Source organism: Croceivirga sp. ABH4_376 (assembly GCF_056160685.1).
Window position 1 is genome coordinate 1 of the sequence record NZ_JBSWXQ010000001.1, and the last position, 115,343, is coordinate 115,343.

A 115,343-nucleotide genomic window follows, 5' to 3' on the forward strand; every position below is an offset into this window, starting at 1 on the left:
TGATGGTTGATGGTTGATGGTTGATGGTTGATGGTTGATGGTTGATGGTTGATGGTTGATGGTTGATGGTTGATGGTTGATGGTTGATGGTAAGGTGTATTTTTTACGGTAACAAATGAAAAAAAAGTTGTACGTCCCACTTAATACGTTCTTAACAGCGTTTATAGAAGAAAAACAACGCTTTGATTAAGAAATATCTTTGAAAGTCAGAAGTATAAATTATTAAGTAATCCGCTCCACCGTCATGCTGAACTTGTTTCAGCATCTTCTCCACTTTTCATATAATCTTCAAGAAAACTATAGCTGCTCCCTTTAGTAAGGGGAACTTAACGCAAGACTTAGGAGTCTTAATTACACCATTTCAAAATTCGCCTTATCATTCTAATCCTATTCCGGCTCGGCGTAACCATAGCGCCCTAACTTATCTACAGAATAATAGCTGTCCAAACCACCTATAGCAACACTCCCCAAGCGCTCTAGGGCTATATGCCCTCCTTCTAACAGCACATCTTCTGGTAAAATCAAATGTTCTACCTTACCAATAATCAGCCGGGTATCATTAACCTTTATTAGTTGTTCCTCCACAAAAGAAAGACCAATTTTTATAGGGCTTTCGTACACAAAAGGCGCCTTAAAATCTTCATGATGGTATGGAATTAAACCCACTGCATCAAACTCAGACACGCCTTTATCATACTTAGCAGAAGTTTGATGGGCTTGCTTATGCATTCCTTCTGTTACTTGGTTTATGGTAAAAACTCCCGTTTCCATAATGTTTTCATAAGTATGCCTAACCACGGTTGTGGGCCTAAGAATAAACCCTATGTATGGCGGATTAGCACCTATGTGCACCACACTATTGAAGATGGCCAAATTTGTCTCGCCAGCTTTAGACTGCGTGCCTATTAAATTTGCCGGTTTTAAGCCAGATACCTTGTTCATTAATCTACCACGATGCCTGCTGGGTAGTGCCATTATAGCATCAAAAGTGAATGTTTTCTCCATAGTAACAAATAAAACGAAAGAACAGATGCACTATTGTTTTGTTTAAGGTTGATGGCAAAAAATTACTGTTGTTTACTGCAAATGGTTAAATACAAAATCGATATATAATTACCATTCATCGAAAAGAAATAGCAATCCATCTACGATTAGTGGTATTTTTCCTACATTTACAGTCCAAATCTTTTAATTATGTATTTAGCCAATACTGGAGAACATGTAAGATATAGCAGAAGAAAAAAATCAATTAAGTTTTTTTTCTTGTTGGGCTTTTTGGTTTTCTTACTAAAAGCTATGTTATATTTTCTTGTAGAATATAACTTAATGGTGCATTTTAGGTTAGAAAGCTAGTTAAAATCGCTTTTTAAGTAACATATTGCCCTCTACACTGTAATAACGCCAAGTGCCCGTTTTTGTTCCTTTTTTATAACGTCCTGTTATTTTTCTATTTCCGTTTGTGTAAAACTCCCTATACCGCCCATCTTGTTTACCGTCTGTAAGTGAAACTTGCCTTCTAAGCTGCCCTGTTTTATAATACTCTTGGTAATTTCTGGCATTTAAATCTTTTGGATAAATTGGTTTAACGTCAAATACCTTTTCGGTAATTTTAACCTCTAACCTAGATATGGGCTGTGCCCTTTTCTTGCTGGGCATTCTGCCGTAAAAACTATTTTTTACAATCTGTTCTACTGGCACATAACCCGTGATTAAAGTGCTTTTGAACAAATCTTCTTCCGGTGTTAACTGCGCACCAAAAAGTGGAAAACAAATTATATAATCTTTATTCTCTTTTAATTGCTTTTTGGTTGCTAAATCGGCTTGATCGTACAGACCTTTATACAATAATGGTAAGTTGGCGTACACAAAAACACTGGACTCATTCTCAAAACTTTTTTCAAACGCTTTATAGTCTATACTTTTTTCTAAGGTTTTACCATTTTTAGCTGCTGTTATTATAGTTTTTAAGGTATTTGGATTGTCACTAAAGACAACATAATCATCAAGCTGCGTAAAATAAGGTTTATCAAAAGCGTTAAAACGATTTCCCAAAAGCATTTTAAAGAACCCCTTAATGGATAAAAAATGAATCGCATGATCTAGGTAATCTATGGATTTAAACTTAACCGGGGTTTTTTTACGGATTTGCTCCAATACAAAACCCAACTGCTCTTTAGCTAAATCTTTATCCTTTACTTTTATTATTAGCGCAGTATCATCCTTAGAATTGTTAAGGGTAGAGCCCAGTTGAAGTACGGCAATTTCATTCCCCATCCAACTTATAAATTGGTCCTTTATACTTATTTTTAGAAAGCGCTCTACCTTTTCTAATCCTCCTTTATAACTTTGATATTGTGTACTATCTGTCTTTAATAGATTATCAAAATTGGTATAAAAAGTTTCAAAATCCTTAAACCCATAACCCACATACAAAGAGGTAGTATTTGGAGCTATTTTGGGAACACTACGTACTGCTGTTCCAGATTCTTGTAGTGCTTCCAAATACACTTCATTTGCTTCTGTACTGTTGGTATACCCTTTTGCAGTAAGTACTTCGCCCTCTAAATCTAAGCTTAACCCTGTGAATTTTAAATTTTGACTTAGTTGCCCCAGACCCTTAGGCAAGGGATTAAAATACTGCCCTAAGTAATCATCTAGATATTTGTATTGAATATACCATCTAAAATCATCTGCATAACCAACCGCTTCATTAATACGTATAAAATCTAAATCTCTACCCAATACAGGTTCTTTGCGCTGGTCTATGCTAGCTTCTACCAAGGTATGGGTGTAAGATGCTATAAGCTGATTTTTAATAAAGCTGATGTACAAAGTTTTCTTGGTCTTCTTATCTAACAGTTCTAATATTTCTTGCCCGTGGTATGTTCTTTTACGCAACACATAATCCTCATTTAAAAGGGTGTTGAAATAAGATTTGACAAGTTTTAGTTTTGCTATTTTCTTTAAATCCAGCACATAAAAAATACCATAATCCCTTTTTGAAATCATGTGAATAGAAATGTACAAAGACCTACCATCAAACTGTTTAAATAGTTTGTGTTGGTCTTTAAATACGGTATCTAATTTTTGAATGTTCTCCGTTAGTTCAGAAAAATAACTATTACTGGTTAAATGTGCCCAAGCATCACTATCGCTTACCTTTTGCCAACCTTCTACGGGTTTTTCAGATTCTATGATAAATACCGCATCCTTTGGTATTAAATAGATTGGCTGTAAGTTATTGGTAGGCGCTATAAAGAATACATACAGAAGATAGCTTAAATAAACCCCAAAAAGGGACAAAACAATCCAAAGTATTCGCCTTCTGGTCATTTTAAACTAGATATAGTAACCAAACGAATAAAACCGCGCCTTAGTCTATTACAACGTTTTTAAATCTTTAATGGTTTTAAAAGCTACGTCTACCTGATCATCGTTAACCAAGATGGTAAATTCATTGGTAGTGGAAATAACCTCGTATAAAACAATACCTTCCCAGGCCAAGCGCTGAAAAATAAAGTAATAAATACCTGGTACGGATACGTTTTCTGCAGGTAGTTTTACGGTAACCGAAGACAGTTGTTGTGCCTTTTGTGTACAGCGTTCGTTTTGGAACAACTCTTCTACCGTCTTATCCAAAATATTACTTACTACAATATTTATTTCATTTACACCCCTTGAAGACGTGTAGAAAATATCTTGATTTTCATGAACCTTTTCTAGTAGGTTGGCTTGTTTTGCCAAAATAGTCTCAGAGTTCAAAAAGGTATAATCCGTTAGGTTTGATCGTACCGTTATCTCACCAATATTTTTTAGGACTTTTACAATTTTGTGGGTTGCCCTAAACTCCAAATCATCAGAAAGCCGTTTAAGGGCCATAACAATTGCTCCGTTACGCACATCTTTACCCAATTCTTCTTCTATTTCTGGCTTTACGATCCTAGATAAAGAAGTTAGATTTATTATGCCTTGTGCCAATGCACTCTGTAAAAAAGGTTTCTTTTTAATGTACTGCTCTACTACAGACGAGATGGTTTTCATAACTTAGGTTGTTTGGGACAAAATTAACACATTGTTACAAATAAAACAAATAGTTAAAAATGATAAAATGCATTTTCTACATGATTTATCTTAAATCCTTGTTTTTCTTTTAAAATTGTAATCACATCAAAGCGCACATCTAGGTCTAAATCAAGATTTGTAACGTAATTATCAGCAGCTGCAACCAAAAGCTTCATCTTTTTACTACTCACGGTTTCTAAAATATCTTGGATATAATCTGAACTTCTGGTTTTTACCTCAACCACGGCCAACGTACCTTCTTTAACGGCCAAAATATCAATTTCCGCCTTTAAGTATCTGTAATTTCGTTCTAGGATACGGTACCCTTTTTTATTTAAAAAATCTACTGCAAGTTGTTCTCCTTGCCTTCCAAACTCGTTATGCTGCCCCATAAAATCTAATTTATTGAAAAAAGTTGTGCATTTCATCGAAAAATATTGTAGTTCATCCTTATAAATACGTTCATATTGTAATTTACAGGCTCAAAAGAACCACGCCTACCTAAATACATAGTTTAAATAGTAAACTATGAGACATAATAACGCCAAAAACAGCTATGGAATTCTTTGTTAATTGTAATTCTTCTACGCTGGCGCCGTACACTACACCTTTAGACAAACAAAAGGCGGCCCACCTATATAGAAGATTAGGATTTAGTGCATCTAATGCAACAATAGAAAGTGTAGAAAACAGCAATGCCACTACTCTGGTAAACCAATTAGTAGATCAAGCACTTGCTGCACCAACCCTTGCAACACCCACTTGGGCAGATTGGACCAATGCCAATTACCCAGAAGATGATGATGCGGCAAGACAAATTAGAAGGGAACAACTTAGGGAAATTAAAATTGCCTACGGCAACCAAATGCTAGGCAACAACCTAAGAGACCGTATGAGTTTCTTTTGGAGCAACCATGTGGTAACCCAACTAAGTGTATACAATTGTAATCCGTTCTTATTTAAATATCTAGCATGTTTACAACGTAATGCCTTAGGTAATTTTAAAACGTTGATAAGCGAAGTTGGTTTAACCAGCGCCATGCTTTTCTATCTAGATGGTGCCTTTAACAATGGTAACAATCCTAATGAGAACTATGCTAGGGAGCTATATGAGCTTTTTACCCTGGGAGATGGAAATGGTTATACCGAAGAGGACATTGTAGAAACGGCAAAGGCATTAACGGGATATGTTGAACGTGGTGAAGTAGGTTGTACCGATGTTACCTTTAGGGCAGACCGTTTTGATGCTGGACCTAAGACCATTTTTGGACAAACCGGAAATTGGGATTATGATGATGTTCACGACATTTTGTTTGACAATAGAGCCAATGAAATTGGCCAGTTTATTTGCAAAAAACTATATGAATTTTTTGTGCACCCAGATTCTGATGATGAAACCGGAAACGCACAAACTATTATAGATGGACTGGCAGCAACTTTTGTAAGTAATAATTTTGAAATTGCTCCAGTACTTAGGCAACTATTTGCCAGTCAACATTTTTTTGATGACACCGCAATAGGCGTAATTATAAAGTCTCCGTTTGATTTATACTTCAATTTTATCAAGGAAATGGACTTTGCATATACGGATGATTTGATTGTAAACATTTTTGATGCTTGCGAAATGATTGGCCAAGAAGCATTTGAGCCAGTAGATGTTGCCGGATGGCAAAGAGACCGCCAATGGATAAACACCAACTATATGATTGGTAGATGGCTAACCATGGAGGTGTTTATAGATTTGCTGTATGGCGGCAACGAAGAATTCTTTAGAGCATTGGCTATGGATTTGGTTGGTCCGGCCAATAGCAATACCAGTAACCCAGAAATTGTGGTAAGGGCCATAGTAGACAAGTTTACCCCTAAAGGTTTATTAACCGAGCAGGATTTTGAAAACGCTATGGATGCCTTTAAAACAGACGATGTACCAGAAAACTACTACTCCCCAGATTATGTAGACGGCGGACTTAGCTATTGGATGCTAGCCGTTAGTATGGAAGCCCCTAACCAAGTATATCAGCTTATACGTTACCTGTCTAGACAACCAGAATTTCAACTTAAATAATCTACTCCCATGTGCGATAATCACCATCATCACGATACATCTCCCTTTAAAGGTCTAGAACACGAAGGCCATGACCAAGAACACAAAAAATGGAGCCGTAGGTCCTTTTTACAGGCTTTAGGTATTGCCGGATCTGGTACCATGATGCTAGGCAGCAATTTATTATCAGCCTCTGCTCCTTCCCCACTAACTGCCGCAATAGCCGCAGCTGAAACAGACAATATTCTAATTCTTATAAGACTTAACGGCGGTAATGACGGGTTAAGTACCGTTATTCCAATACAACAATATGATACCTATGCAAATGCTAGGCCCAATATCTACATACCAGAAAGTAAAGTACTAAAACTTACCGACGATTTTGGCATACCTTCTTATATGAGTGCGCTTGAACCACTTTGGGGCAATGGACAATTTAAGGCCGTTCACGGTGTTGGGTACCAAAATCAAAGTTTATCTCACTTTACGGGTTCAGATATTTATGCCAATACGGACTTGAATACCACAGGTTTTAGCGGTTTAAACACAGGTTGGATGGGCCGTCATTTTGAAGATTTATATCCAGATTATTTAATTAATCCCCCGGCAGCACCTGCGGCGATACAAATTGGAAGTATATCCAATTTGGTTTTTCAGGGAAATGAAACCAATTATGCCTTTGTGACCAACAATGTGGACCAGTTGGAAGAAATTGCCCAATCTGGTGAGTTCTATGATTTATCTAATGATATATTCGATTCTTGTATGTATGGGGACCAACTACGCTTTTTACGTGGTGTAGCCAATACTACTTATGAATATTCTGGAAAAATACACGAAGCCTATATGCGTGGTCAAAACCAAGTTGAATATCAAGACAATGGTTTTGCTAGACAATTGGCTCTTCTAGCGCGTTTAATAAAAGGTAATCTAGGCACTAAAGTTTATATGATTTCTATGGGTGGTTTCGATACCCATGGTAACCAACCCTTGGCTCATGAACGTTTAATGTCCACATTATCTATTGCTATAAACAACTTTTATGAGGATATAGCCTTTACCCAACAAGATGATAAGGTTTTGAGCATGACGTTCTCTGAGTTTGGTCGCCGTATTTATGAGAACGGTTCCAATGGAACCGACCACGGTAAAGCGGCCCCAACTTTATTTTTTGGCTCTGGTTTAAGTGGTAGCGCATTTGTAGGGGACCACCCAAGTCTAGACGAACCTAACAACAGAGGTAACCTAGAATACACCATGGATTTTAGGGATTTATATGCCACGGTACTAGCGGAATGGATGTGCGTACCCATAGACAAGGTAGAGGCTCATTTACTAGACCATCCATATAAACCGGTTAACCTAGGTTTTAACTGTAGCGGCGTAGATTTTGATGACATTGCCTACAGCGACCAACCCCCTACACCTCCAACACCTACAGACCCAGATGGTGAAGTTCCAGAGGAAGAAATTCGTTCAGAAATAGTACACAAACCATACTATCCAACAGAGAACAACCCACACATACATTTAGAAATGCCTTTTAGTGCACATGTAGATATTGCCCTTTACAATATACTTGGACAAAAAGTAGGTACCGTTTTTAATGAAATGGTAATGGAAGGTTCAGCAGAAATTAATATTAGAGAGCGTGTAAGGGGCAGCCTCTCTACCGGAAAATACATTTACAGAATACAGGTGGCAGACCAAGCAATGAGCAAGTCTGTAATGATTATGTAAAACCCCTGAATTTATTTAGATTCCCCATTGGTGCGTGTCTCACCCCATTTGCTAGTTGCGAACCGCTTGGGGAATCTTCTTTTAAACCAATTTGGATTGGTTCTTTTTGGTCTTAAAGTGCAATGCCTTTTTTACTTCTGCATTTTTATCCTTATACACTCTTGCTAGATTTCCTTCTTGCCTTTGCACATTGTCTAACGCTCTAGAGAATTTTTCTAAATTTTCAATTTTTTTGGGTTTACCTGCGCTCATAATTCAATTTGTAAGATTAAACTTTCATTTTTAGTCCTATTTAGTACAACAGATTCAATAAGCTTTTATTGTTTGCCAATAGTACAATTGGTATCATTGTTTATGCTACTTTGTGCAGATGCTTGTGGTTAAATTCTTTATTTTTGACGCCTAAATTTGAATCCATGTCGCAGAACAATCCTTCTAGATATACCATTACTGCCGCTTTACCGTACACCAACGGCCCCATCCACATTGGGCATTTAGCTGGCGTATACGTTCCCGCAGATATTTACGCACGTTACCAGCGCTTGCAAGGTAAAGACGTCGCTTTTATTTGTGGTAGTGATGAGCATGGCGTAGCAATACCCATGAAAGCTAAGAAAGAAGGTGTTTCGCCACAAGAAATTATAGATAAGTATCACACCATCATAAAAGACTCTTTTGTGGAGTTTGGGATTAGTTTTGATAATTATTCTAGAACTTCTGCACCTATTCACCATGAAACGGCCTCTGATTTCTTTAAAAAATTATACGAACAAGGCGATTTTATAGAAGAAACTACTGAGCAATTGTATGATGCGGAAGCCAACCAATTTTTAGCAGACCGTTTTGTTACTGGTACTTGCCCAAAATGTGGTAATCCTGAAGCGTATGGGGACCAATGCGAAAATTGTGGTACATCTTTAAACGCCACGGATTTAATCAATCCAAAATCTACCATTACCGGTGCCGTACCTACCCTAAAGGAAACCAAGCATTGGTTTTTGCCTTTAGACCGCTATGAAGATTTTTTAAAACAATGGATTTTAAAAGAACATAAGAGCGATTGGAAACCTAATGTTTACGGGCAATGTAAATCTTGGATAGAAGATGGTTTAAAACCCCGAGCAGTTACTAGAGATTTGGATTGGGGAATTCCCGTTCCCGTAGCTGGTGCAGACGGCAAAGTATTGTACGTTTGGTTTGATGCTCCTATCGGCTACATTTCTTCTACTAAAGAATGGGCCGCTAGAGAAAACAAAGATTGGGAACCGTATTGGAAGGACCAAGACACCAAAATGTTACATTTTATTGGTAAAGATAATATTGTATTTCACTGTATTATTTTCCCAAGCATGCTCAAAGCGCATGGCGATTTTATATTGCCAGAAAATGTACCTGCAAACGAATTTTTGAATTTAGAAGGCAACAAATTATCAACTTCTAAAAACTGGGCAGTTTGGTTGCATGAGTATTTGCAAGAATTTCCAGATATGCAAGATGTGTTGCGATATACTTTAACCGCAAACGCACCTGAAACCAAGGATAACGATTTTACTTGGAAAGATTTTCAAGCCCGAAACAACAATGAGTTGGTAGCCATTTTTGGCAACTTTATTAATCGTGTAGCCGTGTTAACGCACAAATATTACAATGGAGTTGTGCCTACTCCATCTGAGTTTACAGCCTTGGATGCACAAACCTTAGAAACCATGCGTACCTACCCACAAATCTTAACCGATTCTTTGGAACGCTATCGTTTTAGAGAAGCGAGCCAAGAATTGATGAATTTAGCTCGTTTGGGTAACAAATATTTGGCAGATGAGGAACCTTGGAAATTAATAAAGACCGATGAAGCCCGTACTCAAACCGTAATGTACGTAGCGCTACAGATTGCTTCTGCACTTGCCGTATTGAGTGAGCCTTTCTTACCTTTTACTTCCGCTAAATTAAAAGGCATACTTGGAATTAATTCAAATGAAAACTCGCTAGATTGGAAAGACATTAGTACAAAAGAGGTGTTACTTTCTGCTGGCCACACTATAAATAAAAGCGAACTGCTTTTCCGTAAAATAGAAGACAAAGAAATAGAAGCCCAATTGGAAAAATTAGAAGCCACCAAACTAAGTAATGCCAGCACCAATGCAGATGCTGCGCCACAAAAGGAAACCATCACCTACGAAGATTTTACCAAGTTAGACGTTCGTGTAGGTACCATTTTAGAGGCAGAAAAAATGCCAAAGGCAGATAAATTGTTGGTGCTTAAAGTAGATACAGGAATAGACGTACGTACTATTGTTTCTGGTATCGCTCAGAGTTTTAATGCAGAAGACATAGTTGGCAAAAAAGTTACTGTATTGGTGAATTTAGCGCCAAGAAAATTAAGAGGTGTAGAAAGCCAAGGCATGATTTTAATGACGGAAAACACCGATAACAAATTGGTTTTCGTTAACCCAGATGAAGATGGGGTTGCCAATGGGGAGGGAATTAGTTAGAACTTTACTGTCCTTTAAAATTCTAATTACAAGTTGATTGCAGTCGGGAGTTTAAAATACTTAATATTAAACTAGGTCTCGACTGCGCTCGACCTGACAGCACTAAATCTACTACATCTATGAACGCCATACAATTCATCACTCAAAACACCCAACTAGACAGCAAAAACGTGGCCAATACCGTAAGTCTTCTTGATGAAGACTGTACCGTACCCTTTATAGCCCGTTACCGTAAAGAACGCACGGGTAATTTAGACGAGTTGCAAATTGGTGAAATTGTAAAGTTTAAAGAAGCTTTTGAAGCCCTAGAGAAACGTAAGGCTACTATTTTAAAAGCGATAGAAGAACAAGATGCTTTAACACCAGAACTAAAAAGTAAAATAGAACAAACGGTAGACGCTACCGTCTTGGAAGATATTTACTTGCCCTTTAAGAAAAGTAGAAAAACCAAGGCCGAAAAAGCACGTAAAAATGGATTGGAGCCTTTGGCGAAAATCATCATGGCGCAACGCACTTCAGATTTGGACTTTACTGCTGGTAAATATACCAACGCAAACGTACCCGATGAAGCAACTGCCCTAGAAGGCGCCAGACATATTATTGCAGAATGGATTAATGAGCGTACAGATATTCGCAACCAGATTAGGACGCAATTAGAAAAATACGCCCAGTTAGAAACCAAAGTGATTGGCACCAAAAAAGATGATGAAAAGGCACAGAAATACCAAGATTATTTTGATTGGAACGAGTCCCTTTCCCGCTGTCCGTCGCACCGATTGCTGGCCATACTTCGTGCAGAAAGCGAAGGGTTTATTCGCGTTAAAATCAGTATTGATGACGACCGTGCCTTGGATAGAATAGACCAGAGGGTTATTAAAAGCAACAACGCCTGTGCGGACCAAATAGCCATGGCTGTAGAAGATGCATATAAAAGATTGCTGTTACCCTCATTATCCAACGAAATTTTAAAACAAGCTAAAGAAAAAGCTGATGAAGCGGCTATTGCAGTATTCGCCAAAAATTTAAGACAATTGCTTTTAGCTCCACCCTTAGGTGAAAAACGCATTTTGGCAATTGACCCTGGCTTCCGAACAGGTTGTAAAGTGGTTTGTTTAGATGCCAATGGCAATCTCTTGCATAACGAGACCATTTATCCGCATCCACCACAAAAACAGTTTAGAGAAGCAAGTAAAAAGATAGCTTCTTTAGTAGATGCCTATAAAATTGAAGCCATAGCAATTGGTAACGGCACCGCTTCTAGAGAAACCGAAAACTTGGTAAAAAACACCCCTTTTAAGCGCGATTTAGAAGTGTTTGTGGTGAGTGAAGCTGGAGCTAGTATTTATTCTGCCTCTAAAATTGCTAGGGACGAGTTTCCTAATTATGATGTTACTGTACGTGGAGCCGTTTCTATAGGAAGGCGTTTAGCAGACCCCTTAGCAGAATTGGTTAAGATTGATGCTAAAAGTATTGGCGTTGGACAATACCAACACGATGTTGACCAAACTAAATTAAAAACTGCCTTAGACACCGTGGTAGAAAGCTGTGTAAACTCCGTAGGGGTAAACGTAAACACGGCGAGCGAATCGCTTTTGAGTTATGTTTCCGGCATTGGGCCAAAACTAGCAGAGAATATTGTTAATCACAGAGCAGAAAATGGGGCTTTTACTTCTAGAGAAGCTATAAAAAAAGTACCTCGCTTAGGAGGTAAAGCTTTTGAACAAGCTGCTGGCTTTTTGCGCATTCGTGATGCCGAAAATCCATTGGATGATTCCGCCGTGCACCCAGAGAGTTATAGTATTGTAAAACAAATGGCAAAAGACCAAGGTGTTCCATTAACCAAGATTGTACGCAATACAGCAGTGCTAAAGAACATCGACCTAAAAAAATACCAAACGGAAACTATTGGTTTACCCACGCTACAAGATATTTTAGAAGAACTAGAAAAACCAGGGCTAGACCGCAGAGAAAAAGCCAAAGCCTTTACGTTTGACCAAAATATTAGGACTATAGAAGATTTAAAGTCTGGTCAATTACTCCCGGGTATTGTTAACAACATTACCAACTTTGGGTGTTTTGTAGATGTAGGCATAAAAGAAAGTGGGCTAATTCATGTCTCCAATTTATCGGATAGTTATGTGAGTGATGTTAATAGTATTGTGAGCTTGCACCAACAAGTAATTGTAAAAGTTTTAGAGGTTGATGTAAAACGAAAACGCATACAGTTAATGCTGCATAAGGGGTAATCCATATTTTTACAGTACCTTTAATTTCAATTAGTTAGATTTTAATTTTTTTCCAAAAATGAGTTCTATAGCTGATTTACCCACTATCATGATTGCTGAAGATGAGCACGTGAATTACTTGCTATTAGAAATGTGGCTAAAAGGCAAGTGCCATATTTTGCATGCTACGGACGGCAACGAAGCAATTGAACTTTTTGAAAAACATCCAGAAATAGCGTTAATTTTAATGGACATAAAAATGCCATATACAGATGGTAAGGAGGCTACAAAAGCAATTAGAAAAATAAACGGTACTATTCCCATTTTAGCCCAATCCGCTTTTGTTATGGATTATGAAAATCAGGATATTCTAGAATCTGGCTGTAACGCAGTTTTGAACAAGCCCATAAGAAAAGAAGAATTTAACGCTTTATTAAATAAGTTTCTGCCCAATTTAAATTTGAATTAAGCGGGAGTAGGCGAAATTTGCAATATGCTTAAAATTGCTTATCACCCCATTTACAGGCATCCGCTACCAGAAGGCCATCGATTTCCAATGGAGAAATATGAGCTTTTACCTCAGCAACTCTTACATGAAGGCACTTGTGAAGCTGCTAATTTTTTTGAGCCTACTTATGCTAAATCCGAGCCTATACTTGCCGTACATATAGCAGATTATTATAACAGACTAACACAACTAAATCTAGATAAAAAAGAAATACGCAAGATAGGTTTTCCTTTATCCAAGGAATTGGTAGACCGCGAGCATATTATAACAGATGGCACCTTAAAAGCGGTAAAATTTGCATTAAAATATGGCATAGCCATGAACATTGCCGGTGGCACACACCACGCTTATAGCAATAGGGGCGAAGGATTTTGCCTATTAAATGACCAAGCTATTGGAGCGCAATATTTATTGGACCAAAACCTAGCCAGTAAAATTCTAATTGTTGATTTAGATGTGCATCAAGGCAATGGCACAGCTGAGATTTTTAAAAGCAATCCCAATGTATTTACTTTTTCTATCCATGGAAAAGCAAACTACCCCTTTAAAAAAGAGATTTCAGATTTAGACATTCCATTAGAAAAAGGAACAACAGATAATCTATATTTAAACATCTTAAATGAGACCCTTTCTAACCTTTTGGAGCAAACCCAACCAGACTTTGTGTTTTACCTTGCCGGCGTGGATGTTTTGGCTACAGACAAATTAGGCACCCTAGGGTTAACCAAAGAAGGTTGCAAGAAAAGAGATGCAATGGTTTTGCAAGCCTGTAAAAACAATGACCTTCCCGTCATGTGTAGTATGGGAGGCGGGTATTCACCAGAAATAAAGCATATTGTAGATGCGCATGCCAATACTTACCGGTTGGCTCAGGAAATATATTTTTAGCTTTGTAAAAAACACACTATGAAAAAGATTCAATTGGCAATAGTATTATTGGCTTGCTTTGCACTTAATGCCCAAGATATTAGCGGACCAAAGAAAGATAAGTTATGGAATAACTTTACCTATGACATGGGCAACGTATTTGGTGGCATGGGTTATGCCTATAGCCGGCCAGCTCATTGGGAAGGTAAACAATGGGGGCATTTTGGTATGCTAACTGGGGGCACACTAGCTCTATTCCTTGTAGATGATGAGGTAAATGATTGGACCAGTGGCTTTAAGGAAGATGTGCCGGATATTATTACAGACTATGGTCATAAGTATGGCAACCCAAATAACAATTACATGTTTACGGGAGCGGTATATTTAACCGGACTTTTCACCAAAAATGAAAAGCTAAGAAGAACTGGTGTGCTTTTAATTTCTTCGGCAACTGCAGGCGGATTATTGCAACAAGTGAGCAAACGTATTGTAGGAAGGGCCCGACCTAAAAGTGGTGACTCATCTGGTACTTTTGACCCAATACATTTAGACCGCGTATTTAATTACGATTCTTTCCCATCTGGACACGCGATGTTAGCTTTTAGCAATGCTTATGCCATAGGTAAACAGTTTAAAAGCCCATGGATTAAAGCAGGTCTTTATACAATTGGTATGATTCCTGGTTTAACCCGGGTGGTAGACGATTTTCACTGGATTTCTGATGTGGCATTTAGCACGGTATTAAGTATCTTTATTGTAGAATCCATAGACCGATATTTGGATAAAAAATACACTGAAAAGTACAACGACCAAGAAAAAAAGGTTGACTGGAGCTTGCAGTTTGCACCCAACCGCATTGGCGTAGTTGCCCGGTTCTAATCAATGTTAAAGACAAAATCAAGAAACTTATGTTATCTAAAAAATTAGAAGAAGCTTTAAACAAACAGATTCGCATAGAAGCAGAATCCAGCCAAGTATATTTAAGTATGGCCTGCTGGGCCGAAGTAAAAGGGCTGGAAGGTGTTGCCAAATTTATGTATGGCCATTCTGATGAGGAAAGAATGCACATGTTAAAGTTGGTCAAATATGTTAACGAAAGAGGTGGACATGCCAAAATATCGGACTTAAAAGAACCGGATACCGAGTTCGAAAGTTTCCAACAAATGTTTGAGCAATTATATGAACACGAAATTTTTGTTTCGCAAAGTATAAACGAACTGGTACACATTACACTGGAAGAAAAAGATTATGCCACTCACAATTTTCTACAGTGGTACGTAGCCGAACAATTGGAGGAAGAAGCTCTTGCCCGCACCGTTCTGGATAAACTTAATCTTATTGGCGATGATAAAGGTGGACTCTATCTATTTGATAGGGACATTCAACAGCTAAGTGTTGAAAGTGCTGCTTCTGAAACCGGTATGGAATAAATATTATTTAGATTAATTAAATATAATGTATTTTTGTTTTCATAATCCAGAACGATTATGGGCAAGAAGAAATTTGCAGATAAAAAGCTTAAGAAAATACACTTAGAAGAACTAAATCCTAAAAAGTGTAAAACCAAATGTTGTGATAAGTTTAAAAAAGGAGAACACAAACGTTGTAAACGTTGTCCTTGTTTTGATCTCTTAAAAAAGGTAGCTTAAGCTTATTGAGCAGCAATAATTTCTTTGTCTTCTAGAAAGTATTTAGAGGCGTGTTTGGCAAATAATGCACTATGCCTGCATTTTTCTGAACACGTTTTTTTATGGGCTAAGTAAACTATTTTCTTTTTAGCCAAATAAATAGAAAAGGCTTTAGGTTCCTTTTTTTGCAATTCAGCTTCAAAACGCTCTTGATCCTTCCAAAAATCCGCCTCGTCCTCAGCATCTACCAAGTTTAGGTTTAACTCATTTAGTGCATCACGTTCCGCTAACTTTTCATAAAACTTTACGTTCACTTTTTGAGGTTGTTGTGCACAAAGGAGCAGTGGCATTACTGCCATGAACAAAACTATAATTTTAAAGCTTACCTTCATACAACCGTACTTACGTTAAAGTTAGTCTATTAGGTTCATTTAACACCTCAAAAAACATATTAAGCTAATGTTAAATGCAAATGCGTTAGCATTGGGTACATAAAATCAAAAAATCTATGGTAAATGTGCGGTATTCTACAAAAAAAGAAAGTCCCTGACTTAAATCAGGGACTTTCTCATATTACTTATTTACCTAGCAGCAAGAGTTCGTTACATTTAACTTCGGTAATGTATCGCTTATCTCCTTCTTTGGTTTCATAGCTTCTGTGTACTAGCTTCCCCTCTACCGCAATTTGTTTTCCTTTGGTTACATAATTCTCCACAATTTCCGCAGTTTTGCCCCAAGCTACAACGTTGTGCCATTGTACCTCTTCTACCTTTTCTCCTTTTTGATTTTTATAGGTTTCACTAGTAGCAATAGAAAAGCGAGCCAATTTATTCCCATTTTCCAAGGTTAATACTTCTGGATCCATTCCTAAATTTCCAATCAACTGTACTTTGTTTTTTAAGGCGTTCATGTTATTAAATTTTAAGATTAAACAGTTAATACTATTGCTTACTAACAGCAACGGTACAAACATAGTCTTCCCGTTCATCCGTACTCGGTTCAGAATTATTTATTTTCGTTTGTAGTCGTTTACAAATGTTTAAAAATGAAAAATAAACCTTACCCAATGTCAAAATAGTATAGATAAAGGTGAAATATGTTCTGTTATCTTAGGGCTTAAACCTATAGTTTTACAGCTTACTAAGTAAGAAATCTCTAAAAACATATATTTTTTTGCCTTGACAAAAAAATTGAACAAAACAAGACCATACGACTCATGTTTACCAACAACCGCTCTAACAAACGATTGCTATTCCTCTTGATAGCTATTCTTTTCTTTTCTTGTAAAAAAGAAGCCGTGGCCCCTCCTAAACCTTTTGGCGTGGTACCCCATGAACGTCAAATAGCTTGGCATGAATTAGAATTTTACGCATTCATCCATTTTACAATCAACACGTTTACAGATAAAGAATGGGGCTTTGGAGATGAATCCCCAAACTTATTCAACCCAAGTGAATTTGATGCCGAGCAAATAGTTCAAACCGCAAAAAATGCCGGCATGAAAGGTCTGGTCTTAACAGCAAAACACCATGACGGATTTTGCCTTTGGCCCACTAAGACTACGGAACATAATATTTCAAAATCTCCCTATAAAAACGGTAATGGAGATATTGTACAAGAAATTGTAGATGCTTGTCGTAAATACGATTTAAAAGTAGGATTGTACTTATCGCCTTGGGACCGTAATAATGCAGACTATGGAAAACCGGAGTATATAGAAACTTTTAGAGCACAATTAACAGAGCTACTAACAAATTATGGTGATGTGTTTGAGGTTTGGTTTGACGGTGCCAATGGTGGAGACGGCTATTACGGTGGTGCAAATGAAAAAAGACAGATAGACCGTTCTACTTACTATGATTGGGAAAACACCTATGCCCTAGTAAGAGAACTACAGCCCAATGCGGTAATCTTCTCAGATGTGGGGCCAGATGTTCGTTGGGTTGGTACCGAGGCTGGTTATTCTGGTGATCCTTGCTGGCACCGTTTTACTCCAGAAAGTTTAGAACCAGGAATGCAACCCGCTCCAGGACAAATTAAATACTGGGAATCTTTGAATGGAACTAGAGAAGGTAAGTTCTGGCTTCCAGCAGAAACCAACACTTCTATTAGACCCGGATGGTTTTATCACGAATCTGAAAACGACCAGGTTAAATCCCCCGAAAAATTAGTAGACACGCATTATGCCAGTATTGGCCATGGAACCAGTTTTATTTTAAACCTAACACCAGACAAAAGAGGGTTAATTCCAGATACCGATATTACTGCCTTAAACGGTTTTAGAGCTATTTTGGATAGCACCTTCAAATCCAATTTAGCAGTCGGCTCAAGCGTTAATGCATCAAACATTAGGGGAACAGCTGAAAAGTACAGCGCAACCAACCTTTTAGATACCGATAATACCACATACTGGGCGGTAGAAGACTCCGTAAAAAATGCATCTGTAATTTTAAACTTTCCAAAAGAAACTACTTTTAACGTAGTTAATATTAGAGAATACATACCGCTTGGCCAACGTGTTTGGGGCTGGGCACTAGACCGATGGGAAAATAATAAATGGGTAGAATTTGCAGCAGCAGAATCTATTGGGAACCGTAGATTGTGGAGAGGCCCGTTACAAACTACTAAAAAAATGAGGTTGCGAATAACAGATGCAGGTGCTGCTCCTGTATTAAGTACACTTTCCGTACACAAAGAACCGGTACGTTTAACCCCACCAAAGGTACATAGAGATACCACAGGGCTTTTATATCTTGAGAGTAATGGTAAAATAAAATACACCCTAGACAATACCGAACCCAACGCAACTTCTAAAGACTACTTAGGCCCTATACCATTTGTTAAGGGAGGCATCTTAAAAACAAAGACCTTTGATGGCGATAAGGCAAGTGAAACCCAAACTTCCCTTTTGGGATATAGCCCAACCAAGTGGAGTTGTATAGACTGTGCTAACAACCATGCTATAGATGAAAATAGTGCCACGCAATATAACAGCCCAAATAAGGAACTAATCATAGATTTTGGCGAGGTTTTAAACGTTACACAATTATTAATGACGCCTGCTACAAAAGGCAAGAAAGAGGGTATGGTATTGAATTATGCTTATTATGGCAGTACCGATAAAACCAATTGGACCCTTTTAGCTAAAGGCGAGTTTTCCAACATTTTCAACAATCCTATTATGCAAACAACCCCAATAGAAAAAGTATCGATCCAATATTTAAAATTGGTTGCAGAACGTACTGTTGCAGATGAACCTCTTACTGTTGGTGAACTTGGCGTTATGATTGATTAAAAGGACTGCACAACAAAGTAAAATAGCATACATAAACAATTAATTTTTTCTAGCTTGAAATTTACCAAATTCCCCCTTACACTTTTCCTATTCATTGTAGGATTGGCGATACATGCCCAAAATAAGTCAGAATTAAACCTTTCAGGCACATGGCAAGTACAACTAGCTCCGTCTACAGTATATCCTAAATTAGAAAAATCTAAAGGCCCTATTAACCTACCTGGTTCATTGGCCCAAAATGGTTATGGTTTAAAAACTGAAGGAGCAGATATAGGTATACTTACACCAACCTACAAATACATTGGCATAGCCAGCTATTCAAGGGAATTTGAAATACCTAAATCCTGGAAGAACAAAAAGATTACCTTATTCTTAGAACGTGTTTTATGGCAATCTGAAGTTTTAATAGATGGCAAACCTTACGGCAAAAAGGATGCTTTAGGCATACCGCATATACATGAGCTGGGCAATCTAAAACCCGGCAAACACACCCTTACGGTTAAGGTAGATAACAATATGATCTACAATATTGGAGATAAAGGCCATGCGTATAGTGAATCTACACAAACCATTTGGAACGGCTTGGTGGGTGAGTTAAAACTTATTGCCAAAGACCCAACTCATTTTGTAGACTTAAAAACCATTTCTAACCTCAACGAGGATAAACTAGAGATTTGGACAAAAATAAACGCATCAAAATCTAGCAAAATCACTATTTCCGCCAGCATTAAAAATATAAATGAAGATGTCATTTTACTTTCAGATAAGTATAACCTTCGTATAGAAAAAGGCGTACAGGATATAAACTTCCATATTGATTTAATGGACAGGCTTAAACCATGGAGCGAGTTTGACCCAGAGGTTTATGAAATTACCCTAAGCCTTAAAGCCGGCACAAACCAAGATTCTATTGATTCCGAATTTGGCTTTCTAGAAGTTGGCCATAACGGCACACAGGTAACAATTAATGGCGAACCGGTTTTTCTAAGAGGTAATTTAGACAATGTACATTTTCCCCTAACGGGTTACCCATCTACCAAAATAGAAGATTGGTTGGCCATTTTTAAAACCTATAAAGATTATGGACTTAATCATGTAAGATTCCATTCTTGGTGCCCACCACAAGCCGCCTTTAAGGCTGCCAACAGATTGGGTATTTATATTCAAGCGGAAGCATCGGTTTGGATAGACTCTTGGATGAACGAGGATATGATCGCCAAAGGACGACCAGAAATGGAAACCAAAGGCCACCCAAAAGGTTTAGGCTTTAACAACCGCAGAGACTTATGGGTACAAGATGAAATGAAACGTGTAGTGGACCACTACGGCAACCACCCCTCATTTATCATGTTTTGTATTGGAAATGAATTAGGAAGCTCAGACTTTGAACAGACCAAAGAATGGATTGCCAAATTAAAAAAGTATGATAACCGTAGATTGTATGCTGGTTCTACGGCAAGAAAAATAACCGAAAACGACGATTATACGGTTACCCACTTAATAGATAATGTAGGCTGGACCAGAGGGCTTAACGGCGCCCACACCGATTGGGATTTTGAAAAAGCGTATAGCCAAATGAACATTCCGATACTTGCGCATGAAATTGGCCAATGGCCAGTTTACCCTAGTTGGTCAGAAATAGATAAATACACCGGTATTCTTAAAGCTAGAAACTTAGAAGCGTTTAAAAAGGTTGCCCAAGAAAATGGAATTGCAGATCAAGCCGATGCATTTAAACAGGCTACCGGGGCGCTAAATCAGCTGATGTACAAATACGAAATTGAATCGTTTTTAAGAACCGAGAGCTGTGCAGGTATTCAGCTATTGAGCATGCAAGATTACCAAGGGCAAGGTGAAGCCTTGGTAGGATGGCTAGATGTTTTTTATGATAGTAAGAATATAACCACACCACAACAATTTAAACAACATCACAATACGGTGGTCCCCCTTTTAAGAACACCCAAATTTGTTTACGATAATACGGAGCGCTTTACTGGCACCGTACAAGTATCCAACTTTGGCAAAGAAAATCTAGAAGATGTTAAGGCCATTATTACCATAGCGGATGAAGAGAACAACACCGTTTATTCAGATGTGTGGCAAGGCAACAACTTACCCAGGGCTAAGCTTACCACCCTAGGTTTAATAGAATTACCCTTGAACATGGTAACCAAGGCAGGTAAATATACTGTTACCGTAGTTATTGGGGGCACCGAATTTAAAAACCAATGGAACTTTTGGGTCTTTCCAAAAGAAACAAAGAATAGCTTAGGAAATGTTGTCCTTGCCAAAGAAATTAATGAAGCTGTTTTGGCACAACTGCATACTGGTAAAAAGGTGTTATTAAACGCAACCAATTTAGGCACCAAGAAGAACTCGGTAGATTATAATTTTTATCCACTATATTGGTCTTACACCTATTTCCCCGGTCAGGGAAAAACAAGTTTGGGTATGCTTATACAAGATAAGCACAAGGCTTTGGAAGGCTTTCCAACTGATTATCATTCAGACTGGCAATGGGAAACGTTTGACAAAAAAGCAAAGGCATTTATATTGAATGAAACGCCAAAGAATTATAAACCGATTATACAGTTGGTAGACGATTTTCACCGAAACAACAAGGAAGGTTTGTTATTCGAGTTCAAAGTAGGAAAAGGAAAACTTTTGGTAAGTGGTTTTGATATTGAGGACACCACTTCCTTAACCGCCAAGCAACTTAAAAAAAGCATTTTACAATACATGAATTCTAATGCTTTTGTACCCACCACGACCGTAAGCGACGCGTTTTTATTAAATAATTTTTCTGAACAACCTAATACGAAAACAAACGACGCCATTTTGTTAGAAGTAAAAGCTTCTGGAAAGTTAGGCAAAGATAAAACACAGTCTTGGTCTGCTGATGGAGATGCGGTTTTAAACCAGCAAAAGAATGTTGCTTATACCATATCAAATGCATTTCAGGCGAACCAGAATGGCACCACTTACTGGAAAGGCAACAATGTTACGGTAGATTTAACCTGCCCAGATGGCTTTTTAGGCAGCATATATGTATTGGCCAAAAGGCCAAAAGGCACCACGGATACTATTACCATCACATTTGAAGGCAGACATAAAACCATCAATCTAAAAAATGAAGGTGATGAACAATGGATAAAATTTCATGTGATGCGAGAAGACAGTAATGATGGGAAACTTCAGCTTACTATAAAATCCAACAACGAATTACCTGCTACTGCTGCCGAATTGTTATTACAAATAGATTAAAACCAATGCAAGACAAACCTGTAAAAATGAATAAAATTCTAGTAGTACTAAGTGTACTTTTTCTATACAACAACGGTATAGGCCAACAACCCATTTATGATGTTGGGCGAAACTACATTAGTATTTCCCCCACGGATACCAAAGCGGAAATTATTGAAAAAGCGGCTAAAGTTGCACCCAGCCAAAGACAGTATAATTGGCAAAAGCAAGAGATGACCGCATTTATTCATTTTGGGGTCAAAACCTATGACGATAACGGATTTTACAAAAGAGATACGGATATATCGCTATTTAACCCCAAGGAGATTGATGTGAAACAATGGGTTAGGGTATTGAAAGACGCCGGAATGAAATTGGTGGTTTTTACGGCCAAACATTCAGATGGACTATGCCTTTGGCCAAGTAAGTACACAGATTACAATATTACCAAAACGCCGTACAAAAATGGCAAGGGTAATTTGGTCAAAGATATGGCAGAGGCTTGCGAAGCGGCCGGTTTAAAATTTGGCGTTTACATATCGCCTTATGATATGCACGAACCTTCTTTTGGTACTGAAGCCTACAATACGCTTTTTAAAAATCATTTAACTGAATTGTTAATTAATTATGGACCCATACACGAAGTTTGGTTTGATGGTCACGGAGACGGCACTAAAGTACCATATGACTGGGAAGGTTATTACTCCCTAATCAGAAAATTACAACCAGAGGCGGTTATTGCCGTTATGGGACCAGATGTTAGATGGGTTGGTACAGAATCTGGCTATGGCAGACATACAGAATGGAGTGTTTTACCGGGAAATGCAGTAAACCAAGATGATATTGCGGCCAATTCCCAACAAAGTAACGTAGAAGGAGCTTTTGTACCTAGAAATCTAATGAAAGAAGATTTGGGTAGTAGGGAAGTATTGGAAAAAGCAACTAGTTTGGTTTGGTATCCTGCAGAAATAGACGTTTCTATAAGACCAGGATGGTTTTATGCCCAAGAAGACGACCATTTGGTTAAAAGTCCTCAGAAATTGGTAGACATCTATTACAATTCCGTGGGCTTAAACGGTGTTTTACTTTTAAACATAGCACCAGACGAAAGAGGATTGGTACCCGAACAGGACGTTAAAAGTTTACAGGGAATGCGCTATCTATTGGACAAAACCTTTGAGACCAATTTATTTTCTGAAGCTAGTATCACTTCAAAAAACCAACATAAAAGACATAAGGTAAATACGTTACTAGATGGAGATAATGAATCTTTTTGGACGCCCAAAAAAGAGCTTCCGGCAACAGTAGTTCTATCAACCAAGAACAAGCAACGCTTTAACACCTTATTATTACAAGAGAACATTCTAAATGGCCAACGAATTGAAAACTTTGTGGTTGAAATTAAAAACGGTTCAAAATGGGACACCTTAACTACCGGCACTACCGTTGGGTTTAAAAGGTTATTTCGTTTTGACGAAGTGTTTACAGAACAAATAAGATTAACCATTACCGGTAGCAGAGGAAAACCCGAACTATCTGAAATAGGCATATACAATGCACCGCCAGAAGTTGTTTTTGAGCAAAAATCGCAGTCTTTTGCCAATGAACTGACCGTAAACCTCAAAAGCACTAGTAATACCGCCACCATCTTCTACACTTTAGATGGCAGCGAACCAACCGCAGAAAGTACTGTTTATCAAAAACCTATTACTATTACTGAAAATAGCACCATAAAAGCCATTGCAATGGCCAAAGACCATAAAACAGGACTGGTACATACGGCCACTTACCACAAAGCCAACTACAAGGTAAAGTACAACGAGCCTTATAGTAAAAAGTTTCCCGGAGAAAAAGAATTAAGCTTAGTAGATGGCCAAATGGGACTTTTAGCTTACAACCAAGGTAATTGGCAAGGTTTTAGAACCAATAATGTTGATGTAGTTGTAGATTTAGGTAGTAACAAAACCATACATTCACTAAGTACTCGTTATCTCAAAACCATACAAGCTAGCATATTTGCACCAGAATTTGTGAGCTATTCGTTCTCTGAAGATGGCATTCATTTTTCTGAACCCATTGTTATAAAAAATACGGATGGCGATGAAGTAGATAAAAATGAGATACCTACCTATCATGGTAAAAAATCCATTAAAACGTTTGCCATTGAAAAGGTAAACACCAATGCTAGGTATATTAGAGTTGTAGCCAAAAATAGAAGCGTTTGCCCAGAATGGCATAAAAACGCAGGTAAGGAAGCTTGGCTCTTCTTAGACGAAGTACTTATAAAATAATCTATAGGGGCTAAGCCCCTTTTTTTATGTTGTTAATCCAAAAGATAACTTTAGACCTTCTATAACCATACTAGTACCAATAATCGCAATAATTAGCCCCATAATTTTACCCACTACGGAAATTACATTTTGCCCTATTTTTTTAGCAATAAAATCACTGGTCCTAAAGGTAATATAGGTTAATAAGCACATCAATGCAAAAACCACTACTACCACTGCCATATGGGTATACGTAGCTTTAGAAACAAAATTCATGGCCGTGACTATCGTGCCCGGTCCCGCCAAAATTGGTATGGCCAATGGAGATACGGCTAAGTTCTCATCCACATTGGTTTCCTTTAAATTATGCACATTGGATTTTTTGGATTGCAACATTTCGAAACCCACATAAAATATTAATAGGCCACCTGTTATTTTAAAAGCCGGGATGGTTATGCCAAACAATTCAAAAATAAATTTACCCAATACCACAAAGGCTGTTACTATTATAAAGGCAATCAAGACAGCCTTTTTACCAATCTTTCTTTTTGTGGTCTCGTCAGCTCCTTCAACTAAAGAAAGAAAAATAGGCATATTTGAAATTGGATTCATTATAGCAAAAAAACCAGTAAAAACGGTTATGGCATAAGTAAGTAAATCTGTCATATACTATTGATTATATTTTCTGTTTCTTTTAATTATTAGTTCAAAAATACTTAACTGCTTAAACGTTATAACAGCTTGGCACCAACTTTTCTCGTAATACTAAAATGCTTTTCCCTAACCCAAAGTAACCGTTCCCTAACACCAACGTCCAATTCCCGTAGTACGTACTTGTTATGGTTTAAGAATTGCTACCTTTAACTAAAATCTTAAACATGAAAAAACAGCTCTTATTATTTATTTTTTTAATACCATTAGTAACTATGGCACAGACCAAAAACTTTTTAGATGTCCCATACCTTGAAACTTCGGCCAAGGTAGATACGTTAGTTGCACCAGATAAAATCTATTTAAGCATTACCATTAACGAACAAGACTCTAAAGGAAGAACTTCCGTAGAAAAGCAAGAAAATGAAATGGCTAAAGAATTGAAAGCTTTGGGTATTGATATTGAAAAGCAACTAAAAATAAAGGACCTAAGCAGTAATTTTAAAAATTACTTTTTGCGCTCTAAAACCGTACTTAAGAGTAAACAATTTTCCCTTTTGGTATATGATGGTCTAACCGCAGGTAAGATTATGGCCGCATTAGAAGATATAGGTATTGCAAACACCTATTTAGAGAAAACAGAATACTCTAAAATGGACCAATTAGAGTTAGAATTAAAAACCAAAGCTGTAAAAAAAGCAAAAGAAAAAGCGGTGGCCTTAACCGCAGCATTAGATCAAAAGGTAGGTGCCGCCATTCACATACAAGACAACTCCCAACCGTATTACCGCAGCGTTGCCAGACCCAAACTAGAAATGAGGGCTATGGCAGTAGATGCCGTTGCAGAACCATTAGATGTTGGTTTTGAAAAAATTAGGGTAGAAAGTTCTGTACAGGTTACCTTTAAACTTTTATAATTCATAACATGAAAACACTAACTGGGCCACTACTTCTACTTTTGTTGTTTAGTATTTCATTGAATGCACAAAAGGTACTGCAACTAAAAGAAGGTGAAGCTTCTCCAAATGCATTTTTAAAACAAGTAGATTGGATAGAAGGCCACTGGCGTGGCGAAGCCTTTGGAGGTATTGCAGAAGAAATATGGAGCCCACCATTAGGGGGTTCCATGATGTTTTCGTTTAAATTGGTAGACGAAAATGGCATCTCGTTTTACGAACTAGGACATATCATAGAAAAAGACAATACTATTCTAATGCAGTTAAAGCATTTTGACACAGCTTTAAAAGGATGGGAGACAAAAGAGGAAACTATCGATATTAAGTTGGTAAAGCTAGAACCAAGAGTAGTTTACTTTGATGGTCTAACCATGGAAAAAATAGACGAGAACCATATAAATGTATATGTTATAGTGGGCAACGAAAAAGAAAAGGCTAAAGAAGTTCTTTTTGCGTACGAACGGTATAAGCGTTAGGTATGAATAATTTTTTCTGTGATATAACCTATAATGGTGAAGACTTTAAAACGCATAAATTGCCTAAGGGCGATTATGAGAACTGTACATTTACAAATTGCAATTTCAAAGATGGCTTTATAGACAATATAAACTTTATAGAGTGTACCTTCCAAGATTGTGACCTTACTAATGTAAACTGTACCGCTACCATTTTTAATCAGGCAACGTTTATAGCTTGTAAAATGATAGGCATGGATTTTTCTATTTGCAACCCCATGTTTTTAAACCTTGGGTTTACCAAGTGCAATTTAACATTGGCCAATTTTTATGCTTTAGAATTACCAAAAACCAATTTTGAAGGCTGTACGCTAGACCAGGTAGAATTTACCGAAACGCAATTAAAAGGCAGTAGCATAGAAAATTGCGAACTAAAAAACACGGTTTTTTACAACACTAATCTAGACAGTTGTAATTTTAGTGGCAGTAATTATCTAGGTATAGACCCTGACCAAAATTCAGTTAAAAAAACTAAGTTCGATATTGGTCAATTACCTGGATTATTAAAAAAACACGATATTGTTGTGGCGTATTAATTATGGAATCTAAAGTTTGTTTGGAATGTGGAGTTCCCGTAAAGGGAAGGGCAGATAAGAAATTCTGCTCAGATTATTGCCGCAATGCACACAATAACAAGCTCAATAAGGATAGTAAAAATCTAATTAGAAACATTAATAATCGCCTTAGAAAAAACTACAGGATACTAGATAGTTTTACCTTACAAGATGGCAAAACCAAGACAACAAAAAATCAGTTAATAGATAAAGGTTTTAGCTTTGATTATTTTACCCATTTGTATACTACAAAAAAAGGAACAACTTACTTTTTCTTGTATGATTTGGGGTATTTACCTTTAGAAAACGACTATTATATGGTGGTAAAGCGCCAATAAAAAAGCCCCAGTAGGGGCTTAATTAAATAAAATAACCACAAACTAGTTATACTTTACTCATTTTCCAGTTAACTCCGGTTAACTTCAATGCCGCTATTACAATATCTTTTCTACTTATTTGACCAACTAACAAACCGTTATCCATTACGGGCAAACGTCTTCTATTGTGCCTAACAAATATACCTGCCGCATCAAAAATAGTCATGTCATGCGGTATGGTTTCTACCGCCTTGGTCATAAACCGCTCTACACTTTTATCTAAAATAGGTTGGTTAAAATACCTACTTTCAGAAATCTGCTTCATACAATCCGCTTCAGAAATTATTCCTACCAAAAAACCATTATCATCCAATACCGGACCACCAGAAATATTGTATTTCGCAAAAGCTTCCATAACTTCCAAAATGGATTGGTCCGGTCTAAACGTGACTAATTTTCTGGTCATATAATCCGAAACCAAAATAGGATGCTCTGCCTTACCATTATCTACTACCTTTGCCCTAGCGCCTTGAAAACTCTTGATTGCCATATTAGTTAATTTATTGGTTATCTACTAAATATAATGATTTTTAGGGGTTTACATAATTTTTAACATAATTAATTAGCAATACCGTACATTTTATTAAATTTAATTACGAACTACACCAAATATGAAATTAACCAAAATATTCTGCTTATTGTTACTGGTAGCGGCTGCTTATTGGAGTATTAGGTCCTTGATGCCTTCATACCAAGAAAATGAACAAGTAACTCCAGACAAATTTTCTGTAGACCGTGCTTTAAGGCACGTAGAGGAAATTTCTGTTGCGCCTCATGCCGTTGGTTTTAAAGCCCACACAACGGTTAGGGCCTATTTAACCAAAGCTTTAAAAGAAATGGGCTTGGAAGTTACCATCCAAGAAGGAAAAACAATTGGCGATTGGGGTAATTTGAGCAATGCCGTAAATGTTATTTCCAAAATTCCGGGAACTAACCCTAACGGTAAGTCATTACTGCTTTTATCGCACTACGATAGTAACCCGCACTCTTCTTATGGTGCCAGTGATGCCGGCAGTGGCGTGGCAACCATTCTTGAGGGGGTAAGGAGCTTTTTAGAAAAGAAAAGAAAGCCTAAAAATGATATTATCATCGTATTCACAGACGCAGAAGAATTAGGTTTAAATGGCGCTAATCTATTTGTGACACAACACCCATGGGCTAAAGATATTGGCTTGGTCCTAAATTTTGAAGCCCGGGGAAGCGGTGGCCCTTCTTATATGTTAATAGAAACCAATCGTAAGAACGCTAAATTAATACGAGAGTTCACCAGAGCGCACCCTAAATATCCCGTAGCCAACTCATTACTTTATAGTATCTATAAAATGCTACCTAACGATACGGACCTAACGGTTTTTAGAGAAAAAGCGGATATAGACGGTTTTAATTTTGCTTTTATTGATGACCATTTTGATTACCATACCGCACTAGACACCTATGAGCGTTTAGACCGAAATACCCTTGCACATCAAGGAAGTTATTTAACACCTCTCCTTGACCATTTTAGCCAAGCAGACCTAACGGACGTAAAAAGCCTAACGGATTATATCTATTTTAATTTTCCAATTTTCGGGCTGGTATCTTATCCGTTCGATTGGATTTGGCCCATGTTTATTTTGGCCTGTATTATTTTTATAGGGATTCTAATTCATGGTTTAAAGAATAAAAGCATTGAGCTAAAAGGCATATTTATTGGCTTTATACCGCTTATAGTGGTATTGCTAATAAATGGTTTGGCTGGATACTTTAGTTGGCCGGCTTTAAAATGGTGGTATCCGTGGTATCAAGACATGTTACACGGTTTTACCTATAATGGGCACCTTTATATCTTTATAATGGCCATCTTTTCCTTAAGCGTATGTATACTAGTGTATAATAGGTTTAGAAAAGTAGGCACCGCCAGCTTGTTGGTTGCCCCTATGTTTGTTTGGCTAGCTTTGTGTGCTACCTTAGCCAGCTATTTAGAAGGAGCAAGTTTCTTTATTATTCCAGTTTTTGGTACGCTAGCTGCATGGTATGTCGTTACCAATCAGAAAGAGCCATCTCCCTTTTTATTGGTATTCTTGGCTTTACCTGCTGTTTTTATTTTTGTGCCATTTATTCAAATGTTTCCGGTAGGCCTAGGCCTTAAACTACTTGTGGCATCAACACTATTTACAACTTTACTTTATTTTTTATTGCTGCCTTTCTTTGGACTATTACAACACAAAAAAAGATACGCGGTATTGGGTCTTTTGTTATTCTTTGTCTTTGGAATCGTGGCCCATTTACAATCAGCATCTAATTCTGAACGGCCTAAACCCAATAGTTTACTTTATGTTTATAATGCAGACACTCAAAAAGCAAATTGGGCCACCTATGATAAGGTTTTAAGCACTTGGAACCAACAATTTTTAAAACCAGAGAACGTAAATGAATCTACTTCTGCCCTCAACGTTATTAGTAGTAAATACAATACTAAATTTACCCATACCGCAGAAGCACCTCTTAAATCATTAAAATCGCCAGAAATAATGGTTGTGCAAGACACCATAGTCGGTTCCCATAGAAAATTAAATATTTGCGTAACACATCAAAGAGAGGTAAACCGCTTAGAGGTTTATACCAATAAAACGTCCATTAAAAACGCCGTTATCAATGGTCAATCGCTGACCAAAGAATTTTTAGAGAAAAGAACTTCGGGTAGATTGTTTACACATTACATTAGCAGCAACGATTTTACAGAGATAGAGCTAACCATAGAAAATAATTCGCCATTAGAATTAACTTTTTATGAGGCTTCAAATGATTTATTGAGCAACCCGCTATTTACAGTACCCAAAAGACCAACGGAAAATATACCTATGCCCTTTGTACTAAACGATGCTATTTTATTAATTAAATCGATTACAATTGAGTAAAGCTATAGGAATATTAGGCTGTGGATGGTTAGGCACCCCACTTGCAGAGAATTTATTAGAAAGAGAGTTTCAAGTACTTGGCACAACAACCCAATCTAAAAAAATACCACTTTTGACCTCAAAAGGGATCAAAGCTTTTGAGCTGTGTTTAACTGAAGATAGAATTACTGGCGATATAGATTTATTTTTAGCCAATCTTACTGTTTTAATCATAAACATACCACCTAAACTAAGAGGACCAAATCCTCAAAATTTTACGGCAAAAATGCAACTACTACTCAATGCCATAGGTTCATTAAAACTAAAAGTCATTTTTGTTAGTAGTACATCTGTATATGGTAATGTAGATGGAGTGATAACAGAAGATACCCCACCCAACCCGGTTACCCAATCTGGCAAGCAGTTATTAGAAGTAGAAAATCTATTTAGAAGTGCGCCAAATTTAGAAACCACGGTACTTCGATTTGGCGGATTGATTGGCCCAGATAGACACCCAATTAACCATCTAAGTGGTAAAAAAAATTTAACCAACGGCGATGAAATCATAAATCTTATACATATTAAAGATTGCATCCGGCTGATTACGTTGATTTTGGAGAATAATTGGTGGAATATTACCATAAATGGTGTATGTCCGTATCACCCTACAAAAAAGGAATATTATACGCAAGAAGCGCTAAAAAGAGGACTACAAATACCTGTCTATTCGAAAAATTCTTCTAATATTTATCAAAAATTCATAAAAAGTAGGAATTTTCCTTATCATAATGAAGGTTTCTACACAACTCTTCAATAATTCTTAACCACACTTAAAGTGGTTTTCACAACAATTAAGACTTTATTAAGTTAATAAAGCTGATGATTTTCAAGCTTTTAACTCCCTTGTCATTAACTTTGTACCATCATAAATACTTAAAATCAGCACATGGAAAAGTCAAGATTAAAGTTTAGAATATTGATGGAAATAGAGCGATTGATTGTACAGACCAGTACTAGTAGAAAAACATCTGAAAGATGTATGGAGTTCCATAAAAGTTTAATTAAGAAGTATTTTAATGCTTCTGATGTTATTATAGATTACCATAGGAGAAGGGTAAAGATGAATTTGGTTGTAGACGACCAAGCGTACAATCCAGAAGAAGTAAACATAGACATTCCCGTAATGCCTATGAATCTTTACTATTTGGATTTAACCAGCTTTTTACGCTCTTGCGTAGAAGAGGACGATAAGAGCTTAGCTTTTTATGCACGCTTGATCAAAGAACACAAATTAATAAGCAGTAAAGAAATGTCTGCTTAACGGTACTTTTCCTAACCAAAAATAAAAAAGCCCCATCTAATTATGGGGCTTTTTTATGTGCAATAGTTTAACAAGACCTTATAACCATTTTTTTTAGCTTTGCCATCTTAACCAAAAGAGAATGAAAAAATTAGTTACCACATTTGTTTTATTGGCACTATGCAATTTAACTACGGCACAGACCAATGAAAATTTAATTAAACATTATAACGCATTTTATAAGCAAATGCGTTTGCAAGGAGACGTAGATGGGATTATAAACGCTTTAACCCATTTAAACGTGTTACAGCCATCTGAGCAAAGAATGGATACCCTTGCATACATCTACATGAACAACAATCAGTACATGCAGGCACTTAATACCATTGGAATTGAAAAGAAAAGTACTGATTCTGATTTAGCAATTCAGGTAAAAGCGGTTTCTTTAAAATCACTAAACCAACCCAAACGTGCTTTAGAACAGTTTATAGCCCTATACCAACGTAATAAGAATCCTTATTTGGCCTATGAAATTGCCGATCTACAAATCCAAACTGGAGATACGGATCAAGCTGCTTCTTATATAACTTATGGTATTGCAAATGCTACGGATGATATGAAACATGCTTTTTTTGAAAGACAACAACCCTATGAGGTTTCTTTAAAAGCAGCTTTTTACCATTTACAGGGCCTTTTGATTTTTAATCAAGATAAAACCAAAATAGACGAAGCTATAGCACAAATGGACAAAGCTTTGGAAATTGCCCCTACCTTTAATTTAGCTAGCTTAAGCAAACAGGCTTTAGAAACACGTAAAAACGAGGGTACAGAAACACAGGAATAGTTAGTATTTCATTTTATTTTTAAAAGCTACAAGCAGAAGGCTATCCTTCTGCTTTTTTATTTTTACCAACGTATCAACATTTTCATTAGGCACTAGAATAGACAAAACATAATGTGCTATTTTCCAATTGCCATCAACTAATTTAAGAACACCAGAGCCTCTGCAAAGTTCCATCTGCGTATCCAATACCTCATCAAACCAAGCTACGTTTCCATCTACATAAATATTTCTATCTACAGCGGTAAAACTCCATGCTTTACCCTTATCAAAATAAGGTTTAGAAAACGCCTTGAATGCTTCATTTTGCCAATTTTCGGTAGCGTCAGTACCTAAAAAAACACCATCCGGGGTCATTAAACCAAAATAGGCATCAAAATCGGCATTAGCTGCTGCCTTGTGCCAAGAATCTAGCACCGTGTTTATTTTATCTTTTTGTTCTTGTGCACTTATGGTTCCAAATAACAACCCAAAAAGCGCTAGAAATATTATTTTATTCCCCATTTAATAATAGTTTAATGTCTATGGTATCCTTTGCTATTCTATTAAAATGATTTCTAAGCGCGTTCCTAGCCACCAACACTTCTTTAATTGGCTCTTTTACATCTTCTTGCATTTCTAAATAGCCCTGTGTTTTCAACAAAAAGTTTCGTAATATGGTCTGTCTACTTTTTATCTGATTATTATCGTAAGGCTCGGGAAACGTATCCTTGGCCCATTTGGCTTCTTTCTCCAACAAGTCCGCAACAGCCAATTTTAAATCTTCAGTATTTCTAGATTTTTTAAATACAGTAAAGCTGTTTTCAAAAGCATCGTAAGTTTTCCAGTTGTCAAGTCCTTCCTGTGCGGCATCAGACAATTCCACATCTACCGGCATATTTTTAAACGTAAATTCGGCAACTGTTTTATCTGTTTCATTTGCTCCAGTTTCTTCTTTGTCCTTACAAGAAACCACAAAGATTAAGAGACTGCAGAGTACAAGTAGTTTTCGCATAAAACGAAAATACAAACTTTAAGAAAGATTATCTTTGCCGCGACTAGAATAAACTACTACCTAAATGGCAAAAAACATTCTCATTATTGGCGCCTGTGGACAAATTGGCACCGAATTAACCCTGGCACTGCGCGAAAAATATGGAAATGACCATGTAATTGCAAGCGATATTAGAGAGGGAGGCGAATCTTTGATGGCTTCTGGACCTTTTGAGCTGTTGGATGCAACCCAATACAGTGCAATAGAAGATGTGGTTATGCATTACGAAATTGAGGAGGTATACTTAATGGCCGCCATGCTAAGTGCCACCGCCGAAAAATTTCCAATGCGTGCTTGGAATTTAAATATGAATTCGCTTTTTAATGTCCTTAACCTGGCCAAAGAAGCCAAAATAAGCAAAGTATTTTGGCCCTCTAGCATAGCCGTTTTTGGACTAAACACCCCAAAAGAAAATACGCCCCAAAATACTATTATGGAACCAAGCACCGTATACGGTATAAGTAAGCAATCTGGAGAGCGTTGGTGCGAGTATTATTATAAAAAATATGGCGTAGATGTACGTAGCGTAAGGTATCCTGGGCTAATAAGCTGGAAAACCCTTCCAGGCGGGGGCACCACGGACTATGCTGTAGAAATTTACCACGAGGCCATAAAAAATAGGCGTTATACGAGTTTTTTACAAAAAGGGACTAAGCTACCCATGATGTTCATGGAAGATGCTATTAAGGCAACTATGGCCATTATGGAAGCTCCTACGGATCATTTAAACATACGCTCTTCCTATAATTTAGCGGCAATGAGTTTTGCCCCTGAGGAAATTGCTTCAAGTATTACTGCTGAAATACCCGATTTTATAATTGATTATGAGCCAGATTTTAGACAAGAAATTGCAGATTCGTGGCCTAGCAGCATAGACGATTCCCAAGCCAGAAAAGACTGGGGATGGGAACCTTCCTTTGATTTAAAAAATACAACTAAAGAGATGTTGACTAACTTAAACTAGGTTAGTCTTCATCTTCTTCTGGCATGGCATCTGGATCTACAACGGCAGTTGGATCATCGTCCTCAAAATCCTCATAATCATCCTCATCATAGTTGGCCATTGTTTTCTCTAGTTTAGAGCTAATCTTTACTAGATACTTTGTGTCTTCGGTTAAAACTTCTACACACTCTACTTTTTCACCTGCAGCATTTTTAAAGCCAATGATGTCCCTGTCATCATATCCGTCAGGATATTCTTCTACCAAAAGGCGAAGCACCTCTGGGGTCAATTTTTTAAAGTCTACAATTACACGTTTTCTATTGTCCATTTCATATCAATTGATAAATTAAAAGTAGAAAAATAAACGTGCAAACAAGAAAAACTTACAAATTATTAATGTCTGATTTTCCTCCAGTTTTTTTCAACAATCTTATGGTGCTTATTTCTATATTTTTATCTATTGGTTTAAGCATGTCATACAGGTTTAAAGCCACAACACTAGCACCATGCATGGCTTCTACTTCTACGCCAGTTTTATAATAGGTCTTAACCATAACCTGTATTTCTATGGTTAAACCATCTATTTTATAATCTATTTTAGTGTGTTCTATGGGCAAGGGGTGGCAATCTGGCAACAAATCCGGCGTTTTTTTAACCCCTAGAAAACCAGCTGCCCTGCTCATTTCAAAAACATTTCCTTTAGGCACGGTACCATTCTGTATTGCCGTAATTGTTTCTTTGCTCCCCACTTTTACCAAAGCTTGTGCAATTGCAGTTCTGTATGTGTTTTCCTTTTGTGTAATATCTACCATCTTCTAGGTATTAACTTTCCATTGATAAGAGTCGTCCTCAAATAATTCTTTTCCAAACACGGGCACATCTTTTTTAATAGCCTCCACTACATACTCTAAAGCCTCAAAAACCACTTTTCTATGTGGTGCGGAAACAAACACGAATAAACAAACCTCTCCCACGGCAACCTTACCAAGACTATGGTAAATATGCATACAAGTTATATCATACTTTAGAAAGGTCTGTTCCTTAATCTCATGAAACTTTTGGTTTGCCATAGTCTCATAAGCAGAATATTCTATAGCAGAAACCATTTTACCATCTATTTTGTCTGCCCTTACCTGACCTAAGAAAATATTATGGGCACCAATGTTGGTTTTTACTTGATGTTTGGCAATTGAACTAGCAATAAAGTCTGGAGCAATAGCGCCTTCCTTAAAAACATTCTTAACCTTTTTTTCCATGTTTTAAAGGTAGCTAAGTTTAAAGAAAAAGAGGGTATGGTGTTTTCTAGAAAATTTATAGAAATAAGATGATTTTAGCTAGATACTACTAAAAAGATATTCTTAATTTTGATATTCCTTTTATTTGGCCCCGTAGTTCAATGGATAGAATAGAAGTTTCCTAAACTTTAGATGCAAGTTCGATTCTTGCCGGGGCTACAACTTTTCTAAGATACTTTTTTAAAAACTTTATTAAGGTTGGTCTTGGCCAAGGGTTTATCAAAATACCCAGCAATTACCGGATTGTTTTTGGCTTTTTCCCTGTCCTTACTATTTACAAAAGAAGATAGTACATATACTTTTGGCATGGTGTACTTGCCCTCATACTTCTTTAAGTGTTCTAAAAATCCCCATCCATCCATTTCTCCCATAATTAAATCAAGAAAAATTATATCTGGCAATTTTCCGTATTCTTCTACCCAAGTGGCACATTTATCCAAGCCTTCCTCCGCACTACCGCAGGTAGTTACTTCAAAAGACAGACCAGTCTGCTCTATACAATATCTAGTTGCGAATTGCGAAACTAAATCATCATCTATGATAAAAATTTCTTGACTCATAGCTACTTCAGGGTTCTTTTGGCTGTTATTTGGGTCATTTGACCTATCAAATGTAAAACGAAATTTTTGTAGTAAAAATCCTATTCGACATTATGTTAAAAAAAACACCTAAAATACATACTTTTTAGTGAGGCAACTTAGATTTTATTAAACCATAGAACAATGTTCCTAAAGTTGCGGAAGCTAAAACGATGATAATTGGTATATAACCAGCACCCACCAAAACGTACATGGGTCCAGGGCATGCACCCGCAAGTGCCCAACCCAATCCAAAGCAAACACCACCTATGGCATACCGGTAAAACGATTTATCCTTGTCTGCTATCTCTATTTTCTCTCCAAAGAAAGATTTTAATCCTTTTCTTTTGGTTATTTGGGTGAATAAGATACCTAAAGCTAATGCTGAACCAATAATACCATACATGTGAAAAGAATCAAACTGAAACATTTCATATATACGAAACCAACTAGCTGCCTCTGACTTAAATAAGACAATACCAAAGAAAGTACCTATCAATAAATACAAAACACTTTTCATAGCTTAGAATAAAATTGGAAAGATTACATGAACCATTAACAAGCCACCTACAAAAAAACCAATTACCGCAATAAGCGATGGTAATTGTAAATTACTTAGACCAGAAATAGCGTGACCAGAAGTACAACCACCGGCATAACGCGCGCCGAAGCCTACAAGGAATCCACCTAGAATTAATAACACCAAATTTTTAGGGTTAGAAAAAACCTGATTTTCAAATAAGGCTTGGGGCATATACGCTTGTCCTCCATCTTCAAAACCTAAAGTATTTAGTTTAGCAATTGTACTTTCAGAAATAGCCACGGCATCATTAGGCGATAAAAAGTTTTGTGCGATAAAACCTCCTAATAACACACCTACCGCAACTAACAAATTCCAACGTTGGGCTTTCCAATCAAATCTAAAAAAATCTGCTAGTTTACCTGCCCCACCAATAGAACATAGGGTTCTAAGATTTGATGACATCCCAAAGCGTTTCCCCATTAAAATGAGTATTGCCATGGTTAAGGCAATTAACGGCCCAGAAACATACCATGGCCATGGTTCTAATATTTTTGTCATACCCGAATTTTGAGACGGCAAAAATACGTAGAATTGGGCAAATAGGCTTTTAGTCGTTAACCCCGAACTTTTTAAGAATATCTTCTAATAAACACCATTTGGTAAATGATGATTGCAATAAATTAGCCCCTACAAAAGCAGTGAACCAAAGCCAATTTTGATTCACATATACGGCCAGCAATAAACTTATTAATACAAAACTGCCAGCTACGGCTCTTACAATTCTATTTTTCATGTTTTTTAATTAGATATATCTAGATATGGGTAATTCTACAGCCCTAACCGGATTTGTAGATTGTAATTCTGAATTGAACTTTTCTATAGCGTTAAAAAGTGTATTTACTTTTTCTTCTTCTGTAAATGAAAAGAACAAACTAGAAGCAGCCCCAGCTTTATCACTAGGAAACCAACTGCTTTCCATTAAAACGGTGGGTACGGTCTTATAACCATCAATAGGCGAACCGCTAAAATGTTCTATCCCAGCGGTTTTAAGTAGTTTAAAAACACTGTTCTCATATTCTTTTACCGCAGTTATTATTATGAGTTTCATTTTAGTCTTGTTTAAAGTTTTTACGTTCTATCATATAATACACAAGCGGCACCACCAATAAGGTCAATACTGTTGAAGCTATGGTGCCACCCATTAAACTAATAGCCAAACCTTGAAAAATGGGGTCAAAAAGAATTACAAAGGCACCTATTACCACCGTACCTGCAGTTAGTAATATTGGTGTAGTACGTACCGCACCTGCTTCTATCACTGCTTGTTTTAACCCAACACCATCTTCTAGCCTTAGATTAACAAAGTCGATAAGCAATACTGAATTACGCACCATTATTCCCGCAAGGGCAATCATTCCAATAAATGAGGTTGCCGTAAAAAATGCACCCATTATCCAATGGCCCAATACAATACCAACCAAGGATAAGGGTATGGCCACCATCATAACTAAAGGAGCTTTAAAGTTTTGGAACCATCCTACAATTAACATATAGATAATGATGATTACCCCTAAGAAAGCAATACCTAAATCACGAAATACCTCCAAGGTAATTTGCCATTCACCATCCCACTTCACGGTAAAGTTATCCTGGTATTGGGGCTGTTCCATATACAGTTCGTTCATAGTATACCCCTCTGGTAATTCAATCTGATTTAATTTATCCGTCATACCCAAAATAGCGTAAACAGGACTCTCCAGTTCACCTGCCATATCTGACATTACATAAACTACCCGTTTTTGATTTTTACGGTAAATGCTCTTTGGCTTAATTCCCTTTTCTACCGTTACCAAATCGCCAATAGGATACAATTCTCCATTCTTAGAGGCCACTTTAACCTGTAGTAAATCTTGTAAACTAGAACGGTCTTTTTCTGCTGTAGTTAATATAACGCCAACTTGATTGTAAGCATCGGTTTGATACATATGTGTAACAGGATTTTCTGAAAGCACCATATTCATGGTATGCACTATTTGGGTAGTATTTACCCCGTACAACATGGCTTTTTCTTTGTCTACCGTAAAATTGTACTGTTCCTGGTCACTTTCTACCATCCAATCTACATCTACCACATCGGTGGTGTTATTCAAGATTTGCTGTACCTTATCCGCAATTTCAATCTGTTTCTCATAGTCAGGCCCATAAATTTCCGCTACAATTGTAGATAACACAGGAGGGCCTGGTGGCACCTCAACAATCTTAACATTGGCATTGTAACGTCTAGCGATTTCTTGAACCGGTTTACGGAACTTTTTAGCGATATCATGACTCTGAGTACTACGGTCGTGTTTATCTACTAGATTTACTTGAATATCTGCCACGTTGCTACCCTTTCTTAAATCATAATGGCGAACCAAACCATTAAAGGTAATGGGGGCAGAAGTACCTATATAAGCTTGGTAATTTACAACCTCGGTCTGTTGCGCCAAATAAGTGGCAATTTCTTTAGAAACTACCGCAGTACGTTCTAACGTGGTACCTTCTGGCATGTCTATGACTACCTGAAATTCATTCTTATTATCAAAAGGCAACATTTTTACGGCAACGGATTTGGTAAAGAACAATACCATAGAACCCAACAATAAAACAACCGTAATTCCTAGAAAGGCCCAACGCTTTGTCTTATTCTCGATTAACGGACGCTCAAAACGCTCATACAATTTATAGATAAAGGTGTCTTGTACCGTTTTAGACTCTTCTTTTTGTGCTCCTTTTTTCTCTTTTTCACGAAGGAATAAATACCCTAAGTAAGGCGTAATGGTCAATGCTACAAATAAGGACAACAGCATGGCAATAGAAGCTCCAATTGGCATTGGAGACATGTAAGGCCCCATTAGACCAGAAACAAATGCCATAGGCAATACCGAAGCAATTACGGTAAACGTGGCTAAAATTGTGGGGTTACCAACCTCATTAATGGCGTACAACGCCGCATCTTTAAACGGCAGACGTTTCATCTTAAAATGCCGGTGCATATTCTCTGCTATGATAATGGAATCATCTACCACAATACCGGTTACGAATACCAAAGCGAATAAAGTGATTCGGTTTAAGGTATAATCCAATAAATAGTAACTCAATAAGGTTAGAGCAAATGTGATAGGTACGGATAGAAATACCACCAAACCACCGCGCCAGCCCATGGCCAACATTACTACAAAAGTTACCGCTACTATAGCTCCTATTAAGTGTAACAATAATTCTGATACCTTTTGAGAGGCCGTTTCCCCATAATTACGGGTAACCGCAACCTGTACATCTTCTGTTAGTAAAGTCTTTTTTAAATGCTCTACTTTCGCTAGGACTACATCGGCAATCTTCATGGCATCTGCCCCTTTACGTTTGGCAATGGAAATGGTTACCGCCGGATATTCTGAAGGATATGCCGACCGTGCCTCTGCATTGGCAGCCCCATAACCAAAAGCAACATAGTTTTTAGGTAATTCTGGACCATCTACTATCTGAGCTACCTGTTTTAAATAAATGGGTTGGTTGCTTTTAGTGCCTACAACCAACTGCTCTAAATCTTGTTGGGTTTTTAAAAAATTACCCGTGGTTACATGCAACTCATTGTCATTACTAACCAAATTACCGGCATCCATTTGGCTGTGATTGGCCTTTATCATTTGGGCCACCATTAAAAAATCCAAACCTAGTCCAGATAATTTTTCTTTATCCAAAACCACACGAAACTGCCGTTCCCTACCTCCTATTTTTTTGGTGATGGAAACATCGTTCACCTTTTCAATTTCATTGATAAGCTCATCTGAAATCTGACTTAATTGATAGTCGTCATACGTTTTGCTCCACAACGTTAAGCCTAACATAGGCACATCGTCAATAGCACGCGTTTTCACCAAAGGCATGGTTACACCTTCTGGCATTTGGTCCATATGCTTATTAATCTCATCATACAGCCGAACCAAAGAACGCTCAATATCTTCACCTACGTAAAACTGTACAATCACCATACCTGCTTGGTTCATAGAGGTGGAATACACATATTCTACACCCTTAATGTTGGAGATTATTTTTTCTAATGGCTTGGTGATTCTAGATTCTACCTCCGTAGGATTTGCTCCAGGATAACCCACAAAGATATCGGCCATGGGCACGTCTATCTGTGGTTCTTCTTCCCTAGGAATTAAAAACGAACTGTATACGCCAATGACCATAAAAACAATCATTAGAAGTACCGTTAATTTAGAGGTTAAAAACCCCTTTGCTATTTTACCTGCTAAACCTTCTTTCATGATGTTCTACTTTTGAATGGATAGCTTAGCGCCGTTATATAATTTACCTTCTGCAGAAACCACGTAGGTTTCATCTTTAGTGAGACCAGATATTACCTCAACTTGGTCTCCAATAGTATTTCCAAGCCGCAACCAACGTAAAATGGCGGTATTATTTGGGCCAACCGTGTAGATACCCGTAAGCTGACCGTTTTCTACCAAAGCCGCTTTAGGTACAGTAACACTACTGTTAAACTGGATACCTTCTTCTACAGCAATTGATACCGTGGCAAACATACCCGAACGTAGCTCTTTAGGCGTTTCGTTTAACTTAACCTTCGCCACATACAAACCACCAGAAAATTGAGCAGAAGTACTTAGCTCCATAATTTCTCCCTTAACTGTTTTATCCAAAGCTTTTATGTAAACGTTGGCCCCTTTTCCAACACTTATTTGGTTAATAACACGCTCTGCTACTTTAGCTTCAATTTCATAGGCGCCTGGACCTTCTATACTTACCAAAGGCATACCCGGATTTGCCATAGCGCCTTCATCAATGTGGGTATTGGTGACCACCCCACTAAACGGGGCTTTTATGTTAGCATAAGCGAATTGGGCATTAACCTCATTTTTCATTTGCTGGACCGCTTCTAATCTAGCTTTGGCCATCTGGTAGCGTGCGGTTATATCGTCCAACTCTTTCTGTGACGCACTGTTTTGATTGAATAAATTTTGAAATCGTTGATAGTCCTTCTCGGCATTATTAAAACCTGCAGTAGCTTCTAAAATACCAGCATCTACCCGTGCTTTTTTAGCCTGTAAATCGGTATTTTTAATAACCAAAAGCAACTGGCCTTTTTGAACCTTTTGCCCCACTTTAACCGGTATTCTTTCTACAAAGCCCATCATTCTGGTGCTTAAAGTTGCACTGTTTACAGGGATTATTTGACCACTACCCGCTTGCACATAACCCGTATTAGTGGTTGCAGTTTGTGCTACTTTTACATTTATAGGGTCTATTTCTGTTGGACTTACTTTTTTATCCTCTCCACAAGCAACGATAAGTGCAGTAAGGATACTAAAAGCAAAGCTCTTTTTAATTATGGAAAATATTGTATTCATGGTAGTACTATTCTTTGGTTAAAAATTTAAAGTATGCTAGTGCGTAATTATGTTCGTAAATGGTTTGGTAGTGAGTAAGTTGTTGTTCTGCCAACTGAGTTTCTGCCATTAGTAGGTCTGTGGTTTTTTCAAGACCTTCTTTAAATCTGTTGGTCCGTATTTTTAATGCCTCTTCTGATTGCTCCAACGCCAATGAAGATGATGCTAATTGGCTTTTAGCAACGGCTAACATGCGTTTAGCCTTATCTAACTCCATGTTGCTCTTAGCCTTGTAAGACTGCAATTCTAACTGGGCTTTATCTGCATTTATTTTGCCTTTTTTAGCTTGGGAAAAACGCTGGGAACCTTTAAAGATATCCCAGCTTAAACTTGCCCCTAAACTATACCCATTTGCTCCTGCCTTAAATACTTCATCATCATACAACTCATAGGTTCCAAAGGCATTTAATCTGGGTAAAAAAGCTAATTTATCTGCTTTTGCATTGGCTTTGTATGCCTCAGCAGCCTTTCGCATTGCTTTAACATCTGCTCTATTATCTAAAGTAGCATCTGTGGTAAGCGTTTCTAGTACCGTTGGTCTTAAATCTGTTTGTGGTTCAAGGTTACCTTCAATAGTGGCTTGCATCAAAAATTTTAAATAATCTGATGCATTGCTCAGGTTACTCAAGGCCTGTTGCAATTGGTCGTTAACCTGAGAGGCGCGCACTTGAGCCTGTAGCCAATCTGCTTTTTGAATGAGACCTTGGTCGTAATAATCTTTCGTTAGTTTTTTATTGGCTTTCGCCGTGGTATCTGCTTTTTGAAGTACGGCAACCATTTTATGAGCTAGTTGTAATTGCATGTAAGCCTTTTCCGTTTCAAATTGCATATAGTCTTGTGTTCTTTGAAACTGTAATTCTTTAGCCTCAAAAGTTGACTTTGCTGCCTTGCGTTTTAGAAATCCATCCGCATTAAATAACGGTTGTTGTACAGAAATTACAGTAGCAAAATTCTCAATTGCATCAGGGTCATTTAATAGATCTGGATTAAAATCTGCAGCTGTAAGCACCTCTTGATTTAATTTAGAACCAAAAGCCATTAACGGATTGGTGGTTGTAATACCAGTATGAGATATAGAAATGTTTGGTAAAAACGTAGCACTACTCATACCATAATCTGCCTTTGCCGCATTGGCTTCTAAGGCCGATATTTTTAGCTGCACGTTAGCTTTTTGAACTTCTTCTAAAGCTTTTTCTAAGGAAATAGGAACAGTTTTTTGTGCGCGTAGCACCACAACTGAGAAACATATAAAAGCGAAAAACAACAATTGTTTCATGGTCTATTTTAATTTTAAATCAAAAGTAGACCCATGGATTTTCCTGTGCAGTAACCTTGGTTACCCCACTTGGTGACCCAGGTTACAAATAAAAAACCGCTGCTTTTACACGGTAAAACCAACGGTTATCTACTTCACTGTTTTGTGCAGTTATTCGCTTTACTTTTTCTTTTTATCTGGCACAAAAATGGAAAATAAAAGACCGCCTAACAGTCCTCCATACAAGGTGCTATTCAAAGGTTTTGAAGTAATGGGGCAGGTGCCAGACAAACAACCAATTTCAGTATAATAAACATATCCAGCCATTAACCCAACGATAACCCCAACTGCTGTTATTAGTATTCCTTTTTTAGTCATATAAATGTATTAACGTGTGCCGCCGTGACCGCCAGCTACAATTACCAATACTTTTAAACTTAAATAAATGAATTTAAAAAACTGAATGATGGGGTTCATCATTATAAATTGTTTCGTTTTAGATATTCTTCTTGTCATTTTAGTAGTTTTTATAAATGAACCTTATGCTTACTCTGGAATTAACCACCAAAATGGTTTCATTTTGGCTTTGTACAAAAAGGCATAATGTAAAGCCAATTTTAACCAGTGCCCCGCTAAACCAATATCACCGAACGTTTTACCTAACTTTCTACCATGTGAATCTGGATATTTCTCAAAATCTGGAACAATGGGATATGTTGTGATGCTTACACCACTTCCTTTGGTAATTCCGAACCCTGCACTAGCTATACAGGCAGCACCCATATTACCCATGGAACCTTTATGATGTAAGGTTTTATGCTTACCCTTAATTTTATCAATTAGATTATCTGCAACTAATTTTGCCGTTATACCAGAAGGCATGCCTGTTCTAGGTGGCGCTGGCGTAATATCTGTACCATTTTTACTTTTTCTAGGCTTTGAAATACCGTGGGGAGGTGCAAAAGCAATACCTGGAGCAAAAATATTTTCATAGTGGGGGTTTTGGTAGGTCTCTGGCCAATCTTGCACTTTCCATTCCTCATAAGGTTTAGGTGTATAATCCGCATCTACTAACATAAAACCTTTGAATAATTTATCTGTAATATCTACTCCTTCTTTATCGTACGCTTTAAATCCATGCCCTGAAAAAGATGGGATAAGCATAGCAAAATCAAAAGGTTCGGTTTTGTATTCGCCATCTAAATTTTCATAATGTGCCAAACCCGCTTCAATTTTTGTTACCCCAGCACCTAAAATCCATTTTATGCCTCGGTCTTCAAAAATCATTTCTACCATCTCAGCAGATTTTAAAATATTGCTTCCGTAACTCAGCAACATTCCGTCCATACCAAAATCGCCCAATTGATATTCGTTAGAAAGCCACGTAATTTCTGCCATATCACGCACCTTGTGTCGCCTTAATTCTTGTTCCACATTTAAAATATATTCAAATGCAGCGCCTTGGCAAGTTGCTTTTGCGTGTCCTGTACCAATAACAATTTTCTGCTTTACCCCTTTTTTCATTTTAGCAATAGCTTGCTCTAGCGCTTTCCAAGAATGGTCTGCATGAGAATAGGTACAAACGGAATATACCCCATTGGTTCCAGGTTTTAAGCCTTCTGTTGCTTCAAAATTAAGTTTGGGTCCCGTGGCGTTTATCAAATAATCGTAAGTTACCTTTTCTGTTTGCCCAGCTTTATCCGCAACATATTCAATAATTACATACGGTGCTTCTGTTTCAGCATCACCTTCTGGGTGAAAAGTTGTAACCTTTGCTTGCTTAAATTCAATACCCTTCTTTTTGTATAAAGGTTTAAGTGGAAATTTGGTTTGTTCTGGTTGCATACGGCCTATACCCACCCAAATATTTGATGGTATCCATTGATAACTGCTATTTGGCGAAACAACTACAACATCATGCTCCTTAGTTAATTTTCGTCTTAAATGCGAAGCCGCCACATGGCCAGATATACCAGCCCCTAATATTACGATTTTAGACATTTTAGTTTGCTTTATTTAATGTGGTTTAAAGGTAGTACCACATACCTATGCCAATCAGCAACTTTGGTCACCTCTATTGGTAACCTTGGTTACCAAACTAACAACCTAAGCAAACTAACTTTACCTTAAATTTTATTGTTTTTTTAGCTTAAAACACACCAAACATGAGAAACGATTCCAACACATTTATCTACATAATAGGTGGTATCATTTTGCTTCATTTTATCATTGGGTTTATATGGCTCATCTTTAAGTTCAGTAAGAAAAAAGAAGACTAATAACTGGTATCGTCCAATTTTACTTTACCATTGAAAGTTCGGTAAAGGAACAAGAAATACATTGCCAATAAGGGTGCTCCAATTAGCACAATAGTTAGCATAATACCTAATGATTTTTGTGAGGAAGCCGCATTGTAAATAGTAACGCTATAATCAGGATTTATGGTTGAGGGCAGCAATACTGGATACAATTGAAAAGCCACCAACATTAATAAAAAAGCCATGGTTAACGAAGAAAATATTAAAGCTTGCATGTACTTCTTTTTAGACACCAATCTAGGTACATTTGCTACCGCTAAAAATGCTAAAATAGGAATGATAAAAAACACTGGGTTTTCTTTGAACTTATCTATTACCCCAGGCAAATAAATCAAGGTATAGAACGATGTAAAAACAAAAGTTACAATAAAGAAAATCATTCCCTTTTTTAAAAGAAACGTCAACCTAGCAAATAACCTACCTTCTGTTTTCAACAAGAGAAAAATAGCTCCTTGGGTCATAAAAACGGATAAAGTGGTTAACCCGGTTAAGATTGCATACGGATTTAAAAAAGTTAAGAATACACCACCTTTATACATGTGATTTTCATGCAGTTCAAACCCTTGTAACACATTACCCAAAACAACACCCAAAAGAAAACCAATTAGGGTGTTGGAAAGAAAGTAAACAATATCCCAAGTTTTTCGCCACCAAGTCATTTCTTCCGCACTTCTAAACTTTATGGCTGCTGAACGCAATACCAAAAGCATTAAAAAAAGCATAAAAGGAATATACATAGCGGACAACATAGTGGCGTACATTACCGGAAAACCGGCGAACAATGCGCCACCACCAATTATTAACCAAACTTGGTTGGCATCCCAAATAGGACCAATGGCGTTAATGGCTATACGCCTACTCATATCTTTTCTAAAGAATAAATGCCATGCACCAGCACCATAATCAAAACCTTCTAAAATGGCGTAACCAGAAAATAATAGTCCAACAACCAAATACCATAAAGTGGGATAATCTATACCTAAAAATGTTTCCATGCTGTACCTATTACGTGTATTTTAAAAATTCGTTTGGATTTTCTGCTTCTTCATGCGGACCGTGTTTTATCTTTTTATTTACCGAGTAAAGAAATAGTAAAAACAAGATGGTGTACACCACAAAAAACAAAATCAAAGAAAATAGAATCTGATTGGAAGACACCTCTTGAGAAAAAGCTTCGCTAGTTTTTAAATGCCCGTAAACCACCCAAGGCTGCCTACCCATTTCTGCGGCAAACCAACCTACCTGATTGGCTATCTGTGGTAATAATGCCGATAAAACAAAAATCCTTAATAACCATTTTTTCTCAAACAATTTTCCGCGCCACCACAAGTAGCAAGCATAGAGGGTTAAACCTATTAAAAACATGCCAATGGAAATCATAATATGGTAAAACTGAAACACAGCGTTTACCTGTGTGGGCACTTCATCTTTAGGAAAAGCATTTAATCCCGGAACGGGTTCTTCAAAATCTTGATGTACCAAAAACGAAAGTCCACCAGGAACACCGATTCCCGTAACCTCTTGTGATTCGTTATCTACCCATCCAAAAAGATACAGATCAGCAGCGGCAGATGGTTCATAATGGCCTTCCATAGCGGCCAATTTAGCCGGTTGGTTTTCTGCTACGCCATCTGCGGAGCTATGCCCAGAAGCCAACTGTGTTAACGAAACAAGGGTTGCTACCGCCAAAGCTATTTTAAAAGCTTTTTTAGAAATTTCTACATACCTGCCTTTTAGAAGGTAATAGGCATGTACACTAAGCACTAAAAAGGCACCCGAAAGAAATGCACCTTGCCAAACATGAATTATACGGTCTACACTAGAAGGATTAAAAACCATGGCCCAAAAGTCCGTTACCTCTGCCCTTGCATTTAAACCTTCACCCACAATATGGTAACCCGCGGGGGTTTGCTGCCAACTGTTGGCCACCACAATCCAAACTGCGGAAAACATAGAACCTAAAAAAACACCGATGGTTGATATAAAATGAACTTTCGGGGAAACCCTGTTCCACCCGAATAGTAAAATACCCAAAAAGGTACTTTCTAGACCAAAAGCAAATAAACCTTCTGCTGCTAAGGCACTACCAAAAATATCACCTACATATTTAGAGTAGACAGACCAATTGGTGCCAAATTCAAATTCCATGATAATGCCCGTAGCCACACCAATACCAAAGGTTATCGCGAAGATTTTTAACCAAAAACGGGTTAAAATCTCATACTGCTTCTTGCCTGTTTTTAGGTAAAGACCTTCAAAAACAACCATTAGCAAACCTAATCCGATACTTAATGGTGGATATATGTAATGAAAGGCTACAGTAAAAGCAAACTGGATTCTTGCGAGGATTTCTGTATCCATAACTATTAAAAATTAAGTTCTCCCAAAGTTAAAGAAGCCTTAACTATTTCAATGTTATTTAAGTTACAGAACGAAAAAAAAATTAAGGTTTTCTATTCTTTTTTACTTCCACTTATCATGGACCAAACTACAGCCACTAATATTATTACCACTAAGGCGAAAACGGCAATCATCCAAATACCGTTCTGCCAAGAAACCAAGGGTAGTACAAGCATTGCTTTCATAATTCTAAGTTTAAAAGCTATAAAAGTAAAATACGGGATTCAGAATAAATATGACATTTATCAGAATAAAAAAGAGCCGTTTGTATAACAGCTCTTTTTTTTATCGGTTTATTTTTTGAAAGTAATTAGATAGACTTCTTGGCCAAATACCAATCTACCTTTTCTAATGAATCATCTGCCAATCTTTCGTTTAATTGATCTAAGGTTTTAGGAGGCCCAACAATAACTTTATCGCCCTTTTTCCAATCTAATGGCATAGCTACTTTATATTTATCAGAAGTTTGTAGCGCTTCCAGAGAACGTAGTATTTCATCCATATTTCTACCTACATTTAATGGATAATACATTACCAACCTTATTTTTTTGTTAGGGTCAATAAAAAATACGGCTCTTACTGCCGCGGTCTCGCTTTCGTTGGGCTGCAGCATTCCGTACAATTTAGACACCTTCATATCTAAATCTGCAATAATGGGAAAATCAAAATAAACACCGGTATTCTCCCTAACATTTTGCACCCATCCTAAATGGGCATGTATACTATCTATACTTAACCCTAATAACTCAGTATTTAGCGCATCAAATTCATCTTTGCGTTGCGCAAAGCCACTCATTTCTGTTGTACAAACAGGTGTAAAATCAGCAGGATGAGAAAACATCACAATCCATTTGTCCTTAGCAAAATCTGATAGCTTAATGTTTCCTTTAGTTGTTACCGCTTCAAAATCTGGTGCAATATCCCCTATTCTTGGCATAGATGTAACTTGATTGTTTTCTAATGAATCACTCATAATAGTATAATTTTTAATTATGTTATATTAATTTTCTATAAATGTATACTATCATTGAAACAGGGTAAGTTACCTAGGTTACACTAACCTATCAATTCTAAATTTTTAACAAACATTTAAAGTTAAAAAACAAAAAAGACGGCTAATAACCGTCTTTACTCTTTAAACATTTTCGCCTTTTAGCATTTTATTCCAGTACAAATAGGGTAAGCCATATTTTTTTAGCATCCATAGCCTCCAATGCTCCTTTTCGCTATTAAAAACAAGCATACGTTTAAGTTTTGGATCCGGTGTAAAATTGTTGTTATAATCAAACTCTGCTAAGGTCATTTTTCCATAACCCGTAACCAACGGACAAGAAGAATATCCGTTGTACGATTTATTGGTGGCTGTTTTATTTGCCAGAAGCATGTTAATATTTTCTACTACTATTGGTACTTGTTTACGAATAGCTGCACCTGTTTTAGCGGTTGGTAATGCGGCTACATCACCCAATCCAAAAATATTAGGGTATTGGTTGTGTTGCATAGAATTATGGTCTACGTTTAACCAACCAGCATCATTTGATAATACGGAGTCTCTAATAAATTTTGGTGCTGCTTGGGGTGGTGCTATATGCAACATATCAAATGGCACCTGAATATCTGTGTCGCCATACATTTTTTCCCTTAAAGGATTATCCTCATTAATTACACACTGATTTTCTTCAGGAGCGGTATGATTAAAATGAACAATCTTATTTTCAACATCAATCCATTTTGGTGCATAAAAAGGTTTAAAATGAATTCCATAGCGATCAATAACCTTCATTAAGGTTTCTCTAATTTCTTTTACTCCAAAAATTACGGTACCAGGTGTGGCAAATATGACGTTGGTTTTAGCTGCCAGTCCATTTTTTCTAAAATAATCTGCCGCTAAATAGGCAATTTTTTGCGGTGCACCACCACATTTAATTGGTGTGGTAGGTTGTGTAAATAATGCATTGCCACCTTTAAAATTTTTAATGGTTTGCCATGTATGTTCCGGATTAGTATAATTACTGCAAGCAATACCTTTTTCCATAGCCTCTGGCAAACCTTGTATCATAGATGGCTCCATAACTAAACCCGGTGCAACAACGAGAATATCATAGTTTAATATGCCATTGGCTTCCGTTTTAACCGCATTTGCCTCAGGCTCTAGACCAATTGCTTTATCCTTAATCCATTGAACGCCAGAAGGCATTACTTCTGACATAGGCTTGGCTGTTTTTTTATAGTCATAGGCTCCAGCGCCTACCAAGGTCCATGCCGGTTGGTAGTAATGTGTTTTGGATGGTTCAATAATACCAATATCCAATGTGGCATCTTTAGCTAGCAGCTGTGCTGCGGTCATAATACCGGCAGTACCACCACCAATTATAAGGATTTGAAATTTATTTTTCATTATTATTAGGTTGTTGATAATTTTTAGTCAATTTAATTATCAATTATTTAAATAAGTGTAACTATTGTTACATTAGCGCCCATAAATAAGCGTATAGCTACCACAAAATAAAAAAGGCTGCTCCCATGAGGAAGCAGCCTAAAATCAATCAACCAACCAATAAAAACTTAATTTCTTTTCTTACAAGTATTTAGACCAAAAGGTGCATATACTGGACAAAATCCTGTAATACTTGTCAGCAAAAAAATAGCGCCTAAACCAAGTAATACATATGCAAAAAAGCCACCTATTACATTATAGTGAAATAAAATTGCAACAACTAGGGCAACAATTACCCTAAATACTCTGTCTACAACTCCCATGTTCTTTTTCATAATCTCTAAAATTTATTATTTTCTGAGGTAATTCTGGAGAGCTACCGTAAAAATACGATAAGATAAACACCTTAGGTGTAACCTTGGTTACATTACTATAATTTTATTGATAATAATTTTAAGATTTCAGTTAATACCATGAATAGAAGAATATTTAGTAAAAACTTGGGTCTAACCACCATGAGCAGTGTATTGGGCGCCAAGATAGTTTATGGCCATCTTATGCCTAAAAACTACTTACCACTAGGTTTGGAAGCTAACGATCCCTTTAAACTGTTTAATAAAGATTCACAAATGGTGGTATTAAACGATAAGCCATGGAACATAGAGGCCCAAGCACATTTGCTAAATGATAGGGTTACGCCCAATAAATATATGTTTGTTAGAAATAATGGCATAATACCTCCTAAAATTAATGTTGATACTTGGCAACTAATGCTTAATGGAGAATCTGTTGTTAAACCAAAAACATACAGCCTACAAGAATTGAAGTCTAAATTTAAACAGTACACATATAATCTCACCCTAGAGTGCGGTGGCAATGGAAGAGCAGAATTTAACCCACCAGCCAAGGGCAATCAATGGACGGTTGGAGCGGTCCATTGCGCCCAATGGACCGGTATACGATTAAAAGATGTATTAAACGATGTTGGGTTAAAAAATGATGCGGTCTATATTGGCTACCATGCTGCGGACACCCATTTAAGTGGAGACCCCACTAAGGAACCTATATCTAGGGGTGTACCTATAGCAAAAGCATTGCAAGATGAAACTTTAATTGCCTTTAAAATGAATGGTGAGGATATTCCTTTAGCCCACGGATATCCTTTACGATTAGTATGTGGTGGTTGGCCAGCTTCTGCTTCGGGCAAGTGGCTCACAAGTATTAGTGTACGAAATAAAGTGCATGATGCTCCAAAGATGACAGGGTCTTCCTATAGGGTTCCTTGCAAACCTGTAGCTCCGGGAGAAAAGGTGAACGATGAAGATATGTGCATTATAGAATCTATGCCCGTTAAATCGTTAATTACCTATCCAAAAACGGGTGCATTGCTAAAAAGGAACCAAAAATTAAATATAAAAGGTCACGCTTGGGCAGGTGAATTAGCGGTAGCTAAAATGGAATATTCCATAGATTTTGGCGCAACTTGGAAACTTTGTAAGCTTAATAAAGCTGCTAATAGATTAGCATGGCAGCAATTTTCTGCAACTGTAGATTTTCCAGAGAATGGTTATTACGAGATTTGGGCTAAAGCTACGGACGGTCAAGGTAAAAGCCAACCTATGGTTTTACCTGGTTGGAACCCAAAAGGGTATTTGAACAATGCTTGTCATAGAATTGCCGTAAAAATAGGATAATGGAACAGCCACATAAGTTTGATGATAGTGCTGCACTTATCCGCCGATTGAGTATTACCCTGTTTTTTTTCTTTTTTGCGATTGCTGGTATATTGCTTTACCTTATGGTAGACCCTAATTTAACGGCATTTTCTTCTAAACCAGAGACTACTTTAACAACAGTAGAAGAAACCGAAGTGGAAAACGATTTTGATGCCATTGAAAATGGCATCCACTTACGAACGGGTTTTATTGCGGACGATGGGTTAATGACCGTAGTGAATAACTGCACCAATTGCCATTCCGCTAAATTGGTGACGCAAAATAGAATGACCAAAGAAGGTTGGGCAGCTACAATTAAATGGATGCAAGAAACCCAAAACCTATGGGATTTAGGAGACAATGAAAAAATTATCCTGAACTATTTGGCAAACAATTATGCTCCCGAAAAGAAAGGGAGAAGACAAAATCTAGAACAAATAAACTGGTATGCCTTAAACGAGTAAATTGTATGGAGTTGATTGATGCTTTTTTGAGTGCTTTTATAGGAACACTAAATTACACCTGGCGTAGTGTAGTGTTTGATGTACCTTGGTATAAAAACTATTTTTGGGGGTTAATCCTAATATCTCTTTTGGTCTGGTCTTTAGAGATTCTGTTTCCGTGGCGCAAACAGCAAGCTATTTTTAGAAAAGACTTTTGGTTAGATGGCTTTTATATGTTTTTCAACTTTTTTGTGTTTGCCATATTTATAAGTGGTTTTTATAAAATAACAGCGCTGCTATTTGCTAAAATTGGACTGTCTACTTCTAGTTTGGCTCTCATAAACACAGAAGAGTGGCCGGTTTGGGCAGAACTATTGACCTTCTTTATTGTATTGGATTTTGTGCAATGGTTTACGCACGTGTGTTTACACAAATTTCCCGCATTATGGCGCTTTCATCAAGTACACCACAGTGTAAAAGAAATGGGCTTTGCGGCGCATTTACGATACCATTGGATGGAAAATATTTTATACAAACCCTTAAAAACACTTGGGGTAATGTTGCTAGGAGGTTTTGAACCGGAACAGGCTTATCTAGTACATTTTGCGGCTATTGCCATAGGGCATTTAAACCATGCCAATATAAAATTGAGCTATGGGCCTTTAAAATATATATTTAACAATCCGGTAATGCATTTGTACCACCACGCATACACCATTCCCAAAGAAAGCTTTGGCGTAAATTTTGGAATAAGTCTAAGTCTATGGGATTATATCTTTAAAACCCATTATATACCAGAAGATAGTGGCAAGATTAAATTGGGTTATCCTGGAGACGAAAAAATGCCCCAGAGTTTTCTAGGGCAATTATTCTATGGGTTTAAAAAACAAGAATAACTTAAACCTTGAGCAATTGCTCTAATTGCTCTGCCTGGACCACACCAGACTGCCTCCAGGTTAACTTACCTTTATTAAATATCATTAATGTAGGCACTCCACGCACTTGGTACTGAGCGGCTAAACTTTGATTTTTATCAACATCTATTTTAATAATTTTTGCGCTATCGCCTACTTTTTCCTTAAGTTTTTCCAGAATAGGCCCCATCATCTTACATGGCCCACACCATTCTGCATAAAAATCTACCAAAACAGGTTTATCGCTTTCTAGAATAGACTTAAAACTCGCCATATTTATTGTTTTTTAAAAGAAATGTTCCAAACACCTCTTACTTCATTTTCACTATAACCTACCGCCCTATCTGTTGGGTATAACTCTTGTAAACTCTCATAAACAGATTCAGTAATATCTTTTACCTTTTCTCCATGGCATTTTAAACAAAGTTGGTTGGTCACAATTGGGTAATAAAACTGCACACTATCCTTTTCTTCTTTAACCACAGCTTCTAAGTTCTTATTTTGTTTTAATTGTTGCTTGTACTTACTAATGTAAATTAAAGCTTCTTGATCAGCTTGGTTTTGAGGATTTCTAGGTTTATCTGAAACTCTCTTTATTTTAGCGTTATAGGCAACAGCCATACTATCTGTTAGCGGATAAGCTTTAATATTACAAAACTTAACCGCAGCTTCTACTCCCTTTTCCTGTATAGTACCCATTAAGTTTTTACCCAAAATCTTTTTTGTGCCCATGGCCATTTCTAAGCCCAAAGCATTATAATCTACTATAGAATCTGATTTTATGGGGATAGATGCGTGTTCTGAATTTAAATAAGGTTCAAATCCTTTATCTTGCCAATGCGCAGCAAACCAATCTGGCTCATCAATTTTATAATTGTACATAAGCTTGGCAACAGCTCTAATCTCTGCTTCTTTAAAAGTTTGTTTTGGCATTACACCAAACCGTTTCACCGCACCTTTTAAGAGTGCTTTATCTTTTGCCGGATCTTTTACAAATTCCCAAATGGCATTAACAAAAGCATCCTCGTTCTTATAATCAGTTAAGTAATGGGCTTTAATAGCAATCATTGGAGGGCCTATTCTACCAGTCTTCATAGGAGCTGTGGCACTATGGCACAAATAACATTTGTTATTCATCAAAGCCATTGCTTCCAAAGGTTCAAAATCCGTATTAACTTGGCTCGCAACCTTATCATCTTTTCTTTGTTGCTTACAAGAAATGGCAAGGATAAAAACTAAAAGGAAAAATACCTGTTTCATACTTTCAATTTTACCAGGCCATAAAGCCTCCACGTAAATCTAGCACATTGGTAAAACCCATTTTAACGAGTTTTTTCGCTGCATTTTGGCTTCTGTTACCAGACTGACAATAAATATAGACAGGCTTATTTTTGTCTAGCTTTTCAAAAAGCTGATTAAAATTGAACCTATCAAAAAAATCAATGTTGATAGCCCCTTTAATGTGCCCTGCGTTATATTCCCTTTTGGTACGCACATCTACCAATTGCACCTTTCCTTTAGCTATAGCATTAGCAAAAGAATTCCTATCTAATATGGACACACCTTCTACAGGTTTGCTACCAAACAATAAATTTAATAAAGACATACTTGTTATTTTACCCCTAAAATAGTGGCACGGAACCACAAGTACAGTAACTTAGGTTACAGTAAAGCCTTGAATAATACGCTGTATTATTTAGACCAATCATCATAGCCGCCGGAGTAATCATAGACTTTTTGAAAGCCCATTTCTTGTAAAAGAATGGCAGCTTTATGGCTACGCCCTCCCATTTTACAATAAAGATAAACAGGTTTATCACGGTCTAATTTTTCAATTTTGGTTTTGAAAGTGTCCCTTTGTAAGAAATCTATATTTTGGGCATTTCCAATATGTCCGGCTTTAAATTCCATGCTTGTACGTACGTCTATTAACTGCGCGTCTTTTTCATGGAGCAGTTGGGTTTCCACGTAGTTTTTATCTATTTGCTCTATGGCCATATCTGTATTGGCCTTATCCTGACAAGAAACCATCTGGATAAAAACCAATACTGCCACAAAAGATTTAAAGACCTGTGCCTTCATTAGCTTTATTTAAGTGTGCTTGGACAAACATAATCTGTTACGGCAACACCTGTTTCCTTAATTGCTTTCATTCCACCAGCAACATCTATCAAATTATGAATTCCCCTACTTTTTAAGATACTAGCGGCAATCATACTTCGGTAACCGCCTGCACAATGTATAAAAAAGTTATCATTATCTGGAAATTCGGTCAAATGATTATTTAAAAAATCCAATGGTGTAGAATGTGCATTCTCAACGTGTTCCGAAGCAAATTCGCCTGGCTTGCGCACATCAAAAACGGCCGTATTATCTTCTTCTAATTGTGCTTTAAACGTGGCTGCAGATACAGAACTTACCGTGTCATAATCCTTAGCTGCTGCTTTCCAAGCTTCAAAACCGCCCTCTAGATAACCCAAGGTATTATCAAAACCAACACGAGACAAACGCGTAACTACCTCTTCTACACGATCAGGTTCCGCAACCAGTAAAATTGGTTGTTGCACATCTCCTACCAAGGCCCCTACCCAGGGAGCAAAACCACCATCTATGCCAATAAAAATAGAACGAGGAATATGTCCTTTGGCAAATTCATTTTGATGCCTTACATCTAACACTATAGCCCCTGTTTCATTAGCAGCCGCTTCAAAAGCATCTGGTGATAGTGCCTGTGTTCCTCTTTCTAAAACTTCGTTTATATCTTCATAGCCCTCCTTGTTCATTTTTACGTTTAAAGGAAAGTATTGTGGTGGCGGCAACAAGCCATCCGTTACCTCCTTAACAAACTCTTCTTTGGTCATATCTGCACGTAAGGCATAATTCATCTTCTTTTGGTTTCCCAAGGTATCTACTGTCTCCTTCATCATATTTTTACCACATGCAGAACCGGCACCATGAGCAGGATAGACCACTACATCATCTGCCAAGGGCATTATTTTAGTTCGCAAACTATCAAAAAGAGTCTCTGCCAATTGCTCTTGAGTCATGTCTGCAGCTTTTTGTGCCAAATCTGGTCTCCCTACATCTCCTAAAAACAAAGTGTCTCCACTAAAAATAGCATGGTCTTTACCATTTTCGTCTTTTAACAAATAGGTAGTACTTTCCATTGTGTGTCCTGGAGTATGCAAGGCAACAATGGTTACTTTACCTAATGTAAACTCCTGCTGATCTTTTGCAATTATGGCATCAAATGTTGGGTTGGCGTTAGGACCATAAACAATAGGAGCCCCTGTTTCTTTAGATAAGGTAACATGGCCACTCACAAAATCTGCATGAAAATGTGTTTCAAAAATATACTTGATTTTAGCTCCTGCCTTATCGGCACGTTCCAAATACGGACCAACCTCTCTAAGTGGATCTATAATGGCCACTTCGCCCTCACTCTCAATATAATAGGCACCCTGTGCCAAACATCCTGTATATATTTGTTCTATCTTCATCATATTTCTTTTTAATACCCCAAAATTAAGTTTAAGTTTTTTACTACGTAGTAACTTCTGTTACACAATTATTTATACTGTAGGGAAACCTTATCTTGCATGGGCGATTTACCTACGTGAGCCAAGCAGTCTTCATAGGCTTCTGCAGTACGTACATGTATGTTATCGGTTCCAATAATTTTTGCCAAACCACTTTTAACCAAAATATCTCTAATGGGTCCAATTGCACCAGCTAGTTTAAAGGTGATGCCTTTTTCTTTTAGGTCGATGATTATTTTTTCCAATTCTGCCGCAGCCGTATTATCTATATAATTCACTGGCTCCGCATTAAGTACAACGTAACTAAGAGCACCTTTTTTCAGGTTGATTTGTTTGTACAAAGCCATTTTAAAGTGTTGTACGTTGGCAAAGAACAACTGCGCATCAAAACGGATAATTAGTATTCCATTATCACATTCAACATCTTCAGAAAAACGTTCTATATTCTTAAAATAATCCATTCCTTTTATCTTACCTAAAACAGCAATATGCGGTTTAGAAGTACGATAAACCAATAAGAATAAAGAAAATAAAACCCCAAAAATAATTCCTTGTGCAATACCAACCGCTAGGGTAGTACTAAACGTAACGAGTAATAAAATTAATTCGTCTTTTTGATGCTTGTACAACTCTGCTGGATATTTTAAATCTAGCAATCCAAAAACAGCAACCAAAATAATAGCACCTAGGATAGATTTTGGCAAATATTGAAAATAGGGTGTTAAAAACAACAACACAAAACCCACTAAAACGGCACTAACAATAGAGGATAATGCTGTTTTTGCGCCTTCATCTACGTTTACCGCCGTTCTGGACATACTGGCGTTAGCAGAAAAAGATTGAAAAAGAGAACCCAAAATATTACTAATACCAAGCGCTTTTAATTCTTGATCTGGCACCGTATGGTATTCTTGGGTGCGCTCTTCTACACCTTTGGCTATAGCCATCTCCTCTGCAAAAGCAATAAAAGACAAAGCCATGGCTAGAGGAAAAGCAAGGGTAAGTTGTTGCCAAGTAAATTCTGGCAATGTAAAGGTTGGCAAACCATCTGGAACATAACCAATGATGTTAACGTCCGATTCGTTTACCATAAAGAAATAAATACCCACTATACCCAACACCACCACTATCATGGCAGAGGGTAATTTTCTATTTAGCTTTTTTAATCCAACAATTACTAAAATTGCGGCAATACCTATGGTAAAGTCATACCAATTAAGATTGGGCAATCCCCTGAATAATTGTTGTAGGGTTTCTAAGGTATTGGAAGAATTGACCGTAACACCAAAAATATGCTTTAACTGGCTAACTCCTATAACTATAGCTGCCGCAGAGGTAAAACCACTTACCACTGGCCTAGATAAAAAGTTGGCCAAAAAACCCAACTTTAAAAAGCCCATAGCTAATTGCAATACTCCTACAAAAAAAGCAATAAACAAGGCCATGGCTGTATATTCTCCTTCTGTTGCCAATTTCATGGCAGATAAGCCAGAAGCAACAATGAGTGCATCTAAAGCTACAGGGCCAACAGCTAATTTTCTACTAGTTCCCGTAAGCGCATATACCAAATTAGGCACCAGCGCAGTATACAAACCATATACCGGGGGCAAACCAACAATCATAGCGTAAGCCATTCCTTGCGGAATTAGCATAACACCTACAGTTAAGCCTGCTACTATATCTCCAGACAAATAGGCTTTTTTGTAATTGGGCAACCACTCTAATATGGGAAAAAATCGTTTCATTAGTAATTAGAAACCTCCTCCAATTCTATATGACTTCTATGCATTTTTATTTTACCTAGTTTTTCTAGTTTTTTAAGTAATCTAGAAATCACCACTCTAGAGCTGTGAAGGTCATACGCTATTTCTTGGTGGGTACTATTTATGGTGTTATTTCCGGCAATTTCTGCTTTTTTAATCAAGTAATCCATTAAGCGTTGATCCATATTCATGAACGCAATGCTATCTACCGTATGTAACAACTCATTTAAACGATTGTGATAACTATCAAAGACAAAATTCCTCCAAGACTTATACGTTCCGGTCCATTCTTCCATTTTTCTAATAGGAATCATAATTAACTTGGTATCTGTTTCCGCAATAGCCCTAATTTCACTCTGCGCATCGCCAATACAACATGCCATAGTCATACTACACGTTTCTCCTGCTTCTAAATAATACAGTAAAAGTTCATCGCCATCATTATCTTCCCTAAGAATTTTAATGACACCTTCTACCAAAAGAGGCATAAAGCGCACGTAATCACCTATTTCCATTAGTTTATAACCGGCGGGCACTTCTTTAAACGTACCTACTTGAGCAATCTCATTTAACAATGCTGGCTCAAAGCTATCTCCAAAACTTGATTTCAACTCTTGTATCACGTCTACGAATTTAAAAAATTACAATCCTTATAACTGTAACCATTGTTACTTATTCTACCAAAGCCTTTTGTAATGGCATATGATTTAGTCGTTTTCCCGTTAAACGGTACACTGCGTTGGCAATTGCGGCACCTATTGGTCCCAAAGGAGGTTCTCCTACTGGCCCTGGAACATCACGCCCTTGTAAAAGGGTCACGTCAATTTCCTTTGGTGCATGTTTCATTAGCGCCATTTGATAAGGTCCGTAAATGGTAGGCTGTAATTGCCCATCTACTACCGTCATCTCTTCAAAAAGCGATGCGCTAATACCCATAATAATGGCCCCTTCGCATTGCGCTTTTACTTGGTCTGGATTCACAGCTAAGCCAGGGTCTAAAACACAGGTTACTTTGTGTACTTTAATTTGTTGTTTTTCTAAAGAAACCGCTACTACTTGGGCGCAAGGTGTGCCTGCATCCGTAGATGCAGCAAAACCCATAGCTTTCCCGTTGATTACCTCATCTGTGTAGCCCGCTTTTTCCGCAGCGGTTTCTATAACCTTACGCAACCGTATACCTGCGGCATCGTCTTTTATGTGTTCCGAGCGAAAGTCCACTGGGTTTTTACCTGCTTTTTCTGCCAAAACATCCATAAAACTTTCCCAAGCAAAGGTGTTGGCCAACAACCCTAGGCTACGCCACCAACTGGTAGCAAATGGGAGTTCTACATGCCAGGAGGTAGTCCTAATATTAGGAATAGCTAAATATTGACAAAATCCGCCACGGATAGCACCCACGTCTGCGCCCAACATCTTATTTAAAAACCCAGGTAATAAAGCGGAATCTATAGCTACATCGCCACTGGAGAAATCGTGCTGAATACCCTCTATCTTACCGTTGGCGGTAAGTTTTGCTTTAAGTTGATGATGTGTAGGCGGCCTAAACATATCGTGCTGAAATTCTTCTTTACGGCTAAAAAAATACTTTACGGGTTTGCCAACCGCTTTAGACATCACTGCTGCTTGCACTGCATGTGACGTATGTAATCTTCTACCAAAACCTCCACCTAAAAAAGTGGGAATTATATTCACTTTTTCGGCATCTAAATTCAATCGTTTTGCGACTTCCTTTTGGGTAATGGCTACTACCTGAGTGGACAATAGTAAAGTGGCACCATCATCCGTCACATGTGCTACTACACCATTAGGTTCTATTTGGGCATGCGCAGCAATGGGTGTGGTAAATTCCGCCTCTACAGCTACTTCTTCTAATTCATCACCTTTTTTCTGAATTAAGGTTGGATTACCATTGCCCACCTTCATCTTGGTTTCAATATCCTTTAGCTGCAACTGTGTTGGAGCATTCCACGTAACTTCAATGGCCTGCTTGGCATTTTCTGCTTCCAAATAAGAGTTGGCTATAACACCAACAAAATCTTCTTCCTGAATTATTTTTAGCACTCCAGGCATTGTTTCTGCGCGGCTAACATCTGCAGTTACAAAGGTTCCCCCTATGTATTCTGGCCTTACTACGGTTCCGTAAACCATATTGGGCATGCTGGCATCCATACCAAAGATGGGTGCCCCAAATACCTTATCCTCTAAATCTACCCTAGGTAAAGGTTTTCCAATAAGTTTATAGTCCGATAGTTTTTTAAGTTCTGGTGTATCTACTTCTGGCCATTCGTTTACCTGTTTGGCTAAAGCCGCAAAAGTTAGTTCTTCTACTCCTGAACTCACCTTGGTTTCGCCCATTACCACCTCAGAAACAGGTATCTGCCAAAGCTCTGCCGCAGCAGTTTTAATCATTACGCGCATCGTGGCCGCAAGTTCCCGTAAAGGTTGCCACAAACTTGCAATAGAAGTACTACCTCCTGTAGCAAAACTGTCCATGTTACCAGTAATAGACGGTGCGTGTACCACTTCTATGCTAGACAATGGCAACTCTAGCTCGTCTGCCGCTAACTGTGCCATACCGGTAAAGGTTCCTTGCCCCATTTCTACCTTTGGAGAATACAGGCGTATTTTGTTTTCTTCTGTAAGTTCAAACCATAAAACCGGTTCCATACCGCTGCCTAAGTACGGGGAATCTGCAGAATTTGCATAGGCCAAAACCTGCCTACGTATAGGATTCCGAAACAAGTACGTACCAACCGCTACAACACCGGCTGTACCTAATGCACCTCTAACCAAAAACTTTCTTCTAGATACTTTTGCCATCCCTATTGCTTTTCTTGTTCAGTAATTGGTAGTTCATTATTCAAAGCTGCAGCTCTATGTATGGCTTTACGCATGCGGTAATAAGTGCCGCAACGGCATACATTAATAATATTGTTATCAATATCTTTATCTGTTGGCTTAGGCACTATTTTTAGAAGCGCTACGGTAGCCATCATAAACCCAGGTTGGCAATAACCACATTGCGGTACCACCTCTTCTATCCATGCTTGTTGTACAGGATGTGGATTGTCTTTTGTGCCTAGCCCCTCTATTGTAGTTATGGATTTTCCTTCAGCAAATTTTATAGGATAGGAACAAGAACGTACCGCTTGGTCATCCACCAACAGTGTGCAAGCCCCACAGGCTGCCTTTCCACACCCAAACTTGGTTCCTTTTTGGCCCAAAACATCCCGAACTACCCATAAAAGTGGGGTCATCTCATCTTCTATTTGCACCGATTGTGAGGTGCCATTCAATATAAATTGTACTCTCATTTGTTTTATTTTGTGGGTATTACCGCACCGTCTGCAAACCATTTTTCTACTACCGCAATATATTCCTCCTTGGATAGCGGCGGTTTTTCTCGTTCCTTACCATTAGCATCTACCCCAGGGTTCCATGCCCATAAAACCAGTGCATCTTTAGTAAGGTGTTCCACGAGGGCTTCATGATTTTTACCGCCATTGGTTTCTGTATTCAGTAAGCGTTCCGCAATTTCTATTCTGGTTAATCCTTGCCATCCCATAGAGGCAGGTGCCAATCCCCAGTGGGGTGCTCCTGGAACTCCCGAATAGGGATTGTTTTCTTTTTGATGACAGGTATGGCATTGGGTAACCTCAAAACCATGGTCATCTGCTGCTCTGGCCATATCAAAATGATGCGGCTTCCGTTCCATGCCTTGTTTGGGCAGGTTGTCTGTCGGGTGGCAGTTCATACAACGGGGATGGGTTAAAACATCCATCAATTGATTAAACGTAATTTCGTTAGAAACTGCTACTGGCTTATCTATTGTTTTATAATCGCTTACGTGGACGGATTTATTAAGACCGAAGAGCATTCCCGTGAGCAGAACTAGCAGGAATAGTATGGGGAGCGATTTTTTCATCCTTTCGTTTTTTCCAAGATACAAAATATAGCAAAGCCATACCTTTGCCGTTACAACCTAAACCTGTATTATTTTGATTAAAGAATTGCAAGAACGAAGTGGTAACCAATGCGAGCTTTGTGGTAGCCAAGATAATTTAGAACCTTACATTGTTGCTCCAAAAACAGGAAGCATTGCCGAGGAGTGCGCCCTGCTCTGTGCTGTTTGCACAAAACAATTAAATCAGCCAGAAACCGCAGACCCTAACCATTGGCGTTTGTTAAATGATAGTATTTGGAACCCCAATGCAGCAGTGCAAGTACTTTCCTTTAGAATGCCACATCATCTTAAACACGAAGGCTGGCCTGTAGATTTATTAGATATGATGTATTTAGAGGACGATACCCGCAGTTGGGCAGAGGCTACATTACCCAATGTAAATGCTCTGGTACACAAAGACAGCAATGGTAACTATATGGCATTCATATCTAGTCTCTAAATCTGCTACCATTATATCCAACCAACTGTCCTCTGGCAGTGTAACCGGGTAATAAAATAGTGCGTTGGCCACCACCTTTAACATTAACATGAATTGGTAATTGTTCTATTTGCCCTTGAACCACTAACGAATGAGGCATTAAAACTAAGAAAAGAATATTCTTTATCAAGATTACTGATTTTTAAGTTCCACCTTTAGATTCGGCACAACAAAAATGTTACAATAAAAGTCTAAAATTTTTATCCCAAGTTAATTCCAAGAATTCAAAATGAAATAGTTGTAATGAAATTCTTATATTAAAAGTAATGTTTTTCATTCATACCCGAATATCCCCCACTATCTCTTAAGTCAAAAAGGCTGGAAATAATAAGGCTATATCGAAATAATGTCTTCCGAAATATCCAATTAACCACATTTTTCAAGACGTTCACAACATTATACCATACCCGCTACATGCTATTGGCGTCCTAAGCGTTATTACTTACACAATATTAAAGATTTGGGGTATGCTTCTGTTTTGCCTTCAAATCCATCTACCAATAGTTTATGTATTCGTTTAACGTACGTTATAAAATATCTTTAGCCTATAAGCTGATAATTTCTTTGTTAGTTTTTATTTGGACAATCTCTAGTAATGCCCAAATTAACAATAACAGATATCGTGTTGATTTAACTTCACAAGATATGGGACCTTGTGGAGGAACCAATGATGGGCTAAGCTTTGTAGATGTATTGGCAAAAACAAATCTTACCAATAACTTTGAAATTGCCTTTGACCTTCCAGATGGGGTTGACTATGTAACGGGTTCAGCAAGTATAACCCTACAACAAGGTTCTTCAGATTTTACATTATCGGAAGTTGATATATCCAATTTAAATCAACCCATCTTTAGAATAGAAAGACCTGGAGATGTTAATTGGGCCGTAGCAGACCGAGTAAGATTCAGGTTTAGAAAAACAGCAAATTGCGATGCGGTTGTATATTCTTATTCCGGAGGGCTTTTTAAAGATGCCCATACCATAACTTATAACGACAATAACGGCGCACAATCCGTTTCAGATACAGACCCTACAATTAATTCATACGAGCTAAGACGTGCCTATATTGCCGTTTTAAATTACGCAGATGTAAACGCCACAGTTGGCCAGACACTTTCCAGAACACTCGACATCACCAATTCTGGAAATGGAAATGTTAGTGAAATTGAACATAATGTAACCATAGGTGCCAACCTTACTTCTTACAATTTGTCTTTTAATGGTACTCCTTTGACGCCATCAAATGTTTCTGGTACTATGTATACCTATACTATAGACCTCAACCAAGCTCCTTTTGCTGGTAACATTGGTGATGGAGATGCCATTTTTGAGAATGAGACCATACAACTTACAGAACAGTTTACTGTGACCAGCTGTGGAGATACTAATATTTCACATCAACCTACTTGGGGCTGTAACCCAATGGAAACCTGTCAATTGTTGGAGCCTATTACCGGTCAAGTCATTGTAGATGAAACAGAACCGGTTATTGAGGTTAATGAAATAGGGTATATACAAACTTTTGAGCTAAACGGTGGGCATACATATACCATGCAAATTGCCAACACTTCAGCAAGTGCCGCAGCTTATGATGTCAATATCAATTCTGGTTTTGGCGACCGCAACTTAAATAGGACTACTTCATCTATAGATAATCCGCTATATGGAAACGATCGCACGGATGATACGTCTAAACAGATGTCCAATTTCACAATTGGTGGGACCGGTTTTACACCAAATATTAGACCGCAAAATCTTGGTGTAACTTACGGAGCAGGTTCTTTTTACATTCCAGAAGATTTCTTTAATACCGACCCTGATGGTCCAGGTGGTCTGGAAGACTTGGACGGGGATGGGTTTTTCGATGATTTAGCTGCAGGTAGCACTACCGAAATTACCTATGATGTAATTGCGGTTCCAAGAACCGCCAGTTGCACCGATAGCGGTTTTACTTATGTACGAAGTATAGATGTCATCACCGAGGCATTTGCCTACAACCAATGTAACGTAGAACTTGGGGCCGGTACCCGTGATTCACATAGAACTACCTTGAACAGGGGTACGCCTCTTACAAATTTTCCCGGAGATATGTTTCCTGGGCAACCCTTTAATTTTGATGTGACCAGCAGAATGAATTTAAGCACCAATTCTTCTCTTGGTAGACCTGTGTGTAATGGTATTGAATTATTCTCAAATGACCCATCTACCTATATTACCGTAACCCTTAATGTTCCAACTGGTGTATTACTTGATGGAACTCCCGCGGGTTTTACCCAAGTGGGCCCCAATGAAATTGTTTATACAACAGATCAATTAGATTCGGGTGATGTTAGAAACTTAAATGAAGTAACTTCATTTCCCTTGATCCTAGATTGTGGAACTTATACCGGAGGATCAACCGCTTCTTTCAATTACACCAGTACATTTACCTCTTCTTGTTTTACAGAAGATATACATTGCGCTACTTTCTCAAACATTCGTATGCAGTGTACAACAGGCTGCAATGGGGTATCTATGAATTATTTTGAGTCTGAGAGAGAATCCCTTGGATATACATCAGATGACAAAACCACCCAGATAACCCCAGATCCCAATCTGCATAACCTTGACACTTACATGTTCAAGGACGATATGGTTATAAGAACACAAGCGGTACTTAAAAATACTACAACAGATAACCTTTTCTTTAACCTAAATTTTGAAACGGAAAGCATTGATGCAGGAGATGAAGACTTGTTTCGATTTATTACCGGTAATATAGAAATCAATGATCTTTCATCCGGTACCCAAAGCGGCGCCATAAATAATACAGATGTTAACATTGTTTCCTTAGGGGGAAATAACTATCAAATGCAGATAGATTTAAGTTCCTATAGAACTTTAGTAAGTCCTACCTATCAATACGGAGAACCTATAGGTTTGGGAGCTCCTGAAGAAGACGAGATATCACTGGAATTACACTTACGCTTAAATGAGATACCAACAACTTTAAGCCTATTCAATTTAGAGAATTTTTACGGGGAGTTTTATTATAATGACACTTTTAATACGCCCCAATATTGCAATGCAATTGGCGATCAGGTCTCTTATTTTAGACCGGACATGTATATTTCGGCTAGAAATCCCATAACGGCTGCCGACTGCGGGACTACAAATTTGGAATTTATAGTTGGTTTAAGAAGTTTAGGGAGCTATGATCCGTTTCCCAACGAATATAGGAATTTGATGGAATGGTCCTCTATTAGTGTTACCCTGCCCACCGGGTCAGAATTTTACGGGGATGTAAATACGCAAACCTACCCAAGTAGTACGAACGATGTGGTGTGGACACAACTTGGCAATACTATAACTATTACCCCAGATACCAATCACAGAGAACGTGATGTGGAAGGATTATTTTATCCCCGAGTCAACGTTGGCATAAGAGGAACGGTAGATAGCCCACCTGTAAGCACTTGGGATTGGTCTTATGAATATACAAGGTATCCTGATTCTGCTGAGCCGGAAATCATAAACAATAGTGGCACCAATAATTTTGAATATACGCAACCGGAATTTAATATATCTTCGATATCCCCAGTTATTATAGGGGATAATGTAGGGGCCACTTTTGAAGTTGATTATTGTTTAGACAGCCAAACAGCTATTGATTTTACCTGGTTGCGGATTGCCAATGGAAGTAATTTTACAATTACCAGAGCTTATGAGGTTAGCGGGGGCGTAGAAACTGACCTCACTTTTACGTCAAATTCCACTCACTCTTTTATACAAACGGAACAATTTACTTCTGGCATAAATACCTGCAAAAAAATAAGATTTGATGTGGATTATACCCAATGTTCGCCATTTGATTTTCAAGTGGACCATTCATGGAGTTGTTCTTCGTACCCACCGGACTTTTCTACTACAACATACATAGACCCATATACCCTAAGACTGGAACCAAGAGACGCGGTTCTTCAATTCGCAATTTTGAACGAACCGGCCGGTCCAGTAGATATGTGTACACAGTTTGATATTGACCTAGAGTTGAGAAATGCGGGCAATGCCAACCTTATAGACCCCTACGTTACCATCAACCTGCCTTTTGACGCTACCTATTTAACGGTTAATAATGTTGCGGTAGAATACCCAAGGGGTTCGTTATTGGAGATGGTTACATTTGCAACAAGCGGAAATACAATAACACTAAATTTAGGAGAAGATACCGATATCAATTCAAATAATGGGTTAATGGGGGCCATTAATTCGGCTTTAATTGAAGACCAAATTGCCAATATCTATATTGATTTGGAAGTAACCTGTGATTTTGCTTCCAACACCGCAATAACCTTTTCAGCAATCGGGAACAATCCTTGTGGCAGCCCCGCTACCGGTAATAATAGCCAGTTAAGTACAAATTCAATAATTATTAATGGGGCAGAGCCTTATTATGATGCAGTATCTACCATTACACTTCCTAATAGCGGTACATTTTTAGGTTGTACAACAGAAACTGTTTCCGTATCAAGTACTATTGTTGGTGGTCCTACGGGAACCATGGATTATGCAAGAATTGTTCTGCCAGATGGCCTAACTTATGAAGCCAACTCATTTTCATCCACAAGTTCATTTGCTGCAACTTTTAATTCTGTCACCGTAGTGGGAGACCATCAGGAAATACTATTGAATATGCCTTCTGGGGCTAATAACGGTGATATTATTGATTATACCTTTGATGTTACACCAACGAATACTACCACTACCTGTAGCCCAAATGACCGAATTGAAGTTTATAATTTCGTGACTATCAATACGCTTAGTTGCGGTGGCATTTCATGTGGTTCCTATGATGTGCCTGTAGGCGACACATATGAGGAGGTTGCAATAGAAAAAGCTATAATAGGCCATGACGGAACTTCTAGCAGTGCTTCTTTTGAATATACTATCACCTCAAACAATGCGGAATATTCTTTATCCTTTGTATTGGAAAATACAGGGTCCGAAGACTTGCCGATCAATACGGCATACGAAGTGTATTGTACGGATGGTGCTGGCACCCCAAATGGTTCACCGATCTATAATGGGTCAACGGGCCAAATCATAACCTCAGGCAGTTCAGTAACAATAACTGACAACTTTATAACCTTAGGGTATTGCACAAACCCCACAGAATTGTACATATCATTTGCTCCCTCAAACAATAACTGTCATTGCAACGAACTTAACTTCATAGTACCGGTAAATGCTCCTGATACTGATGGAGATGGAGTTCCGGATTACATTGATTTAGATGATGATAATGATGGAATTTTAGATTCAACTGAAGATTTGAACTCCGATAACGATAATGATCCATATACAAATCCTACGGATTTTGATGGAGACGGTATAGCCGATATTATTGATTTAGACGCGGACAATGATGGTATTCCAGACAATGTGGAGGCACAGACCACAACGGGCTACATAGTCCCAAACCCAGATGATGCTGGCACATACACGGCAAACAATGGTGTGAACAGTGCTTACCTAGGTGGTATTACCCCAATAAATACGGATGGAACGGACAATCCGGATTATTTGGATTTGGATAGTGATAATGAAGGCGGGGATGATACTGCCGAAGCACAAATAATATTGACAAACAATGATGCGGACAACGATGGCTTGGACGATGCCACCGATGCAGCTCCGGATTATTCGGACGTGGGCGGTACCGTCGATAACCCTCTAGGTACTCCAGTGGTGTTGCCAGATGTTGATAATGATGCCACTACCGGCGGAGATGTTGATTTTAGGGATGCCATTGATGACAGTGTAGACCACGATGGTGACGGAATACCTGATGTGATAGATTTGGATGATGATAATGATGGGATACCGGATATCCTAGAGTCGAATGGGATTGATCCAGACTCCGATTCAGATGGCGATGGCGTGCCTTATTACATAGATGATAATGATACAAATCCGACTATAGGTAATGATGACAGTCAAATACAACCAAACCTTGACATAGATTTAGATGGCGTGCCAAATCATTTGGACCTAGATTCTGATAATGACGGAATTTATGATGCCGTAGAAGCTGGGCATGATGCACCCCAGACCAATGGAATGGTCAATGGAAATGTTAGCAATGATGGTATTCCTGATATTGTCCAATCTTCTCCTGATAGCGGTACGATCAATTACACAGTTCAAGATTCTGACGGGGATGGTATTATTGACAATTTTGAATTGGATTCAGACAACGATGGATGTAACGATGTTTTGGAAGCAGGGTACACAGACGGTGATGCGAACGGGGTTTTAGGAAACAATCCGGTAACCATTGACACCTTTGGTGTTGTAACTTCTGGACCTGATGGATATAGCGTTCTCGCGGATTTGAACACCAATTCTATATATGATTATCGTGAAGCAGGCGCCATGCCATTTATAAACACGCAGCCCTTAGATATCCAGGCCTGCACAAGTGGAAGTTATAGTCTATCCATAGATGCTTTGAACGTAGACAACTATCAATGGCAAGTGTTCGATGGGACCAACTGGATAGACCTTACAGATACCGGAATTTATAGTGGTACATCATCAAATACCATTACTATTACAGATCCAACTGTTTCTGAAGATGGCAACAGATATAGGGTGCAGATATCCAATACTACCTTTGTATGTGGATTGGATACTTCCGACGAGGCGATACTTACGGTTGGTGAAACGCCAGTGATAACTATTGAAGACAGTAGCGCAATTGAAGGTGATGACATGGTATTTAATGTAAATCTGTCATCAGTAACCTGCCCTAACGAAGATATTACTGTAACAATACTAAAGACAAACAGGTCTGCCGATGACACGGATTATGATTCAAATTCAATACAAGTAACAATTCCAGCCGGAAGTACTACCAATACTTTCTCCATAGAAACTTTTGAAGATGTGGCTATAGAAAACACAGAAGATTTTACCCTATCAATAGCAAGTATAGATGCGGGCACAGTATCGGACTATAGTGATACGGCAATAGGAAGTATTTTAGATAATGATTCTGATATAGATTCCGATGATGACGGTATTATTGATAGTCTAGAAGATGCTAATACTGACGGAGATTTTGACCCATCTACGAACCCAACAGATTCCGATGGCGATGGAGTTCCTAACTATTTGGATATCGATAGCGATGATGACGGTATTCCTGACAATGTGGAAGGTCAAACTACAAATGGCTATTTGCCGCCTTCTCTAACGGATACTAACACTAACGGATTGGATGACATCTATGAAAATAACGGAATTCTTGGAATTACCCCAGTGGATACTGACCAAGATGGAACTCCAGACTATTTAGATCTTGATAGTGACAATGATGGGTTGCCGGATAACCTAGAAGCTCATGACCACGATATGGATGGTATAGCCGACGTGGTTTATATTGGATCCGATAAAGATAATGATGGCTTGGATGATGGCTTTGAAGGACAAGAAGTTATTGATTTGGATGTAAATGATGAGATAGACGATCCTTTGAACAATTTGCCAAATTCTGATTTGGACAATGAATCGGATTATAGGGATGAAGACATTGTAGTTGACTTGGAAATTTTAAAAACAGCCAGTGTCATTCAGGCAGCCGTAGGGGATGAAATAATTTTTACAATAACTGCTAAAAATAATGGAGTTTACTCAATAACAAACGTTGGAATTGAGGAGGTTTTACCTGCAGGATTTACGTTAGTTGATTTTACCGTGGATATAGGAAATTATGATTCAGACGCAGGGATATGGGAACTTCCTACCTTAGAACCTAGGGTCATGGCGACATTAAGGTTAACAACTAATGTAACAGAAATTGATGATTATACCAATGTGGCCATATTATCCTTTATAGACCAAATTGATGGCAACCCTATAAACGATACAAGTGAGGTAACCATTGAGGTTACAAAGGAGGAATGCCTTACAGCTTATAATGAGTTCTCACCTAATGGCGATGGAACCAATGAGGTTTTTTACATAGAATGTATAAATCAATATCCAGATAACTTATTAAGTGTTTATAATAGGTGGGGAATATTAGTTTTCCAAATGAAAGGCTATGACAACTCATGGGATGGAACATCTACCCACAAGGTAACCATAGACGCATCTGAGAAATTACCAATAGGGACATACTATTATACTTTAAACCTTAATGATGGTGTAACACCTTCAAAAGCTGGTTGGTTATATATAAGCAGATAGAAAATGAAAAAAACGTACATCATAATCATATCTATTATACTTTGGTCAAATCTTTCGTTTTCACAACAAGATCCACAGTATACACAGTATCAATATAACCCTATGACCGTAAACGCAGGTTATACTGGTTCTAAAGGCCATCTTACAATGGTTTCATTATATAGAAATCAATGGCAGGGAATAGAGGGAGCTCCCGAGACGTTAACCATTGGCCTGGACAGTCCAGTTGGGTTCGCTGATGCCTTGGGCCTCTCCATTATACAGGATAGATGGGGCCCCGCTTCGGAAACCTATGTGGATGCCAACTATGCCCACCAGTTAATGATGAATGGGAAGGGACACAAACTTGGGCTGGGATTAAAGGCTGGAGTCCGTTTTTTTAGTCTAGACTTTTCAAAAGGAATTCGCCAAGAAGATAATGATGTGGCATATAGCGAAAATATTAGTGGTAAAGTGCTTCCTTCTGTGGGTCTTGGAGTATTCTATTATACAAGAAACGCCTATTTTGGATTTTCTATACCCAATATATATCCTTCTGAGCATTTCGACAGGGAAATACAGCGTAAGACAGACGAAAGAATGCATTTAAATTTTATTGCAGGCTACGTATTTAGACTGAATGAGTCTCTTAAATTTAAACCCTCAATTTTTGCCAAACAAGTTGCTGGAGCCCCTATTTCCCTAGATATTTCCGCCAATTTTCTAATCCATGAAAAATTCAACATAGGTGTAAATTATAGATTGGAAGATTCAGTTGCCGGTATTTTTGGCCTACAAATAACCCCTAAATGGGATGTAGGATATTCGTATGATTTCACCACTAGCGATTTAGGCAACTTTAGCGCCGGTACACACGAAATCTTTTTACGATATCGATTAATATCAATAGTAGGAGGAATCAAGTCTCCTAGATATTTTTAAAGCATAAAAGGACCATGAGAAAACCAACAATCGCATTCTTTATGCTTGGTTCCATATTGTTGGGAACCCAATAAACTGATGATTTTAATTATGGGGCAGTAAGTCCAAGAAAAGTGGTATTTTCCTCTTTGCGAGATTCCTCAATTTTTACAAAAAGAACAAATAAATGGAATAATCAACCCTATTTGGATTTATATGTTGCAAAAATGAAGAGGAAAAGGATGACTTTAAAAATGCCGTTAAATCCTCCAAGAATATAAATTCAAAATATCATCAAGATTCGGTAATGCTTACTCTCGATAATAAAACCATGTTTTTTACTAGAAGTAATTATGGCAAAAAACTAAAAAGAGACAAATTTGTAAAACAGAAATTGGATGTTAGCACGGTTTAAATGAAACAGTCGATGTGGAAGTGGCCATGAAGCCCCCGGAAAAATAATAGCCATTTGAAAAGTTGAATCAAGAATACAAAAACTGAAATGATACATTTTGATTTTGACAAGTAGAATGTAGGGAAGGATGCTGCTGAAGAATTGGACAACTTAGTGGACATTATGAACGAATTTATCTATTATCAATAAAATTGAATCCCAAACAGATTCGCGGGGTAGTGATGTGTATAATCAATATTTATCTAAAAAAAAAGCCAAATCTCCCATGGAGAATATTATTTTACAAGGTATTGATACTAACAGAATTGTAAGTGCAATTGGGTGTCTTGAGAAAAAAAGTTTATCAATTCTTGACATGGATGCAAACCTGTAATAAAAAACATTATCACAGTAGACATTAAGAATTTATAATAGTTGAATTTTAAGAAAAATACATTTTTTTATATACCAAAATCTTATGAAACCTTCTTTTACAAAAAATAAAATCTATAAGTGGTATTTTCCAATAATCGTTTTTTCTGTTATTTGGTTAACCAATTGTACCGCGGACAAGGAATTTTATAACATGTACAATGATAATGGAAATAAGGAAATAATTATTGATTCTTTGGCACTAGATAGTGAAATAATAGAAGAGCTGGTGTTGTCGAGTAAAGCTGGAATTGAAGTTAGTCTTGAAACAAAAGCCCCGGTAATTTATGGCGCAGATGAAAGAGCTACGGTGGTTGGTCCGGTAACCATAACGGCACTATCCACTCCGCAAGAATTTCTTGGCAGGGATGGGGTAAGTATTAACTTGGTCCGGTATGGAAAGCATGGCTGGGATGATAGGTTGCCCTATTATGACGCTTCCCTTGGAGAACAATTGCCCATAACGCTGCAACCGGGAGACGTGGCAATAGTAGCGGGCTCTATTTATGGAGAAAATGAACCTAGAAATGCCAAGATCGAATATATGGTAATAAATTGCGTTTCAGAGTTGCCATCCGATCCTGATACTTATTTTAGCCCGGCACCGATAAGGTCGCCTTTGGCGACAAGTCCCCGCGTTTCATATAATATAGATTTAGATGCGCTTATTTCGGAGCTGCCTACGCAACCTATAAATGGACCGGTTCCGTCAATTGAAGATATTAAATCAATATTCTGCCAAGATTACCCCACGATTAGGATGATAGATGCCGATCATAATGTGTACGGATATGAGCCTTTTATAGCACCAGGTATGAGTATGCGATCTGGTTACCTTAATAAGGGATATTCGCAGTTTTTGGTACCTACCTTTGCATTTGCGGCCATGTATATACATGATCCGGCTACTTCCTTAGAGGACCGGAAAGAAATCTTGGCTTGGATGATACGTCATGGTCTGGATGCCGCTGATCCAATAATCGAGGATGGGTTTGAAAACACTTGGGACAACGGGGGCGGTCATAATCAATTCGCTCAAATAGCTATAGTATATGCGCTTAAAGCTACAGGAAGGGACGAAATAGCAAGGAATTGGCTTAATTATGAGAACTGCAATGCAGGTATTCAACCTTTTATTATGACCGAGGAACTTTTAGCAACCTGCAAGCGGCATAACAACACAAAATGGCCATTCACCTATAAAGAAAGGGAAATCTTGGCAATTGAAGGGAATGTAATGACGTTAACTTCTGATGTATATGATCCCTATTGGTTTGTTGGTGACGGCCTTCTCGTGATAGACCAAGATAATGAAGTTGCAACAATTACCTCTGGGCAGTCATCTACCCGTAGGGAGGGATATAACACATTTAAAATTGAAGTAGATGATATTTCCATATTTTCCGTAGGAGATGTTGTTAGTTTTGAACCGCCCTATGAATTGCATGTTGGTAACCCCTATTGGTCAATAGGAGGGAGTACGAATAGTAGACCTCCTGTAAGGAATTTGGGTTGGACATCTAGCTGGAGCACCTTCAATCCCCATCACCATCCTCAATATTACCCTATAAACCAAGGTACTTTACCTCTAATTGTTGCCGTTAGAATGCTAGATGTTTACGGTCCAAGATGGCAGGCCGTTGAGGCACTTGTTATGGCCTCCAGACATGAAGATTATCCAGCGGCTGGATTTGACTACGAAACGATTAAAGTGACTCAAACCAAAACATGGAACTATTCGCCAAGTATGGGTAACTTCTACCATGCTACGGAATACTATGATTCTTTTATAGATGATTTATTAGAAGAGCCGCATTTGATAAAGCAATAGTAATTTAGAATAATGTTTGGGTGTTCCATACAGGCCAAAGATTACTCGAACATCTTATCAATTTTCGATATTAAATAATTAGCGAACAACGTTGTGTATATAAAAAACCATTAACTATAATTCTTTATGAAAATTGATTTAGTGATTGTGGATGATTCAATTATGTGGGAATCCATAGCTTTGAAATTAGCCAAATCAAACCCTTTTGTTAAGTCAGTAATTACTTTTAATGATTCTTACGATGCTTGAGTGTATCTTCAGAAATCCAATAATGTTACAGTTCTGACAGATATTGAAATGCCTGGGATGAACGGACTTTCTTTTGTGGAAATGTTTAATGAGAAAATGCATATCATTACGAGTTCTACCCAAACTGATTATGCTATTCATGCTAGGGAAATGGGGTGTGAAGACTTCCTTGCTAAACCCTTTACCAAGCAACTATTTGATAAATCTATAGAAAATATTGTTAATATGAATAAGTCTTCAGTATTCGTTCAATCATAACATAATGTACCAACTTGATATTTTTGAATATTAGCGATTTTCCATAACAAGCCAATCTTTTTGATCGAATTTTTTTATGCGTTGTGTCATGCAGATCATATGACTTTTTGTATTCGGGATTATTAAACCATAAATAAAATTACATAGATCAAGTCAAATATCTATTGTTTTATAATCGCTTACGCGGACGGATTTATTAAGACCGAAGAGCATTCCTGTGAGCAGAACTAGCAGGAATAGTATGGGGAGCGATTTTTTCATCCTTTCGTTTTTTCCAAGATACAAAATATAGCAAAGCCATACCTTTGCCGTTACAACCTAAACCTGTATTATTTTGATTAAAGAATTGCAAGAACGAAGTGGTAACCAATGCGAACTTTGTGGTAGCCAAGATAATTTAGAACCTTACATTGTTGCTCCAAAAACAGGAAGCATTGCCGAGGAGTGCGCCCTGCTCTGTGCTGTTTGCACAAAACAATTAAATCAGCCAGAAACCGCAGACCCTAACCATTGGCGTTTGTTAAATGATAGTATTTGGAACCCCAATGCAGCAGTGCAAGTACTTTCTTTTAGAATGCTACATCATCTTAAACACGAAGGCTGGTCCGTAGATTTATTAGATATGATGTATTTAGAGGACGATACCCGCAGTTGGGCAGAGGCTACAATACCCAATGAAAATGCCCTGGTACACAAAGACAGTAATGGCAATATTTTAGCTATAGGGGACAATGTGGTTTTAATACAAGATTTAAACGTAAAAGGCGCTGGTTTTACCGCTAAAAGAGGTACCGCTGTGCGTAATATTTCTTTGGACCACGAGAACGAAACCTATTTAGAAGGCAAAGTAAATGGGCAGCATATTGTGATATTAACCAAATACGTAAAGAAAATTTAAACTACTCTGCATACAAAAGCTAAACCTAACCTTTACAATTGCCTAATATAAAGTCATTGTATTTTTGAGTTCTTTGCCAATGTATGCAAACCGACCAAATTCAAAACACAGAAATTAAAAAATTAGGTGAGGCGGTAAGAAATTCGAATTCCATTGCATATACAAAACTGTTCGATTTGCTTTGGGAAGATATGTATATTTTTGCTTCTGCCATCCTTACAGATCAACAGCTTGCCAAGGACATTACACAAGAAGTTTGGATAGACTATTGGAATAGACGAAAATCCATAGAGGCAACCCATATTAAGGCTTATTTATACAAGGCCATACGCTATAAATGTTATAACAGTCTAAGAAGCAGACCCTTTTCAACAACACACTTAGAGGCCGCCAAAACACTACCTGCTTCATCATTTATTGAAGAAGAAGAAAATCTTATAGCGCTCAACAACAAAATCCAAATAGTGCTTAAAGATTTACCAAAACGATGCCAGGAGATATTCGAGTTAAGTAGAATAAATAATATACCCAATAAGGAAATTGCTAATCAACTAAATATCTCTCAGCGAAGCGTAGAAAATCAAATCTCTTTTGCACTTAAAAAGTTAAGACAAGAATTAGCCATTATTAGAATATTCTTCTTCTAATTTTAAGCAATGTTTAGTTAATTGTTAATGAAACCTAGCTTAGGTTAAGAAAACATTATTGCTTAAAAATCGTATGTGTGTTAGAATGCTTTCTTGGTATTTACCTATGAGAACACATTCTAATGACAGAAAAAGAAATTAAAAAACTACACAAAAAGTTTGCTGACGGCACCCTCTCTTCAAAAGAGGAAAAAATTCTAGAAGCATTCAATGCAAAGCTTCTAAAGCTCCATAGCACTAATGTGAACTTAAAAGATAAACATAAAACAACCACAAAAAGTCAAATTGCGTACCATGCAAGCAAACATCATTATAAAAAAAGAATTGCAAGTAGAATTTCTACAGTTGCCGCTGTTGTTCTATTCGTTTCTGCAGTAGGTTATTTTACCATTCCCAGTTTAATCCCAAAAAATCCTTCTCCCGAGGTCTCTTTTTTGACCAAAGAGACACTATGGGGGCAAAAAATGAATATCACTTTGGCAGATGGAACAACCGTAAGACTTAATTCTGGTAGTACTTTAAAATTCCCGGATAAATTTATTGGTAAAACCAGAACCGTTTCACTTGTTGGAGAGGCTTTTTTTGACGTGGCCAAGAATAAAAAAAAGCCATTTGTAATTAAAACAGAAACAATGGAAACGACCGTTTTAGGAACAAGTTTCAACATAAAGGCATATACGGAGCAAGAAGATATAGAGGTAGCTGTTCTAACAGGTAAAGTTAAGGTAGCTGCAAACAATACCTCGCTACTGCTCAATCCATATGAGCAAAGTATATTCAATAAGAACTCTACGGTTTTTACTAAAAATAGTATAGCTAAGACACAATTTCCAAATTGGAAAGACGGCACCCTTTCCTTTGATGATGAGTCTTTACTAAATGTAGCACAAGCTTTAGAAAAATGGTACGGAATTACCATTTTATTTGATAATGAAGCATTAAAAGCGTGCCACTTAACCGCCACCTATGAAAATGAAAAACTGAAAGCGGTATTAAAGAGTTTGATGTTTACTAAAAAAGATATGGATTACAGTTTTATTGATGAAAAAACCATAATCCTAAAAGGAACATGCAATGATAACTAACCTAGAAAACCTTTACATATGATTTAGAATAAAACCAAAAAACAACAGTCCGGAAAACTTTGGCGAGCAATCACGGACTGTAAAATGCCTAACAAATACAACTATTTATAATTATTAAACACTATGTGAAAATATGAATTCAATAACGATAAAACAATTTTTAAAATTGTCTTTACAAACATTTTGTTTCCTTTTGATTATAGCATTGCTTAACCCTGTATTGGGAGCAGATGCTAACGGGCAGAAGTTAGAAAACTTTAACATAGACCTGTCCCTAGAAAATGCATCCGTAATTGAAGTGCTAGAACATATTGAAGCACAAACGGAATTTAACTTTGTGTACGACCGTAAATTGAGTAGAATTACCAATAGCTATGATTTTAAATACCAGGGGGTTTCTTTACGTTCCATTTTAGAACTAATGTCCAAAGATGCCAATCTGGCGTTTAAACGCATAAACAAAACCATTTCCATTGATGTAAAACCAATAATCTTACCAGAAGTCATAGAAATACAACAGCTTACCATAACAGGAGTTGTTACCGATTTGGATGGTATGCCTTTGCCAGGAGCTACTGTACAAGAAAAAGGAACCAACAACGGTACCACAACAGACTTTGACGGTAATTATACCATTTCAGTAAATAGCAACGCAACATTAGTGTTCTCCTATTTAGGTTTTATTACTAAAGAAATTGCATTAAATGGTAGAACCAGCATAAACGTTGTTTTAGATTCTGACACCACCCAATTAGAAGATGTTGTAGTTGTGGGTTATGGAGTTCAACGTAAAACGGATATTACCGGATCTATAGGCTCGGTTGGCGATGCAGAATTTAACAAAGGTGTAGTTACCAATCCCGGACAACTATTGCAGGGTAAAGTTGCCGGGGTAAATATAGCTACTGTTAGTGGTGAACCTGGGGCTTCGCAGAACGTGATTATACGTGGTGTTGGTAGCTTACGTGCTGGTACCAGCCCACTGTACGTTGTAGATGGCTTTGTATTAGATAATTCTGGTACCGGCGTTGCCAATAATCCATTAAATTTTATTAACCCTCAAGACATTGAAAAAATAGATGTATTAAAAGATGCCTCTGCCGCTGCTATATATGGGGCTAGGGCCGCTAATGGTGTTATTGTTATAACAACTAAAAAAGGTAAAATTGGCAGAACAGAAATGACCTTAAACGTAAGTACGGCTGTTTCTACATTGGCCAATGAAATTGATGTGTTCAATGCTAACGAATTTAGGAGACAAGTAATTGCTGTTGACGGTTCTCTATTAGATGGGGGTGCCAATACCAATTGGCAAAACGAACTTAGCCGTACTGCCATATCTAAAAACGTAAATTTTGCAATGAGTGGAGCAGGCGAAAACTTCTCCTATTATGTTTCTACTGGTGTAGATGACCAAGAAGGTATCTTAATAAATAGTGATTTAACACGCTATTCCGGCAGGGTTAACCTAACCCAAAAGGCATGGGACGGCAGATTTAAGGTAGAATTTAATATGACAGGGGCCAAAACAGAAAATAATAGGCCAGATGCAACTGCTACCGTTGTAGACATGTTACAGTTAAACCCAACCTTACCAGTTTATACCAATGGCATGCCCACATTATTAGAAAATAGGTTACACCCTTTGGTTCGTAATCAAATTTATTTAGACGAATCTAACAACAATAGAATTTTAGCCAACATAGCACCATCTATTGAAATATTTAAGGGGTTAACCTACAAACTTAACCTGGGTGTAGATTATTCTATGACCAATAGAGACATACAATACCTACCCTACAATCTTTTGGAAGGTTTTGAAAATGGCACATTAACCACAATTGAAACCACTAACGAAAATACCCTTGTAGAAAACACGTTAACGTATACTCTTGCAAATAACGTGCACAGCTTTACCGCTCTAGCTGGGCATTCTTACCAAGAAACTTTTGCAAAACAAAAAAGTTTTTTCTTGGAAGGTTTTTCAGATAATGGTATTGAACCAAGATATCAGGACCATATAAGCAGTTCTGAGTTTCCAACTACCTTAAATACCTATGCAACAAAAAACGAATTGCAATCCTTTTTTGGGCGTTTAAATTATGGTTTTGATAATAAATATTTAGTAACCGCTACTATGCGTGGAGATGGCTCTTCAAAATTTGGGGGCAATAATAAATATGGATACTTTCCATCTGTTGCATTGGGTTGGAATATTAGTAACGAAACCTTTATGGAAGGCTCTGCCTTTAATAACTTAAAATTTAGAGCTAGCTGGGGTAAAACCGGTAATCAAGAAATCCCCTCTAAAATCACAAAAGCTAGTTTTCAAGATAGTAAGGACGAAAATGACACCTATCCCCTAGACCCTAACACAGAAAGTTTGGATGATTATCCTTATGGTACCATTTATACCAGATTGGCAAACGAAGATGTGCAATGGGAAGTCTCCAAAACCACCAACATTGGGTTAGATTTTGGACTATTCAATAATAGGTTAACCGGAACCGTGGATTATTTTAATAAGGTTTCTGAAAACATTTTACTAGAAGTTGTGCCTGCAGACCCCATACAACCAACCAACACCTTCTGGACCAATATTCCGGATATGGAAATTATAAATAAAGGTTTAGAGCTGACTTTGGATTATAATAGCGACGCAAGCAAAGACTTTAATTACAACATTGGCGGTAACATTTCCTTTACAGATAATACGGTAGAAAATTCGCCTTATGCTGTTTTAACTACAGGCGCAGCGCAAGGCGCGGGACAAACTGGTGCAACAATTAATGGAAATATTAATGGAGAGGCAATTGGCTCTTTCTATATGAAAGAATTCTTAGGAATTGGTGCGGACGGTAGAAGTGAATATAGAGACGTAAATAATGATGGCGAAATACTTGACGACGATAGAACGGTTGTGGGCAGCGCTTTGCCAGATATTATTTATGGATTCTATATAAACACTAATTATAAAAACTTTAGCCTAGGGTTAAACTTTAATGGAGTTGCCGGCAATAAAATCTATAACCATACAGCAATGTCCTTATTCAATAAAGGAAGTTTGGCATCTTCCTTTAATACAACAGATTTTGCAGTAGCGTATCCTGAAGAAATTTTTACCAATTCTAACGAAGTTTCTACTAGATACCTAGAGAACGGTGGGTTCTTACGTTTAAACAACGCTACTTTGGGCTATACCTTGTCGCCTAAGTTAATTGGTCTGGATCAACACGTAAATACCATTAGCTTGAGTATTACTGGGCAAAACCTATTTGTATTAACAGATTATTCTGGCTATAACCCAGAGGTAAACACGGGAAGTTCTACTGGTGGCATACAAACTTTTGGAATAGACCGCTTTACCTACCCAACACCAAGAACTATTGTATTTGGATTAAATGTTTCCTTTTAACTAAAAATCGTATTGAAGAATGAAAAATAAAGTATTAACCATCCTATTGAGTGTAGGTTCCTTTTTATTATGGAATTGTACCGATTTGGAAGAAGAAATCCTGGACGAGTCATTAACCGGAAGCGGACAAGCCGATGAAATTTCCGGAGCTATTGCTCCTGCTTACGGGCAAGTTTCTTGGACCTGGAGACATACCAATTATTATGGACTGCAACTTATTCCATCAGATGAAGCTATCTTACCATACAGAGGAGGTACGGATTGGTTTGATAATGGTAAGTTCTTAGCAGCTCATCAACACACCATAACACCTGCCAATGACCTTGTAGGCAGTTCATGGAACGAATTGACCAAAAACATTTCTAGAACGCTATCTGCAATTGAGGTACTAACACCTTTGGCAGCAGCAGGTGACCAAGAAGCCGAAGGCGCTTTATACGAAATGAAGGCCTTACGCGCTTATTTGAACATGCTGCTTTTAGATAGTTGGGGTTTGGTATTCAAGAAAGAAAATTCTGGTGAACTAGCAGAGATTATTAGAAAGGAAGAAGCCGTGGCTTATATTGAAGACGAACTTTTAGCTGTTGTAGATGTAATTACAACCAACCCAAGACCGGGCAGAATGAACCAAAATATTGTTTGGGGCCTCTTGGCACGTTTAAATTTAAATGCAGCAGTATATAAAGATCCTTATGGCACACCCGCTTTTACAGACGAGGAGCTAAATAAAGTAATTACATACACCACTAATATTATCAACTCTGGCAACTACAGTTTTTCAGAAGAGTATTTTGACCTTTTTAATGATGAAAACAACAGTAACCCTGAATTGATTTTCGCCTTGGACCAAAGAGGTATTCTTAGAAGAGAACACAGTAGATGGGCATATTGGTCCATAGCCGGTTCAATGTTTCCAAGACCTGAACATCCTAGTGCAGATGGTACGGACGGACCAGCCATTACAACTGATTTTTATCAAACTTGGGTAGATGCCTATGGCGATGAAGACCCTGCAATGGCAGATGCACGTTTTTACCAAAAAAACACCCAAGTACCGGAAGAATTGCAAAATTTGGAAGGTTTATCACCGTTAAACGATGAAAATCATTATTACTGTGTGGTGCCAGAAGAATTTGAAATGGACCGCGGCATCCTTAGGGGTATACAATGGGGGCCACGAAAAGACGATGATGGCAATTTCTTTACTTGTGATGATGGTGTTCGTATTTACCCGGTAAAACAAACTAAAGGCAATGGCCCGGACAAAGATGTAGGTTACGTAGATCACGTTTTACAAATAGATTTTACAAATGAAGGTAGACTACATAATACAGGGTACCGTGTTTCTAAATATCAATTCAGTAGAACTTCTCCAAACGGAAACAATTTTAGCAATGTAGATTTGGTTCTAATGCGTTTGGCAGAAATTTATTTGATGCGTGCAGAAGCTAAACTTAGATTAGAAGACAGCGCCGGAGCTTTGGCAGATGTAAATATGGTAAGAACAGCAAGAACTGCAAGACCAGAACAAACACCTGCGCCCTTAAACTCCATGGATTTAGAAATTTTATTCAGAGAGCGTGGTTTTGAATTGTATTGGGAAGGTTTTAGAAGAAGTGACCAAATTAGATTTGGCAAATATGAAGATACATGGACAGAAAAAACCGATACGGATGTAAACCACAGATTATTTCCAATTCCACAAACGGCCATTGACGGTGCCTCTAGTGTAACTGGTTATCTAGAACAAAATCAAGGTTATTAATAGTGTATATTAGGTGGCGGCAATATTGCCGCCACCTAATTATTATAAAATACAAACCAATGAGTATCACAAAGCATCTATTATTTTTTATACTAACATTAGCTTTTTTTACAGCTTGTAGCACTAAAGAAAAAGAAACCGAAGTAGTAACCAAGACTACGGAACCTACAAGTATTATTTTTATGATTGGCGATGGCATGGGAGTACCCCAAGTCTCTACTGCTTATTACTTTGGCGATCAAGAACCAAACTTCTCACAATTCAAACAAATAGGTTTTCACCAAACATCAGATAAAACCCATAGAATAACAGATTCTGCTGCCGGAGCAACGGCATTTGCCATTGGCGAGAAAACATACAAAAGGGCCATTGGGGTAAATGCAGACACCATAGCAAAAGAATCTATTTTAAAAAAGCTGCAAAAAAAAGGTTACAGCACAGGTTTAGTAAGTTTAACCTCTATAACCCACGCCACACCTGCTGCTTTTTATGCCCATGTACCTGATAGGGATTTACATGAAGATATAGCGCTTCAGCTTATAGATGCGGATATAGATTTTCTTGCCGGTGGCGGTAAAAAATTCTTTAATAAAAGAACGGACAATAAAGATTTGTTCAAAGTACTACAAAACAAAGGTTACTATTTGGATACTACCAACTTAAGTAACACGCAACAAGACCAGAAAAATGCTTTTATAATTACAGAAGAAGGTTTACCATCTAAAATAGAAGGCAGACAAGACTTTTTAAGTGAGGCAACCACGCAAGCAATTACACATCTTAGCGCAACAAACAAGCCGTTCTTTTTAATGGTAGAAGGCTCTTATATAGATTGGGGCGGCCATGCCAAAAATGACGAAATGGTAATTACAGAAGTTCAAGACTTTGATAAAACACTAGGAGTAGTAATGCAATACGTAAAAGAAAACCCCAACACGTTATTGGTAGTTACCGCGGACCATGAAACTGGTGGGGTAAGTATTGGCAAGTTTTATGAAACGGATACCGCAACGGGCGAGAAAAAAGAGGTACCAACAAAAGCTAAAGTTTACTTTAATACAGACCAACATAGTGGGGAATTAATTCCTGTATTTGCCATGGGCCAAGGAGCAGAGCATTTTCAAGGCATATACCAGAACAATGACATTTTTCACAAAATGATGAAATCTACCAACCTAGATAATCCATAAAATGAAAAAACAACTATTATGGGGACTACTTTTGGTTTTTGGCTTAACCAATGCCCAAATAGCTAAAGTGCATAGCCATAACGACTATGATAGGTTACTTCCTTTTTGGTTTAGTTATGCAAATGATGCCCATAGTTTAGAAGCAGATATATTTCTGTTAGATAACACCTTATTCGTAGCGCACACAAAGGAAGAGATAAAACCAGAAAACACATTTGAGAAATTATATTTAAACCCGATAAACCAATTAATCAAAGACAACAAGCTTAGACCGGTAACACTTCTGGTTGATATAAAGTCCGAATCTATTTCTACTTTAAAAGAATTGATTGCCTTGCTTCAAAAATATCCTGATGTTACAAGTAGTAAAAACCTTAAACTTGTAATTTCAGGTAACAGGCCACAAGCTCATTTATACAAAAACTACCCTGATTTTATTTGGTTCGACCATCAAAATATAGACGATTTGGAATCTATAGACCTGGATAAAATAGCCTTAATAAGCCAACCTTTTAACCAGCTGAGTGTTTGGAATGGTTATGGAAGAATGATTGCTGCAGATTTTGAACGGGTAGAAAAGACTATCCAAAAAGTTCATAGAGCAGGCCTTCCCATTCGGTTTTGGGCAACACCAGATACCAAATCTGCATGGAGCAGATTAGCCAATTTGGGTGTAGATTATATAAACACCGATTTTCCAGAGAAGGCAGTTCCTTATTTAAATAAATTGGATAAAAACACCCACATTTTTGAGGAAACGGTTTCTGTGTACCATCCTGAATACAAGTATACCGAAAACAATAGTCCTAAAAACATCATTTTAATGATTGGAGATGGAAATGGACTGGCTCAAATTACTGCCGGATTAACTGCAAACAAAGGAGAACTCAGCTTAACCCAAATAAAAAACATTGGGTTGGTAAACACTTCTTCAAATGACGATTTAGTTACAGATTCCGCTGCGGGCGCAACAGCCATTGCAACTGGTAAAAAAACAAACAATAGAGCAATAGGTACAGCGCCAGATGCCACTACTGTAAAGTCTCTTGTAGAACTATTATCTGACCAAGGTTATATAACAGGTATAATAAGCACTGATGCTATATACGGTGCCACCCCTGCTTCCTTTTATGCGCATAGAACAGAAAGAGACAATACTAATGGAATTGTAACAGACCTTCTTAAAAGTCCATTAGATTTTTTTATTGCTGGAGGTAAAAATTTGGAGGAAAGAATCTCTAGACAATTCCATACAGCGAATTTGGATACTATAACAAATTTAGATGCGAAGTATGCAATTTACTTAGGTAAAGAAAAAGCTAATAGCATTGAAAAAGGTCGTGGAAACTTGCTAGCACATAGTTTAAAAAAGATTTTAAACCTTGCAAGCATGCAAGATAAGCCACTGTTTCTTTTGGTAGAAGGCGCACAAATAGATAATGGAGGTCACGAAAATAACATTCAGAAGATTATTGAAGAATTAATAGATTTTGATAAAACCATTGCCGCAGCACTTGCTTTTGCAGACCGTAACAATGAAACATTAGTGGTGGTAACCGCAGATCATGAAACTTCTGGTCTAGGAATTATGAATGGCGACTTAAAAAAAGGCGCCGTACAGGCAGATTTCCTCTCTGTTGACCATAGCGGTATTCTAGTACCATTATTTGCCTACGGACCACAAGCAAATAATTTCAACGGTGTTTATCATAACCACAAGATATTTTCAAAGCTTTTAGAAGCAACAAAATAAGTAGACTAATCAAGGTAAGTATATTAGTCTTTCTAGCCATCCCATACTGGGGTGGCTTTTTTTTTGATTGTTATTAATTCACTTCTAAACCACCCTTGAAGATATATTGAGAAATAGAACATTTTAGATACAAAAAAATCCGACACTTTTCAGTATCGGATTTTTATTTTGCTCCCCCTCTTGGGCTCGAACCAAGGAAGACAATGCACTATTTTCCAATCTTTTGCCAACTTGTCAACTTTATGGGTATCCGAATTGTATGCCTTTTTTTGACTTATTTATAAGGAAATTAACTCTTATTTTTTCATTTCAAGGTAATTAACTATTCGCAACTAAGAATAGGCAATTTAATACCCGTTTTATAGAAATTTACATATTTTGAGTGATTATTTGATTTCAAGGAGTCTTTATTCAGAGTATCTTGGTTTTCAGACTGATTTGAATAAATAATTAAACAATCAATTACTTGATTTATATCACCAATTACCAGATTTAGTTCGCTATATATTGATCTTAACCGCGCATACCCACTTACTTGCCTAACATCATCTGTTGAAATATTATTGTTGATATATCGAGGTTTATATTTTGCGTCAATAATCATTTTGAAACAACCATCTTTTGAGTTTAAAATGTAGTCAGGCTCCAAATAGTTGAACTTCTTATGGTATGTTACTTCTCCTTTAAATGGGAATATTTCCCTTAGTTTTTTATAGACATATAGCTCAAATAATTTACTCATGTCTATCCAAAAAGGAGGTGTCTCAATTTTGTTGTCATTTACGATTTGAATATTATAACCATACTTTTTAAATATCAGTTTTGCAATAGAAAGGGCTTGCCCGTATTCTTTAAATAATGGATTTGGTTTGTAGTTTCTTAATTCATTAATGTGAACCTCATCACCAACTTTGTCAAATGCTGGATTTATATAATTTAAAATTTCCTGCAAATCAAGAGTATCAAATCCTTTTAAGTTTTGCATTATCCTTTTAGAAAAAATCAAGGCCTTCTTTAGTATTTTGTTTTCGGTGGAATTTACCCCGAACTCAGTATACCTGCAATAGGTAGAAAAGTGGTTTCCTTTGATATGATTATATTTTATTGTATCAGTTACCAAAATCTTGCCTTTGACTTTTGAATTGAAATTGGTTGTTTTTTGATAGTAGCTTTTTCTTAAACCCTTTCTAACAATCCTTTTTAGTACGTTGAGATATTGTATGATTAATATTGGCGACAATAAATCTTGTTTTTGCTCAATTTTAATTAGTGGTTTTTTAAAATCTATTGTGTATAAATAATCTAAATGTTTGTAGTTTTCGGGTTCCTTTAGGGCTTCAAAAAGCATGGATAAATAATCGACTTCATTGCTTTCCGTATTAAGTTTAGGTTGTACATAAATTGGTAGTTTATTTTCAACTATCCAATCTACACCAATGAAATAAGAGGTCTGAAAACAATATTTGTTTTCGATTAATGCATCAGAATTTAATGAAAAGCAAAGCTGATTCTCTTTTTTTTGTGCAAAGTACTTAGAAACGGAAATACCACTTAAAATGTCGTCATAGATCGTTAAATCCTCATCAGTAGGTGAAGGACTTGGATAACCATGATTTTCATTTAAAATTATCATCTACAAACGGTTGATTATCTCTAATGCCGATTCATTTAATATTCCATCTTTCACATACTCCTTAAGAATAGGCTTAATTTCGTATTCAACTTTGAATTTGAAATCTTCTTCATTTTCGGCAATAAAATAACTATGGCCAAGCCAGATATCTTCTGCTCTAAACTCGTCTGATAAATATTCTGCTTTTTCAAAGCTGGCATTATTTATAGTGTTCTCATCCATATTTGCGACAAACAATTTTGAAACCTCAATAAATTTATCGGTCATAAAGATTTTATCTTCCAAATCTGAATTTTCTAAAACTTTAGGTAACACCTCCACAAATGCAAAACGTCTTCTAATAGCATAATCAATGTGGCCAACGCTTCTGTCGGCTGTGTTCATGGTGCCGATTATGTATAGGTTAGGTGGTATGGTTATACCATTTGCTCCATTAACTTCGTACATACCATCAACAGCTTCACCTCTGTATTCTATTGCATATATCAACTCTCCTAATACGTTTGGCAAATTGGCTCGGTTTATTTCATCAATAATCAGAACAAAATTTTTAAGTGGTTCCTTTTCAATGTCTGTTTCTTTAAATGTTAAATTATTCTCATTTAAAAAATCATAAAACATCTTTAAAACCCTAACATAATAACTGGCGTGTTGCCTGGCGAGTCCAGAGAGGTTAGAATTCTTCTTTAAATCCTGTCTTTCTTTATTTCCATCCAAAAACGCTTGTTTAATATCTTTAAACAACATTCTATTCCCATTTTTCAACCAACCTTCATTTTGACCTTTATACCTAAATGCATCACTGTCTATACCAATAAGTCCTACATTTTCCGTTAGTTTAAAAAAGCCTGTACTATCTTCTATTTCGTCAAGTATGGTATCAACAAACTGATCGAAATATTCATTTAATTGTACCTCTTTGCTATAAACAGTATCATCTTTGACATAGTTATTATAATTAGTTAAAGCCCTCTCAGCTAGAGACGCTAAAATTTTGTTTTCCGTTCTATATTCTACTTCTGTGCCATTACTTTTAACAACAATGCCTCTCACAAAATCTTCATAAGTGTAAGAAGGATGGAATTGAATTAATACAACGTCTTCATTATTTGAATTTTCATTTGGAATTTTATTAGCGTTAATGCTTTCGCTAGTATTGAAGTTTTCTGAAAGAAACTTTGCAATTGCAGCATTGTAAGGGTCAAATCCATTACTTTGACCACCCAACCATAGTTTGGAACGATAGGCATCTCTTATTCCCTTAAATGGTATTTCATATGAGGATTTGGATTCTAACACAACTGTGCATCTATCTTTCTTTATGTTTTCAATTCGATATGTAGTGCGACCAGTCGAACTTGGTACACTATCTATGGATTTTAATCTATCAGCTATATTGGCATTAGACCATGCTCTTTGTTCTACAGTTAAGTCTAAATCTAAGCTGTTGAAGCTTTTCCCCATATTGGAATAATCAGGGCAGAGTTGCAAAGCCAATTCCCTGGCCAAACGTGTTTTACCCGTTCCAGGGGGGCCTTGCAGGATAATTTGCTTTTTCTGTTTTAAAAGGCTTATCAAATTTTCATACTGTGCCCTCATGGAATATTTTTTTAAAGTCTTTTTAAAAGTATCTTGTGTATTTGTGTCTTGTACTTTACAAATACCTTGTTGTAATTTATACTTGAACCGGTCTTCTTTTTTTAATACTATCCAATCGGCCTTTGCGACCAACAAATTTTCTTCGAATGGTATTTGAAGTTCGTCAAATTCTTGCTTGTAATTTGAATCAGACATACAGGAGTACATCTCCTCAACAACTTTGGCAAAAGCCAAAATTGTATGACCATTTGCTACTAATATCCAATCATTCTTTTGAAATCGTCTGTCAATCCAACTAATTACTATACCATTTTCTTTTATTAAATCATAAAACAAGGGTGTATCGCTTCCCCATCTGCAACCCAATTTCCAAAGTGTCATACTTATCTTTAATTTAATCCCAATTCTCCTTTGTATACTTAACGGTCTCAAACATAGTTAATGCCACAGCACTCGCATTACGGCGTATGTAAAACTCTTCTTTGTTGCTTTTTTCTGGGTTTTTGATAATGACTGGACTTGAGGCTTTGTCTTTAATGTGAATGGACACTATAGTTTTACAATCTATTTCTAAAAACTCGACCTTAAATTTTGATGCCATATGATTGCCGAAATAATTCTGTATTAACTGGTCAAACTTTAAATTAAATGCATCTTTTTTATTATCACCTTTAAATTGAGTGAAATCGGTTTCTTCCAAGCCTAAAATATTTCCATCATCATCAACACCAATGAAGAGTGTGCCTCCTTCTGAATTTAAAAATGCCGCTAAATTTTTAATAGCACTGTGCTCAACTCCTTTGTCAACTTTTTGTTGACGAATTCCATAGCTTAATGTGCTTTTAAACTCTACGGTTTTGCTCTCGCCTTTGGCGATAAACTCTAACACCTTATAGTTGGCATTGGCTTGTTGTAGTTGCTCCTGTACCAACTCTTCTGGGCTTTGGTAGTAAGCATAAGTGGCGAGTTTTGGGTAACGACGCGCAAACCAAGTTTCTACCTCATTTATATCATCTGCATTTAAACCAAATAAGTCATATACTAACTTATCAATTTCCTTCTGCTCACTGCCTAAATAATCATAATGTTGTGAGTTCTTCTGTTTACTTATAATATTCTTGACAAGGCTTTGTATTTCTGGTGAATTATCTTTTACAGGGGTTAACATATCAAAAAATGAACCTGCATCTGAAGTTACAGTGTGATTAACAAAACACTTTAATTGATATAGAAAAATTTTGGTAGTAAGAATTCCTAGCAAATAATTTGTTTCATAAAAATTTGAGAATAAAGTGGAACCTTTATGCCCAAAAACTGATGAACTTCCTATTCTAAATGTTGGAGCATATATTCCAGCGACTGAAAAGGTAATTCCATTGACAAAATACAAATGCGGGTTTCTTATTACGGCGCACAGATTATCATTATTATTGTTATCTCTTTGACCTCTGGTAAAGTTCTTTAAGCGATATATTGCTTCATCACTCCAATCAATGAAATAATTAGTTGGTACATAATAATTGGGCAGCCAACCACTTTCTGTGTCACTTTCTCCACCTTTATCATGTGGTATTATATATCTACCATCAAAATAACAATCAGCATCAAAATTGGGTTCGAACTTTATTTTGTGGATGCCATTTTCAATGACTTTTAAGCGTATAGCATCATTGCTTCTAATTTTGTCTAAATCGGCTTCTGTTAATACATATTGCTTATAACCATTAATGTCTTTATAACTGCCACGAGCCTCTGGATTTTGGTAGAGGTAATATTTGTTATCACCTGTTGCCAAACCTTGTTTTACATCTGCCACATCGCCAAAACGTACTAACTCAATGTTTTTGTCATTAAACGGTATTTGCCTAACGCTTATTTGCTGTTTGTTTATGGTTTTGGTTTCGGTAGCACAAGTTACATCGTTCATTAAAGCAAAAAGTTTAGGGCTGCCCACAATAATTGGTTTATGACTGTTGGAGCTTAATAACAATTGCTTATAACTATATACTGCAAATTCTGGGGTGTATTGCCCAGTATAGCTGTATAAATTGCGTAATTTATCTCTGAACTCGGGTACTTGTTTACGGGTTGAGATGTTGGTGAGGTCGGCAGCGATGACGCTATTCTCGTGATGAGATTTCTCGCTTTCGCTCGAAATGAAAACAGAGGAATTTTTTATTAGCGTGAAAATACAAGAGTTTACGGTGGCTTTAAAACAGTCTTGGTGTAAGCGAATTACGTTTTTGAGTTGGTGCTGTAATACCTGCTCACGTAATGGTTTGTGGCTTTTTATGGTTAACCAGGTATCACTTACAATGTAGCACAACACGCCATTTGGTTTTAGCAATTTGTTAATGGCCATACTTATAAAAGCGCCATAAGGGTCTTTGCTTTGCAAGCAAAAACGCTCTCTTACCTCATCGTCTATTTTATTACCACCATAGGGTGGATTGCCAATAACAATATCGAAGCCTTTGTTGCCTTCGTTTAATACCTTGTCAAAAAACAAGTTCCATAAAAAGTAAGGGCGCTCTGTAGTCTCCTGTACCTTTACCAAGCGTTTTTCTTGGGCTTCAATGGTTTCTATTTTGGCTTTAAGTTCTTTATAAAGCTTTACATCTCTTCCACTTTTTAATAACGCAATGTTTTTACCTGCATTTACGTATTTCAATTCCAACTTTTGCAGTTGTTTTTTGAGGTCTTTTTCGCTTGCGGTTACATTTTTGTGAATGTGGTTGATAACCGCTTTATCGATTTTTTCGTGCAGCTCCTGTTTTTTAATGAGTGGCTCCAAGGAAAAGTATTGGTCTACCCAATACTTAATGTTGCTTTTTTCTTCAAGAGATAAACTGTATTTAGCTTGCGGTTCTGCAAATTCATCACCCAAAGTGTATTGCTTTTCTTTGTGCGTAGGCTCGTCCTCTAATATGGTATCTAATGCAATGCCTTCAAAAGATTCTTTTAATGAGTCTCCCTGCATTATTTTATAATCTAAATTTGGTAATGGCTGCGGGTCTTGCTCATCTACAATCAAACTTAACCAAAAGCGTAAACGTGCAATATCTACAGCACCTTTATCTATATCGACTCCATAAATGCTATGGCGAATAATATCGAGCTTTTCTTTTAGGTAGATAAAATCTTTATTTTCGAGAAACGCCGAAATTAAATGCTTTAACCTAAAAATTTCGTGTACCATTCCCATAGGAAACGCTCCAGAACCAATAGCTGGGTCACAAATTTTTACAGTGCTTAAGGCTTTATTAATATCTGATGCATATTGCTCAATGACCTTGAGGTCTATTTTAGCATTTTCAAACACCAAGGTTTCTATTTCCTTAAGTTCTTCTTTGGTACACTTACTTTTTAGTTCTTCCTTTAGGTAATTGCACAAACTTTCCTTGCACATATAATGCACCACCTCTTTAGGTGTATAGAATGTGCCTTTGTCCTTGTTATCTTCCAATAAGTTTTCGAAAATCAGCCCTAACATTTCTGGGTCTATACCAATGTCTTTATCGTCTGGACTATTTTCGTCTATGGTAAAATTGTACTGGTCAAAAAAATTGAATAAGTCCTCAAAGAGTTGTGGTTGTATCTGTAAAGTGTCAGGTTCAATTTTGTCCTTCTCGAACAAACCACCATTAAGGTATGGTACTCTTGTTTTAGTTATAGGGAATTCATCATTTTGTTCACCGCGTCTATCAACGTTAAGTGCACTAAAAAATAGAGGGTCTAAAACCTCATTGTAAAAGTTGTTTTTATTGCTGTGATTTTTGAACAATTGGGACATAAAGCCTTTTTGACCTTGTCCCCATTTTCCTGTAAGTGGGACACCTAACCAACCCTTTTTTTGAAGGAAGTATAGAAATACAATACGACCCAACAGCTTTTTTACGTAATGTCTTACCAGTTTTTCGGCATCTTCTTGTTGCTCCTTGTCTTTCTTGTTTTTATCGACTTGCGCCTTGAAAAATGAAAACGCATTTTCGTTATCAACGATATACTCTGTAAAGGCTTTAAACTGATTGAAATATTCTTTGAAGAACTCATTTGAAATCTTTTCAACAGAAAAGGTTTTAATAATGTCTTCAATTGTAATTTCCTTATTCTGTATTTGTTTAAATAGCCACTCAAACTGAATTAAGGCTGTTTTTATACTTTCGCCTTCACCTAACACATAGGTATAACGCTTGGGGTGTGTTTCCTCTTTAATTTCATTAAACTCATCATCCCAATACAAGGATTTAGAAATAAAGGTTAACCTCCAATCGTTAGTTGTAGGGTTATAATAGGTTGCAATAATACCATCGACATCTCCGGGAATTACATTGCTATGAATGATATTCCGCAAACCTACTCTACTGGTAATGTGCTTGTGGTCTTTTAGCTTTACTTCATAAAATAAAATACGTGAATCATCAGCCAATTTTAAATCCCCAAACTCTAAAATACTCTCAACATCTTCGTGCGCTTTTTTATCTTCAACTTGTTGTATTGGGGAAGTATAAAATGCACTCTCTTGATTTTTGAATAGCGTTTTTAAAAAGTCTTTCCAAGTATTGCTCTCTTCAATAGACTGGTATTTACTTTTAAATATATTGGTTAGTTGTTCTTTCATAATAGCAAGTAATTAGGCAGAAAATGATTCGGATAGAATGATTGAAGGCTTTTGCGATTTAGCAATACGCTTTTTTGTGGTTTTTATATGTTGCTTTTCCTCATCTTCCTTAATAAAATCCAAGAGCGGATAACCATTTAAAATATTCATTATAGTCTTATATGTATCCAATAAACTTGGTTTGGTAGTTTTAAGCTGCTTAACGTATTTATTGATTTCACGCGGTAGTTTTTGAAACTTCCCTCTACGAATGGCCTTAATACCAGCTTCACAAACTTCTTTGTCATTTTGATTCACAAACTCTAAAGGCATTATCTTTTTTTCAATAAAGCTAATTGCCCTACTTTCATTAGGACCGAGTTTTACATTGCTTTTATCTCCAAGATTATTGATATTCTCGTCTTCTTCAAAAGCATCTAAAGCCTTATTGATTTGGTCGTGATGCAAATCGTGTAAATCCATAGGGTTTTCAGACATTTGCGCCTTGTAGATTCTTGCAGCTTCTACAAAGGTGAGTTCTTCAATTTCTAAATTCTTATCAATCAAATAAAAACTATCTCGTTTTTTATTTTTAATAAACGTTATGGAATGGTCTTTTGCCGCTTTGTTTTTTCTACCAGTTCTGGCACGTTTAGGAATGGTGTTTTTTATGCGGTAGTAATCGTCTGGTTGTTCGTCTCTAAACTTTCTTAAATAGTTGAGGTATTCCAAACGTTCATCACTTTCCTCCTGTGGGATTTTTTCAAATAATCCAAAGGTTCCGAACTCTTCATCTTCAGAATAAATCTGACTATCTTCACCTAAAGCCGAATGGAATGCCTGTAGTTTTATATAAGCCTTTTTGTTCAATTCTATTTCGTTATCAGTTCTTGACGTCGGGAAGAAATTGTAAATGAATATGGTTTTGGAATTTGTTCCCACACGATTTACACGCCCGATACGCTGCATTAAACGCGTGGCATTCCAAGGAATGTCATAGTTCAAAATGATGTTACTTCTGTGTAAGTTTACACCTTCAGCTAATACTTCTGTTGTGATGATAATACTATAATCATCTTTTTGTTCGCTTAATGGATAATTAGAGTCAAAATTTTGAGCAATTGTTTCAGCCAAATCCTTTTGATTAGAACTATCTACACATAAAATTCTTCCGACCCCATCTTGCTTCAATCTTTCAGACATGTATGATGTTGTTTCTTTAGACTCTGAAAAAACTACAATCTTACCGTTATCATTTATGGCACCATCAAACAATTCTTTTTGAAGCTTTTTCCTAAACGTATTGTATTTAGGGTCTTCAATAACCACACTCCAATCCTTTACTAATTTCTCTAAAACCTGATTATCTTGTTTAATTCCGTTAATGAACTCTTCTGCGAAGTCTTCTGTATTGAACCCTTGAATATCTTCAGGGTTTTCAGAGTTCATTAGTATGTTTTCCAGTTCATCCTCGTCTTCATTTAGTACAAACTCACTTACCTTATGCTTTTGTGAAATAAAAACCCTGCCATTTTCAAGCATTTTTAGCATTGCCTTATTTGCCTCGTAAAAACGATTCAGGCTCATTTTAAAAGCGTAGAAACTACTATCTATTCGTTTTACCAATAGAATGCGCATAATATGAGCCAACTGCTCTGAAATCCTATCAGCTTGTTTTGGCGCAACTCCAGTTGCTTTTTTGTAAGCGTCTTTTGCCTCCGGGTTTAAAAATTTTATGGCTTGGTAACGGTAATAGCCTAATTCTTGGTTTTGTCTTTTTAATATGTTTATAGTTCTATCATAAAGATTATCGGTATAAGTATCTAACTCATAAAGTATTTGTCGTGGTGGTTCAATATCTGGAAAAGAAACGCCTTGTTGTTCTATGTCTTTCCAATAGCTAGGGGTATTTCTAATATCGGTTCTTGTACGTCTCACAATAATAGGCTCCAGTACCTTTACTCTTATTTCATTGTATATTTCTTTAACTCCAACAGCTATTCTAAACCTATCGTTCAGCTTTTTTAGTTTGTTATATTTCTCAATTTGGTTTCTAAAAAAATTCTGAAGGTTTAAAGCTCCTTCAATTGTAGAACTTTTAGAATCTTGGAACAAATACAGTTGATTTCTAATATCTTCTGGCTTGTTATTTAAGGGAGTAGCTGTTACTAAAATTACTTTCTTTTTAAAACTGCCATCATTCCCTTTTCTCTTTCTTGGTGTTTTGCAGAGTTTCTGTAGCAGATTAAAACGTTCTGATTCATCTGACCTAAACTTATGGGCTTCATCAACTATAATTAAATCATAATCTTCAGGATGTTTGATATTATGTAAGCTACCATTTGTGACATATTCAATACCTGGTACTTCAAAATCCCTAATTGTTTTTTTCCAACTATTCTCTAACGCCGGTGGATAAATGATTAAAGTTTTGGTACGATACCCATTTGAGAAATAGAATTTTTTGGCTATAATCGTAGCTACAATGGTTTTACCAAGACCCACAACATCAGCTAAAATAAATCCACTATGATTTAAAAGCTTATTATACCCATCATTTACCGCATCTATTTGATAAGCCAATTTTTTATACCCTTTTGGTAAATCGGTAATAGATTCCGGGTCGTACTCAATACTCTTTCCGAAATATACTATCAGTAACTTTATATATAAATCGAAAGGTGAAAAATCATCTTTTAGATAGGTTTCTGATTTTACTTGTTGAATTTCAGAAGGCAGAATATCAATGGCCTCGTCCCATAAACTATTGAAGGTCTTTTGAGCAAAAACCACATCGTCATAATCTCTTAACTCTACATTAAACTCAAAGTTTCTCTCTAAACCTGATTCACTTAAATTACTAGAGCCTGTAATCACTGAACCACTATTGTGTTCATTCCAATTTTCAGGTCTGAAAATGTAAATTTTTGCATGTATGTTTTTATCAGGATGCGCTTTAATCTTAATTCTTCCAGAGGTTACATCATCCACAAACTTCACAATTCCGTCTTCAACTTCTTTTGAATAGTCTGCTTGTTGAATATCCTCTTTAAACTCTCTTACAAACTCTTCTCTAGTTATGTCTGTATTAAAATTGAACTCTAATCCTTTTTTAGCAGCTTCGCTAATTAGGTGGTCCACGTCTATACCGACTAAAATCCTAATTTCTTTGACCCGGTCTAAATATTGACGGATTTTGAAATAACCAGATGATCGAAAATAACCCACTAATGCATCAAAATAATGTATAGGTAAGTTTTCAAATATTCCTTGAAATTTATTTGTTAAGCTGTTTTGGTCCTTGTTAGTGAAAAACTTTGTTGACATCTAGAAATTCTATATTTTAAGTTTTAAAAATAGAAATCTTTTGTTGGTTGTTGGGTTTAAATAAAATAAAAAGGGCAACATTTCTGCTGCCCCTTTTATGTTATTTAATTATACTTCCACCTATAACCTCCACTTTTATCCCGTTCTCCTCGACACACCCTTGAAATTGATGATTTACTTAATCCAGTTTTTCTAGCTGCACTTGAGACAGACTCGAATTTTGCGATAACTTTATTTTCAAAATTTAACTGTATAACTTCTTTTTTTCTAGCATCAGACAAAGCCCTTATATCAAACGTTTTATCATAGGACCAACACAATCCCTTATACGTTTTAATATACCCCAGACAAGCGTTAGAAATAGATTTAGCTTCCCCTGAAACTGATTCAGCAGCAATGGAAAGACTTTCATAGGTATTCATTAGACCACTATTAGGATTAACTGAATATACTATTTTTTTAAATCCACCTCCAGAATCACGATTATATCCATTATCAATTGCATTAAATTCTGTTATGTAGAACACCTCTTTGTTCGCCAGTTCATTGACGTTATTTGCGATATCAACAACTGTCCAATTAAAGGAATGTTCGCCAAACTTGCGTATTGCCTTATGCAATGGCAATTCACTTCCCTTTTTTGCAACCTTAAAATTTATTAGTAAGTGGATAAGAATTGGTTTTAGTCTACTAGAAATACCTAAAAACAAAAAAATCCGACACTTTTCAGTATCGGATTTTTATTTTGCTCCCCCTCTTGGGCTCGAACCAAGGACCCTCTGATTAACAGTCAGATGCTCTAACCAACTGAGCTAAGGAGGAATGTTTCATTCAAAACGGGTGCAAATATAAATTTTTCTTTTTTATACTACAAAGAAAAAATGCATCAATTTATTTAAAAATCATTTTGTACAAATCGTTTCCATTCGCAAACAACAGTAAACCAATCAATAAGAAGAAACCGACCATTTGTGCATATTCTAAAAATTTGTCACTCGGCTTTCTTCCAGAAATCATTTCGTACAGTAAAAACATTACATGCCCCCCATCAAGAGCAGGTATAGGTAATACATTCATAAAGGCTAAAATAATAGATATAAGCGCGGTTGTGGCCCAAAAAGCCCTCCAGTCCCATGTTTCTGGGAACATGCTACCAATGGCTTTAAAACCGCCTACACCTTTATAGGCCCCCGTGGAAGGATTAAAAATCTTTTTTAGGTTCTTGGCATAGTTGCCTAAAGTTTCCACACCTTGATTGATCCCCGCTGGTATGGCCTCAAAAAATCCGTATTTAACAGTGGCAACCTTAAAATAACCCATCTGCTCATACTCTTCCATTGTAAATTGTTGTAAACCTAAACCTAAAGTTGCTTCTTCAGAAACTTTGGCTACTACATTTTTGGTCTTTCCGGATTTTGATTTTAAACTAAGGGTAACCTCTTTCCCTTTGTTCGCTTCTAGCAATGGTACTACTTGGTCCATATACTCTGCTGGCTCACTGTTAATTGCAAGTAAATGGTCTCCTTTTTGTAAATCTATACCTTGATTGTGGCTTCCTTTAGAAATGTCTTTTACGTAAAAAGGCGAGCGCAGAGAGATAAACCTAGCTTTATCCTCATCTTCTATAAGTGTAGAAATAAAATCTACAGGTAACTCTTTTTCAATTACCTTTCCGTCTCTTTCTATGGTAAGCGAATTTCCATTAATAAGTTCTAGCATTAAACTGCCGTAGGATTCTACTGGTTCACCATCTACCGCTAAAATTTTATCCCCGGATTTAAGCCCGGCCTTGTCTCCAATAGTTGGTTCCACAATGGCAATACCATCTTTTAAACTGTCCATAGGAATATATTCCTTACCATATTTATAGGCCAGACCAATATAAATGATAACCGCAAGTATAAAGTTTACCGTAACCCCGCCCAACATAATTATTAAACGTTGCCAAGCCGGTTTACTTCTAAACTCCCAAGGCTTTGGCTCTTCTTTCATTGCTTCGGTGTCCATACTTTCGTCTATCATACCGGCAATCTTTACATAACCACCCAAAGGCAACCATCCAATTCCGTAAACGGTTTCTCCAATTTTCTTTTGGAACAAAGCAAATTTTACGTCAAAAAATAAAAAGAACTTCTCCACTTTGGTTTTAAACAATTTTGCTGGAATAAAGTGTCCCAACTCATGCAAAACAATTAAAATAGAAAGGCTTAGAAAGAATTGTATAATCTGTATTACTACGGGGCTCATATTTTTTTATGTCTTAAAAGCCAACAAAAGTACGTTTTTAAAGGAGCTTACAAAACAATGGACATTACCCAACAATTATTTTTAAGAAAGAATTGGCAAGAATTACCGCTCAACTGGTTTGATTAATAGCGTGTTCACGTTTAATTTTGCCCTATGCTACAGTTTTTTTCCAAGTTCAAAAAATTCTTTATCGTTTTAGGGGTTTTATCGGTTATTATACTATATCTAATGTATAATGCTTTAAAACCCGAAAAAAGACTTCCCGTTTACCAACCCAATATGGTAAACCCAGAATTAGTAGATAGCACCTTGCTAGATGTTAAAAAGTACCATACCATAGCAGACTTTTCCCTTGTAAATCAAAACGGAGAAACCATTACCCAAAAAGATTATAAAGATAAAATCTACGTAGCCGACTTTTTCTTTACTACCTGCCCTACAATTTGCCCCATTATGACCAAGAACATGGCCGCTATTCAAGATAAAATAGGCGCAGAGGTAATGCTACTATCCCACTCGGTTACCCCACAGATAGATTCTGTTGCGCAATTAAAGAAATATGCTCTTGAAAAAGGTGTGGACGATAGTAAATGGAATTTGGTTACTGGCGATAAAAAACAAATATATGCCTTGGCACGTAAGTCTTATTTAGCGGTAAAAAACGATGGCGATGGTGGCCCGTATGATATGATACATACCGAAAATTTTATTTTGGTGGATAAAGAAAGACGTATTCGCGGTTTTTATGATGGTACCAATTTAGAAGAGATAGAAAAACTCTTAAAAGACGTAGAAGTGCTAAAGTCTTCTTATAATAAAAAGCCCTAGAAATCTAGGGCTTTGAAAAGTATCTTTAATTGTTACTTTTAATTGCAAGAATCTGTGTAATATTCTGCAATCTTAATGGTATCTTCATCTGTTTTACTGAAATCTCCACCATGCAACTTTGATAATAAGTCTGGACATGCACTAAAGAATTCATCTGAGGCTCTTTCTGCTTTTTTATTGCCAGGCTTATAGAAGTAGTAGTCCTTGCTATTGGTTAAATCTTTATACGCAACAATTTTATCCGAGCTATAAAGTTTTTGCATAAAAATGGTATTATTTAACATTCCCAAACTTACTGCATCATAATCTGCAAGACTTCTTTTTGGATTTACCGGTTCAAATATTTTATCCCCAATAACTATTTCTTTAACTTCTTTACATTTATATGGTTTTTGTCTAAACTTTCCTTTTTCATTTTTATAAAGCAAGACCGCTTTTTTAGCGGGAGCATCTCCATCAAGACTTACAATATTTCCTTGAGAACCGGATACTCCTGTAGAAAAGGTTAAAGAAATTTTACCTTCTACCTTTTCACCGTCTTTAGTAATTATATATCCTACTTCTTTTACTATGTTATTACTCTTAAGCTCCTCTTTTTCAGCAATAGCAGCTAATACCGGGTCTACAGTATAACCGTCTGAATAAATTCTGCTACCATCTGTATTAAAATTAGCTTGGTATTGTTTTAAATCATTATCTATTCTTTTACGAGCAGAAGAAGTTACCCACTTATTCACCTTTAGCTGTTCTGCTTTTTCCATGTATTCTACAGACTTAGCGTATTCACCTTTTATTCTGTAAAGGTTTGCCAGATTTGCATAAATACCCCAAGCCATTTTAGTAGTTTTTTTACTACTCATGTCAATAGTACCTTGTTTAGATTCCCAAAATTGAATAAAAGGATTAAGAGCTTCTTCATTAGTCTCTAAATCTTCTATCGTTGCTATAGATTTAAGGGTTTCTTCTAATTGCTCTAGATTACCTTTTGTTTCTTCTTCTAGAGCAGGATTATCCTTATCTTTAAAATAGCTAAACATTACATCATAGCGATTAACTCTATAATCATAAATTCTATATAGATAAGGAACGTATACCTTTGTCAACCAGTCTTCCCCAAGTAGCTTTACAAGATATTCTCGCACTAAATATGGAGTGGCCATAGCGCTGCTATCTCCATCAAAAACTAAATACTTACTAGAGTCATCCAAAGAAAATTCAAATTTTACAGGTATAGCCTTTTTTTCAGAATCTAAATCTGGGGTCACTTTAAAAGCAAAATAATGTGTATTCTCTCCATTTGCCAATAATATGGTAGGTATTTTAGTACCATCCTTAGGATATACATCAATATAATATTTACCCTCAGATTTATTTCTGGTTATATCTAAATTTAAATCTTCTGGCTGTACCCCATCAACTACAAAAAATAAATCTGGCTCTGCGTTATCATCCATAAGTGGAGAAAAGGATTGCATTTGCAAGGCCTCCTTTAATTCTTTGCTATTAAAGGGTAGTACACTACCCTCCTTACCAGAGAATTCTGCAGAATAAGTAACATAAGATTTAGAAGGTACCAATTCCGGATATTGTTTTAATGGAACGGGAACTGACATAGTTTTAGCCTTTTGAGCATGTAAACTAGATACGCTTGCTAGCAAAAAAAGTGCAAGTGCTTTTTTCATGAGAATAGTAATTTAATATGATTAAAAATGGTTTACGGCACTAGTGTTATAGTCTAATTTTGTCAATACTATGTGTAAACAAAGAATATTAATTAAGATTTCATTAACAGTTTTTAAACTTAACTCTTTTCCATAAGATAAACAAAAAAGTTGTTGTGTAGTTTACTTATTATGTTGTTAAGTAAACTGACTTAGTGGCTACTTTTCTATTTAAATCCCTTTGGATAGCTTTATTTTAGCTATTTTTGCTCTTACTTATATTAAATCTAAATAAGCTTTGTTAACGACGGTTGATACACTTAAAAAAGGGCAGAAAGGTATTATAAAGGAGTTTACCACCAATTTGCTCCCTATAAAACTATTAGAACTTGGTTGCTTACCAGGTAACGTAATAGAACTTGTGCAAACCGCCCCTCTACTAGACCCAATATACATTAACGTTAACGGCTCACACATTGCTATAAGAAAAGCTCTTGCCAAACAAATAGAGTTAGAGCTAATAGAAGAGTCCCTGTAAAATGAGTAAAAACATAAACGTAGCCTTAATTGGTAACCCAAATACTGGAAAAACCTCTGTTTTTAATCAACTAACAGGTCTAAAACAAAAAGTTGGCAACTATCCTGGTATAACGGTAGAAAAGAAAGAGGGTATTTGTAAACTTCCAAGAGGCGTAAAGGCCCATATATTAGACTTGCCCGGGACCTACAGCCTAAACACTACTTCTTTAGACGAAAGTGTAGTGGTAGAATTATTGCTGAACAAGAACGATAAGGATTATCCAGATGTTGCGGTAGTTATTAGCGATGTTGAAAATTTAAAAAGAAATCTTTTGCTGTTTACGCAAATAAAAGATTTAAAGATACCTGCTATTCTGGTCATTAACATGGCCGATCGCATGGATCGTAAGGGAATTAGTTTGGATGTTGAACTTATGGAACAACGCCTAGACACCAAAATAGCCTTAGTTAGTACCCGTAAAGGAATTGGCATAGACCGTTTAAAAGAATTAATTACCAACTATAAACAACTTTCTAACAAACCCAACATAGATACAGCAGTAATTGCTCCAGAATATTTTAAGAATTTAAAAGAAGTATTTCCAAAAGAGGACTTATATAAATTGTGGCTGGTTATTACGCAAGATGTAAATTTTATGCCCATAGAGCGTAATGCCGCAGTCTCCGTAAGTGAGTTCAAGGCAAAATCAAAAACAGAACTAAAACGCCTACAACACAAAGAAACGGTATTACGCTACCAATTCATAAATGGAATACTCAAAGAAACATATAAAAAAGATTTTAGAACAGCTAAAGGGTTTCGTGGTAGTCTGGATAAAATACTGACGCATAAGTTTTTTGGTTATTTCATTTTCTTCACAATTCTTTTAACCATTTTCCAAGCTATTTTTGACTGGAGCGGTTATCCAATGGATTTTATAGATGCGCAATTCGCGGCATTGGCAGATTGGACCAAGAATACCTTGCCTTCAGGTATTTTAACGGACCTATTGGCAGAAGGTATCATTGCTGGTATTGGAGGCGTGGTCATCTTTATACCTCAAATTGCCTTTTTATTTCTGTTTATTTCCCTTTTAGAAGAATCTGGCTATATGAGTAGGGTAGTGTTTTTAATGGACAAATTAATGCGTCCGTTTGGGCTTAGCGGTAAGAGTGTTGTGCCCTTAATGTCTGGTACGGCTTGCGCTATACCTGCCGTAATGGCCACCAGAACAATAGAAAACTGGAAAGAACGCCTCATTACTATATTAGTAGTTCCTTTTACCACTTGTTCCGCACGTTTGCCCGTCTACTTAATTTTAATTGCCTTAGTTATTCCGGAGGGTAGATTTATAGGACTAAGTTATCAAGCACTTACTTTAATGGGGCTGTATTTACTGGGTTTTATTATGAGTCTATTGTCTGCTATGATTTTAAATAAAATCTTGAAAATAAAAAGCAGGTCATTATTTATGATAGAAATGCCTGCCTACCGTTTACCCTTATTCAAGAATGTTTTTTATACGGTAGTAGAAAAAACCAAAAGTTTTGTTCTAGGTGCCGGAAAAATAATTTTAGCCATCTCTATTGTTCTATGGTTCTTGGGCAGCTATGGCTGGTCTAATGAATTTAAAAATGCGGAAACAATAGTAAAAGAAAGAATTGATAATGAAGGATTTAACGCCTACAGTAAAAATTATTTACAAAATAACCTTGAAGCTTTTAAATATCAATTAAAAGATAGTGCGCTTTCTAAAAACGATAATATTGATTTAACCAATATTAGAAAGGCTTTGCAAGAAAGGGACCTAGAATTACATGACCGATTGGTGGAACAGGAAATTGCTAGTTACAAACTGGAGAATTCTTTTATTGGGCAAGCAGGAAAAGCTATTGAGCCTATAGTAAAACCATTGGGTTATGATTGGAAAATAGGCATTGCCGTAATTACCTCTTTTGCCGCAAGAGAAGTTTTTGTAGGTACTTTGGCCACCATTTATAGTGTGGGTAGTGACGAAGAAGAAACTATTAAAAATAGAATGGCCGCCGAGGTAAACGCTAAAGGCAAACCCCTGTTTAATTTAGCAACAGGGGTTTCTCTAATGTTGTTCTATGCTTTTGCCATGCAATGCATGAGTACACTGGCCATTGTTAAACGTGAAACCAACTCTTGGAAATGGCCACTTTACCAATTGTTATTTATGAGTGCTATTGCCTACGTAACGGCCTTTACGGCATACCAAATTTTAAAGTGATGATACAAACTATAGTAGCCGTACTTATCTTAATATTGGCCATAGCCTATTTGGTAAATAAATTTTTATATCCCCTACCCTTTTTTGACACCAAAAAAGACGCTAAAAACTGTGGCAATGGTGATTGTGGATGTTCGTAATTTATTATAGTTCTATCACTATCTTGGTATGTTTGCCTTGGTGCAAAAAAGCACATTCTTTAAAGTTAGGTGGACCAAATGTTTTCATCTTACCAACGGAAAACGCCACTTTTTCCTTAGGTATACCCAACCAATTCATATCTAAGCGGTCGTTGCCATTTTCGTCATGGAAAATAGCCAAGGCGTATTCCCCTTCTGGCATATTTTCCAAACTTACTTTGGTAACCCCTTTTACAGCGGGCATCTTATTGTACTTATAAACATGGGTTTCTTTTAAAAAACCTTCTTCTTGCTTATATACCGCAACACTAATATTACCCTTGTCCGACGGCACTTTATGTACTTCTACCTCTACTTCTTGGCCATAGCCCTGTATTATGGCAAAAAATACACCAGCAAAAAGTAAAAACTTAAACTTTGTCATAGTAGCATTGCTATTTCTTGGTTATATACGCTAACAATAGTTATTCCAAAGTATTGTTCATCCCTTCTAATTTTTCTTTAATAAGCCCATACCACCGTTTGGTTTCCAAACTATCTGCGGTATTCCAATAAAGTACCAATGAATCTAGATAGACCATTTTTATCTTAGAATGATTTAGGTCATCTACAAAAACATAAGTTTTGGTTCCATAAATAGAATCTTTAAAAACACCTTTTTCTTTTGCCAACCATGAGAATCCAGATTGGCGTTCCATCTTTGGAAATTTTTCAACCAAATTTAGGCTGTCTATGGTACTTAAAAGAACCTCTTTACTGTAAACACCACTGAAAATTTTGAATTTATCCGCTTTTATGGAGACATAGTTTTGATAATGCAAGGCAAAAGCAGCAATACTTACCAACACTGCCAACACTACTACTACGTTCCAAATCCAATTACTTTTTCGCATTTTCCTTTGGGTTTTCAAACTTATTAAACCAAGCTAAGGTATGCGCAATTTTTGAAATTAAATTACTTGGCCTATTGGCAATCCCGTGGCTTGCTCCTGGTATTTCTACCAGAACGGTTTCAATTTTGCGCAATTTTAACGCATGATATAATTGTTTTGCTTCGGAAGGAGGCGTACGCAAATCATTCATGCCCACCATTACCATGGTAGGGGTTTCTATGTTACCAACTAAGGACAATGGGGAAAACTTCCAGTAGTTTTCAAAATTTTCCCACGGCTGGCCGGGATACCTAGAATTTGCATACCCAAAATAATTATCGGCCACCAATGTTTTACTAATCCAGTTCATAACTGGTTTAGCTACTACAGCCGCCTTAAACCTATTGTTTTTCCCTATCATCCATGCAGACATAATGCCGCCTGCAGAACCACCCGTAACATACAATTTATCTTCCTTTGCTACACCCATTTGTATAAGATAGTCTACCCCATCCATTACGTCTTGGTAATCATCTCCCGGGTAATTGTTCATTAATAAATTACCAAATTCTTCCCCATAACTAGTACTGCCCCTAGGGTTTGGGTAAAAAACAATAAAACCATTGGCCGCATACAATTGCATCTCAATAGAAAAACGGTCTCCATAATTTAAAATAGGGCCGCCATGATTCTCTACCAAAAATGGATATTCTTTGGTTGCGTCATAATTTGGTGGATACACCACCCATCCTTGTATATCCCTATTATCTACGGTAGATTTATACCAAACCTCTTCTACCTTACCCAAGGTTTTAAAATCTAATAAAGCTTTATTTAATTGCGTTAAAGTCTTTAGGCTTCCCTTTTTGCCCAGGAAAGCTATTTCTGCCGGAAATTCTGGAGTTGTATAGGTATAAACTATATCTCCTTTTTTAGAAACCGAAAAAGTACCACTGCCATAGGGTCTACCCAGCGTAGTACCGCCTCTATTATCGGCAAGTTTGGTAACCTTACCGGTTAAGGAAACAAAACCTATTTTTCCGTTTCCTTTGTCATCATAATTAAAATACAAACCTTTCCCGTCTGCAGACCAAACAATACTTGATATATTTCTATCCAAATTATACCCCAACGTTCGCTTATTACCTCCATCTGCATCCATCAGTTTAATCTGTCTAATTTGATAGGCTTCGTACTTGTCTTTATAACTTAAATACGCAATGGCACTGCCATCTGGAGAAACTACTGGGCTACTGTCTGGGCCATCTTGTTGCGTTAATTCAGTTATAATTCCGGTTTTAACCTCAACTGAATAAATCTCACTATTTCTAAAGCGATACTCCCAATCGGCCATCCGGTTGGCAGAAAAATAGATTTTAGAACCGTCTTTACTCCAAGACAAACTACCCCTATGGTGCCAGTTACCAGAGGTTATTTGCCTTACCGCGCCACCAGTTGCCGGCATAACAAACAAATGATTAAAACCAGGCGCTATATAACCCCTGCCATCTGCCTCATGATACACCCTATCTGTTATTCTAGGCGCACTAGACCAGTTGGCACCCTTTGGTTTTGCGGGCATTTTAGCCAAAACAGGAGCCTTCTCCGGAACGTTCATAGAAAAGGCCAATTGGGTACCGTCTGGAGACCAAGTTATACTACTTGGACTGTAGGGTAATTGAGATATTTTAGCTGTTTTACCGGTTTTTACCCAATAGACAAAAATCTCAGAACCTTCATCTGTGGCACTGCTATAAACTATTCTATCTCCATTTGGCGACCAACTAGCCGCATACTCCGAAGATTCATTGACCGTTAGTTTTTGATGCTCGCTACCATCAGATTTTAAAAGCCACAAGTTTCCAAAAGAGCGGTCTTTCATTATGTCAAAACCCATTTTCCTATAAACAATCCAATCACCATTGGGCGAAATTTCAGGATTTGTTGCGTACTGTAATTGAAAAATGTCTAAGTAATCAAATTTCGATTTTTGAGCTGAGCCGTAAATGCCCCATAAAAAACAAAACGAAATAAAAAGAAGTTTCTTCATTGTTGGTCTGTTAGTTGGTTTTAAAGGTAAACGAAACTGTTGATATACTCAAAACACAGGTTATACAGCACTTTCAACCTCCCACCAAAACCAAAATTTAATACTTTATAAACTCAATCTAAAAACTTATCGTAAACCCGTATCTTGTAGCTATCATAATCATCACTTAAAAAATGAACTACACCAAACTAAAAGCGGCTTTTCTTTTGATGCCGTTACAACTACTGTTTTTAAATCAAGCTTTTTCCCAAGAAACCAAATTGATGCACCAACCTGCTATAAGCGATACGCAAATAGCCTTTATCTATGCCCAAGACTTGTGGGTGGCAGATAAGGATGGTAGCAATCCTAGAAGATTAACCGTTGATGAAGGCATAGAATCCAATCCGATTTTTTCTCCGGACGGGAGTTTCATTGCTTTTAACGCCGAGTACGATGGCAACCATGACGTCTATATTGTATCTGCCACAGGCGGCGTACCCAAAAGACTAACCTACCACCCGTACCGAGATTTAGTAAGAGACTTTACGCCTGATGGAAAACACGTATTATTCGCTTCTAGACGAAATACGCATACCAACCGCTATTTTAAATTGTATACCGTACCCATAGAAGGTGGAACAACAACGGAGTTAGATGTACCCAATGCTTTTTGGGCAGCCTACTCTAAAGACGGGCAACAGTTGGCCTACAACCCCTATTTTGATGCTTTTCACCAATGGAAACACTACAGAGGCGGCCGTATCTCTAAAATATGGGTGTATGATATTAACACACACAAAATTGTAGAGATACCAAAACCCAATGGTGGAAGTAATGATGTACAACCGCAATGGAATGGTGACAACGTGTATTTTAGAAGCGACCGCGATGGCGAGTTTAATTTATTTAGTTATGATACCAAAAGCAAACAAATTACCAAGCTAACAGATTTTAAAGACTTTCCGGTTATAGACCCTAAAATGCACAAGGAATCTATTATTTACGAGCATGCAGGTACATTGCATATTTATGATACCAAATCAGGTGAAGACACCAAACTAAACATCACTATAACTACGGATTTATTGGAACTCAGAGAGCGTTATGTTTCAGGACAAGATTATGTACGCTCTGGTGGCATCTCGCCTTCTGGGGCTAGGGTGGTACTAGATTTTAGAGGTGAGGTGGTAACCCTGCCCGCCGAAAAAGGGGACACTAAATACCTAACCCAAACTCCTGGCGTGCATGAAAAATTTCCGGCCTGGTCACCAGACGGTAAATCTATTGCCTATTTATCTGATGCCTCGGGTGAGTATGCATTGCATGTGCAAACTGTAGCTACGGGTAGCATTAAAAAAATTAAGCTAGAGGGAACAGGGTTTTATGGCAACTTACATTGGTCTCCAAACAGTAAAATGATAAGCTATGTAGATAATGGCCTTAACCTATATGTTACCAACATCGCCACGACTAAAACTACTAAAATTGACCAAGACGAATTGTTTATACCTGGTGACTTAAGAGAGCTTTTTAGTGATTGGTCTTATGACTCTAATTGGATAGCCTACACCAAGATTATAGAAACCAATTTTGAAAAAGCCTTCTTATACTCCTTATCGGCGAACAAATCTTACGAGCTAACCGATGGGTTATCTAACGTTACCGAACCTAAGTTTGACCCTAGTGGCAAATACATGTACGTTCTAGCTTCTACAGATGCAGGTCCTGTAGTGAATTGGTTTGACCAATCTAACCAAGACAAAGTAATTACCAATACCGTATACTTGTTAACCCTACAAAAAGATGTTGTTTCGCCTTTAAAAAAGCAAAACGATGTTGAATTAGGTGAAAACAAAGCAGCGGAAGCAAAAAAACCAGAAACCTTGATAATAGATTGGGATGGCTTGCAAAACCGAATGCTAGCGTTACCCATTGAAACCGGTGCTTATAGCAACCTAGCTTTGGCTAATGAGGGCGAATTGTTTTATGTTTCTACTGACCTATACAATGGGGAACGCCAACTTTTTAAATTTTCTTTTGATGAACGTAAGGCCGAAGCACAATTTCCTGTAAACTATTTTGAGGTAGCTAGTGGAGGCAAAAAAATGTTTTATAGCAGAGGTGGTTCTTGGTTTGTGTCCGATTTGGGTAAAAAATCTGAAAATGGTCCTTTACCATTAGGCAACATTACGGTAAAAATTAATCCGAAAGAAGAATGGAACAACATCTTTAACGAAGCTTGGCGGGTTAATAGAGATTATTTTTATGACCCGGGAATGCACGGGGCAGATTGGAACGCCATGAAAGCTAAATACGAGCCCTTTTTGGCACACCTATCTTGTAAAGATGACCTATACCGTGTAATGCGATGGATGTTTAGCGAGTTGGCCGTAGGCCACCACAGATTCGATTGGGAAGGAGATGCCCTTAATGAAATTGAAAATATATCTGGCGGGCTGTTAGGTGCGGATTACCAAGTAAACAACAATCGCTACCAAATAACCAAAATTTACGGCGGCCTTAACTGGACTCCAGACTTAAAATCACCTCTTACGGAACCTGGTGTACAAGTAACCCAAGGGGATTATATCATTGCCGTAAATGGTAAAAATGTCTCGGGGACAGCTAATTTATACTCCTTTTTTGAGAATACCGCCAATACTTTGGTCGACTTAAAAGTAAGTGCTTCTGCAGATGGCAGCAATGCTAGAACCTACCAGGTAACACCACTGGCTACAGAGTGGGCCATACGTAATCGTGATTGGGTAGAAGGCAATATGAAAAAAGTGCACAAAGCTACAGAAGGTAAAGTAGCCTACGTTTACGTACCCAATACCGCAGGTGCCGGATTTGAATATTTTAAAAGATACTTTTACCCACAGGCGAATAAAGAGGCCATAATCATTGACGAGCGTTACAATGGCGGCGGACAGTTAGCAGATTATTATATTGATATTTTAAAAAGACCTGTACAAGCACATTGGAATTTTAGGTACGGCAAAGATTTAAAATCGCCAAGCGCCTCTATTCAAGGTCCAAAAGTGATGTTGATAGATGAAATGGCAGGTTCTGGAGGCGATTATTTACCATGGATGTTTCGCAAATTTGAATTGGGCACTTTAGTAGGCAAACGTACTTGGGGTGGTCTTGTAGGTGTATTGGGTTATCCAGAATTTATAGATGGTGGGGTGGTTACCGCGCCTAATGTAGCCTTTTATTCTGATAAAGGCTTTAGAGTAGAGAACGAAGGGGTTGCTCCAGATGTGGACGTGGAACAATTACCAGAATTAGTGGTAAAAGGTCATGACCCACAACTGGAAAAAGCCATAGAAATAGTCCTTAAAGAACTTAAAAAAAAACCCACCAAAAAGACGATAACACCAGCATACCCAATTAGAGTAAAACAGTAAACGTAAAATTGACTTATCAGCTAATGGATTTTCAAAACAAAAAGATTTTGATAACAGGAGGCTCAAGAGGCATTGGCAAGGCAACCGCTTTGGCTTTTGCCCAGAAGGGCGCCCAAGTAGGCATTAATTTTAAATCAAATAAAGATCAGGCCCAAAAAACACTAGATGGTTTACCTGGTGAGGGACATTGTTTGTTTCAAAAAGATATTTCTGAAAAAGAAAACTGTCAGCAATTACTAGATGAATTTATTACCAAATATGGCCAACTAGACGTTTTGGTGAACAATGCTGGGATTTCTATTTTTCACGAAGTTGATAAGGTAAATTTAGACGAATGGTCTTCTGCATGGGAAAACACCTTTAAAACCAATTTATTTGCTGCTGCCAACCTCACTTTTTGTGCGGCACAAGCCATGATGAAAACCGGTGGTGGCCGCATAGTAAACGTATCTTCTAGAGGCGCTTTTAGGGGAGAACCTACCAAACCAGCTTATGGTGCCAGCAAGGCAGCTTTAAACGCCATGAGTCAGTCCTTGGCCAAAAAATTAGCCCCACATAAAATTTATTTAGGGGTGGTTGCACCAGGATTTACAGAGACCGAAATGGCCGCGGTAACCCTTACACCAACAGAACGTGAAAATCTATTGCGCGAATCGCCCTTTAAACGCATGGCACAACCTGAAGAGGTTGCCCATGCTATCTTGTTCTTGGCTTCAGAAGGAGCAGCGTATACCTCTGGTACCATAATAGATGTAAATGGCGCCAGTTATCTCCGTAACTAGTTACAATTGGATTCATTCGTTAAAATTTTATTAATACGGTGTAATTCAACGCTAAAGTGGGGCTTTAAAATTGCAGTCCTACATAATTGCTTGTAAATTATTGGCTTAATTCTCATAATAACCGACTCAAGAAAATGAAAAAAATTACACTACTCCTATTTCTGGGCTGTACTTTGTTACTCTCTGCCCAAGAAAAGGAAGATGCCTTGTCTTCCAAAAATTTAAAAGGTCTAAAATTTAGAAATATTGGTCCTGCATTCACATCAGGGCGTTTGGCCGATATTGCCATAGACCCAACTAATGAAAGTATTATTTATGCTGCCGTTGGTTCTGGCGGCGTTTGGAAAACAACCAATGCAGGCACCACTTGGGAGCCTATTTTTGACAATGAAGCAAGCTATTCAATTGGCTGTATTACCATAGACCCAAACAATCCGCATACTATTTGGGTTGGTACAGGTGAAAATGTTGGTGGCCGCCATGTAGGTTTTGGCGATGGTATTTACCGTAGTACTGATGCTGGTAAAACTTGGAAAAACATGGGACTTTCCAAAACAGAACACCTATCAAAAATTATAGTTCACCCAGAAGATTCTAACACCATTTGGGTGGCAGCCCAAGGCCCACTTTGGAGTAAAGGTGGCGAACGTGGTCTTTACAAATCTACAGATGGTGGCACTAGTTGGAAAAAAACGTTAGGAAACGAAGAATGGACCGGCGTTACTGATATAGTGATAGACCCTAGAAATCCAGATGTCTTATACGCTGCCACTTGGGACAGACACCGAACCGTTGCTGCCTATATGGGTGGTGGGCCTGGTTCTGGATTGCACAAAAGTACGGACGGTGGTGAAACATGGGCAGCACTGACCAACGGTATACCTAAATCGAACCTAGGTAAAATTGGATTGGCAATTTCTCCATTCAATCCAGATATTATTTATGCAGCAATTGAGTTAGACCGTACCAAAGGTGGTTTATTTATTTCTAGGGATAGAGGAAGCTCTTGGAGCAAACAGTCCGATATGGTTTCTGGAGGAACAGGCCCTCATTATTATCAAGAACTTTACACCCACCCACACCATGAAGGTAGAATTTACCTGATGAACAATTATGTTTTGGTATCTGATGACCATGGTAAAACCTACCGTAGAATGAATAGGGATAAAACCCATAGCGACGTTCATGCAATGGCTTTTAAAAAAAATGACCCCAATTATATTTTAATGGGTTCTGATGGTGGCCTTTACGAAACGTATGACGAAACCGAAACATGGCGTTATTTTGACAATCTGCCAATAACCCAATATTATAAGTTAGCTGTAGATGATTCTGAACCCTTTTATAATATCTATGCCGGAACTCAGGATAATGGCTCCCACAAAGGACCTTCTAGAACCATGCGCGAAGCTGGTATTTTAAATCGCGATTGGAAAAAAGTTTTAGGGGCAGATGGGCATCAATCCGCAATTGAGCCGGGAAATCCAGATATCACCTACGGTGAATTTCAACAAGGAACATTATTTAGAATAGACCATAAAACTGGTGAAAGTGTGTACATTCAACCACAAGCAGGAGAAGGTGAACCCTACGAGCGTTTTAATTGGGATGCGCCTATTCTAGTTAGTCCTCACGACCCTAAACGCATTTACGTGGCCTCATACAGAGTGTGGCGCTCAGATAATAGAGGGGACGATTGGACAGCCATATCTGGCGACCTAACCAAAGGTTTGGAGCGTATTAAACAACCTATTATGGGCGGCTTGCAAAGCTGGGACAATCCTTGGGATTTAAAGGCAATGTCTACCTTCAGCACAATTACCTCGTTAGCAGAATCACCTTTACAAGAAGGTTTATTGTATGCTGGTACAGACGATGGTATTATTCAGGTTTCTGAGGATGGTGGTGCCAATTGGCGAAAATTCAATTATCAAAACCTTAAAGGACTGCCTGCAAATGCGTTTGTTAATGATATTAGAGCAGATTTACACGATGCCAATACCGTTTATGCCGCTTTAGACAATCATAAAAATGGCGACTTTAAACCCTACTTAATCAAAAGTACAGATGCCGGTAAAACGTGGAAATCTATTACCGGAAACCTACCCAATAAATTATTGGTATGGCGTATGGTACAAGACCATGTAGATAAAAACCTATTGTTCTTGGCTACGGAATTTGGTATTTATTTTACCAATGACGGCGGTAACAATTGGATTAAACTAGAGGGTGGTATACCTACCATTTCATTTAGGGATATTGCTATTCAACGTAGAGAAAATGATCTAGTAGGTGCTTCTTTTGGTCGTGGATTCTTTGTCTTAGATGATTATAGTGCGCTAAGAAATTTAAATACTGCCGACTTAGCTAACAACGAAGCCGTACTATTTGATACTAGAAAAGCGTATTGGTACAATCAAATTGATGATGTAAGCAGCCAAGGAGCTAATCAGTATGTCGCGGAAAACCCTAAATACGGTGCCACGTTTACGTATTTTATTAGAGACGAATACAAAACGTTAGCAGGCCTACGTAAGGATAAGGAGAAAGAGTTAAGTAAAAACAAACAAAACATCCCTTTTCCTGGTTGGGATGCCTTAGATGCGGAAGCTACGGAAGAAGGCATAATGCTTTTATTTACTATAAAAGACAACTCAGGCAATGTGGTAAAGACCTTAACCACAAAACCCAAGAAAGGATTTAACCGAATAACTTGGGATTTATCTACCAACAACAAATCAATAGTTCCTCTTGAGAAGCCTAGAAGAGAATTTGGAGGCACCGAAGTATTACCGGGAACATACACGGTTAGTCTTTCTAAAATGGATAATGGTAACCTAGTAGAATTAGCAGGCCCAAAAAGCTTTGAAGTTGTACCGCTATTAGAGCCTGCATTA

General features: G+C 37.2%; 93 protein-coding genes and 2 tRNA genes (1 of these 95 running past the window's edge). 43 read left to right on the plus strand and 52 right to left on the minus strand.

Annotated elements, in window-relative coordinates:
- Positions 1-387: 387 nt before the first annotated feature.
- From ACXAGS_RS00005 to ACXAGS_RS00020, 4 genes are all read right to left on the minus strand, one after another.
- Positions 388-1,005 carry a flavin reductase family protein gene (locus tag ACXAGS_RS00005; protein ID WP_474903485.1) on the minus strand — a complete coding sequence of 206 codons (618 nt, stop codon included), beginning with the start codon at positions 1,003-1,005 and terminating at the stop codon, positions 388-390.
- A 348-nt stretch (positions 1,006-1,353) separates the two neighbouring features.
- On the minus strand, positions 1,354-3,333 hold the full coding sequence (locus ACXAGS_RS00010) for a toxin-antitoxin system YwqK family antitoxin (protein WP_474903486.1): 1,980 nt from the start codon (positions 3,331-3,333) through the stop codon (positions 1,354-1,356).
- A 48-nt stretch (positions 3,334-3,381) separates the two neighbouring features.
- Positions 3,382-4,041, minus strand: coding sequence for a hypothetical protein (locus ACXAGS_RS00015; RefSeq protein WP_010519021.1), 660 nt, complete (start codon positions 4,039-4,041; stop codon positions 3,382-3,384).
- A gap of 53 nt (positions 4,042-4,094) precedes the next feature.
- Positions 4,095-4,454 (minus strand): YraN family protein, encoded by a 360-nt coding sequence (locus ACXAGS_RS00020; protein WP_474903488.1) that lies wholly within the window; start codon positions 4,452-4,454, stop codon positions 4,095-4,097.
- Positions 4,455-4,618: 164 nt separating this feature from the next.
- Between ACXAGS_RS00020 and ACXAGS_RS00025 the strand changes: the two genes are divergently transcribed.
- Positions 4,619-6,127: a DUF1800 domain-containing protein gene (locus tag ACXAGS_RS00025; protein WP_474903490.1), complete on the plus strand. Its 1,509-nt coding sequence runs from the start codon at positions 4,619-4,621 to the stop codon at positions 6,125-6,127.
- 9 nt (positions 6,128-6,136) lie between these two features.
- Positions 6,137-7,846 carry a DUF1501 domain-containing protein gene (locus ACXAGS_RS00030; RefSeq protein ID WP_474903492.1) on the plus strand — a complete coding sequence of 570 codons (1,710 nt, stop codon included), beginning with the start codon at positions 6,137-6,139 and terminating at the stop codon, positions 7,844-7,846.
- Positions 7,847-7,927: 81 nt separating this feature from the next.
- Here the strand turns inward: ACXAGS_RS00030 and ACXAGS_RS00035 are convergent, their stop codons facing one another.
- A complete protein-coding gene (locus ACXAGS_RS00035; RefSeq protein ID WP_474903494.1) occupies positions 7,928-8,098 on the minus strand; it encodes a hypothetical protein in 171 nt (56 codons plus the stop codon).
- A 164-nt stretch (positions 8,099-8,262) separates the two neighbouring features.
- On the opposite strand from ACXAGS_RS00035, the gene metG reads away from it, so the two are divergent.
- From metG to ACXAGS_RS00065, 6 genes are all read left to right on the plus strand, one after another.
- Complete coding sequence (metG, locus tag ACXAGS_RS00040; protein WP_474903496.1) at positions 8,263-10,335, plus strand: methionine--tRNA ligase; 2,073 nt, start codon at positions 8,263-8,265, stop codon at positions 10,333-10,335.
- A 119-nt stretch (positions 10,336-10,454) separates the two neighbouring features.
- Positions 10,455-12,581: a Tex family protein gene (locus tag ACXAGS_RS00045; protein ID WP_474903497.1), complete on the plus strand. Its 2,127-nt coding sequence runs from the start codon at positions 10,455-10,457 to the stop codon at positions 12,579-12,581.
- Positions 12,582-12,639: 58 nt separating this feature from the next.
- Complete coding sequence (locus ACXAGS_RS00050) at positions 12,640-13,029, plus strand: response regulator (RefSeq protein WP_474903499.1); 390 nt, start codon at positions 12,640-12,642, stop codon at positions 13,027-13,029.
- Positions 13,030-13,053: 24 nt separating this feature from the next.
- On the plus strand, positions 13,054-13,956 hold the full coding sequence (locus tag ACXAGS_RS00055) for a histone deacetylase family protein (protein ID WP_474903500.1): 903 nt from the start codon (positions 13,054-13,056) through the stop codon (positions 13,954-13,956).
- 18 nt (positions 13,957-13,974) lie between these two features.
- Positions 13,975-14,814 (plus strand): phosphatase PAP2 family protein, encoded by an 840-nt coding sequence (locus tag ACXAGS_RS00060; protein ID WP_474903501.1) that lies wholly within the window; start codon positions 13,975-13,977, stop codon positions 14,812-14,814.
- A 29-nt stretch (positions 14,815-14,843) separates the two neighbouring features.
- Positions 14,844-15,365 carry a ferritin gene (locus tag ACXAGS_RS00065; protein ID WP_010519012.1) on the plus strand — a complete coding sequence of 174 codons (522 nt, stop codon included), beginning with the start codon at positions 14,844-14,846 and terminating at the stop codon, positions 15,363-15,365.
- A gap of 221 nt (positions 15,366-15,586) precedes the next feature.
- On the opposite strand, the gene ACXAGS_RS00070 is transcribed toward ACXAGS_RS00065, so the two are convergent.
- Entirely contained in the window at positions 15,587-15,922 is a 336-nt protein-coding gene (locus ACXAGS_RS00070; protein WP_474903503.1) for a hypothetical protein, read from the minus strand.
- Positions 15,923-16,140: 218 nt separating this feature from the next.
- Positions 16,141-16,473 carry a single-stranded DNA-binding protein gene (locus ACXAGS_RS00075; RefSeq protein WP_474903505.1) on the minus strand — a complete coding sequence of 111 codons (333 nt, stop codon included), beginning with the start codon at positions 16,471-16,473 and terminating at the stop codon, positions 16,141-16,143.
- 306 nt (positions 16,474-16,779) lie between these two features.
- On the opposite strand from ACXAGS_RS00075, the gene ACXAGS_RS00080 reads away from it, so the two are divergent.
- Genes ACXAGS_RS00080 through ACXAGS_RS00090 form a run of 3 tightly spaced genes read left to right on the plus strand, consistent with a single transcriptional unit; the run spans position 16,780 to position 24,392 of the window.
- On the plus strand, positions 16,780-18,858 hold the full coding sequence (locus ACXAGS_RS00080) for an alpha-L-fucosidase (protein ID WP_474903506.1): 2,079 nt from the start codon (positions 16,780-16,782) through the stop codon (positions 18,856-18,858).
- 54 nt (positions 18,859-18,912) lie between these two features.
- Complete coding sequence (locus ACXAGS_RS00085; RefSeq protein WP_474903508.1) at positions 18,913-22,122, plus strand: glycoside hydrolase family 2 TIM barrel-domain containing protein; 3,210 nt, start codon at positions 18,913-18,915, stop codon at positions 22,120-22,122.
- Between the two features lie 26 nt (positions 22,123-22,148).
- Positions 22,149-24,392 carry an alpha-L-fucosidase gene (locus ACXAGS_RS00090; RefSeq protein WP_474903510.1) on the plus strand — a complete coding sequence of 748 codons (2,244 nt, stop codon included), beginning with the start codon at positions 22,149-22,151 and terminating at the stop codon, positions 24,390-24,392.
- A 24-nt stretch (positions 24,393-24,416) separates the two neighbouring features.
- On the opposite strand, the gene ACXAGS_RS00095 is transcribed toward ACXAGS_RS00090, so the two are convergent.
- A complete protein-coding gene (locus tag ACXAGS_RS00095; protein ID WP_474903512.1) occupies positions 24,417-25,037 on the minus strand; it encodes a MarC family protein in 621 nt (206 codons plus the stop codon).
- A gap of 212 nt (positions 25,038-25,249) precedes the next feature.
- Here ACXAGS_RS00095 and ACXAGS_RS00100 point away from each other — a divergent pair, with 212 nt between their 5' ends.
- Genes ACXAGS_RS00100 through ACXAGS_RS00115 form a run of 4 tightly spaced genes read left to right on the plus strand, consistent with a single transcriptional unit; the run spans position 25,250 to position 27,385 of the window.
- The gene (locus tag ACXAGS_RS00100; protein ID WP_474903514.1) at positions 25,250-25,939 is read left to right on the plus strand and encodes an SIMPL domain-containing protein; all 690 of its coding nucleotides are present in this window, start codon (positions 25,250-25,252) and stop codon (positions 25,937-25,939) included.
- Between the two features lie 8 nt (positions 25,940-25,947).
- Positions 25,948-26,454 (plus strand): DUF6265 family protein, encoded by a 507-nt coding sequence (locus tag ACXAGS_RS00105; protein WP_474903515.1) that lies wholly within the window; start codon positions 25,948-25,950, stop codon positions 26,452-26,454.
- 2 nt (positions 26,455-26,456) lie between these two features.
- Positions 26,457-27,029 carry a pentapeptide repeat-containing protein gene (locus tag ACXAGS_RS00110; protein WP_474903517.1) on the plus strand — a complete coding sequence of 191 codons (573 nt, stop codon included), beginning with the start codon at positions 26,457-26,459 and terminating at the stop codon, positions 27,027-27,029.
- A 2-nt stretch (positions 27,030-27,031) separates the two neighbouring features.
- Positions 27,032-27,385: a hypothetical protein gene (locus ACXAGS_RS00115; protein ID WP_010519001.1), complete on the plus strand. Its 354-nt coding sequence runs from the start codon at positions 27,032-27,034 to the stop codon at positions 27,383-27,385.
- 46 nt (positions 27,386-27,431) lie between these two features.
- On the opposite strand, the gene ACXAGS_RS00120 is transcribed toward ACXAGS_RS00115, so the two are convergent.
- Positions 27,432-27,914, minus strand: a complete 483-nt coding sequence (locus ACXAGS_RS00120) for a CBS domain-containing protein (protein ID WP_474903519.1) — start codon at positions 27,912-27,914, stop codon at positions 27,432-27,434.
- A gap of 121 nt (positions 27,915-28,035) precedes the next feature.
- Here ACXAGS_RS00120 and ACXAGS_RS00125 point away from each other — a divergent pair, with 121 nt between their 5' ends.
- From ACXAGS_RS00125 to ACXAGS_RS00140, 4 genes are all read left to right on the plus strand, one after another.
- Positions 28,036-30,321 (plus strand): M28 family peptidase, encoded by a 2,286-nt coding sequence (locus ACXAGS_RS00125; RefSeq protein ID WP_474903521.1) that lies wholly within the window; start codon positions 28,036-28,038, stop codon positions 30,319-30,321.
- A complete protein-coding gene (locus tag ACXAGS_RS00130) occupies positions 30,314-31,117 on the plus strand; it encodes an NAD-dependent epimerase/dehydratase family protein (RefSeq protein ID WP_474903523.1) in 804 nt (267 codons plus the stop codon). Before ACXAGS_RS00125 ends, ACXAGS_RS00130 begins: the two co-directional genes overlap by 8 nt.
- 129 nt (positions 31,118-31,246) lie before the next feature.
- Complete coding sequence (locus tag ACXAGS_RS00135) at positions 31,247-31,621, plus strand: hypothetical protein (protein ID WP_474903524.1); 375 nt, start codon at positions 31,247-31,249, stop codon at positions 31,619-31,621.
- Positions 31,622-31,742: 121 nt separating this feature from the next.
- Entirely contained in the window at positions 31,743-32,444 is a 702-nt protein-coding gene (locus ACXAGS_RS00140; protein WP_474903525.1) for a tetratricopeptide repeat protein, read from the plus strand.
- On the opposite strand, the gene ACXAGS_RS00145 is transcribed toward ACXAGS_RS00140, so the two are convergent.
- On the minus strand, positions 32,445-32,945 hold the full coding sequence (locus tag ACXAGS_RS00145; protein WP_474903526.1) for a nuclear transport factor 2 family protein: 501 nt from the start codon (positions 32,943-32,945) through the stop codon (positions 32,445-32,447). It lies immediately after the preceding gene.
- On the minus strand, positions 32,935-33,435 hold the full coding sequence (locus ACXAGS_RS00150; RefSeq protein WP_474903527.1) for a hypothetical protein: 501 nt from the start codon (positions 33,433-33,435) through the stop codon (positions 32,935-32,937). The genes ACXAGS_RS00145 and ACXAGS_RS00150 overlap by 11 nt, the downstream gene beginning before the upstream one ends.
- A 64-nt stretch (positions 33,436-33,499) precedes the next feature.
- Here ACXAGS_RS00150 and ACXAGS_RS00155 point away from each other — a divergent pair, with 64 nt between their 5' ends.
- The gene (locus ACXAGS_RS00155) at positions 33,500-34,438 is read left to right on the plus strand and encodes an NAD-dependent epimerase/dehydratase family protein (protein WP_474903528.1); all 939 of its coding nucleotides are present in this window, start codon (positions 33,500-33,502) and stop codon (positions 34,436-34,438) included.
- A gap of 1 nt (position 34,439) precedes the next feature.
- Here the strand turns inward: ACXAGS_RS00155 and ACXAGS_RS00160 are convergent, their stop codons facing one another.
- From ACXAGS_RS00160 to ACXAGS_RS00170, 3 genes are read right to left on the minus strand one after another with little or no spacing between them, the layout of a single operon-like run.
- On the minus strand, positions 34,440-34,745 hold the full coding sequence (locus tag ACXAGS_RS00160) for a hypothetical protein (protein WP_474903530.1): 306 nt from the start codon (positions 34,743-34,745) through the stop codon (positions 34,440-34,442).
- Positions 34,746-34,800: 55 nt separating this feature from the next.
- Positions 34,801-35,229, minus strand: a complete 429-nt coding sequence (moaC, locus tag ACXAGS_RS00165) for a cyclic pyranopterin monophosphate synthase MoaC (RefSeq protein ID WP_474903532.1) — start codon at positions 35,227-35,229, stop codon at positions 34,801-34,803.
- A 3-nt stretch (positions 35,230-35,232) separates the two neighbouring features.
- Positions 35,233-35,673: a molybdenum cofactor biosynthesis protein MoaE gene (locus tag ACXAGS_RS00170; protein ID WP_474903534.1), complete on the minus strand. Its 441-nt coding sequence runs from the start codon at positions 35,671-35,673 to the stop codon at positions 35,233-35,235.
- A 126-nt stretch (positions 35,674-35,799) separates the two neighbouring features.
- Here ACXAGS_RS00170 and ACXAGS_RS00175 point away from each other — a divergent pair.
- Positions 35,800-35,871, plus strand: a tRNA-Arg gene (locus tag ACXAGS_RS00175).
- An 8-nt stretch (positions 35,872-35,879) separates the two neighbouring features.
- Here ACXAGS_RS00175 and ACXAGS_RS00180 read toward each other — a convergent pair.
- The 17 genes from ACXAGS_RS00180 to ACXAGS_RS00260 all read right to left on the minus strand — a co-directional run bounded on the left by ACXAGS_RS00180 (position 35,880) and on the right by ACXAGS_RS00260 (position 51,011).
- Positions 35,880-36,272 carry a response regulator gene (locus ACXAGS_RS00180; protein WP_474903535.1) on the minus strand — a complete coding sequence of 131 codons (393 nt, stop codon included), beginning with the start codon at positions 36,270-36,272 and terminating at the stop codon, positions 35,880-35,882.
- A gap of 124 nt (positions 36,273-36,396) precedes the next feature.
- Positions 36,397-36,810, minus strand: a complete 414-nt coding sequence (locus ACXAGS_RS00185; protein WP_474903536.1) for a DUF6691 family protein — start codon at positions 36,808-36,810, stop codon at positions 36,397-36,399.
- 3 nt (positions 36,811-36,813) lie between these two features.
- Positions 36,814-37,371, minus strand: a complete 558-nt coding sequence (locus ACXAGS_RS00190; protein ID WP_474903537.1) for a YeeE/YedE family protein — start codon at positions 37,369-37,371, stop codon at positions 36,814-36,816.
- 49 nt (positions 37,372-37,420) lie between these two features.
- The gene (locus ACXAGS_RS00195; RefSeq protein ID WP_185782408.1) at positions 37,421-37,606 is read right to left on the minus strand and encodes a YgaP family membrane protein; all 186 of its coding nucleotides are present in this window, start codon (positions 37,604-37,606) and stop codon (positions 37,421-37,423) included.
- A gap of 9 nt (positions 37,607-37,615) precedes the next feature.
- Positions 37,616-37,921: a hypothetical protein gene (locus tag ACXAGS_RS00200; RefSeq protein WP_474903539.1), complete on the minus strand. Its 306-nt coding sequence runs from the start codon at positions 37,919-37,921 to the stop codon at positions 37,616-37,618.
- A gap of 1 nt (position 37,922) precedes the next feature.
- A complete protein-coding gene (locus ACXAGS_RS00205; RefSeq protein ID WP_474903541.1) occupies positions 37,923-41,126 on the minus strand; it encodes an efflux RND transporter permease subunit in 3,204 nt (1,067 codons plus the stop codon).
- Positions 41,127-41,132: 6 nt separating this feature from the next.
- Positions 41,133-42,227: an efflux RND transporter periplasmic adaptor subunit gene (locus tag ACXAGS_RS00210; RefSeq protein WP_474903543.1), complete on the minus strand. Its 1,095-nt coding sequence runs from the start codon at positions 42,225-42,227 to the stop codon at positions 41,133-41,135.
- A 7-nt stretch (positions 42,228-42,234) separates the two neighbouring features.
- Positions 42,235-43,542, minus strand: coding sequence for a TolC family protein (locus ACXAGS_RS00215; RefSeq protein ID WP_474903545.1), 1,308 nt, complete (start codon positions 43,540-43,542; stop codon positions 42,235-42,237).
- 159 nt (positions 43,543-43,701) lie between these two features.
- Positions 43,702-43,899 carry a DUF6132 family protein gene (locus tag ACXAGS_RS00220; RefSeq protein ID WP_474903547.1) on the minus strand — a complete coding sequence of 66 codons (198 nt, stop codon included), beginning with the start codon at positions 43,897-43,899 and terminating at the stop codon, positions 43,702-43,704.
- Between the two features lie 9 nt (positions 43,900-43,908).
- A complete protein-coding gene (locus tag ACXAGS_RS00225; protein WP_262889913.1) occupies positions 43,909-44,037 on the minus strand; it encodes a hypothetical protein in 129 nt (42 codons plus the stop codon).
- Positions 44,038-44,067: 30 nt separating this feature from the next.
- Entirely contained in the window at positions 44,068-45,522 is a 1,455-nt protein-coding gene (locus tag ACXAGS_RS00230) for an NAD(P)/FAD-dependent oxidoreductase (RefSeq protein ID WP_474903549.1), read from the minus strand.
- 274 nt (positions 45,523-45,796) lie between these two features.
- A complete protein-coding gene (cydB, locus tag ACXAGS_RS00235) occupies positions 45,797-46,834 on the minus strand; it encodes a cytochrome d ubiquinol oxidase subunit II (RefSeq protein WP_474903551.1) in 1,038 nt (345 codons plus the stop codon).
- 10 nt (positions 46,835-46,844) lie between these two features.
- Entirely contained in the window at positions 46,845-48,200 is a 1,356-nt protein-coding gene (locus ACXAGS_RS00240) for a cytochrome ubiquinol oxidase subunit I (RefSeq protein WP_474903552.1), read from the minus strand.
- Between the two features lie 92 nt (positions 48,201-48,292).
- Positions 48,293-48,424: a hypothetical protein gene (locus ACXAGS_RS00245; protein ID WP_474903554.1), complete on the minus strand. Its 132-nt coding sequence runs from the start codon at positions 48,422-48,424 to the stop codon at positions 48,293-48,295.
- 125 nt (positions 48,425-48,549) lie between these two features.
- A complete protein-coding gene (locus ACXAGS_RS00250) occupies positions 48,550-49,212 on the minus strand; it encodes a peroxiredoxin (RefSeq protein WP_474903555.1) in 663 nt (220 codons plus the stop codon).
- 162 nt (positions 49,213-49,374) lie between these two features.
- On the minus strand, positions 49,375-50,637 hold the full coding sequence (locus ACXAGS_RS00255) for an NAD(P)/FAD-dependent oxidoreductase (protein ID WP_474903557.1): 1,263 nt from the start codon (positions 50,635-50,637) through the stop codon (positions 49,375-49,377).
- Positions 50,638-50,804: 167 nt separating this feature from the next.
- Positions 50,805-51,011: a YgaP family membrane protein gene (locus ACXAGS_RS00260; RefSeq protein ID WP_474903559.1), complete on the minus strand. Its 207-nt coding sequence runs from the start codon at positions 51,009-51,011 to the stop codon at positions 50,805-50,807.
- A 138-nt stretch (positions 51,012-51,149) separates the two neighbouring features.
- Between ACXAGS_RS00260 and ACXAGS_RS00265 the strand changes: the two genes are divergently transcribed.
- The 3 genes from ACXAGS_RS00265 to ACXAGS_RS00275 are packed head-to-tail and all read left to right on the plus strand — an operon-like array spanning position 51,150 to position 53,730.
- Positions 51,150-52,370 carry a sulfite oxidase gene (locus ACXAGS_RS00265; protein ID WP_474903561.1) on the plus strand — a complete coding sequence of 407 codons (1,221 nt, stop codon included), beginning with the start codon at positions 51,150-51,152 and terminating at the stop codon, positions 52,368-52,370.
- Positions 52,370-52,855, plus strand: coding sequence for a monoheme cytochrome C (locus ACXAGS_RS00270; RefSeq protein WP_474903562.1), 486 nt, complete (start codon positions 52,370-52,372; stop codon positions 52,853-52,855). Before ACXAGS_RS00265 ends, ACXAGS_RS00270 begins: the two co-directional genes overlap by 1 nt.
- Positions 52,856-52,860: 5 nt before the next feature.
- A complete protein-coding gene (locus tag ACXAGS_RS00275; RefSeq protein ID WP_474903563.1) occupies positions 52,861-53,730 on the plus strand; it encodes a sterol desaturase family protein in 870 nt (289 codons plus the stop codon).
- Position 53,731: 1 nt separating this feature from the next.
- On the opposite strand, the gene trxA is transcribed toward ACXAGS_RS00275, so the two are convergent.
- From trxA to ACXAGS_RS00325, 10 genes are all read right to left on the minus strand, one after another.
- On the minus strand, positions 53,732-54,022 hold the full coding sequence (gene trxA / locus ACXAGS_RS00280; RefSeq protein ID WP_474903565.1) for a thioredoxin: 291 nt from the start codon (positions 54,020-54,022) through the stop codon (positions 53,732-53,734).
- 2 nt (positions 54,023-54,024) lie between these two features.
- Positions 54,025-55,008, minus strand: a complete 984-nt coding sequence (locus tag ACXAGS_RS00285; protein ID WP_474903567.1) for a Tll0287-like domain-containing protein — start codon at positions 55,006-55,008, stop codon at positions 54,025-54,027.
- A 10-nt stretch (positions 55,009-55,018) separates the two neighbouring features.
- Positions 55,019-55,354 (minus strand): rhodanese-like domain-containing protein, encoded by a 336-nt coding sequence (locus ACXAGS_RS00290; RefSeq protein WP_474903568.1) that lies wholly within the window; start codon positions 55,352-55,354, stop codon positions 55,019-55,021.
- Between the two features lie 86 nt (positions 55,355-55,440).
- Positions 55,441-55,830 (minus strand): rhodanese-like domain-containing protein, encoded by a 390-nt coding sequence (locus tag ACXAGS_RS00295; RefSeq protein WP_474903570.1) that lies wholly within the window; start codon positions 55,828-55,830, stop codon positions 55,441-55,443.
- Between the two features lie 5 nt (positions 55,831-55,835).
- Positions 55,836-57,248 (minus strand): MBL fold metallo-hydrolase, encoded by a 1,413-nt coding sequence (locus ACXAGS_RS00300; protein WP_474904780.1) that lies wholly within the window; start codon positions 57,246-57,248, stop codon positions 55,836-55,838.
- Positions 57,249-57,316: 68 nt separating this feature from the next.
- On the minus strand, positions 57,317-59,032 hold the full coding sequence (locus ACXAGS_RS00305) for a SulP family inorganic anion transporter (protein WP_474903571.1): 1,716 nt from the start codon (positions 59,030-59,032) through the stop codon (positions 57,317-57,319).
- Complete coding sequence (locus tag ACXAGS_RS00310) at positions 59,032-59,673, minus strand: Crp/Fnr family transcriptional regulator (protein WP_474903572.1); 642 nt, start codon at positions 59,671-59,673, stop codon at positions 59,032-59,034. Before ACXAGS_RS00310 ends, ACXAGS_RS00305 begins: the two co-directional genes overlap by 1 nt.
- Positions 59,674-59,722: 49 nt before the next feature.
- Positions 59,723-61,870 carry a xanthine dehydrogenase family protein molybdopterin-binding subunit gene (locus tag ACXAGS_RS00315; RefSeq protein ID WP_474903573.1) on the minus strand — a complete coding sequence of 716 codons (2,148 nt, stop codon included), beginning with the start codon at positions 61,868-61,870 and terminating at the stop codon, positions 59,723-59,725.
- A gap of 2 nt (positions 61,871-61,872) precedes the next feature.
- Entirely contained in the window at positions 61,873-62,364 is a 492-nt protein-coding gene (locus tag ACXAGS_RS00320) for a (2Fe-2S)-binding protein (protein ID WP_474903575.1), read from the minus strand.
- A gap of 5 nt (positions 62,365-62,369) precedes the next feature.
- Positions 62,370-62,975: a hypothetical protein gene (locus tag ACXAGS_RS00325; RefSeq protein WP_474903577.1), complete on the minus strand. Its 606-nt coding sequence runs from the start codon at positions 62,973-62,975 to the stop codon at positions 62,370-62,372.
- Between the two features lie 73 nt (positions 62,976-63,048).
- Here ACXAGS_RS00325 and ACXAGS_RS00330 point away from each other — a divergent pair, with 73 nt between their 5' ends.
- The 12 genes from ACXAGS_RS00330 (at position 63,049) to ACXAGS_RS00385 (ending at position 86,541) form a co-directional block, all read left to right on the plus strand.
- Entirely contained in the window at positions 63,049-63,453 is a 405-nt protein-coding gene (locus ACXAGS_RS00330) for a hypothetical protein (protein WP_474903579.1), read from the plus strand.
- Positions 63,454-63,999: 546 nt separating this feature from the next.
- Positions 64,000-71,724, plus strand: coding sequence for a T9SS type B sorting domain-containing protein (locus tag ACXAGS_RS00335; protein WP_474903581.1), 7,725 nt, complete (start codon positions 64,000-64,002; stop codon positions 71,722-71,724).
- A 3-nt stretch (positions 71,725-71,727) separates the two neighbouring features.
- A complete protein-coding gene (locus tag ACXAGS_RS00340; RefSeq protein ID WP_474903583.1) occupies positions 71,728-72,645 on the plus strand; it encodes a PorP/SprF family type IX secretion system membrane protein in 918 nt (305 codons plus the stop codon).
- Between the two features lie 851 nt (positions 72,646-73,496).
- Complete coding sequence (locus ACXAGS_RS00345) at positions 73,497-75,281, plus strand: hypothetical protein (RefSeq protein ID WP_474903584.1); 1,785 nt, start codon at positions 73,497-73,499, stop codon at positions 75,279-75,281.
- A gap of 249 nt (positions 75,282-75,530) precedes the next feature.
- Complete coding sequence (locus ACXAGS_RS00350) at positions 75,531-75,788, plus strand: response regulator transcription factor (protein ID WP_474903586.1); 258 nt, start codon at positions 75,531-75,533, stop codon at positions 75,786-75,788.
- A 328-nt stretch (positions 75,789-76,116) separates the two neighbouring features.
- Positions 76,117-76,686, plus strand: coding sequence for a PhnA domain-containing protein (locus tag ACXAGS_RS00355; protein ID WP_474904782.1), 570 nt, complete (start codon positions 76,117-76,119; stop codon positions 76,684-76,686).
- 83 nt (positions 76,687-76,769) lie between these two features.
- Positions 76,770-77,333 (plus strand): sigma-70 family RNA polymerase sigma factor, encoded by a 564-nt coding sequence (locus ACXAGS_RS00360; protein ID WP_474903587.1) that lies wholly within the window; start codon positions 76,770-76,772, stop codon positions 77,331-77,333.
- 122 nt (positions 77,334-77,455) lie between these two features.
- Positions 77,456-78,418 (plus strand): FecR family protein, encoded by a 963-nt coding sequence (locus ACXAGS_RS00365; protein ID WP_474903589.1) that lies wholly within the window; start codon positions 77,456-77,458, stop codon positions 78,416-78,418.
- 133 nt (positions 78,419-78,551) lie between these two features.
- Entirely contained in the window at positions 78,552-81,833 is a 3,282-nt protein-coding gene (locus tag ACXAGS_RS00370; protein ID WP_474903591.1) for a SusC/RagA family TonB-linked outer membrane protein, read from the plus strand.
- Between the two features lie 19 nt (positions 81,834-81,852).
- The gene (locus ACXAGS_RS00375; RefSeq protein WP_474903593.1) at positions 81,853-83,598 is read left to right on the plus strand and encodes a RagB/SusD family nutrient uptake outer membrane protein; all 1,746 of its coding nucleotides are present in this window, start codon (positions 81,853-81,855) and stop codon (positions 83,596-83,598) included.
- 59 nt (positions 83,599-83,657) lie between these two features.
- Positions 83,658-84,788: an alkaline phosphatase gene (locus ACXAGS_RS00380; RefSeq protein ID WP_474903595.1), complete on the plus strand. Its 1,131-nt coding sequence runs from the start codon at positions 83,658-83,660 to the stop codon at positions 84,786-84,788.
- A gap of 1 nt (position 84,789) precedes the next feature.
- On the plus strand, positions 84,790-86,541 hold the full coding sequence (locus tag ACXAGS_RS00385; protein ID WP_474903597.1) for an alkaline phosphatase: 1,752 nt from the start codon (positions 84,790-84,792) through the stop codon (positions 86,539-86,541).
- 322 nt (positions 86,542-86,863) lie between these two features.
- On the opposite strand, the gene ACXAGS_RS00390 is transcribed toward ACXAGS_RS00385, so the two are convergent.
- From ACXAGS_RS00390 to rseP, 7 genes are all read right to left on the minus strand, one after another.
- Positions 86,864-88,174 carry a 5-methylcytosine restriction system specificity protein McrC gene (locus tag ACXAGS_RS00390; RefSeq protein ID WP_474903599.1) on the minus strand — a complete coding sequence of 437 codons (1,311 nt, stop codon included), beginning with the start codon at positions 88,172-88,174 and terminating at the stop codon, positions 86,864-86,866.
- Positions 88,175-90,154 carry an AAA family ATPase gene (locus ACXAGS_RS00395; RefSeq protein WP_474903601.1) on the minus strand — a complete coding sequence of 660 codons (1,980 nt, stop codon included), beginning with the start codon at positions 90,152-90,154 and terminating at the stop codon, positions 88,175-88,177.
- A gap of 13 nt (positions 90,155-90,167) precedes the next feature.
- On the minus strand, positions 90,168-94,394 hold the full coding sequence (locus ACXAGS_RS00400; RefSeq protein ID WP_474903603.1) for an Eco57I restriction-modification methylase domain-containing protein: 4,227 nt from the start codon (positions 94,392-94,394) through the stop codon (positions 90,168-90,170).
- Between the two features lie 12 nt (positions 94,395-94,406).
- Positions 94,407-97,700: a helicase-related protein gene (locus ACXAGS_RS00405; protein ID WP_474903605.1), complete on the minus strand. Its 3,294-nt coding sequence runs from the start codon at positions 97,698-97,700 to the stop codon at positions 94,407-94,409.
- Positions 97,701-97,804: 104 nt separating this feature from the next.
- Positions 97,805-98,410, minus strand: a complete 606-nt coding sequence (locus ACXAGS_RS00410; RefSeq protein ID WP_474903606.1) for an NUMOD1 domain-containing DNA-binding protein — start codon at positions 98,408-98,410, stop codon at positions 97,805-97,807.
- Between the two features lie 38 nt (positions 98,411-98,448).
- Positions 98,449-98,522, minus strand: a tRNA-Asn gene (locus ACXAGS_RS00415).
- Positions 98,523-98,591: 69 nt separating this feature from the next.
- Complete coding sequence (gene rseP / locus ACXAGS_RS00420; protein WP_474903607.1) at positions 98,592-99,947, minus strand: RIP metalloprotease RseP; 1,356 nt, start codon at positions 99,945-99,947, stop codon at positions 98,592-98,594.
- Between the two features lie 153 nt (positions 99,948-100,100).
- On the opposite strand from rseP, the gene ACXAGS_RS00425 reads away from it, so the two are divergent.
- The gene (locus ACXAGS_RS00425; protein ID WP_474903609.1) at positions 100,101-100,775 is read left to right on the plus strand and encodes an SCO family protein; all 675 of its coding nucleotides are present in this window, start codon (positions 100,101-100,103) and stop codon (positions 100,773-100,775) included.
- A 38-nt stretch (positions 100,776-100,813) separates the two neighbouring features.
- On the opposite strand, the gene ACXAGS_RS00430 is transcribed toward ACXAGS_RS00425, so the two are convergent.
- A complete protein-coding gene (locus tag ACXAGS_RS00430) occupies positions 100,814-102,457 on the minus strand; it encodes a hypothetical protein (RefSeq protein WP_474903611.1) in 1,644 nt (547 codons plus the stop codon).
- 277 nt (positions 102,458-102,734) lie between these two features.
- On the opposite strand from ACXAGS_RS00430, the gene ACXAGS_RS00435 reads away from it, so the two are divergent.
- From ACXAGS_RS00435 to ACXAGS_RS00445, 3 genes are read left to right on the plus strand one after another with little or no spacing between them, the layout of a single operon-like run.
- Complete coding sequence (locus ACXAGS_RS00435; protein WP_474903612.1) at positions 102,735-102,974, plus strand: FeoA family protein; 240 nt, start codon at positions 102,735-102,737, stop codon at positions 102,972-102,974.
- A 1-nt stretch (position 102,975) separates the two neighbouring features.
- Positions 102,976-105,210, plus strand: a complete 2,235-nt coding sequence (feoB, locus tag ACXAGS_RS00440; protein WP_474903613.1) for a ferrous iron transport protein B — start codon at positions 102,976-102,978, stop codon at positions 105,208-105,210.
- The gene (locus ACXAGS_RS00445) at positions 105,210-105,350 is read left to right on the plus strand and encodes a FeoB-associated Cys-rich membrane protein (RefSeq protein ID WP_474903614.1); all 141 of its coding nucleotides are present in this window, start codon (positions 105,210-105,212) and stop codon (positions 105,348-105,350) included. The genes feoB and ACXAGS_RS00445 overlap by 1 nt, the downstream gene beginning before the upstream one ends.
- A 4-nt stretch (positions 105,351-105,354) precedes the next feature.
- Here ACXAGS_RS00445 and ACXAGS_RS00450 read toward each other — a convergent pair whose 3' ends face one another.
- The 3 genes from ACXAGS_RS00450 to ACXAGS_RS00460 are packed head-to-tail and all read right to left on the minus strand — an operon-like array spanning position 105,355 to position 108,272.
- Positions 105,355-105,774, minus strand: a complete 420-nt coding sequence (locus tag ACXAGS_RS00450; RefSeq protein WP_474903616.1) for a DUF2141 domain-containing protein — start codon at positions 105,772-105,774, stop codon at positions 105,355-105,357.
- 40 nt (positions 105,775-105,814) lie between these two features.
- Positions 105,815-106,243, minus strand: a complete 429-nt coding sequence (locus ACXAGS_RS00455; RefSeq protein ID WP_474903618.1) for a hypothetical protein — start codon at positions 106,241-106,243, stop codon at positions 105,815-105,817.
- Positions 106,230-108,272 carry a S9 family peptidase gene (locus ACXAGS_RS00460; RefSeq protein WP_474903619.1) on the minus strand — a complete coding sequence of 681 codons (2,043 nt, stop codon included), beginning with the start codon at positions 108,270-108,272 and terminating at the stop codon, positions 106,230-106,232. Before ACXAGS_RS00460 ends, ACXAGS_RS00455 begins: the two co-directional genes overlap by 14 nt.
- A 173-nt stretch (positions 108,273-108,445) precedes the next feature.
- On the opposite strand from ACXAGS_RS00460, the gene ACXAGS_RS00465 reads away from it, so the two are divergent.
- From ACXAGS_RS00465 to ACXAGS_RS00475, 3 genes are all read left to right on the plus strand, one after another.
- Complete coding sequence (locus ACXAGS_RS00465; protein ID WP_474903621.1) at positions 108,446-111,664, plus strand: S41 family peptidase; 3,219 nt, start codon at positions 108,446-108,448, stop codon at positions 111,662-111,664.
- Between the two features lie 23 nt (positions 111,665-111,687).
- Positions 111,688-112,446 (plus strand): SDR family NAD(P)-dependent oxidoreductase, encoded by a 759-nt coding sequence (locus tag ACXAGS_RS00470; RefSeq protein ID WP_474903622.1) that lies wholly within the window; start codon positions 111,688-111,690, stop codon positions 112,444-112,446.
- A gap of 134 nt (positions 112,447-112,580) precedes the next feature.
- Positions 112,581-115,343: the 5' portion of a WD40/YVTN/BNR-like repeat-containing protein gene (locus tag ACXAGS_RS00475; RefSeq protein ID WP_474903624.1), read on the plus strand. The gene runs 456 nt beyond the window's last position; the window shows 2,763 of its 3,219 coding nt (coding positions 1-2,763); its start codon is at positions 112,581-112,583; the stop codon falls past the right edge of the window.

Excerpts from the sequence above, each read along its gene's own strand:
- ACXAGS_RS00005 (WP_474903485.1), bottom strand. The coding sequence starts at position 1,005 with ATGGAGAAAACATTCACTTTTGATGCTATAATGGCACTACCCAGCAGG.
- ACXAGS_RS00010 (WP_474903486.1), bottom strand. The coding sequence starts at position 3,333 with ATGACCAGAAGGCGAATACTTTGGATTGTTTTGTCCCTTTTTGGGGTT.
- ACXAGS_RS00015 (WP_010519021.1), bottom strand. The coding sequence starts at position 4,041 with ATGAAAACCATCTCGTCTGTAGTAGAGCAGTACATTAAAAAGAAACCT.
- ACXAGS_RS00020 (WP_474903488.1), bottom strand. The coding sequence starts at position 4,454 with ATGGGGCAGCATAACGAGTTTGGAAGGCAAGGAGAACAACTTGCAGTA.
- ACXAGS_RS00025 (WP_474903490.1), top strand. The coding sequence starts at position 4,619 with ATGGAATTCTTTGTTAATTGTAATTCTTCTACGCTGGCGCCGTACACT.
- ACXAGS_RS00030 (WP_474903492.1), top strand. The coding sequence starts at position 6,137 with ATGTGCGATAATCACCATCATCACGATACATCTCCCTTTAAAGGTCTA.
- ACXAGS_RS00035 (WP_474903494.1), bottom strand. The coding sequence starts at position 8,098 with ATGAGCGCAGGTAAACCCAAAAAAATTGAAAATTTAGAAAAATTCTCT.
- metG (WP_474903496.1), top strand. The coding sequence starts at position 8,263 with ATGTCGCAGAACAATCCTTCTAGATATACCATTACTGCCGCTTTACCG.
- ACXAGS_RS00045 (WP_474903497.1), top strand. The coding sequence starts at position 10,455 with ATGAACGCCATACAATTCATCACTCAAAACACCCAACTAGACAGCAAA.
- ACXAGS_RS00050 (WP_474903499.1), top strand. The coding sequence starts at position 12,640 with ATGAGTTCTATAGCTGATTTACCCACTATCATGATTGCTGAAGATGAG.
- ACXAGS_RS00055 (WP_474903500.1), top strand. The coding sequence starts at position 13,054 with ATGCTTAAAATTGCTTATCACCCCATTTACAGGCATCCGCTACCAGAA.
- ACXAGS_RS00060 (WP_474903501.1), top strand. The coding sequence starts at position 13,975 with ATGAAAAAGATTCAATTGGCAATAGTATTATTGGCTTGCTTTGCACTT.
- ACXAGS_RS00065 (WP_010519012.1), top strand. The coding sequence starts at position 14,844 with ATGTTATCTAAAAAATTAGAAGAAGCTTTAAACAAACAGATTCGCATA.
- ACXAGS_RS00070 (WP_474903503.1), bottom strand. The coding sequence starts at position 15,922 with ATGGCAGTAATGCCACTGCTCCTTTGTGCACAACAACCTCAAAAAGTG.
- ACXAGS_RS00075 (WP_474903505.1), bottom strand. The coding sequence starts at position 16,473 with ATGAACGCCTTAAAAAACAAAGTACAGTTGATTGGAAATTTAGGAATG.
- ACXAGS_RS00080 (WP_474903506.1), top strand. The coding sequence starts at position 16,780 with ATGTTTACCAACAACCGCTCTAACAAACGATTGCTATTCCTCTTGATA.
- ACXAGS_RS00090 (WP_474903510.1), top strand. The coding sequence starts at position 22,149 with ATGAATAAAATTCTAGTAGTACTAAGTGTACTTTTTCTATACAACAAC.
- ACXAGS_RS00095 (WP_474903512.1), bottom strand. The coding sequence starts at position 25,037 with ATGACAGATTTACTTACTTATGCCATAACCGTTTTTACTGGTTTTTTT.
- ACXAGS_RS00100 (WP_474903514.1), top strand. The coding sequence starts at position 25,250 with ATGAAAAAACAGCTCTTATTATTTATTTTTTTAATACCATTAGTAACT.
- ACXAGS_RS00105 (WP_474903515.1), top strand. The coding sequence starts at position 25,948 with ATGAAAACACTAACTGGGCCACTACTTCTACTTTTGTTGTTTAGTATT.
- ACXAGS_RS00110 (WP_474903517.1), top strand. The coding sequence starts at position 26,457 with ATGAATAATTTTTTCTGTGATATAACCTATAATGGTGAAGACTTTAAA.
- ACXAGS_RS00115 (WP_010519001.1), top strand. The coding sequence starts at position 27,032 with ATGGAATCTAAAGTTTGTTTGGAATGTGGAGTTCCCGTAAAGGGAAGG.
- ACXAGS_RS00120 (WP_474903519.1), bottom strand. The coding sequence starts at position 27,914 with ATGGCAATCAAGAGTTTTCAAGGCGCTAGGGCAAAGGTAGTAGATAAT.
- ACXAGS_RS00125 (WP_474903521.1), top strand. The coding sequence starts at position 28,036 with ATGAAATTAACCAAAATATTCTGCTTATTGTTACTGGTAGCGGCTGCT.
- ACXAGS_RS00135 (WP_474903524.1), top strand. The coding sequence starts at position 31,247 with ATGGAAAAGTCAAGATTAAAGTTTAGAATATTGATGGAAATAGAGCGA.
- ACXAGS_RS00140 (WP_474903525.1), top strand. The coding sequence starts at position 31,743 with ATGAAAAAATTAGTTACCACATTTGTTTTATTGGCACTATGCAATTTA.
- ACXAGS_RS00145 (WP_474903526.1), bottom strand. The coding sequence starts at position 32,945 with ATGGGGAATAAAATAATATTTCTAGCGCTTTTTGGGTTGTTATTTGGA.
- ACXAGS_RS00150 (WP_474903527.1), bottom strand. The coding sequence starts at position 33,435 with ATGCGAAAACTACTTGTACTCTGCAGTCTCTTAATCTTTGTGGTTTCT.
- ACXAGS_RS00155 (WP_474903528.1), top strand. The coding sequence starts at position 33,500 with ATGGCAAAAAACATTCTCATTATTGGCGCCTGTGGACAAATTGGCACC.
- ACXAGS_RS00160 (WP_474903530.1), bottom strand. The coding sequence starts at position 34,745 with ATGGACAATAGAAAACGTGTAATTGTAGACTTTAAAAAATTGACCCCA.
- moaC (WP_474903532.1), bottom strand. The coding sequence starts at position 35,229 with ATGGTAGATATTACACAAAAGGAAAACACATACAGAACTGCAATTGCA.
- ACXAGS_RS00170 (WP_474903534.1), bottom strand. The coding sequence starts at position 35,673 with ATGGAAAAAAAGGTTAAGAATGTTTTTAAGGAAGGCGCTATTGCTCCA.
- ACXAGS_RS00180 (WP_474903535.1), bottom strand. The coding sequence starts at position 36,272 with ATGAGTCAAGAAATTTTTATCATAGATGATGATTTAGTTTCGCAATTC.
- ACXAGS_RS00185 (WP_474903536.1), bottom strand. The coding sequence starts at position 36,810 with ATGAAAAGTGTTTTGTATTTATTGATAGGTACTTTCTTTGGTATTGTC.
- ACXAGS_RS00190 (WP_474903537.1), bottom strand. The coding sequence starts at position 37,371 with ATGACAAAAATATTAGAACCATGGCCATGGTATGTTTCTGGGCCGTTA.
- ACXAGS_RS00195 (WP_185782408.1), bottom strand. The coding sequence starts at position 37,606 with ATGAAAAATAGAATTGTAAGAGCCGTAGCTGGCAGTTTTGTATTAATA.
- ACXAGS_RS00200 (WP_474903539.1), bottom strand. The coding sequence starts at position 37,921 with ATGAAACTCATAATAATAACTGCGGTAAAAGAATATGAGAACAGTGTT.
- ACXAGS_RS00205 (WP_474903541.1), bottom strand. The coding sequence starts at position 41,126 with ATGAAAGAAGGTTTAGCAGGTAAAATAGCAAAGGGGTTTTTAACCTCT.
- ACXAGS_RS00210 (WP_474903543.1), bottom strand. The coding sequence starts at position 42,227 with ATGAATACAATATTTTCCATAATTAAAAAGAGCTTTGCTTTTAGTATC.
- ACXAGS_RS00215 (WP_474903545.1), bottom strand. The coding sequence starts at position 43,542 with ATGAAACAATTGTTGTTTTTCGCTTTTATATGTTTCTCAGTTGTGGTG.
- ACXAGS_RS00220 (WP_474903547.1), bottom strand. The coding sequence starts at position 43,899 with ATGACTAAAAAAGGAATACTAATAACAGCAGTTGGGGTTATCGTTGGG.
- ACXAGS_RS00225 (WP_262889913.1), bottom strand. The coding sequence starts at position 44,037 with ATGACAAGAAGAATATCTAAAACGAAACAATTTATAATGATGAACCCC.
- ACXAGS_RS00230 (WP_474903549.1), bottom strand. The coding sequence starts at position 45,522 with ATGTCTAAAATCGTAATATTAGGGGCTGGTATATCTGGCCATGTGGCG.
- cydB (WP_474903551.1), bottom strand. The coding sequence starts at position 46,834 with ATGGAAACATTTTTAGGTATAGATTATCCCACTTTATGGTATTTGGTT.
- ACXAGS_RS00240 (WP_474903552.1), bottom strand. The coding sequence starts at position 48,200 with ATGGATACAGAAATCCTCGCAAGAATCCAGTTTGCTTTTACTGTAGCC.
- ACXAGS_RS00245 (WP_474903554.1), bottom strand. The coding sequence starts at position 48,424 with ATGAAAGCAATGCTTGTACTACCCTTGGTTTCTTGGCAGAACGGTATT.
- ACXAGS_RS00250 (WP_474903555.1), bottom strand. The coding sequence starts at position 49,212 with ATGAGTGATTCATTAGAAAACAATCAAGTTACATCTATGCCAAGAATA.
- ACXAGS_RS00255 (WP_474903557.1), bottom strand. The coding sequence starts at position 50,637 with ATGAAAAATAAATTTCAAATCCTTATAATTGGTGGTGGTACTGCCGGT.
- ACXAGS_RS00260 (WP_474903559.1), bottom strand. The coding sequence starts at position 51,011 with ATGAAAAAGAACATGGGAGTTGTAGACAGAGTATTTAGGGTAATTGTT.
- ACXAGS_RS00265 (WP_474903561.1), top strand. The coding sequence starts at position 51,150 with ATGAATAGAAGAATATTTAGTAAAAACTTGGGTCTAACCACCATGAGC.
- ACXAGS_RS00270 (WP_474903562.1), top strand. The coding sequence starts at position 52,370 with ATGGAACAGCCACATAAGTTTGATGATAGTGCTGCACTTATCCGCCGA.
- ACXAGS_RS00275 (WP_474903563.1), top strand. The coding sequence starts at position 52,861 with ATGGAGTTGATTGATGCTTTTTTGAGTGCTTTTATAGGAACACTAAAT.
- trxA (WP_474903565.1), bottom strand. The coding sequence starts at position 54,022 with ATGGCGAGTTTTAAGTCTATTCTAGAAAGCGATAAACCTGTTTTGGTA.
- ACXAGS_RS00285 (WP_474903567.1), bottom strand. The coding sequence starts at position 55,008 with ATGAAACAGGTATTTTTCCTTTTAGTTTTTATCCTTGCCATTTCTTGT.
- ACXAGS_RS00290 (WP_474903568.1), bottom strand. The coding sequence starts at position 55,354 with ATGTCTTTATTAAATTTATTGTTTGGTAGCAAACCTGTAGAAGGTGTG.
- ACXAGS_RS00295 (WP_474903570.1), bottom strand. The coding sequence starts at position 55,830 with ATGAAGGCACAGGTCTTTAAATCTTTTGTGGCAGTATTGGTTTTTATC.
- ACXAGS_RS00300 (WP_474904780.1), bottom strand. The coding sequence starts at position 57,248 with ATGAAGATAGAACAAATATATACAGGATGTTTGGCACAGGGTGCCTAT.
- ACXAGS_RS00305 (WP_474903571.1), bottom strand. The coding sequence starts at position 59,032 with ATGAAACGATTTTTTCCCATATTAGAGTGGTTGCCCAATTACAAAAAA.
- ACXAGS_RS00315 (WP_474903573.1), bottom strand. The coding sequence starts at position 61,870 with ATGGCAAAAGTATCTAGAAGAAAGTTTTTGGTTAGAGGTGCATTAGGT.
- ACXAGS_RS00320 (WP_474903575.1), bottom strand. The coding sequence starts at position 62,364 with ATGAGAGTACAATTTATATTGAATGGCACCTCACAATCGGTGCAAATA.
- ACXAGS_RS00325 (WP_474903577.1), bottom strand. The coding sequence starts at position 62,975 with ATGAAAAAATCGCTCCCCATACTATTCCTGCTAGTTCTGCTCACGGGA.
- ACXAGS_RS00335 (WP_474903581.1), top strand. The coding sequence starts at position 64,000 with ATGTATTCGTTTAACGTACGTTATAAAATATCTTTAGCCTATAAGCTG.
- ACXAGS_RS00340 (WP_474903583.1), top strand. The coding sequence starts at position 71,728 with ATGAAAAAAACGTACATCATAATCATATCTATTATACTTTGGTCAAAT.
- ACXAGS_RS00345 (WP_474903584.1), top strand. The coding sequence starts at position 73,497 with ATGAAACCTTCTTTTACAAAAAATAAAATCTATAAGTGGTATTTTCCA.
- ACXAGS_RS00360 (WP_474903587.1), top strand. The coding sequence starts at position 76,770 with ATGCAAACCGACCAAATTCAAAACACAGAAATTAAAAAATTAGGTGAG.
- ACXAGS_RS00365 (WP_474903589.1), top strand. The coding sequence starts at position 77,456 with ATGACAGAAAAAGAAATTAAAAAACTACACAAAAAGTTTGCTGACGGC.
- ACXAGS_RS00370 (WP_474903591.1), top strand. The coding sequence starts at position 78,552 with ATGAATTCAATAACGATAAAACAATTTTTAAAATTGTCTTTACAAACA.
- ACXAGS_RS00375 (WP_474903593.1), top strand. The coding sequence starts at position 81,853 with ATGAAAAATAAAGTATTAACCATCCTATTGAGTGTAGGTTCCTTTTTA.
- ACXAGS_RS00380 (WP_474903595.1), top strand. The coding sequence starts at position 83,658 with ATGAGTATCACAAAGCATCTATTATTTTTTATACTAACATTAGCTTTT.
- ACXAGS_RS00385 (WP_474903597.1), top strand. The coding sequence starts at position 84,790 with ATGAAAAAACAACTATTATGGGGACTACTTTTGGTTTTTGGCTTAACC.
- ACXAGS_RS00390 (WP_474903599.1), bottom strand. The coding sequence starts at position 88,174 with ATGATAATTTTAAATGAAAATCATGGTTATCCAAGTCCTTCACCTACT.
- ACXAGS_RS00395 (WP_474903601.1), bottom strand. The coding sequence starts at position 90,154 with ATGACACTTTGGAAATTGGGTTGCAGATGGGGAAGCGATACACCCTTG.
- ACXAGS_RS00400 (WP_474903603.1), bottom strand. The coding sequence starts at position 94,394 with ATGAAAGAACAACTAACCAATATATTTAAAAGTAAATACCAGTCTATT.
- ACXAGS_RS00405 (WP_474903605.1), bottom strand. The coding sequence starts at position 97,700 with ATGTCAACAAAGTTTTTCACTAACAAGGACCAAAACAGCTTAACAAAT.
- rseP (WP_474903607.1), bottom strand. The coding sequence starts at position 99,947 with ATGAGCCCCGTAGTAATACAGATTATACAATTCTTTCTAAGCCTTTCT.
- ACXAGS_RS00425 (WP_474903609.1), top strand. The coding sequence starts at position 100,101 with ATGCTACAGTTTTTTTCCAAGTTCAAAAAATTCTTTATCGTTTTAGGG.
- ACXAGS_RS00430 (WP_474903611.1), bottom strand. The coding sequence starts at position 102,457 with ATGAAAAAAGCACTTGCACTTTTTTTGCTAGCAAGCGTATCTAGTTTA.
- feoB (WP_474903613.1), top strand. The coding sequence starts at position 102,976 with ATGAGTAAAAACATAAACGTAGCCTTAATTGGTAACCCAAATACTGGA.
- ACXAGS_RS00445 (WP_474903614.1), top strand. The coding sequence starts at position 105,210 with ATGATACAAACTATAGTAGCCGTACTTATCTTAATATTGGCCATAGCC.
- ACXAGS_RS00450 (WP_474903616.1), bottom strand. The coding sequence starts at position 105,774 with ATGACAAAGTTTAAGTTTTTACTTTTTGCTGGTGTATTTTTTGCCATA.
- ACXAGS_RS00455 (WP_474903618.1), bottom strand. The coding sequence starts at position 106,243 with ATGCGAAAAAGTAATTGGATTTGGAACGTAGTAGTAGTGTTGGCAGTG.
- ACXAGS_RS00460 (WP_474903619.1), bottom strand. The coding sequence starts at position 108,272 with ATGAAGAAACTTCTTTTTATTTCGTTTTGTTTTTTATGGGGCATTTAC.
- ACXAGS_RS00465 (WP_474903621.1), top strand. The coding sequence starts at position 108,446 with ATGAACTACACCAAACTAAAAGCGGCTTTTCTTTTGATGCCGTTACAA.
- ACXAGS_RS00470 (WP_474903622.1), top strand. The coding sequence starts at position 111,688 with ATGGATTTTCAAAACAAAAAGATTTTGATAACAGGAGGCTCAAGAGGC.